The sequence below is a fragment of the Pseudomonas sp. NPDC089428 genome, from assembly GCF_044749325.1.
In the GTDB taxonomy this organism is placed as follows: Bacteria; Pseudomonadota; Gammaproteobacteria; order Pseudomonadales; family Pseudomonadaceae; genus Aquipseudomonas.
The window spans coordinates 225,613-340,955 of record NZ_JBIVHT010000004.1 but is presented as its reverse complement, the minus strand read 5'-3'; the positions used below and the strand labels follow the sequence as shown (position 1 = coordinate 340,955).

The following is a 115,343-nucleotide window of genomic DNA, read 5'->3' as shown; positions in this document are numbered from 1 at the left end:
CGGTGCAGCCACACATCGTTGTCGATCAGAATGCAGCCCGGAAGATCCCCTCGATCTCATCCTGGCTGGCCGGCCGCGGGTTGGTCAGCCCACAGGCATCCTTCAAGGCATTCGCCGCCAAGATCCCGACATCCTCGAGCTTGGCCCCCAGCTCCGCCAGCCCCGCCGGAATGCCCACAGCCGCCGCCAGGTGCTCGATGGCCGAAATCGCCGCCCCCGCGCCCTGCTCCGCATCCAGCCCACACACCTTGATGCCCATGGCCTTGGCCACATCGCGCAGGCGCGCGGCACTGACCTTGGCATTGAAACGCTGCACATGCGGCAACAGCACGGCATTGCACACACCGTGGGGCAAGTCGTAGTAACCACCCAACTGGTGCGCCATGGCGTGCACATAGCCCAGCGAAGCATTGTTGAACGCCATGCCGGCCAGGAACTGCGCGTAGGCCATGTTCTCCCGCGCCTGCAGGTCGTTGCCGTCGTTCACTGCCTGGCGCAGGTTCTCGCTGATCAGGCTGATGGCCTTGAGCGCGCAGGCATCGGTGATCGGCGTGGCTGCCGTCGACACATAGGCCTCGATGGCGTGGGTCAAGGCATCCATGCCGGTGGCCGCTGTCAGCCCCTTGGGCATGGCAACCATCAGCGCCGGGTCGTTGACCGACAGAATCGGCGTGACATTGCGGTCGACGATGGCCATTTTCACGTGGCGGGCCTCGTCGGTGATGATGCAGAAACGGGTCATTTCACTGGCCGTACCCGCCGTGGTGTTGATGGCGATCAGCGGCAACTGCGGCTTGCGCGAGCGGTCCACGCCCTCGTAGTCGCTGATATGCCCACCATTGGTGGCACACAGGGCAATGCCCTTGGCGCAGTCATGGGGCGAGCCACCGCCCAGTGACACCACGCAGTCGCAGCGCTCGCGCTGCAACAGGGCAAGGCCCGCCTCGACGTTGGCGATACTGGGGTTGGGCTTGGCGCCGTCGAACACCACCGAGTCGATATCCTGCAAGGCCAGCATGCGGCCGATGCGGGCGGCGACACCGGCCTTGGCCAGGCCCTGGTCAGTGACGATCAGCGCCTTGCGCAGGCCATAACCGGCAATCGCCGTCATGGCCTCTTCGAGGCAATCGATGCCCATGATATTGACGGGCGGGATGAAGAACGTGCTGCTCATGACCGGGTCCTCCTGGCAGGTCTGTCTGCCAGTGAGGATCCGCCCGTTCAAACAACAGGATGTTGACCCAGAGCAACGTTAGCCCAGGAACAGCTGGTAAGCCGGATTAGCGGTTTCATCCCAGTAGCGGTAGCCCATCTCGTCCAGTGCCTGGGGCAAGCTGGCCTGCTCATCGGCCGGTACTTCCAGCGCGGCGAACACACGCGCCTCGGCAGCGCCATGGTTACGGTAATGGAACAGGCTGATGTTCCAGCGCTTGCCCAGCCGCTCCAGGAAGCCCAGCAGCGCCCCCGGCCGCTCTGGGAATTCGAAGCGTAGCACCCGCTCGTCGGCCCCCGGCGCGGCATGCCCACCCACGGTATGGCGTACATGCAGCTTGGCCAGTTCGTTGTCGGTCAGGTCGAGCACGCTGTAGCCCTGCCCGCGCAGGCTAGCCAGCAGCTGCTCGCGCGGATCGTGCAGCGGGTGGGTCTGCACGCCAACGAACAGGCGCGCTTCCTTGCCCGGGTAATAGCGGTAGTTGAATTCGGTGATCTGGCGCTTGCCCAGGGCCTGGCAGAAGGCCCGGAAGCTGCCGGGCTGTTCAGGGATGGTCACGGCGATGATCGCTTCACGCTGCTCACCCAGCTCGGCGCGCTCGGCCACGTGGCGCAGGCGGTCGAAGTTGACGTTGGCGCCGGAATCGATGGCCACCAGGGTCTGCCCCTGCACGCCCTCGCGGGCCACGTACTTCTTGATCCCGGCCACGGCCAAGGCACCCGAGGGTTCGGTGATCGAGCGGGTATCGTCGTAGATGTCCTTGATCGCAGCGCACAGCTCATCGCTGCTGACGGTCACCACTTCATCGACGAAATGCCGGCACAGCTCGAAGCAATGGGCACCGATCTGCGCCACCGCCACGCCATCGGCGAAGGTACCGACCTGCGGCAGGATCACCCGCTCGCCGGCCGCCATGGCGGCCTGCAGGCAGTTGGAGTCTTCCGGCTCGACACCGATCACCTTGACCTCGGGGCGCAGGTACTTGACGTAGGCGGCAATGCCCGCGACCAACCCACCGCCGCCGACCGGCACGAAGATCGCGTCCAGCGCACCTGGCTGCTGGCGCAGGATTTCCATGCCCACGGTGCCTTGGCCGGCGATCACGTCCGGGTCATCGAACGGCGGCACGAAGGTCGCCCCGTCACTGTCGGCCAGTTCCAGCGCGTGGGCCAGGGCATGGGGAAAGCTCTCGCCGTGCAGCACCACGTGGCCACCCCGTGAGCGCACCCCTTCGACCTTGAGCGACGGCGTGGTGGTGGGCATGACGATGGTCGCCTTCATGCCAAGGTGTGCAGCCGCCAGGGCCACGCCCTGGGCATGGTTGCCCGCGGAGGCTGTGATCACGCCGCGTTCGCGCTGGGCAGTGGTCAGGCGCGACAGCCGGGTATAGGCACCGCGGATCTTGAACGAGAAGGTCGGCTGCAGGTCTTCGCGCTTGAGCAGCACCTGGTTGCCGAGGCTGGCAGACAGCGCGGGCGCGGCTTGCAAGGGCGTCTCGATGGCCAGGTCGTACACCGGCGCGGACAGAATGCGGCGCACCTGTTCCGACAGCAGTTGCTGCGGGGTGGACGGTGTACGAGGGCTGACGTTGAGGCTGGTCATCGATTGCAACTCCTTGGCTGTTTTTCACGTTGCCCAGGAGTCAGAGAGTAGAAACCCGCCTCCAGGGCGGGTTCGGTGCACGTACGCGCTAGCCCGCCAAGCTGATAATGGCGGTAATAATAATGGCGTTGACGTGCTGGAAGGTTTTCATGGTCAGGGAAGTTATCCCGCCTGGCTTGGCCAAGTCAACACTTGGCTTGCTGCGCCGACAGCGGCACGTCGAAAACCTTGTCGAACCCCCACTGGAACACGAAGGCATAGACGAAGAAGAACACGAACAAGGCCAGGTTGGTGAGGAACGCTGCCCACAGGCTGACCTCCAGCCAGTAGGCCACCAGCGGCAGCAGGATCAGCACCAGCCCGCCCTCGAAGCCCAGCGCGTGCAGCACCCGGCGCAGCACGGTGCGCTCGCGCTTGCGCTGACGCGCCTCCCACCGCTCGAAGGCCCAGTTGTAGGCCATGTTCCAGCTCATGGCGATGCCCGACATCAGCACCGAGAGCACCGTCGACTGCGCCATCCCGGCACCGAACGCCAGCTCCAGCGCCGGTGCCACGCAGGCCACGGCGATGGCTTCGTAGAGGATGGCCTGGACGATCTTGCGTGCCTTGCCTTGCATGTTCAGCTCCATCGAGATGCGGCCTATCAAGGTACAAGATGAATGCTTGAAGAAAAAGGTTGTTTGGACAGGTGCCTGCCTTGGGTTTTGCGATGGTGCGCAGATCGAGCGCCGCCCGCGCGGCGCATCGCGGATAAATCCGCTCCTACATCTGTTTCGGGCCAGTTGTTCCTGCCTGTTCATCGTCAATGCCCACCGAGATGTATCGCCGTGCCAACAAGGCGGTCCCTGTTGGCTTCACAGGCGTGACTGGCCCGAAACAAATGTAGGAGCGGATTTATCCGCGATGCGCCGCGCGGGCGGCGCTCGATCTCACAGGCGCTGAACCTGTCACGCCGAACACCTGTCACCCATTGGACAACCCTGCATGCGACTGCTTGTATCTATCACTTACAAGCGGCGACATGACCTACCACTTCGTCCAGGGAATTGTACGAGGAACAAGACGATGGCGAATTCCGTCATGATGGTTTTCGGTACCCGCCCCGAAGCGATCAAGATGGCCCCGCTGGCCCGCGTACTGCGCGAGTGGCCCGAGGTCGACCTGCATATCTGCTCCACCGGGCAGCACCGCGAAATGCTCGAACAGGTACTCACCGCCTTTGGCCTGAGCGTCGATCAGGACCTCAAGGTGATGACCCAGAACCAGACGTTGAACGGCCTGGCCCGCGACCTGCTGGGCAAGCTCGACCAGGCCTATGAGCAGGTCAAGCCCGATATCGTGCTGGTCCATGGCGACACCACCACCAGCTTCATCGCCAGCCTCGCGGCCTTCCACCGGCACATCCCCATCGGCCATGTCGAAGCCGGCCTGCGCACCGGCAACCTGCAGCAACCCTGGCCTGAAGAAGCCAACCGGCGCCTGACCGGGGTGATCGCCAACCTGCATTTCGCCCCCACCACCAAGGCCCGCGACAACCTGCTGCGCGAAGGCGTGCCACTGGAGCAGATCGAGGTCACCGGCAACACCGTCATCGACGCACTGCTATGGATGCGCGAACACCTCACACAAACTGCATGGCACCCCGCCGCCGATTCACCGCTGCACGCGCTGCAAACCGACCAGCGCATGGTGCTGGTCACCGGCCATCGTCGGGAGAACTTCGGCGCAGGCTTCGAGCGTATCTGCCTGGCCCTGGCCGAACTGGCCCTGCGCTACCCCGACGTGCAGTTCGTCTACCCGGTGCACCTCAACCCGCAGGTGCAGAAGGCGGTCTATGGCCTGCTGTCCGGGCGCGGCAACATTCACCTGGTGGCGCCCCAGGACTACCAGCATTTCGTCTGGCTGATGAACCGCGCCCACATCATTCTCACCGACTCAGGCGGCGTCCAGGAAGAAGCCCCGGCGCTGGGCAAACCGGTGCTGGTGCTGCGCAAGGTCACCGAACGCCCATCGGTACTGGAGGGCGGCACGGTGAAACTGGTTGGCACGAACACCGAGCGTATCGTCCGGGAAACCGGCCAGTTGCTCGACGACCCTGAGGCGTATCAGCGCATGGCAAGGGTCTTCACCCCATTCGGTGACGGGCATGCCAGCGAAATCATCGCGGAACGCCTGAGCCGATGGCTCGAGGAAACCGCCGCCAAGCGAGACGACGCATGAGCCTGGCCTTCATCGACTTCCTCACCTATGTGCTGTTCGGCCTGAAGATTCTGGCAATCATCCTCGCCTCGCTGATGTTCCTGCTCGGCCTCGACGACCTGTTCATCGACCTGTGCTACTGGAGCCGCAAGCTGATCCGCCGTTTTCGCATCTACGACAAGCACGAAAAGGCCGACGAGAAACGCCTGTTCGAAGTAGCGGAAAAGCCCTTGGCAATCATGGTTCCGGCCTGGAACGAGGTGGGTGTGGTCGGCGAGATGGCGCGCCTGGCGGCCTCGACCATCGACTACGAGAACTACCAGATTTTCGTCGGCACCTACCCCAACGACCCACAGACCCAGGCCGACGTCGACGCCGTGTGCCTGCATTACCCGAACGTGCACAAGGTGGTCTGCGCGCGCCCAGGCCCGACCAGCAAGGCTGACTGCCTGAACAACATCATCGATGCAATCCTGCGCTTTCAGGACGATGCCCGCATCGAGTTCGCCGGTTTCATCCTGCATGATGCCGAAGACGTGATCTCGCCCATGGAACTGCGCCTGTTCAACTACCTGTTGCCGAGCAAGGACATGATCCAGATCCCGGTGTACCCCTATGCACCGGAATGGAAGGGTTTCACCGCCGGGCACTACGTTGACGAGTTCGCCGAGAACCACGGCAAGGACGTGATCGTGCGCGAGGCGCTGACCGGCCAGGTGCCCAGTGCCGGTGTCGGCACCTGCTTCAGCCGCCGCGCCATCAGCGCCCTGCTCGAAGACGGCGATGGCATCGCCTTCGACGTGCAGAGCCTCACCGAAGATTACGACATCGGCTTTCGCCTAAAGCAGAAAGGCATGAAGTGCATCTTCGCCCGCTACTCCATCACCGACCCGGCGCTGGCCCTCAAGCACGAGTGGGTACCGGGCATGAGCCGCGAGTTCGCCCAGGTGATCTGCGTGCGCGAGCACTTCCCGCGCGACTGGCAGCATGCCATCCGGCAGAAGTCACGGTGGATCGTCGGCATCGTCTTCCAGGGCACCAGCAACCTCGGCTGGAGCCGCACCGGCGCGCTCAACTACTTCCTCTGGCGCGACCGCCGGGGCCTGTTCGCCTACCTGCTGAGCTTCCTGGTCAACCTGTTGCTGCTGGTGCTGCTGGCCATGTGGCTGGTGACCGTGATCGCCCCGGACTCCTGGCGCTTCATGTCGATCCTCAGCGACAGCCAGCTGCTCACCACCCTGCTCTGGCTCAACGGCCTGATGCTGATCAACCGCCTGTTCCAGCGCGGCTGGTTCGTCACCCGCTACTACGGCATCTTCGAAGGTCTGCTGTCGGCGCCCCGTATGATGTGGAGCAACTTCGTCAACTTCTTCGCCAACCTGCGCGCCCTGCGCCAGGTCATGGAGATGGGCGATTCGCGGCGGGTGGCGTGGGACAAGACCACCCACGAATTCCCCGCCCTCGCCTCGCCGGCGCGCACGCCGCTGGGCCATCGCCTGGTGGAAAAGGGCTACATCACCGAGGAGCAACTGGAGCAGGCAATCACCAGCCCGGTGCGCCGGCGCCTGGGCCGCGAATTGCTGCTGCGGGGCTGGCTGAACAGCGAGCAGCTTGTACAAACGCTGGCCGAGCAGCTTGACCTGCCCTGGGCACCGCTGAACCCGTTCAAGCTCGATCCGCACCTGATCGCCCAGCTGCCACGCCGGCTGGCCACGCACTACGGCGTGCTGCCGGTCGCCGAAGACGGTAATACCCTGATCCTGGCCAGCGAAAGCCCGGTCAGCCAGGTGTCGCTGGGGGTCATCAGTCGCCAGCTGAAACGCCCGGTCAGCTGCCGCCTGGCGCCCCAAGGCCGGGTCACGCTGGGCCTGCGCTACCACTACCCGAGCCCCTGGCAGACGCCCGAAACCCACGACATGCTCGCCGTGCTGGAGCGGCATCAGGACGATGCCGACCTGCTCGAGCGGGTGAGTCAGCACCAGGTGATGCTCGGCGCCCTGCTGCAGGTACGCGGCATGGTCCCGGTCACTCTGTTCAACCAGGCACTGATCGATTTCGACCCTGAGCAGCAGAGCCTCGGCGAGCACCTGATCACCCGCGGCATCATTACCGAGGAAGTGCTGCAGCAGGCCCTCGCCGAACAGGCCAGCGAACAGCAGGCTGCCTTTGACCTGACCCGGGAGGTGGCATGAAGCCGCGCCTGTCCCTCACCCTCTCCGGCCTGTTGCTGTGCTCCACCGCGCTGGCCACCCAGGCAGCGCCGATGACCGACTTCCAACGGTTCACCAGCTACCCGTTCATGGAGCGCAGCTACCGCGAAGCGAAGAAGGACAACTGGGCTGAAGTCGAACGCCTTACCCGCCATGTCCTCAGCCGCGTGCCGAACAACGATGAAGCCCGCGCGCTGTTGGTCGAGGCCCTGGCCCACCAGCGCCGCTACAAGGACGCCGAAGCCATGGCCGAGCAGCTGGGCAATGGCCCCGAGTACGCCAACGCCCTGCAGGAGCTGCGCCTGACCTGGATCGAGCAGGACCCGCCGCCAGCCAGCCAGGTGGAAGGTTGGCTGGCCAGTGTCGACGGTACCCAGCGGGTACGTCTGTGGCAGGCCTACAGCCTGAGCCTGGCCAAATTCGGCGGCGCCGGCAGAGCCCTGGAGTGGCTGAACCAGCTGCCGCCGCGTGACGATGGCCAGGTGTTGCGCCTGGCCCGAGCCAACTTCGCCGAGCAGCTGCGCAACTGGAAAGAAACCATCGAACAACTCCAGCCGCTGGCTGACAAGCGCCAACTGCCGCCAGAAGACTGGCAGCGCCTGGCCAATGCCTATGTCCAGCAAGTCGACGAAAAGGGCCTGGAAAAGCTACTGCAAAGCGCGCCCTCCCCTGAAGTGGCCAACCAGACACGCCTGGCCATGGCTAACCGGGCCATCGCCGTCGGTCACAACCAACTGGCGCAGCGCTGGTTACAGAAATTGCCCACCGAGCAGTTGCAGCAACCGGAACAACGCCAGCAGTTGTGGGAGCTGGCCCGTGAGGGTGATGACGCGCCGCTGGTACGGCGCCTTAGCAACGCGCTGCAGCGCCCTTGCCTGGAGACCGTCGACTGGTTGTCCCGCCGTGACCCGGATGTCGCCCGCGAACAGTTCAAGGACTGCCCCGCAAGCGCCGACCCGCGCGCATATGCGGTGCTCAAGCAACGCCTGTATGGCGACCCGGTGCAGCCGCCGCAACCGCGCACCGCCGCCGAATGGGAACGACGCTACCGCCAGAGCGGCGATCTGGCAGCGTTGGAGCAAGCGACATTCCTCATGCTGCAACAAGGCCAGAGCGAGCGCGCCCGCCCTTTGCTGGAGCAGGCCTTCGACCGTCGCCAAGGGCGCCTGCCCCCCTCGCTGCTGCAGCGCCTGGGCAATATATACGCACGCAACGATGGCCCCCTGAACAGCCAGCGCATGCTCGGGCTGATCCCCAGGGTCGACGCCAATACCCGCGCCCAATTGCTCGGCCGCCTGGCTGAAAACGGCCAATGCGACGCCGTGCGCCGGGCAATCCCGGCGAACCCGACCGAAGCCGGCCAGTACCGCGCCCTGGGCCGCTGCGCCATGCCCGATCAGCCCGGTGAAGCCGTGGTCTATTACCAGGCCGCCGAACGCCTGGGTGACAGCGGCGACCGCCTGCCCCTGGCGTACGCGCTGGAGGCCGCAGGTGACTCCGAAGCCGCCCGGCCGATCTGGCGTAACCTGCCGCCCAGCGCCTGGAATGACAACGCCCGCCTGACCGCCGCACGCGGGGCCTTGAATACCGGCGATGCCGACGCCGCCCGCCGCTACTGGGACGCCGCCGCACACAACAGCGCCGATGACTGGGCACTGGGTGCCGCCATCGCCCAACGCCAGGGCGACCTGCAAGCGGCGCTGGGCTTCCAGCGCCAAGCCTTGGCGCACAATCCGCGTGCCGACCACTACTATGCCGCTGCCAGCACAGCGCAGCTGGCCGGCGACAGCGCGCAGAGCACCGCCTGGCTGGCCGAGGCCGTGCGCCTGGCGCCCAATCAGCCGCGCTATCGTGCCGACTACGGTATGCGCCTGGCCGGCTCGCAGGACAAAGCCCAGCGCCGCCAGTCAATCCCTTATCTGGAACGCGCCACCCACGATTTCCCCGAGGACTATCGCCTGGGCGAGACCCTCGCCCTGCGCTACGACGAAGCCGAAAACAGTGCCGCCGCACGCCGCGAACTGCGCCGGGTGATCGACGTGGAAGAAAACCTGGTCGATGGCGACGACGAATACGGCAGCCTCGAAGCCCGCAAGTACCGCCAGCGCCGTGCCCACGAAACCCTGTCACGGCGCGACACCATCACCCTGGCCAGCACGTGGTCACCCGCCGGCACCTCGACCAACGACAAGTTCCTCGATAACGGCCAGCGCAGTGGCACCTCGCGTCGGGCGCAATCGCAGAACGTGCAGCTGGCCATGTGGGACCACGCCCTGGGTGAGGAACCCAGCCGCAATGGCAGTACCCTGTCGGTCTACGGCCGGGTCCTGTTCGGCGGCCAGAGCCGCACCGATTATGCCCAAAGCATGGGTACCGGCGTCGGCCTGCGCTACAAGCCGCTCGGCCAGGCCAACCTCAACCTGTACGCCGAGCTGTACCACCAACGGCAGATCGACGACGATCATTACAGCGGCCTGAGCCTTGGCGAACTGCTGAGCCCGGCCAAGGTCGGCGGCAACTGGGGCGACTTGCGCCACCATGCCGAATCGAGCAACGACCTGTTGCTGCGCGCCACTGCCTCGTTCCTCGACCAGGGGGACTGGCGCAACGACTGGCGGGTCGACGAGGACGACTGGAACGAGCGCTTCCTCTACCTCGATGCCGCCTGGTGGACACGCGCCGGCGACCACGCCTGGCTGTCGCGCTACCAGCAAGGCCATGCCTGGAAACTGCCCGGCAACTCGCTGCAGACCCTCATGCCTTACGGCTTCTTCGAGTTCTCCAGCCAGGACCCGAGCAACGACTGGCGCCAGGACGCCCGCGCCGGTGTCGGTGTGCGCTGGCAGTGGTGGTTCGACGACGACCGCTACAATGCCTACCGCGGCTCGCTGAAAGTGCGCGCCGAGTACCAGCAGTCGCTGGGTGGCAACCTCTACAAGAGCGCCAATGGCGTACTGGTTGGCGCGGAGATGACCTTCTGATGCGTACGCTCCTGGCAATCTGCATGCTCGCCCTGTGCCTGCCGGCCATGGCTGACCAGCGCCTGTTCTACCAGCCACTCAACCGCGATGCCACGGTGACCCCGGCGCAGTGGCAGCAGCTGTGGCGCGCCACCAGGGCGCAAGGGGGCAAGACCCTCATCGTGCAATGGAGCGCCTACGGCAACAGTGATTTCGGTGGTGCCCAGGGCTGGCTGGCCAACAGCCTGCGCGAAGCCCGCGCACAAGGGCTGGAGCTGGTGCTCGGGCTGTACATGGACCCGGCCTATTACCAGCGCATCGAGGAACTCGACGGTGACGGCCTGAACAATTACTGGAAGTCGCAACTGGGTCGTTCGCTCGGCCAGTATCAACAGCTTCGCAGGGACTGGCAGTTGCCCGTCAGCGGTTGGTACTTGCCCATGGAACTGGACGACCTGCACTTTCGCGATACCGCTCGCCGCGAAGCGCTGTACAGCCAGCTGCAGGCCTTCAACCGAAGGCTGGACAAGCCATTGCACATCAGCGCGTTCAGCGCGGGCAAACTGGCACCGCGCGTCAATGGCGCCTGGCTGGATCAGCTGGCAGGGTTGGGCTTGACTGTGTGGTGGCAGGACGGCGCCGGGACCGGGCGGTTGCCGCCGCTGGTGCGCCAGCGCTACGAGCAGGCGCTGCCGTGCCGGGTGGGTGTGGTGCGCGAGGCGTTCCGCCAGGTGAGTGCGCCGGGGCAGGCATTTCGGGCTGAGCCAGCGGAGCCGATGCTGAATGCGGGGTGCCATGCCGAAGCAGTGTTTGCGCTGCGCTACCGGCCTTGGTCCCGGGGTGTTCTGCCACAGAATTGAGTCAACCTGCACCGGCGCTTTCGCGGGCAAGCCCGCTCCCACAGTGATTGCACAGATTTCAAGAACTGTGGCGATCCTGTGGGAGCGGGCTTGCCCGCGAAAGCGCCGGTGCAGACGAAGCAGTACTCACAGGAGCCACGATGTTCAAGACCATTGAAGAACACGTACGCAAGCAGGTCGCCCCCGCCGCCCTGCGAGCCGAGTTTCGCCAGCATGAATTCGAAGCCATGCGCCCGTTCTGCATGCTGGTGTTCTGCGTCAGCATCCTGATCTGGCTGGTCTTCGACCTGATCGTCAGCTTCCTCGGCGGCCAGGGTTTCACCTGGCTGTCCTACCTGTTCATCACCCTGCTTGGCTGCCTCACGGTGATCCTGCGCTTCACCCGCAGCAGCCACCATTTCGACGTGCTCAACCTGCTGTTCATCAGCGCCATCACCTTGGGCATGCGCCTGGTCATCGAAGGTATTCCCGAGCCTCTGCGCCCCGTGTGGCTGGTGCTCGGCGTGTCGACCGTGCTCTATGCCGTTTCGGTACTGCCCGTGCGGCGCTGGTCGTTCTTCTGCGCCCTGACCATTACCTGGGTGATGCTCAACCCTTTCTACCACACCCGGATCGAAGCCGATGAACTCGAAGGCGCCATGCTGATCAGCTACGCGCTATTCCTCAGCGGCCTGGTGACCTACAGCTACCTGCAGATACGCCAAGCCAAGCTGCACAACTTCTACCTGTCCAAAGTGTTGCTGGAGCAGGCCTACATCGATGCCTTGACCGACATCCCCAACCGCCGCGCGTTCATGGCCAAGGCTGAACGCCAGCTGCACCTGGCAAAGCCTGGCCAGTACCTGGCGATGATCGACATCGACAACTTCAAACGGGTCAATGATTGCTTCGGGCATGATGTCGGCGACGAGGTACTCAAGCGCGTGGCCATGCATATTCGCGCCAGCATGAACGGTTTCGAGTATGCCCGGCTGGGCGGCGAGGAGTTCGCGATTCTGTTCGACGGCCTGGACGAGCAGCACGCGATGCAGCAGGTTGGCGGCTTGTGCAGCAGGGTGCGCGAAGACAATGCCGATCACCCGGTGACCATCAGTATCGGCCTGGCCCAGGTCAACCGTGGCGATTCCTTGACAGCAGCGCTGGTCCGGGCGGACCAGGCGCTGTATGCGGCCAAGCACAGTGGCAAGGACCGGTTCGTGCTGTGGCAACCGGCCCCATGAGCGAGAGGCATGGCGCATCATGCCCGGATCGCTTAGACGAAGTAACAGACCAGGTACGCCTTGCCCACGCCTTGATTGAAGTTGGCGGTACCGCCCAGGATCAGGCGTTGCGAGTCTGGGGCCAAAGCACAGCGCGCCACGTCGGCGCCGGCTTCGATGTTGGTGCGCTTGAGGCCCCCGTCACCGAACGTCGGATCGAGCAAGCCGTTGGCCTGGAACCGCCCAACGAAGAATTCGGTTTCCTTGGCGTTGTAAGGAATGCCCGTCAAGCCGGCAGCCACGCTGCCGCTGTCACGCCCAGGCTGCCCATGCACCCAGCGCGATCCCGAGGCAACCTGGGACAGATGCACCTCGCCGCCATTGAAGGCTGGGTCAAGTCGTCCATCGGCGGTCATGTGCCCCATGACTGCGGCATAGGGCAGGCGATCGGTCGAACCGCACAAGATCAAGCTTTCGTCCACGCGCTCGATCACGTCATAAAACTCGATCCCCACCCGGTTCTTGCCGCGCGGGGCCGTTACCCTGGTGATTCCGCCTGTGCCGAAAGCAGGATCAAGCATGCCGTCATGGCCCATGCGCAGCACCAGGCCTTCACCGTCGGTTGCTCCCCAGGCGACGATTCGCCCATCAGCCAATTCGGTCACGCCCTCCAACCAGACGTTGGGTTCGTCGCATAGCGGCAATTGCCATACGCCACCCTCATGGAAACAACCGTCCAGGTTGCCACATGCCGTGACCCGCACCAGCAAGCCACAACTTTGTGCCTGCTCATCGAACCGTGTTACAGCGATCAATATCTTGCCGTTTCGTTGCTGGATAAGGCCATACGGTTCGTCATATGCGCTCAGCCCTTTCAGTTCGAGCCTGACAATGCCGCCGTCACCGAAACAAGTGTCCAAGGAACCATCATGCTTGTAACGCGCCAGTAGCGGATAACTCACGGCCTTTGAACGGTCCTCGGCCAGTACGATGAAACCATCCTCTGCCGAGGCAATCACCTCCACGGGCACCGCGCTCACCCCTGCGCCAAAGGCAGCCATGACAAAGCCACCGTCACCGAAGCTGGCATCCGGCTGTCCTTCAGCCGTCAGGCCCGCCAGCCCAACATAAGGCTGACCGGCAACCCGGTACTGTGCCAGCGCGATAAGCCTGGATTGACTGATTGCCAGCCCATGCACGCCACTCTCCACACCACCGGGAAATACAATTTCCACTTTGCCTTGGTCACCGAACGCCGGGTCAATTTTGCAACTTTCTACCACGCTGTCATCTAACATCTTGATCTGGCTCACATAGAGAACTTGGAAATGAATTGATTCCATTTGCAGCCCAGTATGTCCAGCCATGGGAAAATGACAAAATATTACCGCCCAACAATTTGGGGGCAATGAAAAAAAACCAAGTATAAAAGTTGAAAAACCCTATACAAAGTTACATGGAGCCACTCTCAGATCTGCATGTTTCAGGAAACTTATCCTATATTAATGATCCTGTTTTCCAACGCTGTCAGACCACAGGCAAGCGAATCCTGAACGATGCGCCCCCCAGGGTCGAGTGACCGACCGTCAAGGTTCCCCCCTGCCCCTCGATCGCTCGGCGACTGATCGCCAGGCCCAGACCGAAACCGCCGGTATTGCGGTCGCGGCTGCGGTCCAGGCGATAAAACGGCTGGAAGATCCGCTCACGCTCCTCGGCCGGGATACCGATGCCGTCATCTTCCACGGTCAACAGGCAGGCACCGTCCGCCTCCAGACGCAGCCTGAGCAGCAGGCTTTCATCGCAATAGCGCATGGCGTTGCGCACCAGGTTCTGCACGGCCCGGGCGGTCAGTCGCGGGTCCAGCACGAAGCGTGGCAAGTTGTCCTCGGCCTGCACTTCCCACTGGATGCCCCGGGTATCGAGCTCTTCGGCGAAACCGCCGAGCACACTGTCGACCAGCTCCAGCAACGACACCTCGACCCGCTCCCGCGCCTGGTCGGCGTTGTACAGGCGGCTATAAGAGAGCAGCTCGAGCACCAGCTCGTCCAGCTCGCGCACATGCCCGACCAGTTCCAGCAGGCGCTTGCGGCTGGCCGGTGGCACCTCGTCGAACAGTAGCACCAGGCCGAAGTCCAGCCTTGTCAACGGTGTGCGCAGCTCGTGGGAGACCGCGTTGAGCAGCTCGCGCTGCTGGTTGACGTGGCGTTCCAGGTCGCTGGCCATGGTGTCGAACACCCCCGCCAGTTCGCCGATGTTCGAGTGCGCAGAGATGTGCGTGCGCTCGGCCATGTGCCCCTGCCCCAGGCGCCGTGCGGTTTCCTTCAGGCGCTCCAGGTCGCGCCAGTGCGGCCACACCCAGAGCAGCAGGCAGCCGAGCATCGCCGCACCGATCAGCACGGTCACGCCCCAGGACAATACGTTGATGTCCAGTGGGTCCGGGGGTGAATGCAGGCTGACCAGCCAGTCCTTGTCCAGAGGCGCCAGCACCGTTTGGTAATAGCCCCAGTCGCCGATGCGCACGGCGTACAGACCGTGTTCCAGGCGTGCCTGTTCCTGCGGGTTCAGGCCGGCCTTGTCACTGCGCAGCAGCTTGACCTCCAGTGGCGCGAAGACCTTGGCCAGATCCTGCTCCACCGCCGGCCATTGCACCTGCGGCGCCTGGCGGAACTGGCGCACGATCAGCGACTGCACGCCCTTGGCCTGGTCCAGGTTGTAGGCCATGAACCGGTCATGGAACAGGCCGACGATGGCGTCCGGAATCAACAGCAACGCCCCGGCGTAGGCAACGATGATCACCAGATACAGGCGCACCAGGATCTTCAGCATGGCGCGTCAGCACTCCCACTCGACACGGCTGAACAGGTAGCCCTTGCCCCACACGGTCTTGATCTTGCGCGCCTCGCCGGCACTGTCATCGAACTTGCGGCGCAGCTTGGAAATGGCCACGTCCACCGAGCGGTCGGTACCGTTGAACTCGATACCGCGTAACTGCTGGAGGATGCGGTCGCGGCTGAGCACCTCGCCGGCGTTGCGCGCCAGCACCACCAGCAGGTTGTATTCACCGCTGGACAGTTCCACCTCTTCACCGCGCCAGCTGACCAGGCGCTCGGCAAGGTCGATGCGCAGGCCGCCGATGAGGATCTGGTGGCTGTCCAGGCGCGGCTCATTGACGCTGCTGCGGCGCAGCAAGGTGCGCACGCGGGCCAGCAGCACCCTGGGCTCGCAGGGTTTGGTCACGTAGTCGTCGGCGCCCATTTCCAGGCCCAGCACCTGATCGTGGCTGTCGTCACGGGCAGTCAGCATCAGGATCGGCAGGCTCTGCGACGCCTGGCGCAGCAAGCGGCACAGTTGCAGGCCATCGATGCCTGGGAGCATCAGGTCGAGAATCACCAGGTCAGGGTTGTCTTGCCGGAAGGCGTCCAGCACGTGGTCGCCGCGGGCAATCACCCGGACATGGAAATCGTTGCGTTGCAGGTAGCTGGCGATCAACTCGGACAGCGCACTGTCGTCTTCGACCAGGAGAATGTTGGGCATAGGGGTTTGCTGGGAAATTTGAAGGAAGCTTCACCGGCCTCTTCGCGGGCAAGCCCGCTCCCACAGCGTGCCGTGCTGTACCTGTGGGAGCGGGCTTGCCCGCGAAGAGGCCGGCACAGATAGCTGCAGAATATAGAAACCTACATACCGGTAGGACTGTTCTTAACACTTTTTCACACAGGTCCTACAGGTGTTAACAGCCATCCGAGGAACGGTTGCCTTAGGATACGCAAGGTCATCATCGGAAGATCCGCATGCCTATTACCCTCCCCCCGCACCTGCGCCCTCTGGCGCTCGTGGCGCTGCTCACGCTGCCGTTGGCCGGTTGCGACGACTCGGCCGAGCAGGACGAAAAACAACCCACACCCCAGGTGCGGGTAGAAACCCTGCACTTGCAGCCCCTGGCCATCAGCACCGAGCTGAGCGGGCGCATTCTCGCCCCGCGCACAGCCGAAGTGCGCGCCCGCGTCGCCGGCGTGGTGCTCAAGCGGGTATACCGCGAAGGCAGCGACGTCAAACAGGGCGATGTACTGTTCCTCATCGACCCGGCGCCATTCAAGGCCGACCACGACAGCGCCCGCGCGACCCTGGCCAAGGCCGAGGCCACGCTGTACCAGGCGCGCCTGCAAGAGCAGCGCTACCGCCAGCTGGTCGACGACAAGGCGGTCAGCCGCCAGGAATACGACAACGCCCGCGCCGCCTTCCTCCAGGCCGACGCTGCCGTTGCCGAAGCCAAGGCGGCGCTGGAGCGCGCCCGCCTGAACCTGGGCTATGCCACGGTCACTGCACCAATCTCCGGGCGCATCGGCCGCGCCCTGGTCACCGAGGGCGCCCTGGTCGGGCAGAACGAGTCCACGCCGCTGGCGACCATCCAGCAGCTCGACCCGATCCATGCCGACGTCACCCAGTCGACCCGCGAACTCACCGCCCTGCGCCGGGCATTGCGCGCAGGTGAACTGCAGCAGGCCGGCGATGGCCAGGCCCGCGCCACCTTGATCCAGGACGATGGCAGTGCCTACCCGCTGCCAGGCAAGCTGCTGTTCTCCGACATCAGCGTCGACCCCAGCACCAACCAGATCACCCTGCGCAGCGAATTCCCCAACCCGGACCTCGACCTGTTGCCGGGCAGCTACGTGCGCGTGCGCCTGGAGCAGGCCGTGCAGCCCAAAGGCCTGAGCGTGCCGCAACGGGCCATCCTGCGTGACAGTGCCGGGGTGCCGAAGGTGCTGGTGGTCGACCCTCAGTCGCGCATCAGCGAGCGCCAGGTGGTGCTGGGTAACGCCCAGGGTGACCGCTGGCTGGTCAGCGAAGGCCTGGCGCCCGGCGAGCGGGTGGTGGTCGAAGGCCTGCAGCACGTCAAGGCCGGCGACCAGGTCCAGGTCGACCCTGACGCTCAGTCCATCGTCCAGCACAACGGCCAGTGAGGGCCTGATCCATGCCGCAGTTCTTCATCGACCGCCCGATCTTCGCCTGGGTGGTCGCGCTGTTCATCCTGCTTGCCGGCGCCCTGGCCATCCCCCAGCTGCCAGTGGCGCAGTACCCCAACGTGGCGCCGCCGCAGGTGGAAATCTACGCCGTGTACCCGGGCGCCTCGGCGGCGACCCTGGACGAAAGCGTGGTCAGCCTGATCGAGCAGGAGCTCAACGGCGCCGACAACCTGCTGTACTTCTCGTCGCAGAGCAGCCTGGGCAGCGCCACGATAACCGCCACCTTCGAGCCCGGCACTCACCCCGACCTGGCCCAGGTCGACGTGCAGAACCGCCTCAAGGTGGTCGAGTCGCGCCTGCCGCGCCAGGTGACCCAGCAAGGCCTGCAGGTAGAAAAGGTGTCCACCGGCTTCCTGCTGCTCGGCACCCTCACCTCGGAAGACGGCAGCCTCGATGAAACCGCGCTGTCCGACATCCTCGCGCGCAACGTGATGAACGAAATCCGCCGCCTCAAGGGTGTCGGCAAGGCGCAGCTGTATGGTTCCGAGCGTGCCATGCGCATCTGGATCGACCCGCGCAAGCTGATCGGCTTCAACCTCACGCCTAACGATGTGGCCGAGGCCATCGCCGCGCAGAACGCCCAGGTCGCCCCCGGCAGCATCGGCGACCTGCCCGCCCGCGGCACCCAGGAAATCACCGCCAACGTGGTGGTCAGGGGCCAGTTGAGCACGCCCGAGGAATTCGCCGCCATCGTTCTGCGTGCCAACCCGGATGGCTCCAGCGTCACCGTCGGCGATGTCGCCCGGGTGGAGATCGGCGCCCAGGAGTACCAGTACGGCACCCGCCTGAACGGCAAGCCGGCCACCGCCTTCAGCGTGCAGCTGGCGCCGGGGGCCAACGCGATGGAAACCGCCACCCTGGTGCGGGCGAAGATGCAGGAGCTGGCGCGCTACTTCCCTGAAGGGGTCAAGTACGACATTCCTTACGACACCTCGCCGTTCGTCAAGGTGTCGATCCAGCAGGTCATCAACACCCTGTTCGAAGCCATGCTGCTGGTGTTCGCGGTGATGTTCCTGTTCCTGCAGAACCTGCGCTACACGCTGATCCCGACCCTGGTGGTGCCGGTGGCGCTGATGGGCACCTTCGCCGTGATGCTGGCCATGGGCTTCTCGGTCAACGTGCTGACCCTGTTCGGCATGGTGCTGGCCATCGGCATCCTGGTCGACGACGCCATCGTGGTGGTAGAGAACGTCGAGCGGATCATGGCCGAGGAAGGCCTGCCGCCCAAGGAGGCCACGCGCAAGGCCATGGGCCAGATCAGCGGCGCCATCGTCGGCATCACCCTGGTGCTGGTGGCGGTGTTCCTGCCGATGGCCTTCATGAAAGGCTCGGTGGGGGTGATCTACCAGCAGTTCTCGCTGTCGATGGCGGTGTCGATCCTGTTCTCGGCGTTCCTCGCCCTGAGCCTGACCCCGGCCCTGTGCGCCACGTTGCTCAAGCCGCTGGCCAAGGGCGAACAGCATGAGCGCAAAGGCTTCTTCGGCTGGTTCAACCGCCGTTTCGAAAGCATGAGCAATGGCTACCAGCGCTGGGTACTGCAGGCGCTCAAGCGCAGCGGCCGCTACCTGCTGCTGTATGGCGTGCTGCTGGCCGTGCTGGGTTATGGCTTCAGCCAGTTGCCCACGGCGTTTTTGCCCACCGAAGACCAGGGCTACACCATCACCGACATCCAGCTGCCGCCGGGCGCCAGCCGCATGCGCACCGAGCAGGTTGCCGCCCAGATCGAGGCGCACAACGCCGAAGAGCCGGGTGTCGGCAACACCACGCTGATCCTCGGTTTCAGCTTCTCGGGCAGTGGCCAGAACGCCGCGCTGGCCTTCACCACGCTCAAGGACTGGTCCGAACGCGGCGCCGACGACAGTGCCCAGTCGATCGCCGACCGCGCCACCCTGGCCTTTACCCAGCTCAAGGATGCCGTGGCCTACTCCGTGCTGCCGCCCCCGATTGATGGTTTGGGCGAGTCGACCGGTTTCGAGCTGCGCCTGCAGGACCGCGGCGGCATGGGCCATGAGGCGTTGATGGCCGCCCGCGACGAGCTGCTGGCCGGCGCGCAAAAAAGCAAGGTGCTGGCCAACGTGCGCGAAGCCTCGCTGGCGGAAAGCCCGCAGGTGCAACTGGAAATCGACCGCCGCCAGGCCAACGCCCTGGGCGTGTCGTTCGCCGACATCGGCTCGGTGCTGGACGTCGCCGTGGGTTCCAGCTACGTCAACGACTTCCCCAACCAGGGCCGCATGCAGCGGGTGGTGGTGCAGGCCGAAGGCGATCAGCGCAGCCAGGTCGAGGATCTGCTGAAGATCCACGTGCGCAATAGCAGCGGCAAGATGGTGCCACTGGGCGCCTTCGTCCAGGCCAAGTGGGTCAGTGGCCCGGTGCAGCTGACCCGTTACAACGGCTACCCGGCGGTGTCGATTTCCGGTGAGCCGGCGGCGGGTTACAGCTCGGGTGAAGCCATGGCCGAGATCGAGCGCCTGGTCGCCCAGCTGCCGGCCGGTGCCGGCCTGGAATGGACCGGCCTGTCGCTGCAGGAACGCCTGTCCGGCAGCCAGGCACCGCTGCTGATGGCGTTGTCGTTGCTGGTGGTGTTCCTGTGCCTGGCGGCGCTGTATGAAAGCTGGTCGATCCCGACTGCGGTGCTGCTGGTGGTGCCACTTGGGGTGCTTGGCGCGGTGCTGGCGGTGACCCTGCGCGGCATGCCCAACGACGTGTTCTTCAAGGTCGGCCTGATCACCCTGATCGGCCTGTCGGCGAAGAACGCCATCCTCATCATCGAGTTCGCCAAGCACCTGGTCGACCAGGGCGTGGACGCCGTCGACGCTGCCGTGCAGGCCGCGCGCCTGCGCCTGCGGCCGATCGTCATGACGTCGCTGGCGTTCATCCTCGGCGTGGTGCCGCTGGCCATCGCCACCGGCGCCAGCTCGGCGAGCCAGCAGGCAATCGGCACCGGGGTGATCGGCGGGATGCTCAGCGCCACCCTGGCGGTGGTGTTCGTGCCGGTGTTCTTCGTGGTGGTGATGCGCCTTGCCGGGCGCGGCCGCACCCAGGCCGAACAGGCGCGGGCACGCGAAGCCTGACTGGACAAGCCGTGCGTTGAATGAGAGGGTTCCGGGCATTGACTGCCCGGAACCCTTTTTCATGCCTGATGCCCTGCCCCCTTGCTCCGTCCTGATCCTCGCCGGTGGCCGCGGCCAGCGCATGGGCGGGCGTGACAAAGGCCTGCTGGAATGGCGCGGCGAGCCGTTGGTCGCGCATATCCAGCGTACCGTTCGGCCGCTCAGTGATGACCTGGTGATTTCCTGCAACCGCAACCAGCAGACGTACAAGGCTTACGCCGACCAACTGGTGGGCGACGCCGAGGCGGACTTCCCCGGGCCGCTGGCCGGGGTGATTGCCGGGCTGCAGGTGGCCAGGCATGAATGGGTGGTGCTGCTGGCGTGCGATGCGCCGTTGGTTGACAAGGTATTGATCGATAGCTTGCGGCAGTTGGCTGTGACCGGGGACAGTGTTGCAATGGTGCGCCAGGGCGGGTTTTGGCAGCCGATGTTCAGCGTCTTGCCGCGCCGGGTGTTGCCGGTGCTGGAGCAGGCCTGGCTGGCGGGTGAGCGCAGCTTGCAGAAGGCCTTGTTGCGGGAGGCGGTGCAAGGGCTGGAGTGTGCCGAGGATGATCCGCGGCTGAGCAACTTCAATAGCCCCGATTTGCTGCAAGGCTGAATGCTCCACCCTCTGTACCGGCCCTTTCGCGGGCAAGCCCGCGAAAGGGCCGGTACAGGCGATACATCATCGCGCCGTCAGTTCCTCGATGCTGATCTCGCGCATCCGGAACTTCTGCACCTTGCCGGTCACCGTCATCGGGAACTCGTCGACGAACCGGAAGTACCTGGGCACCTTGAAGTGCGCGATCCGCGCTTTCGCCCAGTCGCGCAATTGCTCCGCGCTGGCGGTATGCCCAGGATGCAGGCGCACCCAGGCGACGATCTCTTCGCCATACTTGCTGCACGGCACGCCGATCACCTGCACATCGGCGACCGCCGGGTGAGTGAAGAAGAACTCCTCCAGCTCCCGCGGGTAGATGTTCTCGCCGCCGCGAATGATCATGTCCTTGCTGCGCCCGACAATGCGCACATAGCCCTGCTCGTCCATCACCGCCAGGTCACCGGTGTGCATCCAGCCTTCGCCATCGATGCTCTCGGCGGTGGCCTTGGGGTTGTTCCAGTAACCCAGCATCACACTGTAGCCGCGGGTACACAGTTCACCGATCACGCCACGCGGCACGGTGTTGCCGTCGGCGTCGACCACCTTGCTCTCCAGCCGTGGCTGGGTGCGGCCGACGCTGGTCACCCGGCGCTCCAGGTCATCGTCGGGCCCGGTCTGCAGCGACACCGGGCTGGTCTCGGTCATGCCGTAGGCAATCTGCACCTCGGCCATGTGCATCTCGCCGATCACCCGGCGCATCACTTCGATCGGGCAGGTGGCGCCGGCCATGATCCCGGTGCGTAGGCTCGACAAGTCGAATTCGCCACGCTGCGGGTGGTCCAGCTCGGCGATGAACATGGTCGGCACGCCATACAGGGCGGTGGCCTTTTCCTCGGCCACGGCGCGCAGGGTTGCCAGCGGGTCGAAGGCATCACTGGGGTAGATCAGCGTGCTGCCGTGGGTCATGCAGCCCAGGTTGGCCATGACCATGCCGAAACAGTGGTACAGCGGCACCGGTACCACCAGGCGGTCGTGTTCGGTGAGGCCCAGGCTTTCACCGACCATGTAGCCGTTGTTGAGGATGTTGCTGTGGCTGAGCGTGGCACCCTTGGGGAAGCCGGTGGTGCCGGAGGTGTACTGGATGTTGATCGGGTCGTCGCAGTGCAGTTGCGCCTGGCGCTCGGCCAGGGCCTCACGGCTGACCGACTCGGCACGGGCTTGCAGGTCATGCCAGGCGAGGAAGCCAGCCGGTGGTGAGAGCGCCAGGCTGACCACCCCGCGCAGCTCGGGGAAACGCTCGCAGACCAGAGCACCGGGCTGACCGTTCACCAGGCCCGGGATCAGGCCCAGCAGCATGGCGTGGTAATCGGAGGTCTTGAAGGCGTCGGCGCAGATCACCCAGCGGCAGCCGGACTGGCCGAGGGCGTAGTCCAGCTCGCTGGAGCGGTAGGCCGGGTTGATGTTGACCAGGATCGCGCCGACCTTGGCGCTGGCAAACTGGGTGATGCACCACTCGGCGCAATTGGGCGCCCAGATGCCTAAGCGGTCGCCGGGCTGCACACCCAGGGCCATGAGTGCGCGGGCGTGCTGGTCGACGGCATCGGCCAGTTGCTGCCAGGTGTAGCGCAGGGCCTGGTGGCGGACCACCAGCGCATCGCGCTCGGGGAAGCGGGCGACGGTGGCGTCGAAGGCGTCGCCAATGCATTGGCTGAGCAGGGCCTTGGTCGGGTTGCCCTGGGTGTAGCTTGGCTGGGGCATGGGCGCTCTCTTGTTGTTCTTGTGTGGGTTGTACCGGCCTCATCGCGGATGAATCCGCTCCTACAAGATCACCGCTGACCCGTAGGAGCGGATTTATCCGCGAAGAAGCTCACACCGACTTAGCGGACGAACACCTGCGGTGTGGTGGTGGACATGTCACCGCCCGGCAGCTTGATGTTCTTCACCTTCTCCAGTGTCTCGGGGTCGAACACCGCCAGGTCATTGAAGGTGCCGCCCAGGTACAGCTTGTCGCCCTTCTTGTCGAAGGTCACGCAGTAATAGGTGTGCTCCAGATTAGCCGCCTTGATCAGCTTGCGCTGCTTGATGTCGTACTTGGCCAGGCGGTTGAGCACGCCGTAGATCTGGTTCGGGTCCTTCGGCGAGCGCAGGCCGGTGAAGTACAGCTCGGTCAGGTCGGCGAACTCCTGGGTGTGGGGCTTGCCGGTCTTGAGGTCGATGCTCAGGTAGCCGTACAGCGGCTGCGCCTCGTTCGGATCCTGCTTGGCGTCCTTGAACCTGGCAATGGTGTAGAGCATCGAAAACTCATGGCGCGGGCTCTGGTGCGGCCAGAAGTACAGCACATCCGGGGCGCTGTAGCCCTTGCGGTTCCAGTTGCGCAGCGGCAGGGCCACGGTGTACTTGCCGGTCTTCACGTCCATCTTGTAGATGTCCGGCCCGACGAAGAACAGGCTGCCATCATCGGCGGCGCGCATCAGGTAGACCTGGCGCGGCATCGGGAATGTGCGCAGCGGCTTGGCCTCCAGGCCGTCGGCGGTGCTGTACACCTCCAGGCGCGGTGGCTTGACCACGTAGTGGTCGTTCAGGCGCTGGGTCGGGTTGACCGTGGCGTACACCTCTTTGCCATCGGGGCTCAGGGCAAACGAGTACATCGACTTGCCGACTTCGCCGGGCACGCTGGACAGGTTGGCGTGGAAGGTGGTCTTGCAGGTGTCCAGGTCGATGCCGTAGATGTCGGCATAATGGTTGTTGAGCACGTAGGCGGTGCGGTTGTCCGGCGCCATCATCGCGGTGCCGGGGCCGAACTTGTCGGGCATCTGGCAGCTCTTGTACAGCGTGTCGCTGGCCACGTCGATGACGTGCAGGTTGTTCGGGTAGTTGGTGGTGATCAGGTATTCCTGGCCAGCCTTGAGGGCCGGGCCGGCATCATCGGCCTGTACCGCCCAGGTGCAGGCCGTGGCGGCGATTGTCAGCGCGAGTTGCGCGCAGCGTCCAGCTTTCATGCGGTTTCCCCTTGTCATTCTTGTTGGGCCGGTCACTTGTCTTTAGGGAACACGGTGCCGAGGTTGCGCCAGTCTTCCTGGGAGTTGTTCGCCTGGGCGTTCCAGTCCTGGTAAGTGCTCATCATGTCCGGCACCTGGGCCGGCCACCAGCAAGGGTCGGAGCAACCGTACAGGTCGGCCTCCATCGGCTGGCACAGCGAGCTGACGCCGCCAAAGGCGTCCACTTCCCAACCCGGGTCGGTGGTGGCGGTGCAGCCGGCCACCGCGCTCATGGCCAGGACGTCGGCGACGCGGTCTTCGGCGGCGGCCTGTTCGAGGATGCGCGCCTTGTTGTTCAGGGGCTTCAAATGCTTCATGTCAGTGCGCCTTCCGCGGGGTGATGTAGCGGTCGATGAAGGCCGGGTTGGCGGCCATGATGCGGCTGTAGACCTCGATGCCGAAGTCGACCCAGTCGCGCATCAACTCGCAGTAGTGGTAGGTCGGGTGCTGCGGGTCGCCGTAGCGGGCGTAGCTCTCGTGGTAGCAGCCGCCGGAGCACAGGTTGCGGATGCGGCAGCTGTCGCAGCCGGTGTTGCTGCGGTCCAGGCGCTGCGACAGGAAGTCGTTGAGCTGTGCCTGCTTCACGCCCTGGTGGACGTTGCCGAAGGTTGGCAGGCTGGAGCCGGTGAAGCGGTGGCACAGGTTCAGCTCGCCTTCGTGGTCCACGGCCAGCATCTTCAGCCCGGCACCGCACGGCAAGGCCTTCTTGTGGCCTTCGTGGATGTCGGTGATCAGCTGGTGCAGGTTGGAGAAGCCGATGTTGCGGTGCTCCAGCGCCGCCTCCAGGTACTTGCGGCCCAGCGCCTTCATGTTGGCGAACACCTGCACCAGCTCTTCGCCGGTGAGGTTGAAATCGGCCATGTCGCCGGAGGTGACCGGGGCAAAGCCGACTTCAGCGAAGCCCATTTCGTTGAACAGGTGGTTCCAGATGGTCTCGACGTCGGTAATGCCACGGGTCAGGGTGACCCGCGCGCCCACCGGGCGGCTGGTGTAGCGCGACAGGAGCAGGTCGGCCTTGCGCCGCACCACGTCATAGGTGCCCTGCCCGCCCACGGTGATGCGGTTGCGGTCGTGCACGGTCTTCGGGCCGTCGATACTGATCGACAGGCCGAAGCGGTGGGCGTTGAGCCACTCGATGATTTCTTCGGTCAGCAAGGTCGCGTTGGTGGTCATGATGAATTCCACCTGCTTGCCGGCTTCGGCGAAGCGCCGCTCGCAGTAGGCGACCATGTGCTCGATCAGCGGCCGGTTTGACAGCGGCTCGCCACCGAAGAACACCACGCTGTAGCGCTCCTCGTTGGGCGACTCCTTGAGCAGCATCTCCACCGAGGCTTCGGCGGTAGCGGTGCTCATCTTCTTGCCGGCGGACGGTTTGTCCAGGTCTTCCTTGTAGCAGTAGGTGCAGCTGAGGTTGCAGCCGGTGTTGACGTTGAGCACCACGGTGTTCAGCGCCGTGCGTTCGACCTGCTTGAGGGCGATTTCCGGGGTCAGCGGCGAGCCGTCGCTGACCAGCTCCAGTGCGATCAGCTCGCGCAGGGTGCCCTGGATTTCATCGCCGGCAAACTGCTGGCCAAGGCGCTGCATCAGCTCCTCGGCCGAGCAGCCTTGCTGGCGCAGGGTGTCGATGATACCGCCGGTCACCGCGTCGGCGGTGAACAGCGAACTGCTGGGAATGTGGAACAGCATGCGGTCGGCATCGACCTGCACTTCGTGCAGGTTGCGTTCGACCAGGTTCAGTAGCGCGCCCATGGCGACCTCCCGATAATCGATGCGTTGGAAAACCGTTGCCCACTGCCGTTACGGCAGCGGCGGGTTGTTCCAGCGCTGGACGGTGACGATCATGTGGCCCTCACCGCTCTGGCCGCCGTCTGCCAAGGTGGCGATGACTTTCAGGTTGCCGGCGTTGTTGGTCATCATCTTGCGCGCCGGGTTCGGGCCGGCACCGCCAGGCACGAACACACCGTCGGCCTGCATCTGCCCGGCGAACTTGACGTCTTCGTCCTCGACCGCACGCTCGTTGAACGGCTCGACTTTCCAGCTGGCTGGCAGGTAGCCGATACGCAGCGGCTGGCCATTGGCGTCCTTGCCCCAGGCTTCGGCTTCGAAACGCCCCTGGACCTTCGGCACCGAGGCACCGTTCTCGCCGATGCGGGCGATGGAGAATGCCGGCACCACTTTCACTTCCTCGACCTTGTCGTACACCGCCAGGTTTGCGCCCTTGAGCTCACCCACGGCAACTTCGCGCTGGCCAGGCTTGGCGTCGGCTGCGGCACGGGCCTTCACGCGCACCAGGGTCGGGCTCTGCTCCAGCACCTCGGTCACTTCCACGCCGGCGCCCAGGTCAGGCTTGCCGGCAAGGCCGGTGCCAACCAGGGTGATCTCGCTTTCGCCACCGGCCTTGATGAATGCCGGCTGTACCGCGAGCAGGCGGGCCTTGCCCTCTTTGGCTGCGGTGAAGTCCAGGCCACGCTCGTCGTGATCGGCTTCGAACATGCGACCCTTCATCTCGCCGTCCAGCGCGGCAAAGACCTGGCGCAGGTTGCTGTCGCCGACCTTGACGTTGCCGCGCCATTCATAGCCGTTATAGAGAATCGCCGTGCCACTGCCGTTGAACGGCGTGCCGTCGGCGTAGCTGCCCTTGACCTCGACCTTGAAGGTATCGCCCTGGTCGGCGCTGACGGTCATCACCCCGCGCACATCGCCCTTGGCCAGCATGTGGCCGCTGAACGCCCACTGCCCCGGCAGTGCGTCGGCGGTCGGCTTGGTCTTCTGCCATTCGGCCCAGGCCGGGCTTTCCAGCGGGAAGCGCTTGGCCAGGTCCGGTACCACTTGCTTGAGGGCGATTTCCAGCCAGTCGCGGTCACGCGCCTGGGCCTGGTATTCCAAAGACGGCCACTGGCCGAGGTGGAAGTTGATCAGGTGTTCCCACTCCTGCGCCGGGCGCCGTTGCAGGGCGACACGGGCGCCGGAGTGGCAGCGGCCACAGGTTTCGCTGAGCTGGGTGTCGAAGTGCTCGACGGTGTTGAGCCGGCGCTCCATGGCGTAGCGCACGCCATCGGTCTCACTGGGCGCCAGGCCCTGCTTGTCGGCCAGGTACTTGACCAGGGCGCGACGGTCGTCGTCACTGATCTGCAGGCCATGCATGACCTGCATGCGGGCGATGCTCATCAGCCAGCCTTCCGGCGTCTTGCGCTGGTGGCTGATGCGGCTGTAGGTATCGTTGCCCTCGGGGATATGGCACCCCATGCACTTGTTCTGCAACAGGCTCGGGCCCTGCTCGGCCGCCATGGCCTGGGTGCCCAGCAGTGCGGCGGCGACCAGCGCCAGTTTGCCCGCATGCCGCCGGAGTCGAGTCGTCTTCAAGGTCAGACCTCCACGGTTGTTGTTCTTATGGTTTTCACACGCTTTGGGACAGCAGGTGTGCATGTGAAGGTTGTGATACAGAAACTGTGCCAAGTGATGCAAAGGCGTTGTATTTCAGGCTTTTAGCTGAACTGAATGGGCCACCTGAGGCATGGCCGGCCTAGCCGGAGCGTGCCATTTCGCGACAACGTGTTTCATCCTGAGACAGGGCCTGCTGCGCAAGCCATCGCTGGCAAGCCAGCTCCCACACGAATGGCGCATGACCCAGGTTCAACACAGCACCTGTGGGTGCGGCGGTTCGGCGCCCCGACTTGCCCGCGAAGCGGCCGGACAGCCCCTGTGTCATCACCGTCTCACACCGTCTCAATGTGCAACAGCGCAGCCTTGCAATCCCAACCTTGCAACCCGGCAAAACCCAACCAGTTCAGCACCTTGCAGCCATTTGGCAACCTTGGCACGGCCATTGCGCCAGTGCCTGCCACATCCAATGACAAGAGGCTCAGCCCCATGCTTTCCGAACTGCCCATCCTGCCCGCCACCCGCGCCTTCCTCGAGCGCAAGCTGAAGATGCGTATCGGCGCCGACTGGCAGGACGCCGCCAGCGGCCGCACCCTGTCGTTCCGCAACCCGGCCACTGGCGAGGTGCTGGGCGAAGTGCCCGCCGCCGAGGCCGAAGATGTCGACCGCGCGGTGCGCGCCGCACGCCAGGCCTTCGATGATTCGCCGTGGAGCCGCATGCGCCCACGCGAGCGGCAGAACCTGCTGTGGCGCCTGGCCGACCTGATGGAGCGCGACGCGCAGCAACTGGCCGAGCTGGAATGCCTGAACAACGGCAAGAGCGCCGCCGTGGCCAAGGTCATGGACGTGCAGTTGGCCATCGACTTCCTGCGCTACATGGCCGGCTGGGCCACCAAGATCGAGGGTAGCACCGTCGAAGCGTCCATGCCGCTGATGCCCAATGACCAGTTCCATGGTTTCGTGCGTCGCGAAGCGGTCGGCGTGGTCGGCGCCATCGTCGCCTGGAACTTCCCGCTGCTGCTGGCCTGCTGGAAGCTCGGCCCGGCCCTGGCCACTGGCTGCAGCGTGGTGCTCAAGCCGGCCGACGAAACTCCGCTGACCGCCCTCAAGCTGGCCGAGCTGGTGAACGAGGCTGGCTACCCGGCCGGGGTGTTCAACGTGATCACCGGCACCGGCCTGAACGCCGGTGCAGCGCTGAGCCGCCACCCGGGCGTGGACAAGCTGACCTTCACCGGCTCCACCGAAGTGGGCAAGCTGATCGGCAAGGCGGCCATGGACAACATGACCCGTGTCACCCTGGAGCTCGGCGGCAAGTCGCCGACCATCGTCATGCCCGATGCCAACCTGCAGGAAGCCGCTGCCGGCGCCGCCACGGCGATCTTCTTCAACCAGGGCCAGGTATGCTGCGCCGGTTCGCGCCTGTACGTGCACCGCAAGCACTTCGACAATGTGGTGGCCGACATCGCCGGCATCGCCAACGGCATGAAACTCGGCAGCGGCCTGGACCCGGCCGTGCAGATGGGCCCGCTGATCTCGGCCAAGCAGCAGGACCGGGTCACCGGCTACATCAACCTGGGCCGCGAGCTGGGGGCGACCATCGCCTGTGGCGGTGAGGGCTTCGGCCCGGGTTACTTCGTCAAGCCGACGGTAATCGTCGACGTCGACCAGCGCCATCGCCTGGTGCAGGAAGAGATCTTCGGGCCGGTGCTGGTGGCAATGCCGTTCGACGACCTCGACGAAGTGATCGGCATGGCCAACGACAACCCCTATGGCCTGGGCGCTAGCATCTGGTCGAACGACCTGGCGGCGGTGCACCGGATGATTCCGCGCATCAAGTCGGGGTCGGTGTGGGTCAACTGCCACAGCGCGCTGGACCCGGCGCTGCCGTTCGGGGGCTACAAGATGTCCGGTGTCGGCCGTGAGATGGGCGCAGCGGCCATTGAGCACTATACCGAGCTCAAATCGGTGCTGATCAAGCTCTGATCTTTACCTTTACCGGCCCTTTCGCGGCGCCCCGACTTGCCCCGCGAATGGGCCGCCACGCGGCCCAAGGATCTCAGCTGTAACCTTGGTCTGCCAGCCAGCGTATCAACATCCGCTGATGCTCTGCTGACAGTGTGCTCATAACTGCCTTGGGTTCTCGACCAGCCAGCAAGTCATTCACCACCGGCGCGAGCTCCACCCCCTGCAAATGCCACACCCCCAACGGCTGATCCACCGTCACCACCACCTCAGCCTCGTCCACCCACCCCTCACGCAACACCGGCCGCCGCGCCACCCGCACCGCCGCCCAGTCCGCCGCCAGATGCAACGGCTGCGCATCCGGCCAAACCCGACGGCGTTCCCAGAATGGCTGCCCTGCGCGTTCAAGCTCCTGCCCGTAGAAATCCCGCCCGATGCGGGCAAAGCGCAAAAACAGCTGCTCAATCCGCTGCTGATGGAACTGCCTGGCCAGTGCCGCACGCTCAGGCCGGCGCAGCAAGGTATTGATCACCACCGGTGCCTGCAACGCCGAGGACAGCGACTGGAAAATCCCGTTCCCCGACAATGGGTCAACCGCCATCGCCGCATCGCCCACCCGCAGCCAGTCATCCCCGACACAATCGCCCGCGAGGATCGCCGTGCTGCTGCGGGCATGCACCTGCGCAGGTTCCAGCGCACGCGCATCGAACAACTCGGCCACCAGCGCCGACGCACGTCGACGTGCGGCGCAATATTCAGGCAACGCGGCCTTGCCCGGCAGGCCCTCGGCGTCCAGTGTGACCTGCCAGTAGCAACGGCCATCGGCAAGCCTGGCCATCCACGCCCAGCCATCGTCCAGGCTTTCCACCGCCGACGCCGGCTCGCCAGGTGCCGACTGCCAGAGGTTGAGCAGGCTGAGCGTTTCCGGGCCACGCAAGCGGTCTGCCGCCAACGGCGCCTGACGGCCGCGCGCTTCGACCAGGAAGTCGCCCTGCAGCAGCTGCCCGTCACCCAGCCGTACCTGGTAGCCCTCGGCACGGGAAACTTCGCGCACACGCCCTTCCACCAGCGTTACGCCTGCCCGGTTCAGGTCATCGCGCAAGGCACGGTCGAAACGCTGGCGGTCGAGCAGGTATTCCTGATTGAGTTGCAGGTGCTGGCCATTCCAGCGCACCTGGCGCGTCGCTGGCACCGCCGCCTCGGCCAAGGCGCCGCCAAGGCCGGCATGACGCAACCCTTCCAGCACCCGCTGCGAAACCCCTTCCACGGCGGCAAACCGTCGCCAATCGGAGACGACGATGACCCGGTAGCCCAGCCGGCGCAGGCCCAACGCGGTAGCCGCGCCGGCAGGCCCGGCGCCCAGTACCAGAATGCGCGGTTCAGGCATCGGCCACACCTCGACGCTCCGGGCCGCTGAACGCGGCGTGGGCCTGCAGCCAGGCATAGACCTGTTGCCGGTCCAGGCCAGGCTGCTGCTGCAACAGCGTCGCAATCCGCCCGCTCACCGCCGCACAGCCAAGACTCGCTCCGGCCCGGCCGCGCTCGCCGACATGGCCACCGAAGTCGGCCTGGGCACTGCCGAGCCACGACCATTGCCCTGGCGCGCAACGGGCATCGCCGGTGATGCGGATGACCCCCGGATACGCAGCCGGGTACACTGCACTGCCCTGCGCCGGGCTGGACGCGCACAGCAGCACCCCGGCCTGCTGCACCTCGGCACAGGCCTGGCGCAACACGGCCCGGTCCTGCTGCAAGCCAAGGCTGAGATTGATCATCGTCACACCCTGCTCAGCCAGCCAGAACAACCCGGCGGCAACCTGCAAGGCGCTGGTGCTGCCTTGTTCGGTAAATACCTGGGCGAGCAACAGCGGCAGTTCGCCGGCCTCGGCTTGCAGGCTGGCCAACACGGCGCTGCCATGGCCGAGCCGGTCAGGTTGCAGCTCACCCTCGCACAGCACCCCCTCGTCCAGCCAGAAGCTTCGCGCCGCGACCAATGCCTGCGATGGTGCACAACCACTGTCAATCACCCCGACCCGGAACTCAGCGACCATGCTTGATCACCTCCTGGGGCAGAACGCGCAGTTGCCCACCTTGCAGATGCAGGTGCAGGTCGGCATCGGCCAGGGTCGATGCGCGGTGGCTGATCAAGATCCGCGTGCGCCCGGCGAACAATTCGTCGATGGCGGCAATCACTTCGCGTTCGGTGGCTTCGTCCACCGCCGAGGTCGCCTCGTCGAGCACCAGGATCGAAGGCGCCTGCAGCACCGCCCGGGCGATGGCGATGCGCTGTTTCTGCCCGCCGGAAAGCTGCTGGCCGCGCTCGCCGAGCAGCCCGTCCAGGCCCAGCGGCAAGCTCTCGACCAGGCTGTCGAGGTGAGCCAGTCGAACCACCCGTTCCAGCTCCTCACGGCTGGCCTGTGGTGCACCATAGGCAAGGTTCTGCGCCAGGGTGCCGCGGAACAGCACGATGTCCTGGCTGACCACCGCGATGCGCTGGCGCACGGCGGCCAGATCAAGCTCGCGCAGGTCGGCGCCATCAAGCAGGATGCGCCCGGCATCCGGGTCGTAGAAGCGCTGCAGCAGGTCGATCAGGGTCGATTTGCCGACGCCGGAGGCGCCGCTGATGGCGACTTTCAGGCCACCGGGGATGCAGGCGTCGACCTGCGCCAGTACCGCCCCCTGGCGCCCGTCATGGGCAAAGCTCACGCCTTCCAGGCGCAACTCGCCCGGCCCTTGCGGCATGGGCCTGGGCGATTCAGCCTCGCGCACTGCCACGGTTTCCTGCTTGAGCTCCATCACCCGGCCCAGGCTTACCGCCATGCGCTGCACCGCCACGTACAGGCCCAACAGGCTTTGCACCGGGCCGACCGCCATGCCCATGTAGGTTGAAAACGCGATAAGCGCGCCAAGCTGCCAGGTGCCCTGGATCACCCACCAGCCACCTACCAGGAACGCGCAAGCGCGGCACCAGGAGGTCAAGGTGCCGGGGATCGCCTGGGTGAAGAACTCGGTCACCTGCACCTTCAGCAGCTGGCGCATGTAGCCCTGCCCCAGCTGGTCCAGGCGCCCGGCTTCACGGTTCTGCTGGCCGGCGGCCTGGATGAACTTCATGGCCGGCAAAGTCTCGACCAGGAACGACGACACGTCGGCCGAACGCTCGCGCAGGTTGCGTACCTCGCGCTCGACCTTGCGCCGCATCCAGCGCAGCCACAGCACTTCGATGGGGATCAACAGTGCCAGCAGCAACGACAGTTGCCAGGACAGCATCAGCATCAGCGCCACCGCGCCGACCAGGCCAATCATCGCCGACACCGCCGAAAACAGCGAGTCCACGGCAAAACGCTGGATCTCGGCAACATCGCCGTCGAGCCGCGAGAGGATGTCGCCGGTACGCCGACGCCCGTAGAAGGTCGGCGACAGCTGCTGCAGATGGCGGTACAGGTCATCGCGCAGGGCAAACAGAATGCGCCCCGACAGGCGCGTGTGCAGGTAGCGGTTGACGCCCGCCAGCACGGTGCCCAGCAGGCCGGCGCCGATCATGATCGCCGCCATGTGCCAGAGGGTCTGGTAATCCTTGGCCAGCAGGCCCTCGTCGATCAGCGTCTTGACCAGCCAGGGCTGTACCAGGGCCAGCAGCGAAGCGCCGAAGGACAAGCCCAGCAGCACGCCGATGGCCCGTTGATGGGGGCGGACGAAACCATACAGCCAGGCCAGGGCCTGGCGCATGAGCAGAGGGTTGCTGGATTCCACCAGCCTGGCGAACAGGTTACCCATGTCAGCCGCGCAACTGCTTGAGCTTGCGGTACAGCGTTGCCCGGCTGATACCCAGCGCTTCAGCGGCAGCCGAAACATTGCCCTGATGGCGAGCCAGGGCGCCACGAATCAATTCCAGTTCGTTGTCCTTGAGGCTGCCGGAAGGCGTCGTGCCGCTGGCCAGCTCTTCCAGCAGGCAATCGGTCAGGTGGTCGAGGGTCAGCACCTGCTCACCGTCCTCGCGCATGGCCAGTGCGGTGCGCACGACCATTTCCAGCTGGCGGATGTTGCCCGGCCAGTCGAAGCCTTCGAGCAACGCCGCCAGGGCCGGGTCGAGGCTTACGCCCTTGGCGCCGGACTTGTCCAGCAACCCCTCGATGATGCTCGCCAGGTCATCGCGCTCGCGCAGCGCCGGCAGGCGCAGGGACACGCCGTTGACCCGGTAGTACAGGTCTTCGCGAAAATGCTGCTCCTGCACCAGGCGCTTGAGGTCGCGATGGGTGGCGCAGATCAGCGCCACGTCAATGTCCTGCTCGTCGCCCGCGCCCAGCGGCGCCACCCGGCGCTCCTGCAGCACGCGCAACAGCCGGGCCTGCAGGGCCAGCGGCATGTCACCAATCTCGTCGAGGAACAGCGTGCCACCCTGGGCCTGCATCAGCCGCCCGACCATGCCGCCGCGGCGCGAGCCGGTGAAGGCACCCTCGCGGTAGCCGAACAGTTCGGACTCGATCAGCCCCTCGGGAATCGCCGCGCAGTTGACCGCAACGAACGGTTTGTCGGCACGCGGGCTGGCCTGGTGCAGGGCACGGGCCACCACTTCCTTGCCGGTGCCGGTCTCGCCCAGCAGCAACACTGGCAAGCCATTGCCCAGGCCTTGGCGGGCCATGCGCAGGTTGCGCGCCAGCCGCGCATCACCGCCGGCCAGGGCATCCAGCGCGGGGGATTTGTTGGGCGCTGCCGGTCTGGCCTGCGCCGCGCTGCCATTGAGCGGGCTGTGCCGTGGCAACTGCAGTGCACGGAAGAAGAATTCGCCCTTGGCCGTCTGCACGGTGCTCACACCCCCCTGCCACAGGCGGGCGATGAAGGCGGGTGAACGCTCACCCAACAGGTCGCTGCTGCGGCGCCCGATCAGGCCCTGGCGTGGCACCTGCAGCAATTGGCAGGCGTTGTCGTTGGCGGCCAGCACCTCGCCGTCCAGGCTCAGGGCCAGCAGGCCGTGCCAGGCACTGTTGAGGTATTGCGGGCGGCTGTGGAAGGCCAGCACCAGTTGCTCAGGGTGGCACAGGCCGAACATGCGGCTTTCGATATTGCCAGCCGCCAGCATCAGCATGGTCAGGCTGTCCTGGGGCTGGGCCATGACCCCTTCGCGGGTGATGTCGAGCACGCCGATCACTTCGCCGCGCGGGTCGCGCAGCGGTACCGAAGTACAAGAGAACGGGCTGAGGCGGTCCAGATAATGCTCGCCGCAGTTGATCAGTGTCGGCCGGCCTTCGACCACGGCGGTGCCAATGGCATTGGTGCCACGCAGCGATTCGCTCCAGCAGCTGCCGGGGTGCAGGTCGCGCAGACCTTCGCGTTCCAGTACGTGCTTCTGCCCTTCGATGGCCAGCACGTTGGCCTGGGCATCGCCGAGGATGATGATGCCGGCCTTGCCCTGGCGTGAGACCAGGTAGTCCAGCTCTGGGGTGACGGCGTCCACCAGCAGGCGGTTGCGTTCCAGCAGGGTACGCAGGTCGTGGCCTTGCTGCAGCCCCAGGCCGACCTGTTCGCCTTGCAGGCAATCCAGGCCATGGCCAAGGCTGCGGCGCCAGGAAGCGTCGATTTCATCGCGCAGCATGCCCATCGGCAGCTCGCCTTCGCTGGCCAGACGCAGGCGGGCCTGGCGGGATTCATGCAGCGGGTCTTGGGCGTTTGTTATGGGGAATTGTCGCGCCATGGTTTGCTCCAGCTGTGGCCCTTGGGATCAGGGCTACGGGCTTGGTATTTTTTTCCGCAGTGTGCGGGAGAATTTGGTGGGCGTCGAGGTGCATGGCTTGAGGGGGTGTCACCTGTGAGATCGAGCGCCGCCCGCGCGGCGCATCGCGGATAAATCCGCTCCTACATCTGTTGCAACGTGGCCATGCCTGACAGGCCATGGTTGTCAGCCTTCTCTGTAGGGCTCAAGTCATGCGCCAGGGCGGGCAACCATGGCGTGACAGGTTCGGTACGTTGCAACAGATGTAGGAGCGGATTTATCCGCGATGCGCCGCGCGGGCGGCGCTCGATCTCACAGGCAATGCATCGCTCAAGGCCTGCACTCCCAACCCCACAACTAACCCCAATGCTGGGGAACACCGCCCACCAAAAATCCTCCCAAAGCCATCACCCTCACCCCTGAAACCCAAGCCCCACAAGGCCTCCAGCCAAACATGAAAAATTTGGCACGGCTGTTGCCCTAGTCCTCCCAGACGCCCCAAGTCCATGGGCCCGTTAGCAGGAGGAACTGACTCATGCTCCGACCGATACCCAACCCGCTGGCAGTGGCGATCGTCGCCGGCCTGTTCCAGCTCCCGGCGCAGGCAGCGCTGTACGCCGTCGACACTGGGCCCTATACACCTGAAAACGGTCACTACGCCGCCTGGTACCAGGATTCCCATGGCCGCACCCTTGACCTGTGCCTGTCCAAGGCCGTGAGTTCACGCGTCGCCGGCGCCCCCGGCGCACCGTCGTACATGTGCACCCTTTTGCCTGCCCCAGGCATTTTCGACGACACCAAACCCTTGGTCTTCCCGACCAACTGGCCGGATGAATCCTTCTGGTTCACCGCCGATGCAGCCATCAACGACGTCGCCAGGGGGGTCAACCTGACCTACGTCAGCGCACTCGAAGCCGCGTTCGGCGGTGGCGACCCGGCAGAAAACGACCAGATCAGTTTTGCCCGCGTGCGGATCCGCGTCGACGTGCCCGTGGCCGGCACCTACGTGGTCACCCACCCCTACGGCGTCGAGGTGTTCGATGTACCCGCCGCCGGGCGCCGCGCGATCAACATGACCCGCGACATCGGCATCGGCTCTGCCGGCACCTTTACCGGCGCACTGAAGGGCGATGTCGGGCCGTTCCTGCGCAGCGTCAACGGCCCCTACACCGAAGGCAGCGAGAAATTCATCGGTGACCCCAACCTCAACGAGCGCGTCACCGGCAGCCCGTTCAACACCAACTTCGTACGCATCGAAGGCCCTAACGGCATCGACCTGCGGACCGACCTGTTCGCCGTTTCCGGCAAGCTCTCCGAAGTGGTCCGGCCCACCCCTTTGATCCCGCTGCGCAGCACCTACTCGCGGCACACCGAAAACGGCGACCTGCGCGCCCAGCAGGATGTGTTCGTGCTGGCCCCTCCACCGCCCGGCAGCGCTACCCTGACCAGCCAGACCCCTAACCTGCCACTGACCGAAGCCAACGGCACCGGCACCTGGTATGCCCAGTCCGCGCTCAACCCGGCACTGCCGACCAGCATGCTGGTCAGCGCCGACAACAGCGTGGCCATCCCCACCAGCAGCGTCACCACCGCCAGCTTGGCGCTCACCGACCTGGTCACCATCACCAAGGCCGAATACAGCCTGGCCAACGCCACCCTCACCGTGATTGCCACCAGCAGCGACGAAACCAACCCGCCTGCCATGACAGCCCGCACCGGCAACGGCACCTTCATCGGCAATTTCACCGGCGACGGCGCCCAGAAAAACCTGGTAGCCAACTTGTCGCCCGTTCCGCCGGCCAAGGTGCAGGTCACCAGCGCCAATGGCGGTAGCGACATCGAAGACGTGGTGCTGGTGCCATGAACAGACAAAGGCTTGGCCTTCAAGGAGGCAGCATGAACACTTGGCAACGCCGTGCGCTGTTGGCCGCCGGTTTCTCCCTCACCCTCAGCAGTGCGGCCTGGGCCGCCCTGTCCGACGTCGACCCGGGCCCCTACACCTTCGCTACCGGCGGTTTCCCGCTGTGGTACAAGGACAGTGACGGCCTGTCACTGGAACTGTGCCGCTCGCACGCCGTCAGTACCCTGGTCGCTGGCGCACCAGGGGCACCGGCCTACATGTGCACCCTGCTGCCAGAGCCGGGCGTCTTCGACGATACCCTGCCCCTGGTGTTCCCTGACAACTGGCCTTCAGAAATGTTCTGGTTCCTGGCGGAAACCAGTATTCCTGCGGTTGGTAACAGCGGCTATGAGCTCGACGCCTATGTGGCTGGCATAGAAGCGGCATTCGCTGGCGGCAACCCGGTCGATGGCGACCAGCAGAGCTTTGCCCGTATCCGTATCCGCGTCTCGGTCCCGCGTGCCGGTACCTACACCATCACCCACCCCTATGGCGTGGAGACGGTCAACGTCACCACACCCGGGCGCCGGGCGATCAACATCACCCGTGACATCGGTATCGGCGCGCCAGGCAACTTCACCGGGGCGCTCAATGGTGCAATCGGCCCCTTCGTCCAGGGCTTGGGCGCACCCTATACCGCAGTGAACCCGGACACCGGCACCACTGACACCTTCATCGGCGACCCCAACCGGCCAGAAGCGATCAAGGGCAGCCCGTTCGGCACCAACTTCATTCGCATCGACGGCCCGCCCGGGCGCATCGAGACCAACCTGTTCACCGTCTCCGGCAAGGTGCTCGACCAGCGCCCACAGTTGCCGGCGTCGCTGGAGCGGGCAACCTACTCACGCAATGGCAGCGGCACCCGGGTGGAAGTGTTCGCCAAGGCCCCGACAGGCTCCAGCGTCTGCTTCCGTAATGGCCTGGCCCTGGTCGGCACGCCACCATCGCCTTGCCAGTTCAGCATGCTCACGGACAACAACGGGCTGTTCTTCAGCCAGCAACTGAGCCAGGTGGCGCCGCCGCCGGTCGTGGTGGTAACGGCCAGCAGCAGCGACATCAACACCCAGCCAACCGCCATTTCGAGCAAGCTGTCCGATGTGGTCAAAGTCAGCACCGCACGCTACGAGTGGGCCAACAAGCGGCTGACCATCGAAGCGCGCTCCAGCGACGAAGTGGTGATCCCGGACATGGTCGCCCAGGGCTACGGTCGCCTGTCCAAGTCCGGCACCCTGCAGACCCTCACCCTCAATGACGTCAGCCAGCCACCGGCCACCGTCACCGTCAAGTCGAGCCATGGCGGCGTAGATGTGGAGCCAGTGGTCGTCGTCGGCACGGCGCCGGTCGAGGCCGCCAACCAGCCGCCGGTAGCCCAGGCCGATGTCGGCAGCACCAGCGTGGGCGTGCCGTTGACCATGAACCTGCTGCTCAACGACAGCGACCCGGACGGCAACGTGCCACTGAGCATCACCGACGTGACCCAACCGGCTACCGGCCAGGGCAGCGTGGTACTCAACGGCAGCACCGCCGTGACCTACACCCCGCCGCCAGGCGCCACGCAACCGGTGGTGGCCACCTTCACCTACCGGGCGATGGACGCCAAGGGCCTGAAGTCGCAGCCGGCCACCGTGACCGTCAACGTCGCGCCCAACCAGGCACCGACCGCCAACCCGGAAACCGTGACCACCCTGGCCGCGCCGCTGACCATCAACGTGCTGACCAACGACACCGACCCAGAAGGGAACGTGCCGCTGACCGTCACCAACCTTACCCAGCCTGCAGCCGGCCGCGGCACGGTGAGCACCGATGGCACCACGGTCAGCTACACCCCTCCGGCCACGGTGACGACGGCCTTCACCACCACCTTCACCTACCAGGCGCGTGACTCCCTCGGTGCGGTATCCGCCCCGGCCACCGTCACGGTCAACGTGCAGCCACGGCCTGCCGCCGGCGAGACCTTCACGGTCACCGCCGCCACCGTCCTGGCCCGCTCGAACAACCGTTACAACTGGGATGTCAGCGGTACCTCGTCGGTGACCACCGGCAACACCGTCACCGTGCGGGTCACCACCACCACCGGCGTGCAGACCCTCGGCACCACCACGGTACCGGTGACCGGCCGCTGGCGCCTGACGGTGAGCAACAGCACCACGATCGTCCCGACGGCCGCACCAACCGCCACCGTGACGAGCAGCCAAGGCAGTACCCGTACCGTCAACGTGACTGTGCAGTAAGGCCAGGAGAACGCCATGAAGCGCCTGTATCCACTGCTGCTGAGCCTGGCCCTGGCGGGCCAGGCCGGGGCCGATGATCTGATGGACAACGCCGACCTTGCGCCCGGCAGCGACCTCGGTGAACCGGTGATCATCCGCCTGCTGCCGGCCGGTGCCGGTCAGGCGGCGGTGATCGAGCAGCAAGGCAACGGCAACCGCGCCGCCCTCGACCAGAACGGCCAGGCCCTGCTGGGGCGCATCGTCCAGGCCGGGGGCGCGCAGGAGGCGTACATCCTGCAGGAAGGAAGTGACCTGATGGCCAACATCAGCCAACAGGGATATGGCAACAGCGCTGCGATCCGCCAGAGCGGCACCAGCAACAGCGCCAGCATCGAGCAGATCGGCAACAACAACAGCGCCAGTATCGAGCAGGCCGGCACAGGCCTGAGCAGTTCAGTGACCCAAGCCGGCAATGGCCAGCGTGTTCAGATCACCCAATACCGATAGACCTGGAGGCACCACCATGTTCAAGCTCGCTCCCCTAAGCGCCGCTATCGTCCTGGCCCTGGCCGGCCAGGTCATGGCAGACGACAGCACCTCGAACCAGTCGCAGACCGGTAACCAGAACATCGCCGAGGTGCAGCAGACGGTTGCGCCGTTCGCCGCGGCCACCCAGACCCAGACCGGCAAGGGCCACAATCACCTGGCGGTGCAGGAAAACAGCACCAGCACCATCAACCAGACCGCCAGTGGTTCGTACAACGCCGCTTACGGCGAGCAGCTGTTCGAAAATGGCAGCCAGATCACCCAGCAGGCCGCTGGTTCGTACAACGACGCCTTCGCCAGCCAGTCGGTGGGCGAGAACAACCAGTCGCTGCAGAACCAGCAAGGCAGCGAAAACCGCTCGACCGTATGGCAGGACACCCAGACCAACAGCCAGGCCATCACCACCCAGAGCGGCCAGCGCAACGAAGCCTTCGTCGAGCAGCTGTTCGGCGGCAGCAACAACCGCGCCAACATCACCCAGGATGGCCAGGACAACTACGCTGCCTCCGAGCACATCCTGCACAACGACGGCTACGTGCAGATCTACCAGCAAGGCAAGCAGAACTTCGCCTACGGTGACCAGCGCGACGGCAACGGCGGCACGATTTCCATCGACCAGTACGGCACTGGCAGCTCGGTGGAAGTCTGGCAGGACACCCAGACCGGCAGCCACGCCACGGTCAACCAGACCGGCCAGACCAACGAAGGCTACATCGACCAGAGCTTCGGCAAGGACAACGTCGCCAACCTGTATCAGCAAGGCCAGTCCAACGCCAGCTGGTCGGATCAGTTCGAGACCAACAATTCGAACACCACCGTCTCGCAAAGTGGCAAGAACAACAGCAACTTCAGCTACCAGACCGGTGACAACCAGAGCCTGACCATCAACAGCAAGGGCACCGGCAACAAGGTCCTGGCCAGCAACTGGAAAGGCGACAAGATGGGTGGCCAGTTCGGCAAGAACCAGACCGCCAACATCAACCAGAACGGTACCAACAACAGTGCCAACCTGACCCAGAACGGTGAGTACCAACTGGCCACGCTGAGCCAGAAAGGCACCGGCAACACCATGGAGACCAAGCAGGCCGACAGCTACAACGAGCTGTACTTCGAGCAGAACGGCACCGACAACAGCCTCATCGCCGACCAGCGCGGCACCGACAACTACGCCTTCGGCTCGTCCACCGGCAGTGGCAACAGCATCAACCTGGACCAGTCCGGCTACGCCAACCAGAGCTACACCACTCAGCTGTACGGCAGCGGCAACAGCGCCACCATCAAGCAGGCTGACAGCGCCAACGTCGCCTACGTGACCCAGGGCGGCAACAACAACGCTGCCATCGTCAACCAGAGCGGCGCCTACCAGAGCGCCACCATCAGCCAGATGGGCAACGGCAACACGGCCACCGCTACCCAACGCTAATCGGCTCCCCCCTTGAACCGCGGCGTCTCCTCTCCCTGGCGTCGCGGTTCCTTTTTATCTCCCTCCTCCTAGCCTGACATCGACGCCAAGCCTTGCCCGGCTCCCACAATGACCGTGCTCGCCTTACAATGCATGACTCCCCACATCACGCCGTTGCCCCATGATCCAGTCCGACCTCGACCTGTTCGGCCCCCAGCCGCAACGCCTGGCCAGCCACACCGTGCTGCTGCCAGGCTTTGCCCTGGCCGGCATCGAGCCACTGCTCGACGCCCTGCGCCCGGTACTTCGCGCCGCGCCGTTCCGGCACATGCAGACACCGGGCGGCCTGAACATGGCGGTGGCGTTGACCAACTGCGGTTCGCTGGGTTGGGTCAGTGATGCCAAGGGCTATCGCTACAGCCCCACCGACCCGGTCAGCGGCCAACCCTGGCCAGCCCTGCCCCAGGTCCTGCTCGAGCTGGCGGGCCGCGCAGCGGCGACGGCTGGTTTCGAGGGTTTCGTGCCGGATGCCTGCCTGGTCAACCATTACCTGCCCGGCACCCGCCTGAGCCTGCACCAGGACCGCGACGAGCAGGACTTCGACCAGCCGATCGTGTCGGTTTCACTGGGGTTGCCGGCGGTGTTCCTGTTGGGCGGATTGCAGCGGTCGGACCGGACTCAGCGGGTTCCGTTGAGCCATGGGGATGTGCTGGTGTGGGGTGGTGAAGACAGGCTGCGCTTTCATGGGGTGTTGCCGATCAAGCCGGGTGTGCATCCACGAATGGGCGAGCGGCGGATCAACCTGACCTTGCGTAAGGCGGGGTGATTCAAGGGTTCGACGATGGATTTGCAGAGCCCGCAAGATCGAGCGCCGCCCGCGCGGCGCATCGCGGATAAATCCGCTCCTACATCTGTTTCGGGCCAATCAATTCTGTGAGTTCACCGCTGTCCGCCTTGTTGGTGCGGCTCTAGCCATGCGCCAAGGCAGGCAACCATGGCGCAACAGGTTCGGTACGTTGCAACAAATGTAGGAGCGGATTTATCCGCGATGCGCCGCGCGGGCGGCGCTCGATCTCACAGGCACCAGAAACCTCAAGCCAATCACCAAAGCCCATCACTGCGGCTGGTTCTGGCTCAGGAACTTGTCCACCTCAGCCTTGCCCTCCCCCGGATCCCCCGCCACCTGCCACAGGTGCCGTTCGATCCCTTGGGCCAGCAAATGCCCCACCGCCGCCTCGATCGCCGACAGCACACACAGCTGCGCCGGTTCGTTGGTGGTGTAGCCCACCTCGGCTTCCAGCAACTTCTTGAACTCGATGAACTTGAACACCCCGGCATTGCGGCCGATCGAGTAGATGGTCTTGCTGGTCATCACGTTGGCCAGCACCTGCCCGGTGCGTACGTCCACCGCGCGCAGGTTGACCGTGACCTGGTCGACCCGGTACTCGCGGGAGATGTCGACGCCGAGGTAACGGGCGCCCTCGCCGCCACTGCGCACGTTGGTGTCATAGGCGATGATGCCGCCTTCAAGCATCAGGTTGGCGGCCTGCAGCGGTGGCAGCTCGCTCATGATGTTCTCGGGCACGTCGGGCTTCTTCTGCGAAGCACGGATGATCTTGCGTTCGGTCAGCAGGTTCTGCAGGCCCTCGCGCTCCAGCACCACGAACCAGCCGCTGGCATTCAGGGCATCCATCAGCATGCTCGCCGCGCCTTGGGTGACGCTGGTGGAGAACGAGCTGGCCGGGGTCGGCTTGTACTGCCCGGTCTGGTCGCGGAAGCCATACACCACGGCCATCAAGCGGCCTTTCGGGCGCGGCATGTTGATCAGGTCGTAGTAGGTCGAAGCCCGTGGCGTCAGGGTCGGGGTTTCCGTGTCCTGTTCGGCCGGCATCGGCTCGCGCAGGCCGCAGCCGTGCAGGCCGGCAAGCGAGGCGACAATCAGTAAAGTGCTCAGCAGACGTTTCATGGTGCTCTCTCCCCAGCTAAACGGCCAGTCCCTCTCAGGGGTTCAGGCCACTGACCTCAATGAGCGAAGTTTCTCCTGTGGCGCGGTCGGTGACCTTGATGCTCAAGGCACCGGAGTCATCGATGACATCGATCAGGAATGCGTCGGTGGCCATGCTGCCGGTCTTGCCGTTGCTGATGTTGTCCATCAGCTGCGACAACATCCGCGACTCCAGCTGGTTGCTGAAGCGCTCCAGGGCCGAGGTGCCCGTGATCGACGAAGCGCGGTCCTTGAGGTCCGGGTCGTCGTAGTCGTTCTGCGCCTGGGCGTTGTTCAGCAACCAGGTGCCATTCAACGGGTTGCCGCCAAACGCCGGGTTGACCGGGGTGTACACCAGCTCGGTGGCCTGGACGGTGCAGGCACCGAGCAGCAGGCCAGCCGCCAGGCAACGGGGTATGCAAGTGTTCATAGCTCATCCCTCTCCAGATCAGTGGTGTCCTGCAGCAGACGTTGCAGCTTGCGCTGAATGACTTCCTGCTTGACCAGGTCGGCGGCCATCACGGCCTCTTCTTTTAATTGGGTGACGTTCGGTGGCAGAAAGCGCCGGTACAGCACGTCGCGGTCGAACTCAACGGTCACCAGGCTGCCCCAGCGGGCATCCGGGCGCTCGCGCACCACCAGGTTGAAATCCAGGCGGCTGGTGGCGCGCAGGCGGTCGGCGAAGTAGTAGTAAAAGTCGTGGCCGATGTGCGAGATGGTGTTGTCGACGATGAAGCCCTTCATCTCGTCTTCGGCGTCGGCCATGGCCGCGCCCGGCCACGCGGCTGCCAGCAGCAGGCACAGGTACAGGGCCTGCAGGCGTTTCATGGCGTGTCTCCCGGGCCGGCATGGGTGCGAGCACCGCCGGCGCTTTCGTTGAAGGCCTGCTCGGCGACGAACTGCCAGTCGCTGTAATGCTCCAGGCCCTCGAAACCGGAGAATTGCATCTCGAAGCCGCTGCGCTTGAACGGGGTGGCGTCGGAGCGGCTGTGCACGCCGGTGATACGGCCATCGATCGCGCGCAGCAGGCCCCAGTCGTCGCTGTTGGTGATCGGGTCCGGGTACAGCCGGCGGATGTGCCGCTTGGCCTGCGGGAAGCGGTTGTCCTCGAGCAGGTCGGCCAGCTCCTTGGGGTACTGGGCCAGGCCCGGCGAGGCGCGATAGTAGCTGCGCAGGGCCTGGGCATACTGGCCACCGACCCACAGCAGCTCGCGCTCGTGCTCGCGCTGGGCAACGCTCGACCATACCGTGCCGGTGGCGGCCAGGGCCACGCTGCTGATCGCGATCAGCAGCAGCACGCCCAGGTAGGTGAAGCCGGCGCTGGCCTTACCATTCCGCGAAGAGGCTGCCATCACGCGCCCTCCCTGTCGCACCGCTCTTGATATCGGCAACGCCACCAGCCACGCCTTCGGGCGGTGGCACCAGCTGCCAGGCATCGCTGCGCTCGGTGATCGGGTCGACCGGGGTATTGCGCAGGTAGCGCTGTTCCACCAGTTGCTCCAGCGAGTCCGGGTAGTGGCCGGTGTCGCCGTAGTAATGGTCCAGGGCCTCGCGCAGCACCGCCAGGCTCTGGCGCAAGGTGGCCTCGCGGGAGCTTTCCAGGCTGTTGAAGTAGCGCGGCATGGCGATGGTCATCAGCGTGGCGATGATCGCCATCACCACCAGCAGTTCGATCAGGGTGAAGCCTCGGCTGCGTTTCATGGCCATCACCATTGCCCGTAAGGGATGTTGTTGAGGCCCTTGCCGCGGGCCTTGGAATACACGTCGAAGACGTCTTCGCCTTCACGCGGGTTGTCCGGGCTGCTGGCGTACGCACGCAGGCCCCAGCCGCCGCCATCCTGGTTCTTGGCCGCCACCAGCGGGTCGTGCGGGATGCGCCGCAGGAAGTAAAACTTGGCGCCCTTGGCACTGCGCACATCGCGCACGCCATCGACCAGCACCTGCAGGTTCGGCGGATAGCCGCTGGCGTCCAGGCGCTTTTCGATGAAACCGGCGTCGAAGGCGCGCTTGTAGGCGTCGATGGCGTCGCGGATCTGGTACAGCGCCTCGCGCAGTTGCTGCTCCTTGCCACGGCGCACCACCGTTTCGGTCAGGGGTGCGGCCATGGTCGCGAGCATCCCGAGCAGGGCCAGGGTCAGCACCACCTCGATCAGGCTGAAACCCTGCTGGCGGCGTTTCATGGCCGTGGGCTCACGGTCACTGGCGCTGGCGCAGTGGCCACCTGGCTCTGCACCACCGGCGCGCTGTCCTGGCTGTCGCTCGGCACGTCGCCTGGTACGTCACGCGGTGGCAGCGGCATGGCCTGGCGCACCTGCATGCTCGACTCGGTGCCGGTGCCGAACTCCATGTCCGACGGGCTCTGGTACGGCAGGTTGCGAACGATCCGCGGGGTGATCGCCAGCACCAGCTCGGACTTGCTCATGTCGTCCTTGTTGCTGCCGAACAACCGCCCCAGGCCAGGAATGTCGCCTAGGCCGGGGATCTTGTTGCCGCTGGCGTTGTGGTCGTTGCGCACCAGGCCGGCCAGCACCTGGGTTTCGCCATCGTGCAGGCGCAGGCTGGTCTGCGCGTTGCGGGTGTCGACCTGAACCGGGATGGTGCCCTGGCGAGTGGCCTCCAGCGGGGTGGCGTTACTCACTTCCAGGGCAATCTTGATCGCCACTTCGTTGTTCAGGTGCACGGTGGGCTGCACTTCAAGTTTGAGACCAACGTCCAGGTAGGTGACGCTTTCGGTAATCACCGGGCCCTGGGTAGACGGCACCGAGGTGGCACTGATGATCGGCACCCGCTGGCCGATGTGGATGCGCGCCTGCTCACGGTTGCTGACGCGGATCACCGGGCTGGCCAGGGTGTTGACGTCCTTGTCCTGGGCGTTGATCTTGGCCTGCGGTGCCGGCGAGATGCTGATGCGGCTGGAGTTGATACCGCGCAGCTGGTCCAGCACGCTGACCGGGTTGCCGTCGTTGGTCAGCACGCCGAAGGTGTTCGGCCATTGCAGGCCGAGGTCGAGGATGCGCGAGGTGGCGACTTCCATCACCTCCACTTCCAGCACCACTTCGGGGTTGGACTGGTCCTGCGATTGCAGCAGCTTCTCGGCCATGCGCACGGCGTCGGGAGTGTCGCGCATGGTCAGGGTGTTGAGGCGCTCGTCGACGAACACGTCACGGGTCTTGAGCATAGTCTTGACCATGTTCAGCGCGGTGTTGGCGTCGATGCTGGTCAGGTAGAAGGTGCGCATGACCAGTTCCTGGTAGTCCTTGGTCTTCTGCGGCGAATCGGGGTAGATCAGCAAGGTGTTGTCGTTGACGATCTTCTGGCGCAGCTGGTTCTGCTCCAGCAGCAGCGCCACGGCATCCTCGATGCGCACGTCGCGCACGAAGATGGTGGCTTTCATGTCCGGGCGCAGGTCCTTGTCGAAGATGAAGTTGATACCGGCAACCTGCGACAGCACCTCGAAGATGGTCTTCAGGCCCGCGTCGCGGAACTCCAGGGTTACCGGGCGCTCCAGCTTGCTGCGCAGTTGCGGGAACGGCTGCGCGGTGCGGGCCTGGACGTTCTCGATATCGGTGCGCAGCGCGATGCCTTTCTGGTTCTGCGGGTCCAGGCGCAGCACTTCGCGCATGTAGCGTTCGGCACCGAACAGGTCGCCCTGGCGCAGCGCGGCCTGGCCCAGCGCCACGCGCTCGTCGAGGGTGCGGATCAGCTCCAGCTGGCGGATGCCTTCCTGGGCGCGGCGGTTGGTTGGTTCGATGGTCAGCACCCGGCCATAGCCCATGCGGGCGCTGGTGAAGTCGTGGCGAATGCGGTCGGCATCGGCCTGGCTGATCAGCGCCTCCACCGCCGCCTGGCGCCCGTGGGCCAGGGCGATGTTCAGCTCGGTGTCGCGCGGGTTATCGCGCAGGGCTTCTTCCAGGCGGGCGATGCCGGCCTCGTACTGGCCTTCCTTCATCAGCTCGGCGCTGTCCTGGCGCACCGCGTTGGAGCCGCAGCCGGCGACGGCCACGCACAGCGCCAGAAGCATGAACGGAGCAGGCTTGCACTTCTTCGACGACATCATGGTGCGCTCCCTACAGACAAGGTCTGTGACTGATGCAAAGGCAGATAAACCAGGTCCAGCTCATTGGCCGAGACTCTGTCGAGGCGGTAGGTACTGTCGATCACGTCGCCCTTGCGCACGACGTAGAGTTTTTCCCCGCTCTGCAGGAAGATCTGCAGGTCGTCGCGGTCGCCCATGCGGCCGACGAACTGGAACGGCAGCGCCGGGGCGGTGGGGGTCGCGGCTACGACGGGCGCGGCGGCTACGGGTTGCTCGGTGACGGTGGCCAGGGTTTGCGGCTTGCTCCATTGCTGGGCTGGGAACAGGTCTCTGGAGGCCTGTTCCGGCCCCTTCGCGGCGGTTCCTGCCCCCACAGGTTCAACAGGCGACGCCAACCCTGTGGGAGCGGGCTTGTCGGGGCGCCAGGGCACGACGCTGTCTTCCTGGTTGAACCAATGCCCCGGTGCCCATGCCAGCGCTGCTGAGATACCGAGGAACCCGACCCACATCACTGCACGTTGTGTGTTCATCACGACCTCGACAGGTAGAGGGTCAGGCGTACCCGGCCGCTGAGTTCGGTGTCGCCAATGGTTTTGCGTTGCAGCTCGAGGTCTTCCAGCACCAGGGTCGGCAGCTGGCCGATCAGGCCACGCAGGAAGCCGCGGATCTGCGGGTAGCTGCCGCGCACGGGCAGGATGATCTGGTAGCGCGACAGCTGGGTCTTCGGATCGACGCCCAGGGCGTATTCGCCGCGGGCCAGGCTGATGTGCTCGGCACTGGCCAGGTGATACAGGCGCTCGATCAGCTCGCTCGCTTCAGGCTGCCCCGGCAGTTGCTGGCGCAGGCTGTCCAGCGCCTGCTGCTCGGGTTTGACGGCAATCTTCAGCTCGCCGCGCTTGACCCGTTCAACCTGCACGCTGGCATCCGCTTCGCTGGCGCGCAGCTCGCGCACGGCTTGCCACTGCGGCACTACGCCAGCCAGGGCGATGCCGACGGCAAGCACGGCGACTGCGGAGGCGCCCAGGCCAACCGGGCCGATGCGGCGCAGGCGCTCCTGGAGGACAAGGCGGTTCACAGCATCAGGGACGCGCATGGCCGGTCTCCCAGGTGGCGGTAAGGTTGAAGCGCACCGGGTGCTCGGGCTGCCCGGCCACCACTTCGTGGTTGAGCAGCGAGACATCACTGAGCTCGTCGCTTTGCTCCAGGCGCTGGTGGTACTGCAGCATCGCTTCCAGGTTGCGTGCCTCGGCGGTGATGCGCACCTGGCCTTTGCGCGCATCCGGGGTCAGGGTCAACAGCGCCACGTCTTCCTGCGGCTGCGCTTCGAGCATGGCGAACAGCTGTTGCCAGGGCCGTTGCAGCTGCTGCGAGACACTGCGCATCTGCGCCAGGCGTTCGGCCTGCTCGCGGCTGGCGGCGCTGTTCTGCGGGGCGACCGGGGCCGGGCGGCGGCCCAGTTGCAGTTCCAGGCTGTGCACACGGGCTTCCAGATCTGTTTGCTCGACCTGCAGCTGCTGTTGCACCAGCACCAACGCGGCGACTGCGACTGCGCTCAGGGCCAGCAGCGACCAGGCCAACGGGCCACTGCGACGGGGTTGGAATTCCAGGTCGAGGCGGCGCATGTCAGGCCACCGCCCGCCACATGGCGCACAGGGGGTCGCTGTCGGCGGCCGGCTGGCACAGCTGCACCGCCGCCAGCTGCGGCACGTCACCCCGCCCCGGGGCATGCAGGTAGACCCGCGGCAGATGTTCGCCGTACAGCTCGCAGGTGCGCTCGATCAGTGCCTGCAAGGCCTGGTCGCTGTCGGCGCATCCCTGGGCCAGCACCTGTTGCCAGGCACCGCCGGCCGCCAGCAGCAACACGCTGCGGCGCGGTTCGGCGAGCACGAACAGGAAGTCGCCCTGCTCCAGCTGCGCCGAGCAGCGGTTGTAGGCGGCCATCAGGTAAGGCTGCACCGAGCGCAAGCTCAGGCGGCTTTCCCGGCCCAGGGTCTGCAGGCCTTGCAGCAGGGCTGCGGGCAGCGCCGTGGCGATGCGTGCGGCGCCGGCAGGCTCGGGTGAGAGGACGATGCGCCAGTCGTCCAGCGACTGGCCGTAGAGGTTCTCGAAGCAGGCCCGGGCGTAGGCATCCAGCTCACGCGGGTGGCCGATGGCATCGCTCCAGGGCACCAGGCAGAAGCGGCTGTAGCGGGCCGACAGCAGCACGCGCAGCTGGGCGCCTTTGACGGCGTGTTCGGCCAGCAGCGCACTCAAGGCCTGCAAGGCGGCTTCCCAGGCCGGTTGTGCGGCATCGCAGGTAAATTCACGGCTGCCCAGCCACTGGTGTTGATGACCGTGCAGGCGACCCAGGCCGACACCTTCAGCGCCGAGGACGGCACAGAAACGCTCAGATGAATGTGACACGGTTGATCTCCTCGAGTGTGGTGCGGCCGTCACGGACCAGGTCCAGGGCCGAGGCACGCAGCAGGCGCAGGCCACGCTGGCAGGCCAGCTGCTTGATCTGCGACAGAGGGCGGCGTTCGACGATCATTTGCCGCAGGTCGTCATCCAGGTGCAGCAGCTCGGCAATCGCGCTGCGGCCGCGGTAACCGCTGCCCCGGCACTGGCCGCAGCCCTGGGCGCGGACGAATTTCCAGCCGCTGACCATTGCCCGGGTCAGGCCCGAGGCGGTCAGGGTTTCGTCATCGGCCTCGCACGGCGTGCAGCAGTGCGGGCAGGCCAGGCGAATCAGGCGCTGGGCCAGCACGGCGTTGAGCGCGGAAACGAAGCTGTAGGGGTCGACCTGCATCTGGCTGAAGCGGCCGATCACATCGAAGACGTTGTTGGCGTGGATGGTGGTGAACACCAGGTGGCCGGTGAGCGCCGACTGCACGGCGATCTGTGCGGTGTCCGGATCGCGGATCTCACCGACCAGGATCTTGTCCGGGTCGTGGCGCAGGATCGAGCGCAGGCCGCGGGCGAAGGTCAGGCCCTTCTTCTCGTTGACCGGAATCTGCAGCACGCCGGGCAGCTGGTATTCGACCGGGTCTTCGATGGTGATGATCTTGTCCACGCCGTGGTTGATCTCGCTGATCATGGCGTACAGGGTGGTGGTCTTGCCGCTGCCGGTGGGGCCGGTGACCAGGATCATGCCGTAGGGTTCGCTGGCCAGCCGACGCAGGGCACGCAGGGTTTCGTCGGCAAAACCCAGGGCCTGCAGCTGCACGCCGCTGACACGGTCGGACAAGTCCTGCTTGTCGAGCACCCGCAGTACCGCGTCCTCGCCGAAGATGCTCGGCATGATCGACACACGGAAGTCGATCTGCCGCTCGCCGATGGCGACCTTGAAGCGGCCGTCCTGGGGCACTCGTTTTTCGCCGATGTCCAGCTCGGCCATGACCTTGATGCGCGAGATCACCTGGTCGGCGAAGGCGCTGCCGCTGGCCTTGCCAGCGCCATTGAGCACGCCGTCGATCCGGTACTTGATGGTCAGGCCCTGGCCGGTCATGCCCAGGTGGATGTCGCTGGCGTGCTGCTTGAGGGCGTCGTACAGGGTCGAGTTGACCAGCTTGACCACCTTGCTCTGGTCTTCGCTGATGCTGGTCAGCGACAGGCGTTGCAGCGGGTCGATCTCACCGCTGGCTTCGGCATCATGGTCGAGGGCGTCGACGGCGTGGAAGCTTTCTTCGTGACGGGCCAGGAAGGTGGCCAGGTCGGCGGCGTGGGCCAGGTACAGCGGCGCGCCTTGCAGGTTGTCGTCGATCCAGGCCAGGCGGGCGTGATCGAAGGGGTCGGCGAACACACCGATCAGCGCGCCGTCCTGCTCGATCAGCACGAACTCGCGCTTCAGGCACTGGGCCAGGCTGACCTTGTCGAAACGAGCGGTGCTGGCCAGCAGCGCCTGGGCATCCAGCACCGGGTAGTGCAGGGTCAGGCCCAGGCGGTGAATGAAGCGGTCGGGGGTGTCGTTGGCCAGGCGTTCCAGGCAGTTGAGCAAGCGCTCGTCGCCCGCTTGAAGGCGGGCCTGGGCCAGGAGTTCGCGGGGGTAGGCGCTGTGCTTGCCTGCAAGTGTATCGAGTACGTCTGACATGGCCTGCGACTCCGCTCAGGGGCGCGTCGCAGGCTGGCTTGGCCAGGGCAGCGGGCGCCGCTATTCCCCGGTGAGCAGTTGTTCGTCGTCAGGGCCTGGGGGCTTGGCGCCATTACGGCGGCGATCGGCCAACACCCAGCTGCCATCGTACAACTGCAAGGGGAACGATTCGTTCCTGTTCTGGCGTCGTTCGATAAACCCTTCGGCTGGATCGTCAGTGGCCCTGCGCCGGCGCTCGATGCCCATCAGGTCGAAGATCGCGCGGGCCAGTTCCGCCAACGGGAACGGCTTGAACAGGACATGACTCACACCAAGTTCGGCGGCCCGCTCACGCACCTCGGCAGTCGGGTGGGCGGTGATCAGCACGAAATGGCACTGCCTGTTCTTGCGCACGGTCTCCAGTACCTGAAACCCCTCCATGTCGGGCAAGCGGTAATCCAGCACAATCACTTTCGGTGCCAGGCTTCGAGCCTGCTCGATACCACCGGCACCGTCGTGGGCGACGTGAACTTCCAGACCTTGCGCCTGCAGGTACGCTTGCAGATTCTGCGCAAGGGTCTGTTCGTCATCGACAACCAATACTCTGTTCACCAAGGTCGACTCCCAAGTACTGCCCGGTTACCCGGTTTGCGAAGTGCGGCCTTGATAAGGCTTGAGCAGGCTTCGTGCCAGGCATGAATAGTCATCTCGCACCACTGTAAGTTATTGATCTTGCTGGACTGCGCCAAACCCCGCAAGACAAGCACAGGTTCGGTTCCCCACATCCGGGGAAGGTGATGGCACTTTGCCAAACCGTTATTCCCCAGCATTGGGGAAATCCATTCGAGGGCCTCAGTCAGCGACCTCCACTGTAGCGGATTCGCGCAAACGTTGGCGCACGGATTGACGTGCCTGCGCCTGCAACTGGCCGATGAGCGCAGCCTTGGCGAGCTCCAGGCCCGATTCGGGTATGACCGACGTGTTATCACTTTGGTTCTGCGCTCCTTGCAGGGTTTGCCGGTTGGCCTGGTAAAACGCCTCGACTTCGCCCTGGCTGGGCTCCTCTACCGCGCTGAGCTGGGCGTACACCTGCTGCGCGGCCATTTCGTGGCGCATGTAATCAGCGTACTCCGCCCGATCGAAACCTGCATCTGCCAGGCGCCTTTCGAACAGTGCCGGGCTGCCGAAAGCGGCCTCGATCTCGCCGACCTGCGCTGATACCTGCTGATCACTGATGTGAATACCCTGGCGCTGGGACTCCTGCCAGAGCAATTCCTTGTCGATCAGCTCGTCCAGGGCCTGGCCGCGCAGGCGCTTGTACAGCGTCGGATTGCGGATGCTGGCCACCGCCCTGCCCTGGGCTTGCAGGTACTCGGTGAAATAGCGCTCCAGGCGCATCAGGTCGATGGTCACGCCGTTGACCCGCGCGGCGGGCACGTCGGCCCAGCTCGCCTTGGCGATCACCAGCAACAGGCACAGCAGCAGGGTACGCATGGCCACCTCCGCTCAAGGGTTGTCCGGCAGCGGCCGGTACGGGGCAACGGCAGTAAAGCGAGGCCCGGGCAGCACCACCGCGATGACATGGGCACCGGCCATGCCCTGGCGCCTGCCGGGGCCGAAGCCCAGTGCCGGGGTCAGGCCGGTGTCGACGTCGTGCAGGCCCTCCAGGGCGGCCACCAGCTGTTCGCGGCTGGCATCGCGGCCAATCTGCTTCAGGGCTTCGGACAACAGCCTCAGGGCACACAGGGTGTTGACCTGCAGCGACGCCTGGCGTGGGTCGAGGCCCTGGCGCTGTTGCAGCCCGGCCATGGTCGCCATGCCCTGCTCGGTCCAGTCGTCCGGCACGTACGGATAAGCCAGGAACACCCGTTGCGACCAGTGCGCCGGCAAGCTGGCCACGGCGCCCGCCACCTGGCTGGAGGCGGCGAACAGGTATGGCTCACGCCCTTCGGCCTGCAGCGCCTGGGCAAGTGCGGCAAAGGCCTGGGCGCGGCCGACGAAAACGATGCCCGCCCCGGCGATGGCCTGGCCATCAAAGGCCTGGATCGCTGGCGTTGCCCAGCCTTGCTGGAGCAAACGTTCGCGCACCTGCTCGGCCAATGCGGCCTGCTCGTTGCCGGCGTACACCACGCGCAAGCCATCGGGCGCCAGGCCCAGGGCGCTCCTGGCATGGGCGGCCAGACTCAGCAATTGGCTAGCAATACCCGGCAAGGGGTCGAAAATCTGTGAACTGCCACCGCTGCGCGGCGTGCTGCCGATCAACGGCACACCCCGTTGTTCGAGCAACGTTGGCAGTTGCTGATCGAGCATCGGCGCCAGCGGCGTGATCAAGCTGAACACCTGGTCCTGGTCGAGCAGGCGCTGCAAGGCGAGCTCGGCACTGGCCTGGTCGGTGCCGGTGTCAGCCACCACCAGTTGCAGGCGCCGGCCATGAATGCCGCCCTGCTGGTTGATCTGCGCCAGGCCATCCTCCAGCACAGCACGCACCACATGCCCGGCGTCTGCCAGCGGCCCATTGGCCGGCAGCAAGGTGCCCAGGCGCAGCACGCCATCCTCCACACCGGGGTCACGCTCCTCGCCCAGGCGTTTGAGATAAGCCGTGAGGTTGCGCTGGTCGGCCAGGGTCAGCTCGAAGCGGGGCATGGCCGGGTCCAGAGCATTGCCGGCCGGGTCGACGCCGTGCTGGATGGCGCGGGCCAGCATGCCGTCGCTGTACGCTGGATAGTTGCGGCCGTTGACTTGCCGTTCACCCTGGCCCAATGCCAGGCGCTGCCAGTCGAGGCTGGGCGGGCGCACCCCGCCTTCGGCGCGCCCTTTGCCGTCGTTGCCATGGCAACTGGCGCAGGGCAACACACTGGCCGGGACGCTCATGCCGCTGGCGCCGACGCGGGCCATCAGCTGTGCCTCACTGCTCGATACCCCGTGCCGGTACAGGCGCTTGCCGGCTTGTTCATTCGGCGTGAGGTCGAGCGCCAGCGCCTGGGCGCTGAGGGCCAGGCTCAACAGCACTGCCCAGGTTTTCATGGCTCAGCGCCCGGCCAAAGGCTGCGCCAGCAGCTGCATGCGCTGGGCGATGGCGGCGGGCGGTGCATCCGGGCGGATCTTGCTCCAGCGCTTGCCGGCCACGTCACCGGCAATCAACTGGGTCGAGTGCTGCTCGGGGCTGGGCAGGAACTGGCCGATACGCCCCAGCACCAGGTCGACATCGGCCTTGTCGCCGGTGAGGAACAGCCAGTTGGCGCTGTCCACGCCTTGCTTCTCGGCATACGCCTTGAGCGCTGCCGGGGTGTCGTTGAGCGGGTCGCTGCTGATCGACACGAAGGTCACCTGGCTGGCCAGTTCCGGCCCCATGGCTTCGCGCACATCACGCAGCTTGCGGGTGATCAGCGGGCAAGCGTCGGTACAGTGGGTGAAGATCACGTTGAGCATCACCACCTTGTCCTTGAGCACATCACTGTAGAAGCGCAGCGCGCGGCCGTTCTGGTCCTTGAGCACGGTGTCGGTGAACCAGGTCTGCGCATCGCGGGTACCACCGCCGCTGGTCATGGCCGGCGGTGCCGGTTGCGGGCTGGGCCCCTCCGGCGCATGGCCCTCGTGGGCGAAAGCGACCGCGCTGAGGATCCACAGCACGGCCACCAGGGCCAGCCAGTCGGTACTGCGCATCGTGGTATGGCGGGCTGCGCTGCTCATGGCTGCACCTCGTGGTGTTCGGCGATGGCGGTGCTCTTGGCGTGCACGCGGCGGGCGCTCAGGCGGTTGATCTCTTCGACCAGCACGGCCGGGTCGGTGAAGCCGTAGTAGCGGGTCCAGTGGCCAGTGCGGCCGTCACCGACCAGGATCAGCGGTGGATGCTGGCTGAGGTCGGCACTGAAGCTGCCGAGGCCCTTGAGGGTTTCGGTAATGGCGTACTGCGAGCCGGTCAGCCAGCTCCAGCCTGGGCCATGCTGAAAGGCCTTGGCGTAGTTCTGCAGCCGTTTGGCGTCGTCACGCTGGGGGTCGACGCTGATCGACACCAGCTGGATTTCCTCGCCCACACGCCCCCCCAGCTGTTGCTGGACCTTGCCCATGATCGACGACACCACCGGGCACACGGTGGTGCAGCTGGTGTAGATGAAGCCCATCACCACCAGCCGCTCGCCGACCAGGTCCTGCTCCAGGCGCACCGGCATGCCGTCCTGGTTGAGCAGCGGGACATCGGCAAAACGCACGCTGGCCTTCTCCTGGTGCGCCGCCGGCGGTTGCCCGGCGTGGCCGTCGTGGTCATGGCCGGCATGGGCCAGGGCCAGGTTGCTGGCCATTACCAGGCTCAGGGCAAGCAGCTGGAAAGAATGCTTGGCGTTCATCGCACATTCCTCACTTCGGTCTGGGACGCGGTAGCCGCAGCGGCGGGCAGCACGCGCAGGCTGGTGTAGTTGTCTTCGGCGAACTTGCGCCCGAGCGACGGTGACTGCACATGCAGGTACCAGGCACCGGCTTCGGGCAAGGTCAGCGCCGCCTGGTACACGCCCTCGCCCACCTCTTCGAGTGGCAGGTTGCGCGGCAGTGACGAGGGCGCGAGGAAGTAGCGCAGGGTCAGGTCGTCCAGGCCCACCCGTGGCCGACCGTCGTCACCGACGATACGCACCTTGGCGGTGAACACCGTTTGCTGTGGCATGGGCTGGTCGAGGCCGATGAATTCGGCATGCACCCCGCGGCGCTGGCTCGCATCCGGCGCGGCGGCCACATTGGTGCTGAAGCAGTGGATGATCTGCGGCTGGTTGAGCAGGAAGGCCACATCGAAGGTGCCCGCCGCCGGCATTTTCACCGTCGAGCCATACACGCCCGGTGCCAGTTCGCGCAGGCTGCGGTCGATGACCAGGGTTGCACGGGCCTGGTGGCCACGGTTGTTGTAGCCGGACATCGGGGCGTTCATGCCCTCGGCGTAGAAGTAGGTGGTGTTGTCCACCGGGTTGACCACGAACACCGAATTGTCGTCCCGCGACACCGCCAGCCCCTGGGCCAGTGGCAGGTCACCGGCCTGGCGCGGCGCCGCGGGGCCGGCCTCGAAGCCCTGGACGATCGGCTGGCGCCCTTCGCCCAGGCTGCTCAGGTTGATCATGCTGACCTTGGGCGAGGCCAGGCCGCGTATGTAGGCGTAGCCTTTGGTGAAGGTCAGCTGGTAGGGCTCGGCCGCCACCGGAACACGGTGGATCAGCTGGTCGGTACTGGCATCGATCACCAGGGCCTGGTTGTCCACGGTATTGAGCACGATGCCATAGCGGCCATCGCCGCTGAAGCGCATCGGCCCGAGGCCCTGCTCGGCCTTGACGATGTGGCGCAGCTGATGGCTGCGGGCATCGATCACCCGCACCGTGCCCTCTTCACCGTCGGCCACGTAGACGGCCTGGGACAGCGCCGAGTACGCCACCGACAGGGGGTGAGGGCCGACTTCCAGGGTTTTCACCAGGCGCATCTGGGGGATGTCGATGATGCTCAGCGTGCCGCCGTCGCGGTTGCTGACAAAGGCGTAGCGCGAGTCGGCACTGAAGGCGATTTCGTGATGCCCGGAGCCGGTGGCGAACGATTTCAGCGTGCTGCGCGCAGGGACGTCGATCACCGTCACCCCGCCTTTGGCCGGGTCGCTGCTGTTGTTGCCCACCCACAGCCGGTGCTGGTCCGGCTGCAAGGCCACGCGAACCGGTGATTCGCCGGCTTCCAGGGTGGCCACGCGGGTGAAGGTTTCGGTATCGATCACCGCCACCTGGCCACGCTCCGGGATCGACACGAATACCTGCTTGTCATCCCCGGTGGCCGCCCAGTCCATGGGGCGGCCTGGCAGGTCGATGCGCGCCAGAGTACTGGTGATGCCGCCCACCGACACGGTCGGGTCGATCACGGTAAGGCTGGCGTCCTTGTTCAGCATCAGCAGGAAGTAGCTGTTCAGGTCCAGCAGCGGGCGTGCACCGATGCTGCTCTTGAGGAACAGCGCCACGCGGGCCTTGCAGCTCTGGTCGCGGTTGCCGCCCTCGAGCGGCGCCGCCTGCGCCGGGTCGATCCAGGCCCCGGGCGCCATGCCCGACAGCGGCTGGCCGCTGGCCTGGTCGGTCACCTTGAAGCGCACGTTGGCGAAGGCGCCTTCACGCAGCTCGCCGCCAGCCAGTGGCCGAGCTTCGAACTCCACGGTCACGCCATCGCGGCTGAGCCGGTGCAGGGCCTGCGGATCGGCAGGCTCCTGCAGCAGTTCACGCGCATCGCACCAGAGGTTCTCGTAGACCACGCCCAGGCCGATCAACGCTGCGCCCAGCATTACCCCGAGTACCGCGGGCCGCGTCTTCTTGTTGTTGTACATGCTCGCGCTCCCTTCTTTCACTGGCCCGCGGCGGTGGCCGGCGGCAGGTCATTGGTCACCCTCAGGATGCCCCACAGTCCCGAGAGGTTGCCGTAGGCGGCATAGTCGCGGAACAGGTAGTCACCCGGCACTGCGTTGGCACCACCGGCACTGGGCAGCATGAAGCTGAAGTGCGCGGCTGGCAGCACGCTCTCCTGGGCGCCGATGTACATGGCCATCGGGTTGAGGCCAAAGCGCACCGAGCCGATGCCCGGCAGGTTCATCGGGTAGCCGTCGAGGTCGTTCTTCTCGGCTTGGTACGCATGCAGCGGCCAGACGTGCCCGTCCAGTTGGTAAACCATGCCGCGGCTGCCACCACTGGGCATGACGATGTGGTTGCGCAGCGGCTGGCCCGGCTTGGCGTACAGCACCGGGGTCAGCGGGTCACCGCCGACCAGGGCGTTGGCGTAGGCCATGTGGGCGTTGGGCACATCGCCGAAGCCCAGGCCGTTGGCGCGGCCGAACGGCGAGTCCGGGGCCATGCCGAAGCGCAGCCACAGCGGTTCGGTGCGGTAGTTGACGGCCATGTTGCCGTTGTCCTGCGGGTCGCCCGCCGCGCCGTTGCCTTCGGTATTGATGCCTTCGACCGGGCGGCCATCGGCCCAGCGCATGTTCAGCGCGCGCTGCCAGACCGTGACGAAGTCGCGGTAGTCCGGCTGGCCAGTGACCTTCACCGTGGCTTGGGCACGGCTGGCGGTGTCTTCGGTCCAGGTGGCGGTCTGCGGCAGCACGCTCATGGCACCGACCAGGCCCTTCTGCGGTTGCTTGATGAAATCCGACGGAGTGAGGTTGAGGCCGCCGAACTCGATCGCCGTGGTGTTGATGTTGTCCACCGTGCGGCCCAGTTGCAGCACCGGCTTGCCTTCACGCTCCAGGTGGCCGGCGTAGTACTGGTACACCTTGCTCGGGTAGGCGCCACTGTTGCCGGCCCGGGGCGGCACGGTCTGCACCGGGTTGAGGCCGACGTTGGCACCATCGGACTTGGTGATGTCGTAGGCCAGCAGCTGGGCGTGCAGGCCGACGTGGCTGGACGGGCGCATCAGGTTGTTGGCAAAGGCGGTGGCACCTTCGCTGTCGAACCGGTCACGCTTGACCACGTTGTGCATCACCGCCGTGCTGGGCAGGTCCGGCATCACTTCTGGCAGGCGGTTCTCCAGGGTGATGCTGATGCAGTCGCCGGCGTTGGCACGCAGGATCAGCGGCTCTACAGGCACACCCGCTTTCAGCTTGCCGGTGGTGGCGTCGAGGTCGGCCTTGCGCACGTACAGGATCGCGGTCGGGTCATGCAGCGGCGCACTGTGGCCACCGATGCTGAACGGCACGCCGTCCTCCGGGTCGACACCGCTGACCAGCGGGATGCTGGTCTTACGGTTGTTGTACACCAGGGTGCCACCATTGGCCTTGAGCGGACCGCCGACATGCTGGCCAATCCCGGCGAGGTCGTTGATGGCGACGCCGTTGCGGTTTTCCAGGATGTCGTTGGCCAGCGCGGCGACGATCTCGTAGCTGCGCTTGACCGTGGTGCGGGTGCCGATGCCGTTGGGGTTGGCCGTGGTTTTCGGGCAGATGCCGTCAAAGTTCACGGTGTTGCGCATGGCCACCGGCTGCGGGTTGTTGGGCAGCGGGAACAGGTCGGCACGCTGCGTGGTGTAGTTGCGCATGATGCCCCAGATGCCGTTCCAGTAGCCTTCCAGCGCCGCGTCCAGCGAGTACAGGTAGTCACCGTTGGTGGCGGCCGCGCTGGAGATCATCGACACCGGCGCCATGAAGCCGAGCTGCTCGGAGATGCCGATCATCTGCGACGACTTCCAGCCCGAGTTGGAGCTGTTGCCGAAGCCCGAGCCGTTCTGCAGCCATTTCACGCCATGCAGGGTGACGTTGTGCTCCTCTTCATGGCCACCGGCGTGCATGCGCAGGCGCACGTTGTCGCCGCTGTAGGTCCGCAGCATCGGCGTGAACGGGTCGCCCGGTTCGCTGCCGGCCTTGTTGATGTGTGGCGGGAAGCGCGTGGTACCGCCGGTGGGGCCAACCGCCGAGGTGATCGCCGAAGGCGCCATGTTCATCGCAGGGATGGCGCGGTCGGTGCGGGTCTGCAGCGCATAGCTGAGGTCGCCTCCGAGGCCGTCGGCCTGCATGCCGCGCTTGCCGTCCGGGCCGACCTTGTTCGGGTCGAACACGCGCAGGGCCAGCGGTTCGTTGCGGTAGTTGACGACGAACATGCCGGGGTCATCCACCGAGATGGCCTGCGGGCATGGCCGGCTCGGGCAACCCGGGTTGATGCCGCCACGCTCCTCGACGATCGCTTCGAGCAGGTTCGACGCCTTGCCGCGCACCGGCGGGTTGATGGCGTAGCGGAAGCTGTCGGCGGTGGCCGGGAAGGACTGGGCATTGGGGATGCCATCCGGGCCGGCACCGACATACACGCCCGCTTCATAGGCATGCTGGAAGTCGCTGTACTCGAGGAAGAACTCGCGGTAGCTGTCGTTCTTGCCATCGCCGTCGTGGTCACCGGTCTGGATCACCGCCTGCCACGAGGTTGGCCCGCCGTCCTGGCGGGTGGCCGGGTTGTACAGCTTCTCGCCGGTTTCGGCGTGGTACCAGGTGGAACCGGCCGGCTCGGCCAGCACGGTGGCATACAGCCCGAGCTGCTGGTGGGTCGATGGGCCGAGGTGGTCGTGGGTGAAGATGGTGCCCAGGCCACGGTCGACGTTGAACACGTTGACCAGCGGGTCGGCGAACCAACGCTGCATGGCCGTGCGCGCACCCAGCCAGTCAGCCCGGCCGAAGCGGCCGAAGTACGGGTGCTGCTTGGCTTTCGGGCAGGCAGCGGTGCCGTCACGGGTGTCGCCCTCGCTGCAGTTGTTGAAGGCGCGGATGGCGTGCACGCGCTCGACTACGCTGCCGGGCGAGAGAATGCCGTCTTCGTAGTTCCAGCCGTTGGCCGAGCCGTCGGCGGCGGTCAGGTCCCACTTGGGCAGGTGGATATGCTGACCGATCACGTCGGTCGGCGTGCGCACCTGGTAGTCGTCCATTTCATAGAACGACGGGATCAGGTTGGTGTGCTGGTACATGGTGCAGTCGAAGGTGTTCATGCGCATCACCAGCGGCTCTGGCGGGCGCTGCTTGGTGATCACCGGCCAGGCGTCCTCCCACAGGGCGATGATGCGTGCCTGCGGGAAGTGGTAGCCGACCTTGTTGTACACCGCATCGAACTGGATGTTGGCGCCCTTGTAGATGCGCGGGCGGTCGGCGGTGAAGGTGGAAGCACCACGGAAGTTGATGCCGGTCAGGCTTTCGCCGCTGAAGAATTCGCCAACCCCCGAAGACTGGGTGAGGCGCTTGCCGCGGTCATCCATGCACGGCTCGTAGAACGGTGCGCCTGCGGTCGGCAGCGCGCCGTTGGTGCGGAAGGCCTTGGGCACCGGCTGGCTGCCGGGGATCAGTGCATAGCTGGGGTGCTCGGCCAGGGCATGGAACTGCATGGCGGCCTGTTCGACGTCGGTGCCCTCTTCCGGCAGGTAGATCGGCTTGGCCCGGTGCACCACCTTGGAGAAGTCCAGCTTGGTGGTGGTGGTCACGGCTTCACCGCCCGCCGAGACACCGTCCAGCGCATGGCGCCCGAGGCCGCCGTCCCAGCCATCGACCTGGTTGGGGTCGAGGTTGGCCCACAGGGCCTTGCCGCTGTCCTTGAGCTGCCGGGCCAGGGCCGGGTCGAGCATGTCCAGTGGCGGGGTTGGCGGGCGGTTGCCGACGCTGCTTTCCATACCGCCGATCCAGAACGGGTAGCCTGGGTTCTTCAGGGTACCGTCGGCATTGCGGTTGGCCTCGCTGCGGTCGACCAGGGCCAGCGAGCCGATCGCCTTGGCTGCGCCAGGCTGCTGGGCGTGGTCGTCATCGCCATCCTCATCAGGGTGCTCATCGTCGTTGGCGGCCACCTGCCCGGCAGAGAGCTTGGGCACCACCACGACCTTGCCAGGCATCGGTGCCATGGCCTTGCCTGGCAGCGGCACGATGGCCGGGATCGGCGTGCCGGCAACGATCTCACCGTCCGGCAGCGCCCGCGCACCCACAGCGGGCTTGCCGCTGCGCAGTGCGAACGGCGTGCTGTGGAAGCCGTTCTCGCCCTGCCCGCTGACTTCCAGCCGGGTGCCCTCCTCGAACACATCATGCACCCGCCACATGGCCCACATGCCTTGGGCGAAGTGCGGGTAGAAATGGCAGTGATAGATGGCATCACCGGCCACCCGGTTACGGTTGCCCGAGCCGCCATTGGCGATCTCGTAGGTATAACCGACACCTGCACCGATGCCTTGGGCATCGATGTAGTCGGAGCTGTCGTCATTGGGGTTGAACAGCCACTGGTGCCCGTGCAGGTGGAAGATGTGCTGCTCATGGCCGTTGTGGGTGTTGCGGAACTTGGTGAAATCGCCAATGTAGCTGTGGTGCACGTTGGCAGGCTCCGCCGGGTACAGGGCCATGCTGGCCTTGACCCCGGTGGCGCTGGCCGGCGGCACTTCGCCGGGGCGGATGTGTTCGAGGCCGACGTTGGCCGGCACATCGACCAGGGTGCCGATATCGCCCACGGTGTGCGCACTGAGGAAGAACTCTTCGTAGGCGCACGACAGGCAGTCATGCATCGGCCCGACGCCCAGGCGGTTGGCAACCACTTCGGCGCCCATGCCGCCGGAGCCGTAGTTGATCATGAACGAGTCGCGTGCCGGTTCCAGCACATGCCCCATTACCGGGTCCGCCCAGTACCCAGGGAAGGCCTGGGTGCCGGCCACTTCGTCGGCGAACTGCGAGGCGAAGTCGCGAAACGCCTCGAGCCGGTTGGGCAATGCCGGGTTGCGCTTGCCAATGCTTTCCAGCGGATAGGTGGACTTGGGGAAACTGCCATCAGGGTTGGGGCCCATGACGATGGCATCGGTTTCGCTGTTGAGGATCTGGTTGCCGTCGATCATCGCAATGATCGGCTTGCCGGCCTTGCCCTCGCTCAGCCACGGCTCGCGCTGCGGGTAGCGGGCCTCGTAGTCGATCACCGGCTGGCCGGTGGCGGTACGCCCGGTGGTGGCCAGGCGCATTTCTTCTTCGGTCAGGGTGTTGCGGTAGGTGCGCCCACCCCTGGGTACCACCACCACCTGGCCGAACAGGCCGTTGGCGACGTTACCGGCGGCACCCTCGCCGCCGAAGGTGGCGGCTTTGCTGGTGGCGGCGAACGCCCCCTCACGCTCGGCATACAGCGTGTAGCTGCGGGTGCTGCCCGGGCTGACCAGGAAGTTGCCGTTGCGGCCGGTGTTGGCGGAGATGTCGGCGATGCTGTTGACCGCCTGCATGCCGTTGACCTGGAAGCCGACCATGCGCTCGGCCACCTGCTCATCGGCGACGAAGCCTTCGCCGGCTTCGTTCTCGACCTCGGTTTCCGGCCCCTCTTCGCCCTCGGGCGCCTCAGCTTCGATGCCATGCTTGTTGGGGTTGGCCCGGTAGTCGAGCAGGTTGGTGAGGTTGACCGTCAGGCAGTCCCCGGCAGCCACGCGCAGCACGATAGGCCGTGGGCGCTTGTCGGGGCGCAGGGTGACCTTGCCCGGCACGGCGGCGCCGCCGTTGCTCAGCGGGACCTGGCGATCATCCACCACATCCTCGCGCAGGGCGAAGATCATGCCGTTGGCGTTCTGCGCGCCAAGGCGGTTGAACATCAGTGGCTGGTCCAGGGCCACCACATTGGCCACCAGGGTGCGCTGGCACTGCACGGCAGCCTCGCTGGTCGCTTCCCAGCCAAACAAGGCCAGGACAAGTGATGTCAGGACGGGGCCTTTGTACGGGGTCGACATGCTGCACCTCCGGGACACAGGGACTCTGCGAGGAAGTGAGCAAGGTGTGTGCCATAAGAAAATAGCGTTTGATTTCAGCTAGTTGGAAGCGGAAGCGGAACAGATTGGGGAGGATTCCCCATGGAAATTCCCCGAATCGGGGGATGATATGCATTGTCGTTTCGGTAGCGTGCTTTGAGCGGGCAGATTTACATCTGGATACCTTCATTAAAGGGCTGAAAGTTTACGCGTCGAATATTCCTACAGCGTTAAAGGAAGCGCGACGGTCCTACGAGAATTGATTCCCCGTTAGTGTTCAGGCTCAGCGTAATCACAACTGACCGATGAGCCACTCGTTGGTCTGCGCCACCGTACGCAGGCCGGCAATCGAGGAACCAGATGTCCAGACACCCCAACGCTAGCGATGAACACTCGGGAACGACTTATCGCATGAGTGAGCAGAATGCTCAGAGCATGCTCGAACCGACCGCATGGGCTGCCAGCCTTTCCAGCAACAACCGGCAGGAACCCCCTTCAGAACCTGCAGGTTACGCTGCAGACCCGGACTTCCAACTGCGCGGCGGCATTGCCAATTTGATGCTGGATGCGGCTACACCACTACTCGGTCTGGTCATCCGCCTGCGCACGCTCGATGAACTTCCGAACCTCAAGGATGTGCATGCGAAAGTGCGCAACCAGATCGAGAACATTCGCCAGGAAATGCGCCAGAACAACTATGAGCCGGCGCAATTGCAGGCCTACTCCTATGCCCTGTGCCTGTTCATCGACGAAGCCGTGATGGAACGCCCGTGGGGCAAGAACAGTTGCTGGAGCCAGGCATCGCTGCTGAGCATCTTCCATGACGAGACCCAGGGCGGTGAAAAGATCTTCACCGTGCTCTCGCGGCTCATGCAGGAGCCCAAGCGCTACCAGGACGCCCTGGAGTTCATGTATTTCGCGCTGTGCCTGGGCCTGAAGGGCAAGTACGCCGTTGCCCCGAAAGGCGAAGAAACACTGAACGCCCTGATCCACCAGCTGCACGGGATTATCCGCGAACTGCGCGGCCCCGTCCCGACAGAAATCTGCGACCCCTACACCAACGTGGCGCCCCGCGACTTTCGCTTGAAACGGCAGTGGCCCTGGTGGAGCCCGCTGGTGCTGTCTGCCGTTGCCATGGCCATTGCCTACGGGATCTACAGCTACCGACTTCACCTCATTACCACCGAGGTGCTGGAGTCGCTGGACCGCATTTTACAGCAATAGCCGAACACCACGCATTTCAGGGAGATCTGCATGTCCAGCCAAACCGACCTGTGCTTCAGCTTTCAGCCGCTGCATAGCCAAATTAAATTCGAGGTCGTGTCGTTCACGCTCGACGAGGCGATCAGCACGCCGTTCCAACTGCATCTGGAACTGGTCAGCTTCGAGGATGAAGCCGACTTTGCCCAGCTGCTCGACAAGCCTGCACTTTTCACCATCAGCCGTGGTAAACGCCCGCTGCGCTACGTGCACGGCCTGATCAGCAGCTTCAGCCAGGGTGAAACCGGCGTCCATCGAACCCGTTACAACGCCTTGATCGAGCCACAGCTGGCACGCGCCAATCTGCGCTCGAACTGGCGCATCTTCCAGCAGAAAACCGCCCCGCAGATCATCGAGCTGATGCTCAAGCGCCAAGGCATCATGCATTTCGAACTGGGTTGCAGTGCCGACCATCAGGTGCGTGAGTTCTGCGTGCAGGCCGGTGAGACCGACCTCGACTTCATCGCCAGGCTGGCGGCTGAGGAAGGCTTCGTCTACCGCTTCGAGCACAGCACCAAACAGCACAAACTGATCATCAACGATCGCGTGCAGGCCTTGGGGCTGATCAGTCATGGCGTCATCAAGCCCGATAATGACGATGACGGCTTTTTCGATGATCAGGAACAGGCAGGCCCCTATGATGTGCTGTACCGCGCCAACAGCGGCGGCGTGCAAGCGCAACCCTGCCTGCGTCGCTTGCGCTATCGCGAGCAGGTGCGTACCGCCAGGCAAGTGCAACGCGACTACACCTTCACCAACCCGGCCTATAACCAGCAGCACCGCGCCGTGGCCAGCGGCGTAATTCACCAATCGACGGACTACGAGCGTTTCGACTACCCCGGCCGCTACAAGCGCGATGCGGTAGGCAAACCCTTTACACAGACCCGCCTCGACGCCCGGCGTCACGATGCCTGCATCGCTGAAGTGGAAGGCGACGATGTGCGCCTGCAACCGGGGCTTAGCTTCACTCTCACCGAACATCCGCGGGAAGACCTGAACGTGCATTGGCGGGTGATCCATGTCGTCCATGAGGGTAGCCAGTTCACCAGCTTGCAGGAAGAAGCCGCCGGTGCCGAACGCGGCACGCACTACCATCAGAACGCAACGCTGGTGCCTGGCCGAACCGAATGGCGCCCTGCCCCGCTGGACAAGCCCCGTGTCGATGGCCCGCACATGGCCACCGTGGTCGGGCCACCCGGTGAGGAGATCTACTGCGACCAGTGGGGCCGGGTCAAGGTCAGCTTTCCCTGGGACCGCGAGAGCCAGAACAACGAGTTCAGCTCCTGCTGGGTGCGCGTTTCACAAGGCTGGGCCGGCGGCAGCTGGGGTTCGATGGCCATCCCGCGGGTCGGTCAGGACGTGATCATCCACTACGTCAACGGCGACCCCGATCAGCCGATGATCACCGGGCGTACGTACTGCGGTAACCAACTGCCTCCGTACGACCTGCCGGAACACAAGACGCGCATGACCATCAAGAGCCAGACCCACAAGGGTGATGGCTACAACGAACTGCGTTTCGAGGATGAACTGGGCAAGCAGGAAGTGTTCATCCATGCCGAGCGGGACCAGAACAATGTGGTCAAGCACGATGAGACCACCCGCGTCGGGCGCAACCGAGTCGAGCAGGTAGGCAATGACGAACAGCTGACGGTTGGCAACGATCTTCAACAACAAACCGGCCGCGACCGAACTGATCGGGTCGGGCGTACCAGCCGGGTAGACATAGGCCAGGACCTTATCGAGCAAGTCGCAAATGACCATCGTGAAGCCACGGGGGCCAACCACCATGTCAGCATCGGTGGCCAGAGCGAGTTGCACATCAAAGGGCGACAGCAAATCAGCATCGGCGGGGGTGTGAACCAGCAAACCACGGTCTATCAACTGCAGGCCAGCGAGCGCATCGAGTTCAGAAGCCCTGGCGGCAGCATCGTGCTGGATCAGCAAGGCATCACCCTGAACGGCCTGACACTCACCTTGCTCGGCCCGACCCAAGCAGCCGTCGAGGGATCGGGAAATACCCTGGACCTGGATCTGCTCGCCAATGCCAGCGACCGATGCGAGGAGACCGGCCGATGAGCAGTGAAGCCTTGATCAAGCTCATCAACCAACACCACCGACCCGGACACTACAGTTACGTATTGCTGGACCCGCTGGCTGTCTCAGAAGACAGCGAACACTCATTACTTGCAAGCCTGAAGTCGGCATTGGGCGACACAGCAATGACACGCGTGGTTCGGCCCGACTTGCCTCATGCACCAGGTCTGTACCCTGTGCTCGCGTGCCTCAGCTCACCCGGCAGCTTGGCTGACGCCTCGCTGCTGGCGCTGACAGCACAGGCCGCCGAACTCGACATGCATCGACGCAAGCGCCAGGTCTGCGGCTGGCTGCTCAGCGAAGCGCCGCCCCCCGCCGTTGCAGCCCACCTGACCGCGCTGTGCCGTTTACCCGACGTATCCGGGGCGACCACATTCCACCCCGTTTATGAACCGCTGCGCCTGGAATTGCTGGCCGCGTTGTTCGAACGTGCGGAACAGGGGCCATGGTGGCCGATCGAGCGCTGGGTGTTCTTGACCAGCGGCGGCAGCCTGGCAAGCCTGAAAGGTCAGCCCCAGGCCCGGTGGGGTCTACCTGCGGGCGCCCTCGGTGTCCAGCAAGACATCGCACTGATCGAGGCCGTGCTGGCGATATGGAAGGCATCAACGCTATTTGCCAACACCATCAAAGTCCCAGCGCTCCCGCCATTCGCTGCCGTGCGCGCCTCCAATCACATCAATGACGCACGCGGGCTCGGTCTGAGCGCTGAGCAAGACATCCGGGCACTGGCCCTGCACTGGCTTTGCCTACACCCACAGCTACACACCCTCCAGGCCGTACGCGACATGATCAGTGCCGCCGTACATCAGCACTGCCCACTGAGTTCCCAGATGGCGCGTTACTCCGATTCGAGCTGGCAGCGCCTGCTTGCCACCCTCCCCAATCTCGAGGCCTACCCATGAGCTTCAGTCAGAACATTGCCAACCTGATCACTGAAACCGACTTCCTCCTCACCCCCTGCAAAGCCTGCCAGCGCCAAGGCCTGCCCATCCTCCCCCTGCGCCGCGCCGTGGTCCCCGATACCCGCCCCGGCAGCGACCCCGCCACGCAAACCCGGATGGGCCTGCGCACCTTGCGCCGCGGCTACCTCTATGTGCTGCTCGACCAGCGTATCTGGCACGCCTACGAAGTCACCGCGCAAGGCCACCTGCGCCGCTTCAATCCCTACGAGCCGAACCTGGGGCCACCACCGTCGCTGCCCGAGCGCTGCGTGCATGAGGACCACGACATCCCGTCGTCCTTCCTCAACATCGACACCGACACCTACGGTTCGGCCTGGCTGGCGTTCTCCAGCGATCCCTGGCCGATCACCGTGCTGCAGGCTTACAAGTACGGCCTGTACCCGGCGCAGCGCTTCGAAGGCCTGGACCTGATCCTGGCGCGCAAGCACCCCGAGCTGCTCGGCCTGGCCATGACCCCGGACAACCTGCAAGTCGACCGGCAAGTGTTCGAATACGCCCAGCAACTGAACGGTCCGTTCGACAGTGCCCATGGCTTTCACAGCCGCTTTTTACGCAAGACCGCGCTGCGCGGTTACCTGGTCAACGCCATGGCCCGGCACCAGCTGGAAAACGGCGTGCTGGCGGTGGTGCTCGAGGACACCGTCGGTCTGATCCAGGAGTACAACCACCAGCGGCTGAACTGGGTGGTCAAACGCCAAGCCTGGCGCGAGGACCCACTGCGCGCCTATCAGCTGCAGACGTCGCAGATCCTGCAGATCATCCGCGCTACCCAGCGTGAGTGGGCGGCACAGAAAGTGTTCACGTTCGAGGCACAGACCGGTGACGGGCCACCGGTGTTCACAGATCCCGAGGTAGAGCGCCAGCGCATAGTCGAAATGCGCCAGCGCGAGAGCGATGAAAAACTCGAGGAACGCTACGACGAACCCCGGCGCGCGGCATTCCAAGCGGAGTATGAACAAGAGGAAGCTCGCTTCCAGGCCTTCATCGACCGGCATGCCGCCACCTACGCGGAACTCTGCGAGAGCGCGGCCTTCGCGTTGATCGAACAGCACGACTACGATGACCGAGACCGTGAATCGGGCATCGCCTACAGCAAGACCATGGCCGCCTGCCTGGCCGGCGGCATCACCGAGGCGCCTTCCAGCAACCCTGAGCCAGCTCTCGGCACCAGCGAAGCGCTGTGGCTGAAGTGGCTGCAAGACCCGAACAGCCCACCCTACCGCGCCCTGCTGCTGCGCGACGCGCCCTTGATGGCGGCACTGCTGCCAAGCTTCTCGTCGACCGAGCCGACCAACTGGAACGACAGCGAAAAGCTCTACAACGCCTTGAGCAAGCTCATCGCCAGTGATGACATCGGTTTCAAACTGCGTGACTCGCTCAAGCAAGCCATCACTGAGCTGCAGGGTGCGGTCAATGCCTCCAGCCAGCGCCTGCAAGCCCTGCTCGACCCCGGCATCCAGCAGGCCGTGCGGCACCTGAACTGCGCCAGCCTGCGGGTCTACAACGGCGTGCATCTGATCGAGCTGCAGGTGCAGATGAAGTTGGGCGAGTACTACGCCTTGCAAAGTGCGCACTTGAGAAAAATGCAGAACAGCGCCAGCGAGAAACTAGCCAAGGCGCGGGCAGAGATGATGCCGGACCTCGAAGACGTGAAGGCCGGTATTTTCAGGCAAGCAAGCAAGGTGAAACCGATCATCCAGACCGGTTTGCTGAGCCTTGCCGTGCTCGACCCGAAAATCGCACATCAGGTGATCCCGGTCAGCGTCTGGGTCGAAGGCACGGCGCATGACCTGCACGAGCGGTTGGCCAGGGAAGTGAAGCTGAACGTCAACCAGTTGAATGATGCCACCAAGATGACATTGGTGGACATCACCGTCGCGGCGGGAACCCTGGAGTTGGATGCGCGTAAGACCCTGAATGGCATGAAGATCAGCGCGGGCCAAGCATCGCAATTGGTCCGCGACAGCTTCAGCGGGCTACGAGGAACGGGAAAAGGCTGGGAGTTGCTGCTGTCCCTGGGCGGGCTGTACTTACTGAACGATAGCCTTGGCAAGAACCTGAAAAAAGCGGAAGAAGCGATGGGGCTAAAGGCCGATGAAGCCATGCTGGCGCTGTATGGGGCCAAGCTGGGAATTATCGGTGGCGGCATAGAGCTGGTTGGGCTTCTGATGCCGCGCAAGGCAAGCACAAACAATCAAATGTCTCTTGGTCGCAGTATTGCCAGAGTTGGCGGGGTACTTAATGCCGCCGCAGGCATCTTTGAGGCCGCGCAGGCAAGGACTGCTTACAGCCGCACTGTAAAATCCGCAGATAAAACGGCTGCCAGACACTATATTTTCGCTTCGCTGGCTAATTTGGCTGCCGCTGGCGCAGGCGCAGTGGGAGTATTCAGTCCACTGGCTCTGAAAGCCATAGGATTCGCCATCATATCAAGCTTGGCTGCATATATATTCAACAAGATAGCCGAGAAAAATGAGTCAAGCGCATTGGAATTATGGGCCAGGCGTTGCTATTTCGGCCATGCCAATGAAACACCTCGCACACACTGGAACTCACCAAATCACGCAGACATCGCGCTTGCAGCGCTAAACGCAGCGACACTGCACATAACAGGCGGACTGAAATTTGACACCGTTATTGCAAGCAAACTCAGCAACACCAAAATTGGAGTACCCATTGACTTGCAGAGTTTTTTGAGATTCCGGGTAACACTCCCCAACTTAAACAGCTCATCCGCTGGATATCGATGGACACTCCTGATCCATAGGCATAGCGACGGCGTCCCTCCCCATTACACTGGCGGCGAAGTTATCACGACGCAAGAACACTTCCCACCAACACTTACACCCGCCACCTCAAAAAGGGTGCCGCTACTCCCCTCAAATCCGATCAATAAAGCGGATTACAAACCTGAGAGCTTGACAATCACAGAAAGCCATCACTCTCCGCAGGCCGGAAGTAACCACTCGATAAAAACGTTTACGGGGCAAATCGAACTAACCCAAGACGCAGGTAGACACAACATCATGTCTGCTTCTTTGACTGTTACTTACTGGCCGGATCGCAGTATTCCTGAAGCTTATGCCGAACTCACGTTCCAGGAGAATAAATAATGGAGAAGCCTGATCGAGGTCTAGGTTGGAAATACGACCTACCCGCCCCTAATACCGAAGCGAATATTGACCCTAGACTTAGCAAGCCACCCCATGCTTTAACTGACATGAATGAAAACCACCTCGAATTATCCCGAATCACCCTAAAACTAAGAGGCGGCTGGATTGTCACGGGCGCAGCAATATCAATTACGGCCCTGGCATTTACAATCGATTATTTTAACCACTTCCCGCTCGCGCGAAATCTATCAGGACTAAAAGAGCTATCTTGGTACATCTTCTTCCACGCCTGTATTTTTTCCATCCTCACCCCTTACGTCCGAATGGATTTTGGCTTTCCTAAAAATGAACCCATCCGTTTCAATCGGCAGCGCCGAAAGGTCTATTTCTATCAGTACAGGTTCAACCTCCTGAACCCATTCGGCAAAAAAGGCTGGGGCGTGATACCAGTGGCTTACGACTGGGATGACCTCACCCTCGAGGCTTACCGGATTTATGCCCCCGGTTACGGCGGGATCAAGGAAGAAGTGAAGATCTCGATATGCAAACCTGGCACCAACGAAATAATCGACCGCGTGTTCTTTACCGACGACATAGAGGCAGGCGAGCACTACTGGGCCATCGTCAGGCTTTTCATGCAACAAGGCCCTGACGCAATTCCAGATTTCCTTCACCCCACCACAAACAAAGATGAGATCCCGGATTCCAACCTTGGAAAGAAAGCAGTTTTTTGCAATCCGTTCGACCGCCTCGCCCCCGAAGTCCAATGGCCCGCCGAAATGGATCGGGAGTCCCGCACAGCCCCCGCCCCTGAAGAACAGCGGTAAAACCTGTGGTTATCGTCAGCCATTCTTGAACCTGCCCAATCCACGGCGAAAGCGTCGTGGAAGCTGACTTTCCCGGATTGCGGTGGAGGGGCGGTCGTTGCTGTCCAACGCCGAGTGTCGCAATGAGTGGGGCTCATCGGTAACGTTACGCATCAACTCGCGATCCATTGACCTGGAGAGGTTTAATCAAAGGCCTAGGAAAAGGCAATTATCTGGTCGAAAATTCCTACAGTGTTTTAGGAAGAGCTCAACTCCTCTGAGAATTGATTCCTCGTTAGTGTTCAGACTCATCTTGATCGAGCCTGAAAGCTGATAGCCGCGCAGACCTGCAATGCAGTGTCAACCGGCGAGAGAGGATCATCCATGAGTTTCAGTCAAAACGTCGCCAATCTGATCGCCGAAACCGACTTCCTGCTCACTCCCTGCAAAGCCTGCCAGCGCCAGGGCCTGCCCATCCTCCCCCTGCGCCGCGCCGTGGTCCCCGATACCCGCCCCGGCAGCGACCCCGCCACGCAAACCCGGATGGGCCTGCGCACCTTGCGCCATGGCTACCTCTATATGCTGCTCGACCAGCGTATCTGGCACGCCTACGAAGTCACCGCGCAAGGCCACCTGCGCCGCTTCAATCCCTACGAGCCGAACCTGGGGCCACCACCGTCGCTGCCCGAGCGCTGCGTGCATGAGGACCACGACATCCCGTCGTCCTTCCTCAACATCGACACCGACACCTACGGTTCGGCCTGGCTGGCTTTCTCCAGCGATCCCTGGCCGGTCACCGTGCTGCAGGCTTACAAGTACGGCCTGTACCCGGCGCGGCGCTTCGAGGGCCTGGACCTGATCCTGGCGCGCAAGCACCCCGAGCTGCTCGGCCTGGCCATGACCCCGGACAACCTGCAAGTCGACCGGCAAGTGTTCGAATACGCCCAGCAACTGAATGGCCCGTTCGACAGTGCCCATGGCTTTCACAGCCGCTTTTTGCGCAAGACCGCGCTGCGCGGTTACCTGGTCAACGCCATGGCCCGGCACCAGCTGGAAAACGGCGTGCTGGCGGTGGTGCTCGACGACACCGTCGGCCTGATCCAGGAGTACAACCACCAGCGCCTGAACTGGGTGGTCAAGCGCCAGGCCTGGCGCGAGGACCCGCTGCGCGCCTATCAGCTGCAGACGTCGCAGATCCTGCAGATCATTCGTGCCACCCAGCGTGAATGGGCGGCGCAAGAAGTACCGACGTTCGAACCACAGACAGGCGACGGGCCGCCGTTGTTCACCGATCCCGAGGTGGAGCGCCAGCGCATAGTCGAAATGCGCCAGCGCGAGAGCGATGAAAAACTCGAGGAACGCTACGACGAACCCCGGCGCGCGGCGTTCCAAGCGGAGTATGAACAAGAGGAGACCCGGTTCCAGGCCTTCATCGACCGACATGCCGCCACCTACGCGGAACTCTGCGAGAGCGCAGCCTTCGCGCTGATCGAACAGCACGACTACGATGGCCGAGACCGTGAATCGGTCATCGCCTACAGCAAGACCATGGCCGCCTGCCTGGCCGGCGGCATCACCGAAGCGCCGTCCACCAAGCCTGAGCCAGCGCAAGGCAGCAGTGAAGCGCTGTGGTTAAAGTGGCTGCAAGACCCGGACAGCCCACCCTACCGCGCTCTGCTGCTGCGCGACGGGCCGCTGATGGCAGCATTATTGCCAAGCTTCTCGCCAACCGAGCCGACCCACTGGAACGACAGCGAAAAGCTCTATAGCGCCTTGAGCAAGTTCATCACCAGTGAAGACGCCGGCCTGAAGATGCGCGACTCGCTCAAGCAGGCTATCACCGAACTGCAGGGCGCGGTGAATGCCGCCAGTTCGCGCCTGCGAGTGCGGATCGACCCTGGTATCCAGCAGGCCGTGCGGCACCTGAACAGTGCCAGTCAGCGGATTTACAACGGTGTGCATCTGATCGAACTGCAGGTGCAGATGAAGCTGGGCGAGTACTACGCCTTGCAGAGCGCACACCTGCGTGAACTGCAGAACAGCGCCAGCGAGAAACTGGCCAAGGCACGGGCAGAGATGATGCCGGATCTCGAGGATGTGAAGGCCGGCATATTCAGGCAAACGAGCAAGGTAAAACCGATCATCCAGACCGGTTTGTTGAGCCTTGCCGTGCTCGACCCGAAAGTGGCGCATCAGGTGATCACGGTCAGTGTCTGGGTCGAGGGCACGACGCACGACCTGCATGAGCGGTTGACCAGGGAGGTGAAGCTCAATGTCAACCAACTGAATGATGCCGCGAAGATGACGTTGGTGGACATCACAGTCGCAGCGGGAACGCTGGAGCTGGATGCGCGAAAGACCCTGAATGGCATGAAGATCAGTGCCGGCCAGGCATCACAGTTGGTGCGTGACAGCTTTACCGGGCTGCAAGGAACGGGAAAAGGCTGGGAGTTGCTGCTTTCGCTGGGCGGGCTCTACTTACTGAGCGATAGCCTTGGAAAAAACCTGAAGAAAGCAGATGAGGCAATTGGAGCGAAGTCTGGTGAGGCCATGATGGCGTTGTATGGGTCCAGCGTAGCTGTTATTGGAGGGGGGATAGAACTAGCTGGCTTCTTGATGCCACATAAAACAAGCACAAGTAACAAATTCGCCGTTGGCCGAGCAGTCGCTAGCATTGGAGCAATTGTCAGCGCTACGGCGGGACTCTTCGACACCCTGCAAGCCTATCTGGGAGCCGAACGCAGTTTACGCTCGGGCGATACAAGTGCTCTTAAATGGTACAAACGCGCCGTTATGAGTGGCGTACTTGCTACCGGAGCCGCGATCGTAGCTATATTTTACCCACTCATAATAGGACCGCTGGGCGTTGCCATTATATTAGGACTCACCACTTCATCCCTCATCAAAACAGCGGAAAACAAGGAATCAACACCGATAGAAACATGGGTAAAGCGCTGTTTTTTCGGCTATGCCAACGAGTCACCGCGTATCCACTGGACCTCCCCGACCGATGCGGATATTGCACTTTCAGAACTAAATGCAGCCACCTTGGGTTTGACTGGAGGATTGACATTCAAAACAGTCAAAGCTGATTTTGCAGCCTCCCCAAAAATAGGCGGACTGGTTAACATTGAAACAAAATCAACTCTCACCTTCAGCATCACGCTACCTCAGTTCAGCGAGGACAAATCTGGCTACCATTGGTCAATTGCAATTCACCGTTCAGGAGATGGAGTTCCAGATAATTACTCGGGTGGGGAAATCATAGCTACAAAGACGCACCACACCCCCAACACGCACACTAGAACTGCAAAGTTAAGCGAGCTAGCTCCATCAAAACGCCCCACGACCCCGGACTATTTAAAGGACAGCTTGACCATCAACACCAGCAGACACCCCATTGAAAAAACTAAAAACTTATACTGCCGCATAGACATCTCCGGAGCAATCGAACTTACACCTCAAATCGGAAGGCATAATATTATAGCCGCCACATTATCAGTAGCTTATTGGCCAGACCGCGATATTCAAGACGCCATTTCCGAGTTCGTCACGCAGGAGAACAACGCATGACATTGCCATATCGCGGAATCGGATGGCTGTACGACCTACCCTCTTCCGACAAGCCATTACCTCAACGGCAAACCATAAGCAATTTAGATCCACCCCCAAACCATATTGACCAAAGCTACATTGAATTACCTAGATCGCTATTGAGAGCCAGAGGCGTAGGACTGGTTGCCGGAGGGCTAGCCTTATTATTGGGCGCAGCAGTGATTATCCACTCACTAACATTCGATTTCTTCATAATCGGAAAAGTTGACCCGAGCGACTCAATCATACTAATGGCAATGCTTTTTGGAGGGTGTTTTTTATTTACTCCATTTATCCGCCTAGAGCTAAGCCTCCCCCGAGACGAACCCATTCGATTTAATAGATACCGAAGAAAAGTATATTTTTATCAATTCAGACTCGATAGGCTTCGCCCTTTCAGCCGTAAAAACTGGGGTGTACAGCCCGTTGCTTATGACTGGGAAGACCTCACTGCCGAAGTCTATCGATTTTATGCCCCTCTAGGTTATGGAGGATATAAAGAAGAAGTCAGAATATCTGTTAGGAAACCTGGCACTGAAGAAGTAATCGATCGACTATTTTTCACTGACGATATACAAACAGGTAAGCAATACTGGGACATCGCCAGGCTATTTATGCACGAAGGAGCAGAAGCCCTCCCCGAATTCGTACATTCACCGTGGAACTGGAACGAGGGCACCTATTCTAATCCTTTCGATCAACGAGCCCCCAAAGTCCAATGGCCCGCCGATATGGACCTGGAATCCCGCACCGCCCCCAATCCAGGAGACCGGACATGAAGCCCGTAATACTCGTAGGTCACCGTCACGACTGCCCGATTCACGGCCCGGGCGTGGTAGAAACAGGCAGCACGCACTACACCTTCAATGGCAAGGCGGTCGCCAGAGTTGGCGACCGAACCAGTTGCGGTGCATTGATCGAAACCGGCGCAACCGGTTTTCAAATCGAAGGCAAAGCCGTAGCACGTGAAGGTGACAGAACCGACCACGGCGGCGTACTAAGCCAAGGTGATAACAACTGGCAACTGGATTGACCGTCCTCCAACCTGGGTCGCCCGGCGGCCCTTCGTCGGTACACTGCAAAAACCTGATGAAAATCTGTGAAACAAATTGAACATCCAGCGCCGGTAAGCTTCCAAAAGTTGATACGTGCCATCCTTTTGCCAGGAGCCAGCCGCCGATGCCCATCCCGCCATCCCTGCGCTGCCAACGCCCAGGAGTCCAGTTGCCATGAAACTGCCAGGCCGTGCGCCTAACTCCAGCCTGCAGCTCGACTACGTCCGCGACACCCTGTTCGGCCCGGTAGCCTTGAGCGTGGAATGCCAATGCCAGATGGCGGCCCTTACGCTGCAAGGCCGCCCTGCCCTGCGCCTGCACATCTGCCCACCACTGCCGGACAAGGTCGAACGCGCCCACAGCGTGGCATTCGTGTGGGACGGGCGTAGCTATCACGGGGTTGTCCGTGACCACGGCAAATGCGGCGATGGCGGGCTGAACCTGCTATTGGAGCTGCAATAAGCCGATCAACGGCGGCGCACTGGGCTGAACCTGCTGCAAACGGCAGATCTCCATAACTACAAGGCCCTGCCTTCTGGAGAACGCCATGAACAGCCCGTTGCTCAAGCTCTTCACCCACCCCGCCGACGCCTGGATCGACATCCGCCGCGCCGAGGAAGACCACCCGCAACAATACCTGCCGCGCCTGTTGGCGCTGGCCCTGATCCCGGCCTTGTGCCTGTTCGTCGGCACCACCACCTTCGGCTGGAGCCTGGCCGCGCAGGAGCGGGTGCAACTGAGCATGGCCAGCGCCGCGCAACTGGCCGGGCTGCTGTATGCCACCACCGTGGTCGGGGTGATGCTGATGGGGGTGATGATTCGCTGGATGTCGCGCGGCTTCGATGTGCAACCGACACTCAACCAATGCATCGGTTTCGCCGCCTATTGCGCCACACCCTGGTTCTTCGCCGGGGTGGTCGGCTTGCTGCCGATTCGCTGGTTGGCACTGCTGGCTCTGCTCGCCGCTTCAGCCTACGCCACGGTATTGCTGTACGGCGGCCTGCAGACGTTCCTGCGCCTGCGCAAGGAGCAGGCCATGCTGTTTGCCAGCTGCGTCTGGGGCGTGGGCCTGCTATTGCTGGTGACCATCCTGGTGTCGATGATCCTGTTCTGGAGCAATGCACTGATGCCCGAATACGTGCGACCGGCCAGCCTTGGCTGACCGGTGCACATCGGTGCTCAGGCGATGGCCCTGAGTGCTGCCGGGTGGCTATCTCGCAGGGTGTGCAGCTGGCCGACCAGGTTCACCAGGTCGCGACAACTGTTCAAGCTCTGCAGCGAAACCCCGGAGAGGGTGACGCCCTCCTCCAGGCTTTGTCCCTGACCCAGGCGGATGGTCAAGGTGGTGCCGTCCGGGCAGCTGACTTCGCAGCGGTCGGGCAGGCACGCCTGCTCGATGATCTGCCGCATTTCCAGCATCGAAACTCCTATCAACGACATGGTACGACCCTCTCTGTACTGGATGGCCTGTTGTGTGTGAGTACGCCTTTGGCAGGCAGGGTGCCAATTGATATTGCGCATGCCCAAGCGGCCGTCCATGCGCCGGGGCAATGATCGTGCGGAGAATCCTTTAGCACCTTAGTGGAAGAACGATGTTCGGCCCCGCCCGTTCGATCGAATGCTGGCACTTCGCGACAAGCGGTCGCGCAATGCGCTGTCAGCCGGCCAGTGATGCCCACAGATGCTGCGCGGCATAAGCGCGCCAGGGTCGCCAGGCCAGAGCGCGTTCGGCCAATTGCGCGTCAGGCCCTTCCAGCAGGCGCAAGGCCTTGACCAATGCCACATCCCCCAATGGCAACGCATCGCCGGCGCCCGCCTGGCGCAGCGCCAGGTAGTGGGCACTCCAGGGGCCGATGCCTTTCAAGCGGCAAAGGTTGGCCAGCAACGGCTCCAGGGGCTGCCCTTGGCGCAGCAGTGTCGGATGCGCCAATAGCGCTCGCGCCAGAGTACCTAGGGTTGCAGCGCGTGCGCGGGGCATGCCCAGGTTTTCCAGGTCGGCGTTGGCGAGCACACTCGCCGTCGGGAAGACATATGTCAGGCCAGCGGCCGGCAGGCGCAACGGCTGGCCATGGCGCGCCACCAGGCGCCCGGCCAGGGTCATGGCACCTGCCACGCTGATCTGCTGCCCCAGCACCGTGCGCATGGCCTGCTCGCAGGCGTCCCAGCCTTGCGGGACGCGCAGGCCTGGGCGGGCGGCAAGCAGCCTGGCCATCAACGGATCGCGGGACAGCGCTGCGGCGATGCGCGTGGGGTCGGCGTCGAGGTCGAAGAAACGGCGGATGCGGGCGATCAGGCCGGGGACGGACCGGGCAGGTACAGCGCTGAAGCGGATGCACAGGCGATTGCCGCTGGCCGGCCTGGCTTCGAGCACCGCCTGTTTGCCAGCCACGGTAAAACTGCGGCGATAGGTGTTATCGCAGAAGGTTTCGATGCCTGGGATACAGCGGGCAGCCAGGAAGGCCAGGGTGGAGGGCCAGTGGTAAGGCGTGGGGTAGCGCAGCCACAAGATGTGCTGGCCAGAAGCGCTGAGTGAACGGTGCACGGCGTGCAGGTGGGACAGAGGCATCGTTGCATCATGCCAAGATTTGTGTGGTTTGTACTGGCCTCTTCGCGGGCAAGCCCGCTCCCACAGGATCGTCACTACCTGAGGGGCAGTCATGATCCCGTGGGAGCGGGCTTGCCCCGCGAATGGGCCAATACAGGCTGTCAGTGATTCAGGCCAGCCCCCTCGCCCGCCATCTGTCCAAAGCGCCCGGCATGGAAGTCATCGAACGATTCGGCAATCTCCGCCTGGCTGTTCATCACGAAGGGGCCATAGCCAACGATCGGCTCATCGATCGGCTCGCCGCTGAGCAACAGCAGGCTGGCGCCTTCGATAGCCTCGATGGCCACATGCTCGCCATCGCGCTCCAGCAGCACCAGGCTGGCCGGGCCCGCCTCCCGCTCGCCATTGACCCGCACGCTACCCCGCAGCACTACCAACGCGGCATTTCGACCTGCGGCAACCGGCAGTTGCAGTTTGGCACCCGCATTCAGGCGCATATCCCACACGTCCATCGCAGTGAAGGTCCGTGCCGGGCCCGAATGGCCCTGATAGGCACCGGCGATCACCCGCAGGCTGCCGCTGTCACCTGCCAGTTGCACCACGGGAATGTCCGCCGACAACAGCGTCTGGTAACCGGCAGCCGCACGCTTATCACGCGCTGGCAGGTTGACCCACAACTGCACCATTTCCAGCGTGCCGCCGCTGCGGGCGAACGCCGGGGAGTGGAACTCTTCGTGGATGATGCCGTTGGCGGCGGTCATCCACTGCACGTCACCCGGGCCGATCAGGCCGCCGGCCCCGGTCGAGTCACGGTGCTCCAGCTCACCCTGATAGACGATGGTCACGGTCTCGAACCCGCGGTGCGGGTGCTGGCCGACGCCGCGGCGGTCAGTTGTCGAGGTGAAGTCGTAGGGGCCGGCGTAGTCCAGCAACAGGAACGGGCTGATCTTGCTGGCCAGATTGTCGTAGGTGAACAGGCTGCGCACAGGGAAACCATCGCCTACCCAATGGGCGTGAGGGCTACGGTGGATACCCAGGATCTTTTTCATGAGAAGTCTCCTCTCTAAGCTGGGTTAACCTTACCAATGAGCCCAATCGGCCGGTAGTCAGCTGAAATGGCATTGATCGTTCCACCGATGGAACAAACACTCACGCTTGCAGGTATTCGAGCACCTTGTGCGCGGCCATCGCCGGGTCTTCCTGCATGAAACAGTGCCCGCCGGGGACCTGAAGGGCGCTCACCTCAGGGTTGAGGCTGGCCAGGCGCTGCACCGAGTGCGGCACGAAGGGATAGGTCTGCTCACCATAAAGCACCAGGGTTGGCACCTGAATGGAGGCCAGCTGCGCCCACATGCGCGACGGGAACGAACTGAAGATCTCCACTTCACGGCTGGGCCGGCACTTGAGCACCACGCCTTCGCCGCACTCACCGATCGCGTGCTCGACATACGCCTGCAAAGCAGCTTCGCTCCAGCCTTTGAAGATGCCACGCCCGTGCAGCGAGGCCCGCGCCGACTCACGGTCGGGCCAATGGCTGCGCCGGCTGGCGGCCTTGCGCGCCAGGGCATGCCGACGGTGCAAGCCGACCAGCGCAGCAGCGCCCATCACACCGATCATGCGCCGGCTGAACAGTACCGGGTCGAGCAATACGGCACGGGCAAACAAACCCGGCTGGCTGGCCAGCATCAATCCGGTCAGCACGCCGCCAAAGCTATGCCCCACGGCGTAGCGGGCAACCTCGCCATATTCACCACGTCCGGCGTTGAAGGCTTGCACTGCCAGTGCAGCGCTGCGGTTCCAGCCGCGGAAATCACCACCATGATCGCTGTCACCATGGCCCTGGACATCGCTCAGCCATAAATCGAAATGTTCACTGAGGCGCATCAGCAGCGGCTGGTAAGCCAGGCAGCAAAAGCCGTTGCCGTGCAGAAAATGCAGCAGCGGCTTGCCGCTGGCCGGCGAACGCCAGCCACGCAGGGTGAAACCTTCGGCGGCCTCAAATGACCAGGGGATCAGCTGCATCGGCTTACTGTACTCAACGGTTCATGAAAATGCCGATTCTACAAACAGCAGCGGGTAAAGTGAAATCACCAGCAGCAAGGCCATCAGGACATTGAACAGCATCAGCCAGCGCGGGTTCTGCAGCAGGTTGCGCAGGGCGCTGCCGAACATCACCCATACGCCGACGCTGGGCAGGTTGACCAGGGCGAACAGTGCGGCAATCACCACCACATTGGCCACATAGCCCTGGGCCGGCGTGTAGGTCGTGATCGCCCCCACTGCCATCACCCATGCCTTGGGGTTGACCCACTGGAATGCCGCAGCGCCCCAGAAACCCAGCGGCTTGCGCGCGCCGGGCGCATCAGCGCCGAGCGGCCCGGAGGTGGCGATCTTCCAGGCCAGGTACAACAGGTAGGCCGCACCGGTATAGCGCAACACGCTGTACAGCACCGGCCAGGCCTTGAATACCTCGCCCAGGCCCAGCCCCACCGCCAGCACCATGACCATGAACCCCACGCTGATACCCATGGCATGCGGAATCGAACGGCGCACACCAAAGTTCACGCCCGAGGCCAGCAGCATGGTGTTGTTAGGCCCGGGCGTGATCGAGGAAACGAAAGCAAACAGCACGAAGGCGGTCAGCAGGTCGGCAGAGGCAAGCATGGCAGGCATTCCAGAATTGTTGCAGGTGCTGTCACACTAACGGAGTCGCCCTGCCCTGCGACCGGTACAGTTAAGTTATATTATGCAGACACACATTACTGTACCGCCATCCAGAGCCACACACTCAAGCACAAGGAAGCCCCTGCATGAGCCTGACCATCCGCCCTGCCGTTCGCACCGATGCCGCCCAGATTCTCGCCTACATCACCGAACTGGCCGAGTTCGAGCGTGCCCGTGACCAAGTGGTCGCCACCCTCGCCGATATCGAACACAGCCTGTTCGGTGAAGGCAGCACCGTGCACAGCCTGATCTGCGAGCGTGACGGCAAGGCCATCGGCTTTGCCGTGTACTTCTACAGCTATTCGACCTGGCAGGGCCGCAACGGCATCTATCTGGAAGACCTGTACATCACCCCCGAACAGCGCGGCGGCGGCGCAGGTCGGGATGTGCTGCGGCACATTGCGCGCGAAGCAGTGGCCAAAGGTTGCGGGCGGTTCGAGTGGAGCGTACTGGACTGGAACGAACCCGCGATCGGTTTTTACCAGTCACTGGGGGCCGAGCCACAGGCTGAGTGGGTGCGCTACCGGCTGGATGGCGACAAGCTGTTGCAGTTTGCCAAAAGCTGACCTTGGGCCTGACCGACCCTGTCGCCGGCAAGCCAACTTGCCGGCGACAGGGCCGCAAGGCATCAATCGTGACGCCACACCGCACCCGCAATATCCACCCGCTTGGGCAACACCCGGTTCTCGAAGAACAGCTCTGCCGTGTGCTGTTGCGCTGCGACGATCTCTTCACTCACCGGTATCAGCGGCGATGCCGGACGATGACTGAAACTGCGCCGCACCACTTCTTCCGACAGCCCCATGAACTGCGCCAGCACACGGACACTGCCGGCCTCGTCAGAGCGCGTCAGCGCCTCGGCCTTGGTGATCTGCGCCAACAAGTGCTTGATGAAATCGCCATTGGCCTCGACATAGCCACGAGCCCCCAGCATGAACGGCCCGATCAGCCCCAACCCCTCGCCGTCCGCCAGCAGCCGCGCCTTGCCTTCCAGGTCGATGGCTGAATAGAACGGATCCCAGATCGCCCACGCGTCGACGCTGCCACGTTCGAAGGCCGCCCGGGCATCAGCGGGCGCCAGGTACACCGGCTGCACGTCGCGCATGCTCAAGCCCACGCTGGCCAGGCTGCGCAGCAGCAGATTGTGGGCACTGGAGCCCTTCTGCAAAGCCACACGCCTGCCTTTGAGCTGAGCCACCGAGGTGATCGGGCTGCCCCTGGGCACCAGAATGACTTCGGCCTTCGGCTTTGCCGGTTCGGCGGCGATGTACAGCAGGTCTGCGCCCGCTGCCTGTGCGAAGATCGGCGGTATGTCCCCGGTGGAACCGATATCGAGGCTGCCAATGTTCAGCGCTTCGAGCATCTGCGGCCCTGCCGGAAATTCGATCCACTCGACCCGTGTATTGGCGAAGCGCTGCTCCAGCAGCCGGTGCTGCTTGGCCAGCACCAGGCTGACCGAGCCTTTCTGGTAGCCGATGCGCAGCGTGGCAGGGTCCGCCGCATGAACGGCCCCCGCCAGCGCCAGCAGTAAAAGCGCGGCAAAGCGTAGGACGCGCATGGCTCATTCCTTCCAGTCGGTCGTGGGTTTTTCCCAGAGATTGATCCCACCTTCAACGGCATGGCGGTCGATTTCGGCAAGTTCTTCAGGGCTGAATGCCAGGTTGTCGAGTGCCGCGACATTCTCGGTGATCTGCTCCGGCCGGCTGGCGCCGATCAGGGCAGAGCTCACCCTTGGATCGCGCAGGGTCCAGGCCAGGGCGAGTTGCGCCAGGCTCTGGCCGCGGCGGCGGGCAATTTCGTTGAGCGCACGGGCGCGGGCCAGGTTGGCCTCGGACAGGTGTTGCGGCTGCAGCGAGCCACCACCGGGGCGGTTGACCCGTGCATCGGCCGGAATGCCGTTCAGGTACTTGTCGCTGAGCAACCCCTGGGCCAGTGCCGTGAACACGATGACCCCGGCCCCCAACGCGTCGGTGGTGTCCAGCAGGTCCTGCTCGATCCAGCGGTTGAACAGGTTGTACGAGGGCTGGTGAATCAGCAGCGGCACCTTCAACTCGGCCAGCAACGCGGCGATCTCGCGGGTCTTGCCGGCGGAATAGGAAGAAATCCCGATGTACAGGGCCTTGCCCTGGCGCACGATATCGGCCAGGGCGATCGCGGTCTCTTCCAACGGCGTGTCGGCATCGAATCGGTGCGAGTAGAAGATGTCCACGTAGTCCAGCCCCAGGCGCTTGAGGCTCTGGTCAAGGCTGGCATGCAGATACTTGCGCGAACTGCCACCCTGGCCGTACGGCCCCGGCCACATGTCCCAGCCGGCTTTGCTGGAGATGACCAGCTCGTCCCGATAACTGCGCAGGTCTTCACGCAACAGGCGGCCGAAATTGCGCTCGGCGCTGCCATAGGGCGGGCCGTAATTGTTGGCGAGGTCGAAATGGGTGATGCCGGCATCGAAGGCCGTGCGCAGCAACGCGCGCTGGGTGTCGATCGGCGTCGCATCGCCGAAGTTGTGCCACAGGCCCAGGGACAGGGCCGGCAACACCAGGCCGCTGCGGCCGACGCGGCGGTAAGGAATGCGCGCGTAGCGCTCGGGGTTGGCAATGTAGCTCATGGTTGACCTCACTCGGCAAAATAGGGGTTGGCAGGCCGTTGCAGGCCCAGGTGCTCGCGCAGGGTGTGGCCCTGATACTGGCGGCGGAACAGACCTCGACGCTGCAACTCGGGAACCACCAGCTTGGCGAAGTCTTCGAGCCCCTGTGGCAGATGCGGCACCAGCACATTGAAGCCGTCGGCCGCACGGCCTTCGAACCAGGCCTGCAGCGCATCGGCAATCTGCGTCGGCGTGCCGATCAGGCTGTAGTGCCCTCGCCCACCAGCGATGCGACGGCCCAGTTCGGCGAGGGTCAACTGTTCCTGCCCCGCCAGCTCGGTCAGCAATTGCTGGCGGCTGCGCTGACCATCCTCGGTCAGCGGCAGCTCCGGCAGCGGGCCGTCCAGCGGGTAGCCGGACAGATCGAAGTTACCGAGCATGCGGCCGAGCAAGGCAACCCCCACACGGGGGTCGAGCAAATCCTGAAACTGCTGGTACTTCGCCTGTGCCTCAGCGGCACTGCGGCCGACCACGACGAACACGCCAGGCATGATCTTCAGCGAATCTTCGCTACGCCCATGGCGGCCCAGGCGCCCCTTGAGGTCGGCGTAAAACGCTTGGGCGCGCGCCAGGCTGGGCTGCGCGGTAAACACCACCTCGGCACTTTCGGCCGCCAGTTCGCGGCCGGCTTCGGACGACCCGGCCTGGACCAGCACGGGCCGGCCCTGGGGCGAACGGGCCACGTTCAAGGGACCGCGAACACGGAAATGCGCACCGGCATGGTCGAGGCTGCGCACGGCCTGAGGCCGATGAAACTGGCCGCTGGCCTTGTCACGGACGAAGGCGTCATCGGCCCAGCTGTCCCACAGGCCCTGCACCACCTGCTGGAACTCGCGAGCCCGCGCGTAACGCTCGGCATGGGGGATATGTGCATCGCGGCCAAAGTTGCCGGCCTCGGCTGCGGCGTCGGAAGTCACCAGGTTCCAGCCGGCTCGGCCGCCCGAGAGGTGATCGAGCGAGGCGTACTTGCGTGCCACATGGTATGGCTCGTTGTAACTGGTGGTGGCAGTGGCGATCAGGCCAATGCGCTCGGTGACCACGCTCAGTGCCGAAAGCAGGGTCAGAGGTTCGAAATGCACCGAGCGGGCGCTGCGACTGGCCAGCGCATCGCTGGGGGCGGCGACGCTGTCAGCCACGAACAGTGCATCGAAGCAGGCGGCTTCGGCGATTTGCGCAGTGCGCCGGTAGCTGGCGAAGTCCAGCGGGTCGGCAGGCACGTCCGGGTGACGCCAGGCGGCGACATGGTGCCCGGTGGCCATGAGGAAGGCACCCAGGCTCATTTGACGACTCATGTTCTGTCTCCTTGCAGTACGCCCACAGTCAGAAGTCCTTGCGCAGTTGAATGCCGAAATAGCGCCCGTCATCACGCGGCACGGACCGGTAGATGTAGTCACCGCCACTGGCCAGCATCTGCGCGTAGGACTTGTCGCCCAGGTTCTTGCCCAGCAACGCCACGCGCCAGCCGTCGTTGTAATCGGCCAGGGCGATACTGGCGTTCCAGATGCCATAAGCGCCCTGCACCGTGTCGGGGTTCTGGTCGAGGCTGAACTGCACCGAGTCCTGCCAGCTGTAGTCGCTGGCCAGTTCCACATCCAGGCCGTTATCCAGGGGGATCACGTAATCGGCGCGCACGTAGGTCTTCCAGTCTGGCGTGAACGGCAAGTGGCCACCGTCGATGTTGCAATTGGCCGCCGCCCCGACCGGGCAGTTGAAATGGTCGACCCGCGCCTTGGTATAGGCCGCAGCGGCCGTGAACTTGAGCTGGCGGGTAGCCTGGAAACTGGCATCGAGTTCGACGCCTTGGGTCTTGACCTTGCCCGCGTTGACCAGGCGGGTCACCACCTGGTTGGCCACGGTGTCGAAGAAGTTGGCCTGGTAGTTGTCGTAATCGGTGTGGAACACCGCCAGGTTGGCCATCAGGCGGTTATCCAGTGCGGTGCCTTTGAGCCCCACCTCGTAAGCGTCGGATGTTTCCGGCTTGAGGGCCTCGGTATCACGCGGCTGCATGTTGAAGAACACGTTGTAAGCCGGGCCCTTGTAGCCGCGCGAATAGGTTACGTAGCCGGTGAGGTTGTCGTTGAAGTCGTACTGCAGGCCGGTACGGCCACTCCAGCCGTCCTCGTCCACCGAGCCGGAACTGGCGGTCGAGGGCTGGATGCCGGTAACGGCCGTCGGCGAAGTCGACACGCGACGGTGGTCGTACTCAAGGTCGTCGTGGGTCCAGCGCAAGCCGAAGATCGCGCGGAAATCTTCGGTGAAGTTGAAGGTGTTTTCACCAAACAGCGCGACGCTGTCGTTGGTGGTCGAGTAGTCCGCCCTGCCCGTGTTCGCCACCCCGCTGTTGACCGAGAGCCGCTGATAGGTTTCGTCGGAGGTGCCGTGCATGTAGAAGGCGCCCAGCACGTATTCATTGAACTGGCCCTTCGGCGACGTCAGGCGAAACTCCTGGCTGTACTGGTCATAGTCCACGGTGCCCTTGTCATGGGAGGCGGTAACCGGCAGCAAGGCGCGGCGGTCGCCATCCTGGTACTGGGTGTTGTCCCAGCCACGCCAGGCGCTGATGGACGTCAGCGTGTAGTCACCCAGCTGCCAGTCGAGCTGTGCCGACAGGCCCTGGTTCTGGTCTTCGACGTGGGTCTTGAAATCACTATTGATGTCGCGGTTGTGAGCACTGGGCACAACCGGGCGCAGCTGGTTGGCGATGGCCGTGCTGGCACTGGTTACCACACCGCTGGGCAGGGTGTCTTCGCCTTTCATGTAGTCGGCGATCAGCGTAAGGCGCAGCTCGTCACTGGGCTCGAACTCCAGCTTGCCGCGGGCGCCCTTGCGTTGATAGCCGTTGACGTCGTGGCCATTGGCGACGTTTTCGACGTTGCCGTCGTAGTCGCCCCACAAGGTACTCAACGAGCCTTTGACCTGCTCGTTGAGGCGGCCACCGATGCCAAAGCGCAGGCGGTTTTCGTCGCCACCACCGAAGTGCGAATAGTCCACGTAGCCTTGGGTCTGCTCAGGGATCGCCTTGCTGACCACGTTCAGCACGCCAGCGGAAGCATTCTTGCCGAACAGCGTGCCCTGCGGGCCGCGCAGCACTTCGATACGCTCCAAGTCGAGCAGGTCGAGGGTGGACTGCCCGGGGCGGCCGAACACGACGCCATCGACCACGGTAGCCACGGTCGGCTCGACACCGGGCGAGGTGGAAATGGTGCCCACGCCGCGGATGAACAGCGAGGTGTCCTTGTTCGAGGCGCCAGCGCGGTAATTGAGGGTCGGTACCTGCTGGACGATGCTGGCGACATTGTTGCGATTGTCACGTTCAAGTTGTTCGCCATCGATCACCGAAACGGCCACCGGCACCTCCTGCAAGGTCGACTCGCGGCGGGTGGCGGTCACGGTCACCGCGTCCAGCGAGGTGGCCTGCGGTGATTGTTCGGCCGCTTGCGTGGGTTGGCCAATGGCGGCCAGCAATACAGCGGCAGCCAGCGGCTGGCGTTGCTTGAACGGAAATGCCTTGCGGTGTTTGTGCATGATGCGACTGCCTTCAAAGACCAGACCATGGCCCGCACGGGGGCCGACACGGGTGATGCTGTGGTTGTCTGGTCTCGCTCGTGCGAGTGGCAGGCGCTTGCCAACAGCAGCGCTTGTTAGCGCTAACATCAACAAGTATCAGAGGCGCTGGCTTAGCAGGTCAAATACTTAAAAATACGATTTATATTCCATAAAGCTATTTGCCACGGCGGCCCTCGTTAGCGCTAACATCGCCTCATCTGTCAACGAGGCCAGCCTGTGAGCCAAGCCAAGGAACCCACCCGCAAGCGCCGTGGCGCGGGGCGTGTCACGCTCGCCGAGGTAGCGCGGGCCGCCGACGTTTCGGCCATCAGCGTATCGCGCTACTTCAATCAGCCCGAGCAGGTTTCCCCACCTCTGCGCGAACGCATCGAAGCGGCGGTACAGGCGCTGGGTTATGTGCCGAACCTGGTGGCCGGAGGGCTGGCCTCTGCCCGTGGTCGTATTGTCGGCATGGTCATTCCGAACATCTCCGGGCCGATCTTCGCCCAGACCATCGAGGCCTTCAGCGACACCTTGAGCCGGCATGGCTACCAACTGTTGCTGGCTTCCAGTTATTTCAGCGAGGCCCAGGAAGAAAGCGCCGTGCGGGCCTTTCTTGGCTGGTCGCCGGCAGCGTTGGTGGTGACCAGCCACTTCCACAGCCCGGCCACCGAGAAGATGCTCGCCGAGGCCGATGTACCGGTAGTGGAAATCTGGGACTACCGCCCGGAACGAGCGCCTCTGCAGGTTGGCTTCCTCCATCACCAGGTGGGTGTGCAGGCGTGCCGCTATCTGCTGGGCAAGGGCCATCGGCGCATAGCCTTTGTGCAGAACAGCGCGGCGGGTGACCTGAGCGCGCTGGAGCGGCGGGACGGCTACATCGAAGCACTGCGTGACGCCGGGCTTGAGCCCTGGGTATTCGTGCCCTCGGCTGACTGCACGCCGTTCGAGGCCGGCAAACAGGCCATGCAAGCGCTGGTCCGCCGCGCCCCACGTCCGGAGGCGATCATCTTCGCCAACGACAACCTGGCCGCCGGCGCCCTCCTTGCCGGCCAGCGTGCCGGGCTGCGGTTGCCCGAAGACATGGCAATCGTCGGTTTTGGCGACTACCCCTTCGCCGAGATGCTGTTGCCCAGCCTGACCACGTTGCGGCCACCGTCGCGGCAAATTGGCGAACTGGCAGCGATGCGGGTACTGCAGCATCTGGGATGCGTGGCACATGAGGGCGAAGTCGAACGCTTGAACTTGCTGCACTGCGAGCTGATTACCCGGGAAAGTGCATAACCCGGCAACACGTAACTGGAGAACACCAGGCGCAGGTCAAGCGCAGAAGGCACGTTACACTGCCCGATCAGCCACCCCCTCCTCTGCCTTCGTCAGGAGCCCCCCCTTGGAACTCAGGCAACTGCGCTATTTCGTGAAGATCATCGAACACGGCAGCCTTGGCCGCGCCGCGCTCGAACTGGAGGTCGGCGTCTCCGCCCTCAGCCAGCAGATCGCCAAGCTGGAGAGCGAGCTGTGCACCCGCCTGCTCAACCGCAGCAGCACAGGTGTCACGCCAACCAGCGCCGGCATGGCCTTCCTGCACCATGCCCAGCTCAGCCTGCGCCAGGCCGAGAACGCCATCCTGGCTGCCCACCGGGGACGCATGAGCGGTTACGTCACCGTCGGCCTGCCGCCCACCACCGCCACCGTGCTCGCGCTGCCGCTGATCAACGCCATGCGCGAGCGTTACCCCGATATCCAGCTGCACCTGGTGGAGATGCTTTCAGGGCACCTCGCCGCGCAGCTCAATGCCCGGCAGATCGACCTCGCCATCCTGTTCCAGCTTGAGGGGGGTAAACGCTGGAGCGTGACGCCGCTGCTCGACGAAAAGCTGTTCGTCATCAGCCCTCCACAGCTCCCCCAGGCCCCCTCGTGCAGCAGTGTGCAGCTGGCCGATCTGGGCCAGCTGCCGCTGGTCATGCCCAGCGCCCAGCATGGCCTGCGTTCGACGTTGATGGCCGCTTTCGAACGCTTCGGCCTGGTGCCGAACATCATCATGGAAGTCGATGGCCTGGCGGTCCTGATGAACGCCGTGCGTGCCGGCCATGCCGCCACCATCCAGCCCGGCGCCGCAGCGGCGCTCAAGGGTGAAAACGGGCTGTGTGTCGCGCAGATCAGCGACGCCCACGTAGGCCGGCGCAACCTGCTGGCAACCTTGGCGGACGATGAACTGTCACCTGCCGCGCTGGCCACCCGACGGGTGATCATCGACGTCGCGCGCCACCTCGTCAGCCAGCGGCAATGGCCAGGCGCAACCTGGATCGAAGACGCCAGCCTTTAGTAAAACTGAACACCCCATGCCGTAGCCCGCCTTTCGGCGCATGGCCGGCTCCCCTACTTTCTCCTCACTCGCAAGGGGCTCTTCGTTCACGCCTCCTTGCGAACGAGGAGCGAAAATGATCGATGTTCTTGTAATCGGCGGTGGCAACGCCGCCCTCTGCGCCGCGCTGATGGCACGCGAGGCCGGTGCCAGCGTCATGCTGCTGGAAGCTGCGCCCAAGGTATGGCGCGGCGGTAACTCGCAGCACACCCGCAACTTGCGTTGCATGCACGACGCGCCCCAGGATGTGCTGGTCGATGCCTACCCCGAAGAGGAGTACTGGCAGGACTTGCTCAAGGTCACCGGCGGCCTGACCAACGAAAAGCTGGCACGCATTGCCATCCGCGCCTCCTCCAACTGCCGCGACTGGATGCGCCGCCACGGCGTGCATTTCCAGCCGCCGCTGTCTGGCGCCCTGCATGTGGCGCGGACCAACGCGTTTTTCATGGGCGGCGGCAAGGCCCTGGTGAACGCCTACTTCCGCAGTGCCGAACGGCTTGGCGTGCAGGTGCGCTACAACGCCCCGGTCAGCGATATCGAACTGCAGGACGGCAAATTTGTCGCCGCCCACCTGGCCGCGCGTGAAGCAGAGGGTCGGCAGCTGCCTGCCGAACGCATCCAGGCCAGGGCCTGCGTGCTGGCGGCGGGCGGCTTCGAATCCAACCGTGAGTGGTTGCGTGAAGCCTGGGGCCAGAACGCCCGTGGCGAATGGCCGTCGGACAATTTCCTGATCCGCGGCACGCGCTTCAACACCGGCACCCTGCTCAAGCGCATGGGCGAGCTCGGCGCCGACATCATCGGCGATCCGACCCAGGCGCACATGGTCGCCATCGACGCTCGCGCGCCTTTGTATGACGGCGGTATCTGCACCCGCATCGACTGCGTGTCGCTGGGCGTGGTAGTCAACCGCGACGGCGAGCGCTTCTACGACGAAGGCGAAGACTTCTGGCCCAAGCGTTATGCCATCTGGGGCCGCCTGGTAGCCGGCCAGCCGGGTCAGCAGGCCTATTCGATCATCGACCAGCAGGCCATCGGCCGCTTCATGCCACCGGTGTTCCCTGGCACCACGGCCAATTCCCTGGCTGAACTGGCGCGCAAGCTGGGCCTGCCAGAAGCGCAGTTTTGCCAGACCATCGAGGCCTTCAACAACGCCTGCCAGGTCGGCACCTTCGACCATACCGCGCTCGACGACTGCCACACCGCAGGCCTGGCCCCGGCCAAGACCCACTGGGCCCGCCCGCTGGTCAAGCCGCCGTTCTACGCCTACCCGCTCAAGCCAGGCGTCACCTTCACCTACCTGGGCCTGGCCACCGACGAAACGGCCGCCGTGCATTTCGCCGGCAAGCCCAGCCCCAACCTTTTCGTCGCAGGAGAAATGATGGCCGGTAACGTACTGGGCAAGGGCTACACCGCCGGCATCGGCATGGCCATCGGCACGGCATTCGGCCGTATCGCCGGCGTCCAGGCGGCCGCCAGCGCAGGCTTCGTCGATAACCGCGAGGTGCGCCATGCAGCTGTTTGAACCACAGGCACAAAGCGAACTGATCCCGGTGCTGAATGTGCACGAGAGCGAAGTGCAGCGGCAGATGAGCATTTGCAATGCCTGCCGCTACTGTGAAGGTTTCTGTGCGGTGTTTCCGGCGATGACCCGGCGCCTGGAGTTCGCCCAGGCCGACATCCACTACCTGGCCAACCTCTGCCACAACTGCGGCGCTTGCCTGCACGCCTGCCAGTACGCGGCGCCCCACGCCTTCGAGGTCAACGTGCCCAAGGCCATGGCCAAGGTACGCCTCGACACCTACGTCGAATACGCCTGGCCCCGTGCCCTGGGCCGCCTGTACCAGCGCAACGGCCTGACCCTGGCGCTGGCCAGCGGCTTCGGCCTGGTGCTGTTTCTGTGCCTGAGCCTGCTGGCCATGGGCAACCTGTTCACGCCCATGCCTGGGGGCAACTTCTATGGCATTTTTGCGCACAACACCCTGGCGCTGATGTTCGGCGCGGTATTCGGCTTTGCGGTCATCGCCTTGGGCCTGGGCGTGCGGCGGTTCTGGCGCGACATCACGCCACCTGCGGCAGACGCCAGGCTGAAATCCGCCGCTGCACTGGAAGCGACGGCCAGCGTGGCCAAGCTCAAGTACCTGGACGGTGGCCACGGCGAAGGCTGCAACAACGCCGATGACCGCTTCACCTTGTGGCGGCGCCGCTTCCACCACCTGACCTTCTACGGTTTCCTGCTGTGCCTGGCCGCCACCGGCAGCGCAACCCTCTACCACTACCTGCTGGGCCTGGCGGCGCCATACCCGGTGCTGAGCCTGCCGGTCATGCTCGGCATCGCCGGCGGCATCGGCCTGCTGGTAGGCCCTGCCGGGCTGCTGTACCTCAACCTGCAGCGCAACCCCGCCCACGGCGACAGCGAGCAGAAGCCCATGGACCGCGGTTTCATCGCCCTGCTGTTGCTGGTCAGCGCCAGCGGCCTGGCCCTGCTGGCGTTTCGTGAAACCAGCGCCCTTGGCTTGCTGCTGGCCCTGCACCTGGGGCTGGTCATGGCGTTCTTCCTGACCATGCCCTACGGCAAGTTCGCCCATGGCATCTTCCGCAGCGCCGCGCTGCTCAAGCACGCCATCGAGAAACGCCAGCCCAACCCAATCAATGCCGGCAGCGACTGAACATCGCGCCCCGCCTCAAAAAACAACAAAAGCGAGCAAAACGGTAGCCATGATGAAAACAACAACACAGACCAGGGGCGCCAAGCTGGGCGCCATCCTGCGGGTCACCAGCGGCAACTTCCTCGAGCAGTTCGATTTCTTTCTGTTCGGTTTCTATGCCACCTACATATCCCAGACATTCTTCCCGGCCACCAGCGAGTTCGCCTCATTGATGATGACCTTCGCGGTGTTCGGCTCAGGCTTCCTGATGCGCCCGTTGGGGGCCATCGTGCTGGGCGCCTACATCGACAAGGTCGGCCGGCGCAAAGGGCTGATCGTGACACTGTCGATCATGGCCGCCGGCACCGTGCTGATCGCGCTGGTGCCGGGTTACGCCAGCATCGGCATCCTGGCCCCGCTGCTGGTGCTGCTGGGGCGGCTGTTGCAGGGCTTTTCCGCTGGCGCCGAGCTGGGTGGCGTTTCGGTCTACCTCTCGGAAATCGCCACGCCGGGGCGCACCGGCTTCTATACCAGCTGGCAATCGGCGAGCCAGCAAGTGGCGATCGTCGTGGCGGCAGCACTGGGCTACACCCTCAATGCCTGCATGCAGACCCATGAAGTGGCCAGCTGGGGCTGGCGTATTCCGTTTTTCATCGGCTGTGTGATCATTCCGTTCATCTTCATCATCCGCCGCTCGCTGCAAGAGACCGAAGCGTTCAAGGCGCGCGGGCATCACCCGGGCGCTGCCGAAGTGTTCCGCTCGATGTGCGACAACTGGCGCACGGTGCTGGCCGGCGGGTTGCTGGCAGCAATGACCACCACCACGTTCTACCTGATCACGGTCTACACCCCGACCTTCGGCAAGACCGTGCTGCAGCTGAGCACCACCGACAGCCTGGTGGTGACCTTGCTGGTCGGGGTCAGCAACTTCATCTGGCTGCCCATCGGCGGCGCCCTTTCCGACCGCATCGGCCGGCGCCCACAGCTGTTGGCGATTTCGCTGCTGTGCGTGCTGACCGCCTACCCGGCCATGCACTGGTTGGCCGAGGCCGCCAGCTTCGAGCGCCTGCTCGCGGTATTGCTGTACTTCTCGTTCTTCTTCGGCATGTACAACGGCGCAATGGTCGCAGCGTTGACCGAGGTGATGCCGGCGAACGTGCGTGTGGTCGGGTTCTCGCTGGCCTTCAGCCTGGCCACCGCGCTGTTTGGCGGCTTCACGCCAGCGATCTCGACACTGCTGGTGCAAGCCACCGGTGACAAGGCCTCGCCAGCCTACTGGCTGATGTTCGCAGCGGTATGCGGGTTCACCGCGACGACCGTGCTGTACCGCCGAGCCAAGCCGGTAGCAGCCAGTACCTGCTGAACCGCGATTGCCAAGCGGTGGTGCCAGCAGGTTCAGCTGCTGGCTCGCACCCGGTGCATCACCATCCCGACCAACAACACATTGGTCAGCGCCAACAGGCACAGGGTCAGCAGCACCCCCATCGAGCCAAAGTGCTCGAACACAAAGCCGCCCACCACTGGCGTGAGTGCCTGTCCGATCAGTGACGGCCGCGACATGCGGCCCATCAACAGCACGTACTGCGCTGGCGGCATCATCGCCAGCGGCAGCAGCCCACGTACGATCGCCCGCAGGCCATTGCCGCAGCCGAACACCAGCAAGCCCACCGCCGTGGCAGCCGGCACAAAGGTCACCATCAGCAGCCCCACCAGCACCAGGCTCACCCAGGCCAGCGCGGTCCAGATCGGGTGGCGCTTGCCCGCCAGGATCTGCAGCACCCGCGACGCCACCTGGCTGGGCCCGAGCATCGCCGCCAGGCCGATGGCCACCGGCAGCGAATGCCCCAACCCCTGCAGCACGGCCACCAGTTGTACGGCGATGGCGGTCATGATGATCGCGCCGATGGCGAACATGCTGGTCAGCAGCAGGTACAGTGGGCGGTCCACGCCGAGCGCTTCGCCTGCGGCCTGCGCCTTGGCCGGCACCTCGACCCGACCACCGGCAGGCAGCACCCGCCAGTACAGCGGTGCGACCACCACGATCAGCACCAGCGCATAGCACACGCACGTTGCGCGCCAGCCGAAGTGTTCGATGGCCAGGGCCACGGTCGGCCAGGACAAGGTCGAGGCGAAGCCGGCGATCAGGGTGATGCCGGTGATGGCCTTGCCTGCGCCTTCGCCATACAACCCGCCAAGGGTGGCGAACAGCGCTTCATACAAGCCCATGGCCATGCCGATGCCGATCACCGCCCAGGCCAGCAGGAACAGGCCGAGGTCGTGGCTGGCGGCCATGATCAGCAGCCCCACCGCCACCACCGCACCGCTGGCGGCCATTTGCGGGCGGCCACCGTAGCGGGCGACCAGGCGGCTGGACCAGGGGGCGAGCAGCGCCGAGACCATCAGGCTCAGGGACAGCGCGCCATAGACCCACTGGCTGGGCCAGCCGGTGTCGCGGCTGATGGGGTCGGCCATCACTGCCATGAGGAAGAACGAGCCGCCCCAGACCAGGATTTGCAGCACGCCGAGGAGGACGATGCCGAGGGGGCCGGGCAGGCGGTGGTAGGTGTGCAAGGTGGGGCCTATTTCAGTCGCGGGGCGGGGGTGTCTGCACCGGCCTCTTCGCGGGCAAGCCCGCTCCCACAGGGACTGCGCAGGCGCTGAATGCTGTGCAAAACCTGTGGGAGCAACTGTCTTGCTCAATCTCTAGAATCTGGCGCGATTCCTGTGGGAGCGGGCTTGCCCGCGAAGAGGCCGGCACAGTCTTAGAGAGCTTACCTGCTGGCCCCGTCACATGCCCGCCATCGATGATTGAGCCACACATATCATTGCCCGTGATAATAACCTTCGCTCCGTTCGATTCGTGCGTCACGCGCAAGACACTCACACTCCGCCCACTACTAATACATTGGCGGAGTTCTCCATGGATCACTCACTCAAACCCTTGCGCTTTCCCCTCGCTGCCCTGGCAGTGGTGGTGCTCAGCGCTTGTGGCCGCACCCCCGACGCCGTGCAGGCTCCCGCCGCGCCCAAGGTCAGCGTTGCCAAGGTCATCGAGCAGCCGATCAACGAATGGGACGAGTTCACCGGCCGCCTGGAAGCGCCGGAAACCGTCGAAGTGCGCCCACGGGTCTCGGGCCAGATCGACCTGGTCGGTTTCACCGAAGGTGCCCAGGTGAAAAAAGGCGACCTGCTGTTCCAGATCGACCCGCGCCCGTTCCAGGCTGAAGTCCGCCGCCTCGAAGCCCAGCTGCAACAGGCCAAGGCCACTGCCATCCGCAGCGCCAACGAAGCCCGCCGTGGCGAGCGCCTGCGCGACAGCAACGCGATCTCAGCCGAGCTTGCCGAATCGCGCAGCAGCGCCGCCGCCGAAGCCCGCGCCGGGGTCGATGCGATCCAGGCCCAGCTCGACCTGGCCCGCCTGAACCTCAGCTTCACCCGCGTCACCGCGCCGATCAACGGCCGCGTCAGCCGCGCCGAGTTCACCGCCGGCAACATCGTCACCGCCGATGTCACGCCGCTGACCAGCGTGGTGTCCACCGACAAGGTGTACGCCTACTTCGACGCCGACGAGCGCGTGTACCTCAAGTACACCCAGCTGGCGCGCGATGGCCAGCGTGGCCAGAGCACCCCGGTGTACCTGGGCCTGACCAACGAAACCGGCAACCCGCACCTGGGCCAGATGAACTTCGTCGACAACCAGGTCAACCCGCGCACCGGCACCATCCGTGGCCGCGCCGTGTTCGACAACCGCGACGGCCAGTTCACCCCAGGCCTTTATGCCCGCCTGAAGCTGGTCGGCAGCGCCCAGTATGACGCCGTGCTGATCAACGACGAAGCGGTCGGCACCGACCTTGGCAAGAAGTTCGTGCTGGTCATGGACAAGGACAACAAGGCCGCCTACCGCGCCGTGGAACTGGGGCCGAAGCTCGAAGGCCTGCGCATCGTGCGCAGCGGCCTGACCAAGGACGACCGCATCGTGGTCAAGGGCCTGCAGCGTGTGCGCCCTGGCTCGCCGGTGACCCCGGAAGAAACCCCGATGGCCAGTGAACAGACCCTCGCCACCCTCGCCCAGCAGCGCCAGGCCCTCGAGGCCAGCAACCCGGCGCAGAAGGTTGCGGGCTCCATCGAAAAAGTCGCCAGCGCTCAGGCGCCACGCGGTTAAGGGACCACACCGATGAACTTTTCGAAATTCTTCATTACCCGGCCGATCTTTGCCGCGGTGCTGTCGCTGGTGCTGCTGATCGCGGGCTCTATCTCGCTGTTCAAGCTGCCGATCAGCGAATACCCCGAAGTGGTGCCACCCACCGTGGTGGTGCGCGCCAACTTCCCCGGCGCCAACCCCAAGGTGATCGGCGAAACCGTGGCCGCGCCGCTGGAGCAGGCCATCACCGGTGTCGAGAACATGCTGTACATGTCCTCGCAGTCCACCGCCGACGGCAAGCTGACCCTGACCATCACCTTCGCCCTGGGCACCGACCTGGACAACGCCCAGGTGCAGGTGCAGAACCGCGTCACCCGTACCCAGCCCAAGCTGCCGGAAGAAGTGACCCGGATCGGTATCACCGTCGACAAGGCGTCGCCCGACCTGACCATGGTCGTGCACCTGACCTCGCCGGACAACCGCTATGACATGCTCTACCTGTCCAACTACGCCATCCTCAACATCAAGGACGAACTGGCGCGCCTGGGCGGCGTCGGTGACGTGCAGCTGTTCGGCATGGGCGACTACTCGCTGCGCGTGTGGCTCGACCCGAACAAGACCGCGTCGCGCAACCTGACCGCCAGCGACGTGGTAGCTGCCATTCGCGAGCAGAACCGCCAGGTTGCCGCTGGCCAGCTGGGCGCCCCGCCCGCCCCCGGCTCGACCAGCTTCCAGCTGTCGATCAACACTCAGGGCCGCCTGGTCAACGAAGAAGAGTTCGAGAACATCATCATCCGTGCCGGTGCCGATGGCGAAATCACGCGCCTGAAGGACATCGCCCGGGTCGAGCTCGGCTCCAGCCAGTACGCCCTGCGCTCGCTGTTGAACAACCAGCCGGCAGTGGCCATCCCGATCTTCCAGCGCCCGGGCTCCAACGCCATCGAGATCTCCGACGAAGTGCGGGCGAAGATGGCCGAGCTGAAGAAGGACTTCCCGGAAGGCATGGACTACAGCATCGTCTATGACCCGACCATCTTCGTGCGCGGCTCCATCGAAGCAGTGGTGCACACCCTGTTCGAAGCCCTGGTGCTGGTCGTGCTGGTGGTGATCCTGTTCCTGCAGACCTGGCGTGCCTCGATCATCCCGCTGCTGGCCGTGCCGGTATCGCTGATCGGTACCTTTGCGGTAATGCACCTGTTCGGCTTCTCACTCAACGCCCTGTCGCTATTCGGCTTGGTGCTGGCCATCGGTATCGTGGTGGACGACGCCATCGTCGTGGTGGAGAACGTCGAGCGCAATATCGGGCTGGGCCTGAAACCGCTGGAAGCTACGCAAAAGGCCATGGGCGAAGTGACCGGCCCGATCATCGCCACCGCCTTGGTGCTGTGCGCGGTGTTCGTACCTGCTGCGTTCATTTCCGGCCTCACCGGGCAGTTCTACAAGCAGTTCGCCCTGACCATCGCGATCTCGACCGTGATCTCGGCGTTCAACTCGCTGACCCTGTCGCCGGCCCTGGCTGCCGTGCTGCTGAAGGACCACCATGCACCCAAGGACCGCTTCTCGCGGTTCCTCGACAAGCTGCTGGGCAGCTGGCTGTTCGCCCCGTTCAACCGCTTCTTCGACCGTGCCAGTCACCGCTATGTGGGCGGCGTACGCCGGGTCATCCGCTCCAGCGGCATCGCCCTGTTCGTCTATGCCGGGCTGATGGGCCTGACCTACCTGGGCTTCTCGTCCACGCCGACCGGTTTCGTGCCGGCACAGGACAAGCAGTATCTGGTGGCCTTCGCCCAACTGCCCGACGCAGCCAGCCTTGACCGCACCGAGGCGGTGATCAAGCGCATGAGCGAAATCGCCCTGAAGCAACCAGGTGTTGCCGACTCGGTGGCCTTCCCGGGCCTGTCGATCAACGGTTTCACCAACAGCCCCAACAGCGGCATCGTGTTCACCCCGCTCAAGCCCTTTGACGAGCGCAAGGACCCGAGCCAGTCGGCGGCGGCCATCGCGGCTGCATTGAATGCCCAGTTCGCCGACATCCAGGACGCCTACATCGCGATCTTCCCACCGCCGCCGGTACAGGGCCTGGGTACCATTGGTGGTTTCCGCCTGCAGATCGAAGACCGTGGCAACCTGGGCTACGAAGCGCTGTACAAAGAGACCCAGAACATCATCGCCAAGAGCCACAACGTGCCGGAACTGGCGGGCCTGTTCACCAGCTACCAGGTCAACGTGCCGCAGGTCGATGCCGCCATCGACCGGGAAAAGGCCAAGACCCACGGCGTGGCAATCACCGATATCTTCGACACCCTGCAGGTCTACCTGGGCTCGCTGTACACCAACGACTTCAACCGCTTTGGCCGCACCTACCAGGTCAACGTCCAGGCCGAACAGCAGTTCCGCCTCGATGCCGAGCAGATCGGCCAGTTGAAGGTGCGCAACAACCTGGGCGAGATGATCCCGCTGGCAACCTTCCTCAAGGTCAGCGACACCTCCGGGCCGGACCGCGTCATGCACTACAACGGCTTCATCACCGCGGAAATCAACGGTGCAGCAGCCCCCGGCTACAGCTCTGGCCAGGCCGAAGCTGCGATCGAGAAACTGCTCAAGGAGGAATTGCCCAACGGCATGACCTTCGAGTGGACCGACCTTACGTACCAACAGATCCTCTCGGGCAACACCGCGCTGCTGGTCTTCCCGCTGTGCGTGCTGCTGGCCTTCTTGGTGCTGGCCGCCCAGTACGAAAGCTGGAGCCTGCCGCTGGCGGTGATCCTGATCGTGCCGATGACCCTGCTGTCGGCCATCACCGGGGTGATCGTCTCCGGAGGCGACAACAACATCTTCACCCAGATCGGCCTGATCGTGCTGGTGGGCCTGGCGTGCAAGAACGCGATCCTGATCGTCGAGTTCGCCAAGGATGAGCAGGCCAAGGGCCTCGACCCGCTGGCCGCGGTGCTGGAAGCCTGCCGCCTGCGTCTGCGGCCGATCCTGATGACCTCGATCGCCTTCATCATGGGCGTGGTGCCGCTGGTGTTCAGCTCCGGTGCCGGCTCGGAAATGCGCCATGCCATGGGTGTGGCGGTGTTCTCGGGGATGATCGGCGTGACCGTGTTCGGCCTGTTCCTGACCCCGGTGTTCTTCTTCCTGATCCGCCGTTTCGTCGAGCGTCGCCAGGCCCGCAAGGCCGAGCACACGCACGTGCTGGAGAACCACGCATGAACCTGCTCAAACCGCTGACCCCGAGCCTGCTGGCGCTGGCCCTCGCGGCCTGCGCAGTCGGCCCGGACTACAAGACCCCGGACACCGAGCCCGCGCATTTCGACAGCGCTGATGTACAGGCCAAAGCCTTTGACCGCAGCCGCTTCGAAAGCGTGTGGTGGAAGCAGTTCGACGACCCGGTGCTGAACCAGTTGGTGCAGGCATCGCTGGACGGCAACCGTGACCTGCGCGTGGCCTTCGCCCGGCTCAAGTCGGCACGGGCGATCCGTGACGACGCCGCCAACGACCAGTTCCCGGTGGTCACCAGCCGCGCCAGCAGCGAGATCGGCAAGGGCCAGGTGCCCGGCCAGACCACGCAGCGGGTCAACCAGGAGCGCTACGACCTGGGCCTGGACATGGCCTGGGAGCTTGACCTGTTCGGCCGCATCCAGCGTCAGATCGAGGCCAGCGAAGCCCAGGAAGCGGCGGCCCAGGCCGACCTGCAACAGCTGCAGGTCAGCCTGATCGCCGAGCTGGTCGACGCTTATGGCCAGCTGCGCGGGGCGCAACTGCGCGAGAGGATCGCCGTGGCCAACCTCAAGACCCAGCAGGAATCTCGCACGATCACCGTGACCCTGCGCGACGCCGGGGTCGGCAACGAACTCGACGTGGTGCGTGCCGATGCCCGCCTGGCGGGTGTCGAAGCCACCGTGCCGCAACTGCAGGCCGAACAGGCCCGTGCCCGGCACCGTATCGCCACCTTGCTCGGCCAGCGCCCGGACGCGCTGAGCGTCGACCTGTCGCCCAAGGCCTTGCCGGCCATCGCCAAGGCCCTGCCGGTGGGCGACCCGGGCGAGCTGCTGCGCCGCCGCCCGGATATCCGCAGCGCCGAACGCCAGCTGGCCGCGGCCACCGCCAATGTCGGGGTGGCCACCGCCGATCTGTTCCCGCGGGTGAGCCTCAGCGGCTTCCTTGGCTTCACCGCCGCCCGTGGCTCGCAGATCGGGTCCTCTGCGGCCAATGCCTGGGCGCTGGGCCCAAGCATCACCTGGGCCGCCTTCGACCTGGGCAGCGTGCGGGCCCGACTGCGGGGCGCCAAGGCTGACGCCGAAGGTGCCCTGGCCAACTATGAACAGCAGGTGCTGCTGGCCCTGGAAGAGTCGGCCAACGCCTTCAGCGACTACGACAAGACCCAGCAGCGGCTGCTGTCGCTGATGCGCCAGAGCGACGCCAGCCGCAAGGCGGCCGACCTGGCCTCGGTGCGTTACCGCGAGGGCACGGTGGATTACCTGGTGCTGCTCGATGCCGAACGCGAACGCCTGAGCGCCGAAGATGCCCAGGCGCAAGGTGAGGTCGAGCTGTATCGCGGCATCGTCTCGATCTACAAGGCCCTCGGCGGCGGCTGGCAACCGGAGACTGTCGCCAGCGCACGCTGATCCCGCTTCGTTTCACTGACTCCTTTGGTTGGTTCCTCCCCCAACCCTTTGCCCCGCTGGCCCTGGCCTGCGGGGCTTTTTTATTGCCCCTTGGCGCCCCTGCGGCTTGCAGCCCAGGGCATTCTGCCCCAAGCTCTGCCTTCCCACCGCCATGGATCGCAGCGCCCGATGCCCAGACGCCACAGCTACCTGATCGCCGTACTGCTGCTGATTCTGGTGTCCATCGCCATCGTTTTTCTGCGCCGCGACGACAAGCCCGCACCGCCAGTGCTACCGCCACACAGCTACGGCAAGGCGCTGCGCCAGGCACATGACGGCCTGCCCGGTGCCGCCCGGGTGCTGTACCAACAACTGCAGCGCGATGACCTGACGCCGATCCGCCGCGCTGCGCTGTATGCCGAATTACCCAACTACCCCTCGCCGCAGGCGCTGAAGCTGGCCCGCCTGGACCTGGAAAACGACGACCCGCTGGTGCGCCGTGCAGCCATTGCCGGTATCCGCAAGCTGTTGCCCGCGTCCCAGCGCAGCCTGGTGCTGGGGCCACTGCTGGACGATGACGAGCAAAGCGTGCGCTTCGCCGCCGTGGACGCCCTGCTTGGCCTCGACCCCGACGCCATCGGCCTGTATTTCGGCCCGTTGCAGAGCGCGCTGGAGCAGTACCAGCAGACACTGGAAAAACAACCTGACGACGCCGAGGCCCAGGTGCACCTGGCGCGCCTGTACCTGCACGAGAATGATTACGACGAGGCGGCCGCAGCCCTGCAGCGCAGCCTCGCGGTGGACCCGGATAGCCTCGATGCCCTGGCCACCCAGGTGCGCCTGCTGGAGCGCCAGGGCCATCACGATCAATCCCGCCAGGTGCTGGCCAAGGCTTTGGCGCTGCGCCCGGACTCGGCGTTCCTGCAGTACGAGCTGGGGCTGTGGCTGATCCGCCATGACCAGCGTGAATACGCCCTGCTCGCCTTGTCGCGCGCGGTAGAGTTGGAACCGGAAAATGCCGATTACCGCTACACCCTCGCGGTGACCTTGCACGATCTGGATCAATCCGATGCCGCGCAAAAGCAACTGGAAACCCTGCTCAGCCGCCAGCCAGCCAACCGTCGGGCGCGGGTGCTGCTGATCCAGTACTGGAAAGAAACCGGCCAACTGCAGAATGTCCAGGTCCTGCTGGCGGAGCTGGAGCGGCAGAACCCGGACGATCCCTTCCTGCAACAAGGGCTGTAGATTGCGTTGAACCCTTGGCAGATGCCCGTGGTCCAGTGTTTATGGACCATTGGAGGTGGCAGGGAACCGGCCCTGCCGAGCATTTCAGGAGAACCGCATTGGCCAGCTCGTTGTCGATGGACGAACGTGCTCTGATCCTGGCCCCGGATCAGCTTGCCAACAATACTTCCAAGTTGTTGGCGGCGGCCGGTGTCGACTGTTTGTGCGCGCCTGATATCGCCAGGCTGCAGGCCTGGCTGATCGAAGGCGCAGGCCTGGCGATCATCGCCGAGCAGGCCCTGAGCGTTGACGCAGCGCCTGTCTTGCAGCGCTACATCGACCAACAGCCGGCGTGGTCGGACTTTCCTATCCTGTTGTTGACGCCAACACCAGCCTCCCCCTCTGCCACCCATCTTGGCCTGGGCAACCTGACCCCGCTTGCCGTACCTTTCGACGAAGGGCAGTTACAGCAGCTGGCTCAGACAGCGTTACGCAACCGGCGCCGCCAATACCTGGCGCGCGACCAGATGCTCGAACTGCAAAAGCGCCTGGATGCGCGCAGCGAGGAGCACCGCGTCCTCGACCAGGCCTTGCAGCAGACCCGCAAGATGGAGGCGATCGGCCAGCTGGCCGGCGGTGTGGCACATGACTTCAACAACCTGCTGACCAGCATCGGCGGCAGCTTCGAACTGATCGACCGGCGCCTGAAAAACGGGCGCAGTGACGGCGTTGAAGGGATCCTGCGCATGGGCCAGCAGGCTGTGTCACGTGCCGCAGTGCTTACCCATCGTCTGCTGGCGTTTTCGTCCAGGCAATCGCTGCACAGTCAGCGCATCGACCTGCTTGCGCTACTGCAACCGCAGCGACTGGAGGCCATCCTTGACCAAGGGGTAAGCCTGCAACTGGACCTGCCCGCAGACCTTTGGGCCGTGCAGGCGGACGACAAGCAATTGCAAGAGGCGCTAAACAACCTGCTGGTCAATGCCTGCGAGGCCATGCCCAATGGGGGCACGCTGCGGATAGAGGCCAGCAACCAGCAGATTGACGCGCAGCGGCCCGCAAGCGGTGGGTTGAATACAGGTGAGTATGCCTGCCTGAGCATCATCGATGACGGCCAGGGCATGTCACAGCGCACCCTGGAGCATGCCTTCGAGCCCTTCTTCAGTACCAAGCCGGTGGGTCAAGGGATTGGCCTTGGCCTTTCGATGGTTTACGGCTTCAGCAAGCAGTCCCACGGCCATGTGGCGCTGTTCAGCGAGATCGGCCATGGCACCCAGGTGGACCTCTACCTGCCACGCTACCATGATGCGCAACAACCCGAGGCCGACACGCCGCGCCCTACGCCTGCCGCCAGAAGCCGTAATGTACTGGTTGTCGAGGATGATCCCCATGTCCGCGAACTGCTTTGCCAGTCGTTGCAGGACGAGGGTTATCCCTGCCGCAGCGCCAGCAACGCCATCGAAGCCTTGCAACTGCTGCGTTCAGGCCAGGTGATCGATCTGCTGGTCAGCGATGTCGGCCTGCCGGGCATGAATGGCCGGCAGTTGGCCGAGATCGCACGCACACTGCGCCCGCAGCTTCCGGTGCTGTTCATCACCGGATACGCCGAGACGGCCATGGCGCGCGAGGGGTTTCTCGCACCGGGCATGCAGCTGATCTGCAAGCCGTTCGAGCTCAAGCAGTTGCAGGCACAGGTAGCCACCATGCTGGGGCATCCCTGAGCCGGTTCATTCGCTCAACATCAGCAGGGCCTGGTCCATCAGGCTGGCCAAGGCGAAAGGCTTGAGCATCAGCGCCGTACCGGGCGCCTCGGACAGTTGCGGATCCAGCGGCTGGTCGTTGAAGCCGGTAATGAAGAGGATTTTCTGGTCCGGCTCAACCATGCGCATCGCCCTGGCGACCTGCCGCCCACTGAAACCACCCGGCAGGCCGATGTCGGTGATCACCAGCTCGAAGGGGCCGTGGTGGCGGAAGCGATCGAGCGCCGAGTTCGCGTCCCTCACATCGCACACGTCGAAGCCACGCTCCTGTAGGTACTCCTTCATCACCGAACGCAGGTTTTCCTCATCATCGACCAGCAGCACGCGCTGGCCGCTGGCCCGTGTAACTGCTGGTACCGGCTGCGGGGGTTCTGGCGCGATGTGCTCAAGGCAACGCGGGAACAGCATACAGACCCTGAGACCGTGATCAGGTGCTGACTCGAGCCAGACGTGCCCACCGGACTGGCCGACGAAGCCATAGACCATCGCCAGACCCAACCCGGCGCCATGGCCCATGGGTTTGGTGGTGAAAAACGGTTCGAACGCCCGCGCCAGGTCGGCTTCGGGCATGCCATGACCATCGTCTGTGACATACACCGCGACGTAGTCACCTGGGGATACGCCGTGCTCATCAGGTAATGGCGCCTGCAGGCGCTGGTTGATGGTGCGCAGTGTCACCACGCCACGCCCAAGGCAAGCCTCACGTGCGTTGGCGAACAGGTTCACCATGGCATTTTCCAGCTGTGCAATATCCAGGCAGAGGGTCCAGGGTTTTACATCCAGCTCCCAGTCCACCCGCATTTCAGCCCCCAGCACCTGGCGCAACAGCGGCTCCATGGCACTGAGCTGGCGATTGATGTCCAGAGGCTTGGGTGACAGCGGCTGATGGCGGGAGAATGCCAGCAAACGATGAGTCAGCGTCATGGCGCGTCGCACGGAGTCGCTGGCCAGAGCCACATAACGATCAATGTGCTCCAGCCGCCCTTGGTCCATGCGCCGCTGCAAGAGCTCAAGGCTACCGCCGATACCCGACAGCAGGTTGTTCATCTCGTGGGCCATGCCGCCTGCCAGGTGGCTGACCGCGTCCAGGCGCTGACTGGCCCGTAACAAAGTATCTGACTGGCGCAAGGCATCTTCAAGGTCCTGTGAAATGTCACGCCCTACGGCAGTCAGCAGGGTGCCGTCGAAACTCGCCGTCCAGCGGAACAATCGGTAATGCCCGTCCTTGTGGCGCAAGCGCGTCTCGAACTGCTCGCCGCGCCGGTTGCCAAGGAACTCAATCACGGCAATTTCCACCTCGGCCCTGTCGGCTGGATGGACCAGCTCCAGGATCGATTCACCGCGCATCTCGTCTTCAGTCCAGCCCAGCGCACGCTGCCAGGTCGGGTTGGCCGCTTGCAGCCGCAGGTCGTGAGTAACCACGACCATGGCATCGCGGGAAAGCTGCCAGATGTGATCGCGGTCGGCCAGGATGCGCTCGATCTGGCGTTCGAATGCCAACGCCTGGTCGCGCCATTTGTCATGTGCATCGACGCTGGCGCTGGTATCGATCACCGTGTGCAGAAACCCCACCACCTCATACTGCTCATCACGCAGCGGTGTGTAGCTGAATGCATGGCAGCTTTGGCTACCCGTTCGCTTGCACGGTAGCCATAGCGGCTGGTCCTCGACAAAGTTCGAGCAACCTTCGAGTGCCTTGTACACCCAAGACCCGATGGCCTTCCATTCTTTTGCCCAGAGTGTGTCGAACGCTTGCCCCAACGCATGACCGTCGCCTGCGAGCAATGCTGCGTAAGGGTCGTTGTGAATCACGGTCATCTGGGCGCCCCAGACCACGGCGCAGGGAAATGGCGACAGCAACATCATGTCGACTGCAATGCGCAACGGTGCCTGCCAGTGCGGCAACGGCCCGAGCGAACTGTATCGCCAGTCGAACTGCGTGATCTGCTCAGCCATGCCCACTTGCGCAGACTGCCGATTGGCAAGCGCCCTGCCTTGCGCCGAAGGTTTGCGCGGTGTGTCGTTTACGAACACTGTCGTGATTCCATCATGGCTCTTGGATGAAAAATCCGTTTGTGCATCATCTGCCCGAAGATTTGCCGCCGCAATAGCTGCACTGCTAACAGCCTCTCACTCGACGCACCTTACAGGCTCAGGTAATAGCATAGAGCCATTACCGGAATGGCGCCTTGCCAATCGCAAGCTATGCTCAATAGGTTTTCCCCGCGCCAAGGAACGCAATGCCCTTCAACGACAGACCAGGGAGCGTGGTGATGAGCAAGAAGATTCTGGTAGTACTGACCAATACGGCCAAATACCCGACCCTGAAACGGGCCACCGGCTTGTGGCTGGGTGAAGCGGTGCATTTTGTCGACGTGGTGGAGAAAGCCGGGTATGAAGTCGATTACGTAAGCCCTGCTGGAGGCTATGTACCGATCGACCCGCACAGCCTGCAAATGGCCCCAGACTTGGACTGGCAACGGTACGACGACAAATCGTTCATGAGCCGTCTGGGTGCATCTTACAGCCCGGGCCAGGTCAGGGCAGCGGATTACCGCGCCATCTACTACACAGGCGGCCACGGGGTGATGTACGACTTCCCGGACAACCAGCCGTTACAGGACCTGGCACGCAAGATCTACGAAAATGGCGGCATCGTTGCCGCGGTCTGCCATGGTGTGGTCGGCTTGTTGAACATCAAACTCAGCGACAACAGCCTGTTGCTCAAGGACCGTCAGGTAACCGGTTTTTCCAACACCGAAGAAAAACTGGCAGAGCTGGACGAAGTTGTGCCCTTCCTCACAGAACACGAATTGATTGCACGGGGCGGCATCTATAACAAACACGAGAACCCTTGGGAATCGTTCGTGATCCCCGATGACCGGCTGATCACCGGGCAGAACCCAGCCTCCACGAGACTATTGGCCGAAAAGGTCCTTGCTGCATTGAAGCCGTAATCAGTCCTACACCTTAGCGGCGTTGTTCGCAAAACACCCAAAGCGTTGGATTACAGCAGGCGCAATGATTGATTCATAGGCTCTCCATTGGGCTGCTCATCTCGGGCAGCTCGGAAAATGGGGGCTGGACACTCATGTCAAGAATCAAGAATGCTCGGCAGAGCTTGGTAGAACTGTTGCTGACATTGACAGTCAGTTTACTGCCGGTGGGGTCCGGGCTGATGATCATGCATTACCTGCATGACAAGAAACTTGAAGAAACCGCGCGGATATCGGTCAGCGAGGTAATTTATTCCGTGGACCTCGCACTGGACCGAGTTCAGGCTTCGGCGGCGGCAGCAATGAAGTTGGCAGGTGCTACCTGCGAAAGTGCCGAAGCGCAATTGTCTGATCAGGTTGCAAAAGCGCCACACCTGCGCTCGCTGGCATTGACCGTTGACGGGCGTACCTATTGCAACACCTTGAAGACGCCGTATTCACCCGATCACATTTTCCCAGATGCGAAAACGCAATTTCGTCTGACCTTGGACCCGCCTACAACACCCAATGCAGTTCTGCTCGCCTATCAGATCCGCGAGAATAATCTGGGGGTCATTGCCACGACTTATGGCATGTTGCTGCGCAATGAACTGCGCGCATTTCAGACTGGGCTGACGTTGTTGCTCGAATTCGGAGAATTGTACATCTGGGCTGACGGCGACAGTCGCGACCCGGCGCGCCCATCACAAGTCGAATTTTTCGAAGAAGGTGTCTCGGAGAAATATGGTTATACCGTCAAGGCAGGCTATGGCGAGGGATACTCGGCACGCGAAACACGCCTGACGATGAAACAACTTTTCCCATCCCTGGCGTTGGTCGGGATCATTACTGGATCGATCACTTACTGGGGCCTGTTCAGGCAAAGAAGCATGCGTGCTCGTAGCGCTGCCAGCCAAGACTGACAGCGCACGCTTCACTCACTTATTCGGCATTGAGCACGCCACGACGCACCTGATCACGCTCGATGGACTCGAACAGCGCCTTGAAGTTGCCTTCACCGAAGCCGTCATCGCCTTTGCGCTGGATGAACTCGAAGAATACCGGACCAAGCAGCGTTTCCGAGAAAATCTGCAGCAACAGGCGCTTGTCGCCTGGCTCGGAAGCGCCGTCCAGCAGGATACCGCGAGCCTGCAGCTGGTCGACCGGCTCGCCATGCCCAGGCAGGCGTTCTTCGAGCATTTCGTAATAGGTTTGCGGCGGCGCGGTCATGAAGCGCATGCCCAAGCCCTTCAGTGCATCCCAGGTCTTGAGCAGGTCATCGGTGAGGAAGGCCACATGCTGGATACCCTCGCCATTGAACTGCATCAGGAACTCTTCGATCTGCCCGGCGCCCTTGGACGACTCTTCATTGAGCGGAATGCGGATCATGCCATCAGGCGCGGTCATGGCCTTGGAGGTCAGGCCGGTGTACTCGCCCTTGATGTCGAAATAGCGAATCTCGCGGAAGTTGAACAGCTTCTCATAGAAACCGGCCCAGTAAGCCATGCGCCCGCGATAGACGTTGTGGGTCAGGTGATCGATGATCTTCAGGCCCGCCCCTTGCGGATTGCGGTCGACGCCTTCGATGAAATTGAAGTCGATATCGTAGATCGAGCTGCCTTCATCGAAACGGTCGATCAGGTAGAGCGGTGCCCCACCGATGCCTTTGATGGCCGGCAGGCGCAACTCCATCGGGCCAGTTTCGATCTCGACCGGCTGAGCCCCCAGCTCCAGGGCCCGGGCATAGGCTTCGTGGGCGTTGCGTACGCGGAACGCCATGCCGCACACCGACGGCCCATGCTCGGCAGCAAAGTAGGAAGCGATGCTCTTGGGTTCGTTGTTGAGGATCAGGTTGATGCCGCCCTGGCGATACAGGTGCACGTCCTTGGAGCGGTGTGTGGCCACCTTGGTGAAGCCGAGGATCTGGAATACCGGCTCCAGTACGCCGGGCGTCGGCGAAGCCAGCTCGATAAATTCAAAGCCCATCAGGCCCATTGGATTGTCAAAGATATCAGCCATGTTCGTACCCTCATCTGCAGCGAAAATTAATGAATGCGTAGGATGTGGAACGGCAATGGTGGAGAGCACGGGATACCGCGCACGCTTCGGGCGAGGAAGTCACCAATGATCAGCTTGAACCCATGGTATGTCATATGGACCCATTCTCGGCGGGTTGATCCCTCAAACGCGAAGGACCTTATTGTTGTATTCGTAAATCGATTCTACATTGCGTAACTTGCTTTGTCGCGCTTTAGTTGGCCAGCGCCACCGACAAACGGCTATCCTCAGCACGTCAGTCATCAGGAAGATCACCCCAGCATGCCCCTAACGGTCAAACGCCCCGCTCGCTGGAGCTGGCGCACGCTCTTGCCCTGGATCGTCGGCGTGGTGCCGCTTGCCTGTGGCCTGGCGGTGATGAACTGGCAGATCGAGCGCGAACTGCGCGCCAGCAGCCAGGCGACAACACGCCAGGTGGTCGAACATGTCGATCATATTCTAGACAACCTCGCCAACGCCGCGCAGGCGCTGCTGCCGCTGGCGGGCAGCCCTTGCGCGGACGCTCAGCTGGCCTTGCGCAGCGAGGTCACGCGCAATGCTTTCGTGCGTTCGACCAACCTGTTTCAGCAACACAACCTGTACTGCAGTTCGCTGTTCGGCGACTTCGACGAAGTCGTCGATGCCAATGACTACACCGATGGCCGGCTATGGCTGATGGACGGCAACTCGGTAACGCCCGGTCATGCCTTGCTGGTGTACCGGGCCAGCGATGGCGATCGCGGCGCGATCACTACCGTGGATGGCGATCACCTGCTTACAGCCTTGCGCCTGATCGGCCCGGAGGAAGCGTTGCAGATCCGCGTCGGCAATGCCTGGATGGGCAAGGACGGCGTGGTGCATGACGGTGCCCCACCGGTTGCCGCCGCTGCCGATGTGACCCTCGGCTCGACCCGTTACCCGTTCAGCGTGCACGGTGGCTACGAGGCCGGCAATCAAGGTGAGCTGCTGCGCAGCCACTACCCGGCCCTGCTCAGCCTGCTGCTGGTGCTCGGTGTGGTGGCCGGCAGTGCCTGCCGCTGGCAGATCCGCCGGGCCAGTTCGCCCCGGGCCGAGCTGAATCGGGCCCTGGAGGCGGACGAGTTTCTGCCGTATTTCCAGCCAGTGGTGCGCAAGGGTGACTACCGCTGGGCCGGAGCTGAGGTGCTGATGCGCTGGAACCACCCCCGTGAAGGCCTGGTCCGCCCGGACCTGTTCATCCCCTACGCCGAACACAGCGGCCAGATTGTCGCCATGACCCGGGCCCTGATGCTGCACACCGCGCAGAGCCTTGCGCCTTACACTGCGCTACTGGAAGATGGCTTCCACATCGGCATCAACATCACTGCCGACCACTGCCGCGACCTGAGCCTGCTCGACGACTGCCGCACCTTCCTCCAGCACTTCCCCCCTGGGCGGGTACGGCTGACCCTGGAACTGACCGAACGCAAGCTGATCGAAGCCACGCCGGTAGCCCTCGAGCTGTTCGCCAAGCTGCATGACATGGGGGTGATGATCGCCCTGGATGACTTCGGCACCGGTCAGTCGAGCCTCAACTACCTGCGCCAGTTCAAGGTCGACTACCTGAAGATCGACCAGAGTTTCGTGGCCATGATCGGTGGCGACGCGTTGTCGCAACATATTCTCGACAGCATCATCGAGCTGTCCGGCAAACTGGGCCTGGGCATTGTTGCCGAAGGGGTGGAAACCGACGTCCAGCGTGACTACCTGGCACGTTTCGAGGTGGACTTCCAGCAGGGCTATCTGTTTGCCCGGCCGATGCCAGCGGACGAGTTCCTCAGCGCACTTGCTGCACGCCCAGGTGCTGCGCGGTTGCCGCAGGGCGCGCCCCCTGAGATCATGCGCGGCTGATCCACCCGCTCACTCCCCTATCCGAGGCATTCGTGTCAAAAGGCATTGTTTCGTCGGTCATGGCGTCCTGTCTGTTCGCCGTGATGTATTTCTATACTTCCCTGCTGTCGCCGCTCGATGGCGAAGAGATCTTTGGCTGGCGCACGCTGCTGACGCTGCCCTGCCTCACGCTGTTCATGCTGGTCAGCAAAGACTGGAAGCGCGTCGGTGAATTGCTTGCCCGTGTGCGCCAGACGCCGGTCCTGCTGCTGGGCATGGTCGGCACTTCGTGGCTGATGGGGGTGCAGCTGTGGCTGTTCCTCTGGGCGCCACTGCATGGGCGCAGCCTGGAAGTGTCGATGGGCTACTTCCTGCTGCCGCTGGCGATGGTACTGACCGGGCGGCTGGTCTACGGCGAGCGCCTGTCACGCCTGCAAAAAGTGGCGGTCAGCTGCGCCGCACTGGGCGTAGGGCATGAGCTGTACCAGCATGGCAGCTTCGCCTGGGAAACCTTGCTGGTGATGATCGGCTACCCGATCTACTTCGTCTTGCGGCGACGCTGTCGCACCGACCACCTCGGTGGCCTGTGGTGCGACATGTGCCTGTTGCTGCCCTGGGCTGTGTACTTCGTTACCCAGGGGCCTTTGTCGGCGGCCGACCTGCACCAGCACCCCGGCCTCTACGGGTTGATCCCGCTGCTGGGGGCGATCAGCGCTTGTGCACTGATCGCCTACGTGCTGGCCAGCCGCCTGTTGCCGTTCAGCCTGTTCGGCCTGCTCAGCTACGTCGAGCCGGTGTTGCTGGTGGGCGTTGCCCTGCTGCTGGGCGAATCCATCGGCCCGGATCAGTGGCTGACCTACCTGCCCATCTGGGCAGCCGTGTTGGTGCTGGTGCTTGAAGGCTTCAAGCACCTGCTGCGTCAGCGTCGGCGTTCGGTGTAAGGCGCACCTGGCGCACCCGGCGCTCCTCCACCGCCACCACGGTCATGCTCCAGCCGTTCCAGGCCAGCTGGTCACCCACCACCGGCAGGCGGTCCAACAGGCTCATTACCAGGCCCGCCAAGGTCTGGTAGTCCTCGGTGGCACGGGCGCTGAAGCCTGTACCGGCCTGGACCTGGCTCAGGTTCAGGGCGCCGCTGACGACAAAGCTGCCAGCCTCCTCGACGATCGCCGGGCCCTCTACCTCGCTGGCATCCGGCAACTCGCCGGCGATCGACTCGAGGATATCGGTCATGGTCAGCAAGCCGGTGAAGTCACCGAACTCGTTGATCACGAAAGCAATGTGTGTCGACTGGCTACGCATCTGCTCCAGGGCGTTGAGGATGCTGAAGCTCTCCAGCAGGTTCAACGGCGCCCGGGCCATGCGCTCAAGGTCCGGCTGGCTGCCGGACAACCACTCCTTGAGCAGCTCTTTCTTGTGCACGAAGCCCAGCGGTTCCTCGATATGGCCATCGCGAATCAGCGGCAGGCGCGAGTACGGCGAGTTGGCCAACGCCTCGGTGATGGCCTGCGCCGGCTGCGCCAGGTCGATCACGTCGACCTCGGCTCGCGCCGTCATCACCGTGCGGATCGGCCGCTCGGCCAGGTTCAGCACGCCGCTGATCATCACCCGCTCGCGGCGGTCGAACAGCACCTGCTCCTCGCCCCCTTCGACCAGGTCGGCAATGTCTTCGCCCACTTCGTCAGCCTCGACCCGACGGCCACCCAACAGGCGCAGCACGGCATGCGCGGTACGCTCGCGCAGTGGCCGGTGCTGCTGCAGGCTGCGCTTGCGGCGGGCACGGGCCAGCTGGTTGAACAGCTCGATAAGGATCGAGAAGCCGATGGCCGCGTACAAGTAGCCTTTCGGGATATGGAAGCCCAGGCCTTCGGCGGTCAGGCTGAAACCGATCATCATCAGGAAGCCCAGGCACAGCATGATCACTGTCGGGTGGGCGTTGACGAAGCGGGTCAGCGGCTTGCTGGCGACGATCATGATACCGATCGAGAACACCACCGCGATCATCATCACCGACAACTCTTCGACCATGCCTACGGCGGTGATCACCGCGTCCAGCGAGAACACGGCGTCAAGCACGACGATCTGCGCCACGATCGGCCAGAACGCGGCATGGCGTAACGCACCACTGGCTTGCGTGACGTGCCCTTCCAGGCGTTCGTGCAATTCCATGGTGGCCTTGAACAGCAGGAACACACCACCGAACAGCATGATCAGGTCACGGCCAGAGAAACTCTTGCCGAACACCTCGAACAGCGGTGCGGTGAGGGTGACCATCCACGAGATACTGGCCAGCAGGCCCAGGCGCATGATCAGTGCCAGGCTCAGGCCGATGACCCGCGCGCGGTCGCGCTGATGCGGCGGCAGCTTGTCGGCGAGGATGGCGATGAACACCAGGTTGTCGATACCCAGCACCAGCTCGAGGACGATAAGCGTCAGCAGGCCCAGCCAGGCCGTGGGGTCGGCTAGCCATTCCATTAGCGGGTACTCACGAAGAAAGCGTCACGGGGACGGCGGGAAGATGGCCGGGAAGGCCGGGGACTGGGGGGCTCCGCGAAGGTGCTCATAAGGACCTTGATCAAAAATAGGGAAGGAAATCCTACAAGCACAGCAGGTTAATCTGATAGCGCGAAACTATTACAAAACCTGTAACAGCATGGCAGGGGATTTTTCTTCAATACTCGCGCCGCTTGCAGCGGCAGGATGGCAACATCGTCCAACACACGGAGTTACGGAAAATGAGCCTGTCCCTGTCCATGGCTGCTTTCGCCCTTGCCGCATCGATCTCTCCAGGGCCAGTCAATGTCGTCGCCCTGGGCAGCGGAGCCCGTCATGGCCTGCGGGCAAGCCTGTGGCATGTGACGGGCGCGACGCTGGGCTTCTGCTTGCTGCTGGTGCTGGTTGGCCTCGGTTTGCACGAACTGCTGTTGCGCTGGCCGCTGCTGGGCGCGGCACTGCACTGGGGTGGCGTGGCGTTTCTGCTGTACATGGCGTGGAAGCTGGCCAGCGATGATGGCCAGCTGGGTGGGACCGATCAGCAGCAGGCACCTTCGGCCTGGCATGGCGCGGCCATGCAATGGCTGAACCCCAAGGCCTGGCTGGCGGCGGTGGCGGGCGTGGGTGCCTATACCGGTGGCGAACAGCACCTGCTGTGGTTGTTCACCTGGATCTACGGGCCGATCTGTTTCGTTTCGGTGGCCTGCTGGGCCTGGGCCGGGAGTGTGATTCGCCAGTATCTGCGCGAGCCGCGGTATCTGCAGTTGCTGAATCGGGGGCTGGCAGTATTGCTGGTGGGGAGTGCGGGATACCTGCTCGTTTGATGAAGCCAGTGCCGGCCTCTTCGCGGGGCAAGCCCGCTCCCACAGGATTACCACTCCCTGAAAGACATTCATAATCCTGTGGGAGCGGGCTTGCCCCGCGAAGAGGCCGGTACAGCATCGCGGTAATGCCCCGGTGTCGCAGCCAGGTGCTGCTTGAAGGCGCGCTGCAGATGCGCCTGGTCGGCGAACCCGGCCTCCAGTGCCACCTCGGCAATAGCCCGCCCTTTACGCAACTGCGACCGCGCATGCTGCACGCGCTGATCCAGCAGGTAGCCGTGTGGGGTGATGCCGAAGCGCTGCCGAAAAGCGCGAATCAGGTAAGACCGTGACAAGCCACAGGCTGCGCAGATGTCCTCCAGGCTCAGCGAGTCGAGACGATGGGCACGAATGAACGCCGCTGCCGCTTCCAACTGTGGATGGCAGGAAGGTGATTGCTTCGCTGAAGCCAGTAAATAGCCCGGAAGTTCTGTGAAAAAACTCGCCAGCCGTGCCTCGCGATCATCCAGTTCACCGTCGAACAGGTCGGCAAACAGTTGCAGCAGCCGGCCGTACAACGCAGGAGACGCACTGACGGTCTGCGCTGGCAGGACAAAGCCCCGATCCTGCAACCACGGCATGTCGACGAACAGCATCAGGTATGACCAAGGCTGCCCGGCGATCGGGTTACAGGTGTGCACCACGCCTGGGTTCATCAGCA

General features: G+C 64.0%; 88 protein-coding genes (1 of these 88 running past the window's edge). 40 read left to right on the top strand and 48 right to left on the bottom strand.

Annotated elements, in window-relative coordinates; translation table 11 throughout:
• Positions 1-25: 25 nt before the first annotated feature.
• The 3 genes from yiaY to ACIPZ5_RS10385 form a co-directional block, all read right to left on the bottom strand.
• A complete protein-coding gene (gene yiaY, locus ACIPZ5_RS10395; protein WP_400808333.1) occupies positions 26-1,174 on the bottom strand; it encodes an L-threonine dehydrogenase in 1,149 nt (382 codons plus the stop codon).
• 78 nt (positions 1,175-1,252) lie between these two features.
• The gene (ilvA, locus tag ACIPZ5_RS10390) at positions 1,253-2,815 is read right to left on the bottom strand and encodes a threonine ammonia-lyase, biosynthetic (RefSeq protein WP_261940164.1); all 1,563 of its coding nucleotides are present in this window, start codon (positions 2,813-2,815) and stop codon (positions 1,253-1,255) included.
• 185 nt (positions 2,816-3,000) lie between these two features.
• Positions 3,001-3,432, bottom strand: a complete 432-nt coding sequence (locus ACIPZ5_RS10385) for a PACE efflux transporter (protein ID WP_400808330.1) — start codon at positions 3,430-3,432, stop codon at positions 3,001-3,003.
• 448 nt (positions 3,433-3,880) lie between these two features.
• Here ACIPZ5_RS10385 and wecB point away from each other — a divergent pair, with 448 nt between their 5' ends.
• The 5 genes from wecB to ACIPZ5_RS10360 all read left to right on the top strand — a co-directional run bounded on the left by wecB (position 3,881) and on the right by ACIPZ5_RS10360 (position 12,264).
• Positions 3,881-5,035 carry a non-hydrolyzing UDP-N-acetylglucosamine 2-epimerase gene (gene wecB, locus ACIPZ5_RS10380; RefSeq protein WP_400808327.1) on the top strand — a complete coding sequence of 385 codons (1,155 nt, stop codon included), beginning with the start codon at positions 3,881-3,883 and terminating at the stop codon, positions 5,033-5,035.
• Complete coding sequence (nrfB, locus tag ACIPZ5_RS10375) at positions 5,032-7,206, top strand: cyclic di-3',5'-guanylate-activated glycosyltransferase NrfB (RefSeq protein WP_400808325.1); 2,175 nt, start codon at positions 5,032-5,034, stop codon at positions 7,204-7,206. The genes wecB and nrfB overlap by 4 nt, the downstream gene beginning before the upstream one ends.
• On the top strand, positions 7,203-10,205 hold the full coding sequence (locus ACIPZ5_RS10370) for a phage receptor (RefSeq protein ID WP_400808322.1): 3,003 nt from the start codon (positions 7,203-7,205) through the stop codon (positions 10,203-10,205). Before nrfB ends, ACIPZ5_RS10370 begins: the two co-directional genes overlap by 4 nt.
• A complete protein-coding gene (locus ACIPZ5_RS10365; RefSeq protein WP_261940169.1) occupies positions 10,205-11,044 on the top strand; it encodes a DUF4434 family protein in 840 nt (279 codons plus the stop codon). Before ACIPZ5_RS10370 ends, ACIPZ5_RS10365 begins: the two co-directional genes overlap by 1 nt.
• Before the next feature lie 140 nt (positions 11,045-11,184).
• Positions 11,185-12,264 (top strand): GGDEF domain-containing protein, encoded by a 1,080-nt coding sequence (locus ACIPZ5_RS10360; protein WP_400808319.1) that lies wholly within the window; start codon positions 11,185-11,187, stop codon positions 12,262-12,264.
• 32 nt (positions 12,265-12,296) lie between these two features.
• Here ACIPZ5_RS10360 and ACIPZ5_RS10355 read toward each other — a convergent pair whose 3' ends face one another.
• The 3 genes from ACIPZ5_RS10355 to ACIPZ5_RS10345 form a co-directional block, all read right to left on the bottom strand.
• Entirely contained in the window at positions 12,297-13,586 is a 1,290-nt protein-coding gene (locus ACIPZ5_RS10355) for a hypothetical protein (protein WP_400808316.1), read from the bottom strand.
• Positions 13,587-13,770: 184 nt separating this feature from the next.
• Complete coding sequence (locus ACIPZ5_RS10350) at positions 13,771-15,069, bottom strand: ATP-binding protein (RefSeq protein WP_400808314.1); 1,299 nt, start codon at positions 15,067-15,069, stop codon at positions 13,771-13,773.
• 6 nt (positions 15,070-15,075) lie between these two features.
• Complete coding sequence (locus tag ACIPZ5_RS10345; protein WP_261940173.1) at positions 15,076-15,777, bottom strand: response regulator transcription factor; 702 nt, start codon at positions 15,775-15,777, stop codon at positions 15,076-15,078.
• 254 nt (positions 15,778-16,031) lie between these two features.
• Between ACIPZ5_RS10345 and ACIPZ5_RS10340 the strand changes: the two genes are divergently transcribed.
• The 3 genes from ACIPZ5_RS10340 to mobA all read left to right on the top strand — a co-directional run bounded on the left by ACIPZ5_RS10340 (position 16,032) and on the right by mobA (position 20,972).
• Positions 16,032-17,201, top strand: a complete 1,170-nt coding sequence (locus tag ACIPZ5_RS10340; protein ID WP_400808311.1) for an efflux RND transporter periplasmic adaptor subunit — start codon at positions 16,032-16,034, stop codon at positions 17,199-17,201.
• 11 nt (positions 17,202-17,212) lie between these two features.
• The gene (locus ACIPZ5_RS10335; RefSeq protein WP_400808309.1) at positions 17,213-20,335 is read left to right on the top strand and encodes a multidrug efflux RND transporter permease subunit; all 3,123 of its coding nucleotides are present in this window, start codon (positions 17,213-17,215) and stop codon (positions 20,333-20,335) included.
• Positions 20,336-20,396: 61 nt separating this feature from the next.
• A complete protein-coding gene (gene mobA / locus ACIPZ5_RS10330; RefSeq protein WP_400808307.1) occupies positions 20,397-20,972 on the top strand; it encodes a molybdenum cofactor guanylyltransferase MobA in 576 nt (191 codons plus the stop codon).
• Between the two features lie 66 nt (positions 20,973-21,038).
• Here mobA and ACIPZ5_RS10325 read toward each other — a convergent pair whose 3' ends face one another.
• The 5 genes from ACIPZ5_RS10325 to peaA form a co-directional block, all read right to left on the bottom strand.
• Positions 21,039-22,712 carry a fatty acid CoA ligase family protein gene (locus ACIPZ5_RS10325; protein ID WP_400808304.1) on the bottom strand — a complete coding sequence of 558 codons (1,674 nt, stop codon included), beginning with the start codon at positions 22,710-22,712 and terminating at the stop codon, positions 21,039-21,041.
• 119 nt (positions 22,713-22,831) lie between these two features.
• A complete protein-coding gene (peaD, locus tag ACIPZ5_RS10320; RefSeq protein ID WP_261940178.1) occupies positions 22,832-23,953 on the bottom strand; it encodes a quinohemoprotein amine dehydrogenase subunit beta in 1,122 nt (373 codons plus the stop codon).
• A gap of 32 nt (positions 23,954-23,985) precedes the next feature.
• Complete coding sequence (gene qhpC / locus ACIPZ5_RS10315) at positions 23,986-24,309, bottom strand: quinohemoprotein amine dehydrogenase subunit gamma (protein ID WP_085679720.1); 324 nt, start codon at positions 24,307-24,309, stop codon at positions 23,986-23,988.
• Position 24,310: 1 nt separating this feature from the next.
• Positions 24,311-25,741: a quinohemoprotein amine dehydrogenase maturation protein gene (gene peaB, locus ACIPZ5_RS10310; protein ID WP_400808301.1), complete on the bottom strand. Its 1,431-nt coding sequence runs from the start codon at positions 25,739-25,741 to the stop codon at positions 24,311-24,313.
• A gap of 48 nt (positions 25,742-25,789) precedes the next feature.
• Positions 25,790-27,355: a quinohemoprotein amine dehydrogenase subunit alpha gene (gene peaA / locus ACIPZ5_RS10305; RefSeq protein WP_400808298.1), complete on the bottom strand. Its 1,566-nt coding sequence runs from the start codon at positions 27,353-27,355 to the stop codon at positions 25,790-25,792.
• 507 nt (positions 27,356-27,862) lie between these two features.
• On the opposite strand from peaA, the gene ACIPZ5_RS10300 reads away from it, so the two are divergent.
• A complete protein-coding gene (locus ACIPZ5_RS10300; protein ID WP_400808295.1) occupies positions 27,863-29,356 on the top strand; it encodes an aldehyde dehydrogenase family protein in 1,494 nt (497 codons plus the stop codon).
• A gap of 73 nt (positions 29,357-29,429) precedes the next feature.
• Here ACIPZ5_RS10300 and ACIPZ5_RS10295 read toward each other — a convergent pair whose 3' ends face one another.
• From ACIPZ5_RS10295 to ACIPZ5_RS10280, 4 genes are read right to left on the bottom strand one after another with little or no spacing between them, the layout of a single operon-like run.
• Positions 29,430-30,722: an NAD(P)/FAD-dependent oxidoreductase gene (locus ACIPZ5_RS10295; RefSeq protein WP_400808292.1), complete on the bottom strand. Its 1,293-nt coding sequence runs from the start codon at positions 30,720-30,722 to the stop codon at positions 29,430-29,432.
• Complete coding sequence (locus tag ACIPZ5_RS10290) at positions 30,715-31,386, bottom strand: S8 family serine peptidase (RefSeq protein ID WP_400808289.1); 672 nt, start codon at positions 31,384-31,386, stop codon at positions 30,715-30,717. Before ACIPZ5_RS10290 ends, ACIPZ5_RS10295 begins: the two co-directional genes overlap by 8 nt.
• Complete coding sequence (locus ACIPZ5_RS10285; protein ID WP_400808286.1) at positions 31,376-33,109, bottom strand: ABC transporter ATP-binding protein; 1,734 nt, start codon at positions 33,107-33,109, stop codon at positions 31,376-31,378. Before ACIPZ5_RS10285 ends, ACIPZ5_RS10290 begins: the two co-directional genes overlap by 11 nt.
• A 1-nt stretch (position 33,110) precedes the next feature.
• The gene (locus ACIPZ5_RS10280; RefSeq protein WP_400808284.1) at positions 33,111-35,024 is read right to left on the bottom strand and encodes a sigma-54-dependent Fis family transcriptional regulator; all 1,914 of its coding nucleotides are present in this window, start codon (positions 35,022-35,024) and stop codon (positions 33,111-33,113) included.
• Between the two features lie 553 nt (positions 35,025-35,577).
• On the opposite strand from ACIPZ5_RS10280, the gene ACIPZ5_RS10275 reads away from it, so the two are divergent.
• The 5 genes from ACIPZ5_RS10275 (at position 35,578) to alkB (ending at position 41,926) form a co-directional block, all read left to right on the top strand.
• A complete protein-coding gene (locus tag ACIPZ5_RS10275) occupies positions 35,578-36,906 on the top strand; it encodes a hypothetical protein (RefSeq protein ID WP_400808281.1) in 1,329 nt (442 codons plus the stop codon).
• 32 nt (positions 36,907-36,938) lie between these two features.
• Positions 36,939-39,173, top strand: a complete 2,235-nt coding sequence (locus ACIPZ5_RS10270; RefSeq protein WP_400808279.1) for an Ig-like domain-containing protein — start codon at positions 36,939-36,941, stop codon at positions 39,171-39,173.
• 15 nt (positions 39,174-39,188) lie between these two features.
• Complete coding sequence (locus ACIPZ5_RS10265) at positions 39,189-39,659, top strand: curlin (RefSeq protein WP_400808276.1); 471 nt, start codon at positions 39,189-39,191, stop codon at positions 39,657-39,659.
• Between the two features lie 16 nt (positions 39,660-39,675).
• Positions 39,676-41,121: a curlin gene (locus ACIPZ5_RS10260; protein ID WP_400808273.1), complete on the top strand. Its 1,446-nt coding sequence runs from the start codon at positions 39,676-39,678 to the stop codon at positions 41,119-41,121.
• A 160-nt stretch (positions 41,122-41,281) separates the two neighbouring features.
• A complete protein-coding gene (alkB, locus tag ACIPZ5_RS10255; RefSeq protein ID WP_400808271.1) occupies positions 41,282-41,926 on the top strand; it encodes a DNA oxidative demethylase AlkB in 645 nt (214 codons plus the stop codon).
• A 288-nt stretch (positions 41,927-42,214) separates the two neighbouring features.
• On the opposite strand, the gene ACIPZ5_RS10250 is transcribed toward alkB, so the two are convergent.
• The 19 genes from ACIPZ5_RS10250 to mnxG form a co-directional block, all read right to left on the bottom strand.
• Positions 42,215-43,066, bottom strand: a complete 852-nt coding sequence (locus tag ACIPZ5_RS10250) for a CsgG/HfaB family protein (protein ID WP_313712173.1) — start codon at positions 43,064-43,066, stop codon at positions 42,215-42,217.
• A 34-nt stretch (positions 43,067-43,100) separates the two neighbouring features.
• A complete protein-coding gene (locus ACIPZ5_RS10245; protein WP_400808268.1) occupies positions 43,101-43,514 on the bottom strand; it encodes a curli assembly protein CsgF in 414 nt (137 codons plus the stop codon).
• Positions 43,511-43,912, bottom strand: coding sequence for a curli production assembly/transport protein CsgE (gene csgE, locus ACIPZ5_RS10240; RefSeq protein WP_261940200.1), 402 nt, complete (start codon positions 43,910-43,912; stop codon positions 43,511-43,513). Before csgE ends, ACIPZ5_RS10245 begins: the two co-directional genes overlap by 4 nt.
• Positions 43,909-44,436 (bottom strand): type II secretion system protein, encoded by a 528-nt coding sequence (locus ACIPZ5_RS10235; protein ID WP_261940201.1) that lies wholly within the window; start codon positions 44,434-44,436, stop codon positions 43,909-43,911. The genes csgE and ACIPZ5_RS10235 overlap by 4 nt, the downstream gene beginning before the upstream one ends.
• Positions 44,411-44,785: a type II secretion system protein gene (locus tag ACIPZ5_RS10230; protein WP_313712169.1), complete on the bottom strand. Its 375-nt coding sequence runs from the start codon at positions 44,783-44,785 to the stop codon at positions 44,411-44,413. The genes ACIPZ5_RS10235 and ACIPZ5_RS10230 overlap by 26 nt, the downstream gene beginning before the upstream one ends.
• A 5-nt stretch (positions 44,786-44,790) precedes the next feature.
• Complete coding sequence (locus tag ACIPZ5_RS10225; RefSeq protein ID WP_261940203.1) at positions 44,791-45,264, bottom strand: type II secretion system protein; 474 nt, start codon at positions 45,262-45,264, stop codon at positions 44,791-44,793.
• Positions 45,261-47,141 carry a secretin N-terminal domain-containing protein gene (locus tag ACIPZ5_RS10220; protein ID WP_400808263.1) on the bottom strand — a complete coding sequence of 627 codons (1,881 nt, stop codon included), beginning with the start codon at positions 47,139-47,141 and terminating at the stop codon, positions 45,261-45,263. Before ACIPZ5_RS10220 ends, ACIPZ5_RS10225 begins: the two co-directional genes overlap by 4 nt.
• Positions 47,138-47,650 (bottom strand): hypothetical protein, encoded by a 513-nt coding sequence (locus ACIPZ5_RS10215; RefSeq protein WP_400808261.1) that lies wholly within the window; start codon positions 47,648-47,650, stop codon positions 47,138-47,140. The genes ACIPZ5_RS10220 and ACIPZ5_RS10215 overlap by 4 nt, the downstream gene beginning before the upstream one ends.
• A complete protein-coding gene (gene pilO / locus ACIPZ5_RS10210; protein ID WP_400808258.1) occupies positions 47,650-48,213 on the bottom strand; it encodes a type 4a pilus biogenesis protein PilO in 564 nt (187 codons plus the stop codon). Before pilO ends, ACIPZ5_RS10215 begins: the two co-directional genes overlap by 1 nt.
• On the bottom strand, positions 48,200-48,742 hold the full coding sequence (locus tag ACIPZ5_RS10205; protein ID WP_261940207.1) for a PilN domain-containing protein: 543 nt from the start codon (positions 48,740-48,742) through the stop codon (positions 48,200-48,202). The genes pilO and ACIPZ5_RS10205 overlap by 14 nt, the downstream gene beginning before the upstream one ends.
• A gap of 1 nt (position 48,743) precedes the next feature.
• On the bottom strand, positions 48,744-49,523 hold the full coding sequence (locus tag ACIPZ5_RS10200; protein ID WP_261940208.1) for a hypothetical protein: 780 nt from the start codon (positions 49,521-49,523) through the stop codon (positions 48,744-48,746).
• Complete coding sequence (locus ACIPZ5_RS10195; protein WP_261940209.1) at positions 49,507-51,189, bottom strand: GspE/PulE family protein; 1,683 nt, start codon at positions 51,187-51,189, stop codon at positions 49,507-49,509. The genes ACIPZ5_RS10200 and ACIPZ5_RS10195 overlap by 17 nt, the downstream gene beginning before the upstream one ends.
• A gap of 60 nt (positions 51,190-51,249) precedes the next feature.
• The gene (locus tag ACIPZ5_RS10190) at positions 51,250-51,783 is read right to left on the bottom strand and encodes a response regulator (protein WP_261940210.1); all 534 of its coding nucleotides are present in this window, start codon (positions 51,781-51,783) and stop codon (positions 51,250-51,252) included.
• Positions 51,784-52,020: 237 nt separating this feature from the next.
• Positions 52,021-52,662, bottom strand: coding sequence for a SurA N-terminal domain-containing protein (locus ACIPZ5_RS10185; RefSeq protein ID WP_400808252.1), 642 nt, complete (start codon positions 52,660-52,662; stop codon positions 52,021-52,023).
• A gap of 12 nt (positions 52,663-52,674) precedes the next feature.
• A complete protein-coding gene (locus ACIPZ5_RS10180) occupies positions 52,675-54,192 on the bottom strand; it encodes an ABC transporter substrate-binding protein (protein ID WP_400808249.1) in 1,518 nt (505 codons plus the stop codon).
• Between the two features lie 3 nt (positions 54,193-54,195).
• Complete coding sequence (locus tag ACIPZ5_RS10175; RefSeq protein WP_400808611.1) at positions 54,196-54,831, bottom strand: SCO family protein; 636 nt, start codon at positions 54,829-54,831, stop codon at positions 54,196-54,198.
• A 23-nt stretch (positions 54,832-54,854) separates the two neighbouring features.
• A complete protein-coding gene (locus tag ACIPZ5_RS10170) occupies positions 54,855-55,511 on the bottom strand; it encodes an SCO family protein (RefSeq protein WP_400808247.1) in 657 nt (218 codons plus the stop codon).
• Positions 55,508-57,496, bottom strand: coding sequence for a cytochrome D1 domain-containing protein (locus ACIPZ5_RS10165; RefSeq protein ID WP_400808244.1), 1,989 nt, complete (start codon positions 57,494-57,496; stop codon positions 55,508-55,510). Before ACIPZ5_RS10165 ends, ACIPZ5_RS10170 begins: the two co-directional genes overlap by 4 nt.
• 17 nt (positions 57,497-57,513) lie before the next feature.
• Positions 57,514-63,363, bottom strand: coding sequence for a manganese-oxidizing multicopper oxidase MnxG (gene mnxG, locus ACIPZ5_RS10160; RefSeq protein ID WP_400808241.1), 5,850 nt, complete (start codon positions 63,361-63,363; stop codon positions 57,514-57,516).
• Between the two features lie 453 nt (positions 63,364-63,816).
• Here mnxG and icmH point away from each other — a divergent pair, with 453 nt between their 5' ends.
• The 10 genes from icmH to ACIPZ5_RS10110 all read left to right on the top strand — a co-directional run bounded on the left by icmH (position 63,817) and on the right by ACIPZ5_RS10110 (position 77,430).
• On the top strand, positions 63,817-64,605 hold the full coding sequence (gene icmH, locus ACIPZ5_RS10155; protein ID WP_400808608.1) for a type IVB secretion system protein IcmH/DotU: 789 nt from the start codon (positions 63,817-63,819) through the stop codon (positions 64,603-64,605).
• A gap of 30 nt (positions 64,606-64,635) precedes the next feature.
• Positions 64,636-66,720 carry a type VI secretion system Vgr family protein gene (locus ACIPZ5_RS10150; RefSeq protein ID WP_400808238.1) on the top strand — a complete coding sequence of 695 codons (2,085 nt, stop codon included), beginning with the start codon at positions 64,636-64,638 and terminating at the stop codon, positions 66,718-66,720.
• Positions 66,717-67,640 carry a hypothetical protein gene (locus tag ACIPZ5_RS10145; protein WP_400808236.1) on the top strand — a complete coding sequence of 308 codons (924 nt, stop codon included), beginning with the start codon at positions 66,717-66,719 and terminating at the stop codon, positions 67,638-67,640. The genes ACIPZ5_RS10150 and ACIPZ5_RS10145 overlap by 4 nt, the downstream gene beginning before the upstream one ends.
• Positions 67,637-70,813, top strand: coding sequence for a T6SS effector BTH_I2691 family protein (locus tag ACIPZ5_RS10140; RefSeq protein ID WP_400808234.1), 3,177 nt, complete (start codon positions 67,637-67,639; stop codon positions 70,811-70,813). The genes ACIPZ5_RS10145 and ACIPZ5_RS10140 overlap by 4 nt, the downstream gene beginning before the upstream one ends.
• Positions 70,813-71,640, top strand: a complete 828-nt coding sequence (locus ACIPZ5_RS10135; protein WP_400808231.1) for a DUF6708 domain-containing protein — start codon at positions 70,813-70,815, stop codon at positions 71,638-71,640. Before ACIPZ5_RS10140 ends, ACIPZ5_RS10135 begins: the two co-directional genes overlap by 1 nt.
• 363 nt (positions 71,641-72,003) lie before the next feature.
• Complete coding sequence (locus ACIPZ5_RS10130; RefSeq protein WP_400808229.1) at positions 72,004-75,192, top strand: T6SS effector BTH_I2691 family protein; 3,189 nt, start codon at positions 72,004-72,006, stop codon at positions 75,190-75,192.
• Entirely contained in the window at positions 75,189-75,992 is an 804-nt protein-coding gene (locus tag ACIPZ5_RS10125; RefSeq protein ID WP_400808227.1) for a DUF6708 domain-containing protein, read from the top strand. Before ACIPZ5_RS10130 ends, ACIPZ5_RS10125 begins: the two co-directional genes overlap by 4 nt.
• A complete protein-coding gene (locus ACIPZ5_RS10120) occupies positions 75,989-76,246 on the top strand; it encodes a PAAR domain-containing protein (RefSeq protein ID WP_400808224.1) in 258 nt (85 codons plus the stop codon). The genes ACIPZ5_RS10125 and ACIPZ5_RS10120 overlap by 4 nt, the downstream gene beginning before the upstream one ends.
• A gap of 196 nt (positions 76,247-76,442) precedes the next feature.
• Complete coding sequence (locus ACIPZ5_RS10115) at positions 76,443-76,730, top strand: hypothetical protein (protein ID WP_261940223.1); 288 nt, start codon at positions 76,443-76,445, stop codon at positions 76,728-76,730.
• Positions 76,731-76,815: 85 nt separating this feature from the next.
• Positions 76,816-77,430 (top strand): Yip1 family protein, encoded by a 615-nt coding sequence (locus ACIPZ5_RS10110; protein ID WP_400808221.1) that lies wholly within the window; start codon positions 76,816-76,818, stop codon positions 77,428-77,430.
• A gap of 17 nt (positions 77,431-77,447) precedes the next feature.
• Here ACIPZ5_RS10110 and ACIPZ5_RS10105 read toward each other — a convergent pair whose 3' ends face one another.
• From ACIPZ5_RS10105 to ACIPZ5_RS10085, 5 genes are all read right to left on the bottom strand, one after another.
• Entirely contained in the window at positions 77,448-77,708 is a 261-nt protein-coding gene (locus tag ACIPZ5_RS10105) for a DUF1652 domain-containing protein (RefSeq protein WP_054885291.1), read from the bottom strand.
• A 217-nt stretch (positions 77,709-77,925) separates the two neighbouring features.
• Positions 77,926-78,834 (bottom strand): DNA-3-methyladenine glycosylase family protein, encoded by a 909-nt coding sequence (locus tag ACIPZ5_RS10100; protein ID WP_400808218.1) that lies wholly within the window; start codon positions 78,832-78,834, stop codon positions 77,926-77,928.
• 140 nt (positions 78,835-78,974) lie between these two features.
• Positions 78,975-79,862: a pirin family protein gene (locus ACIPZ5_RS10095; RefSeq protein WP_400808215.1), complete on the bottom strand. Its 888-nt coding sequence runs from the start codon at positions 79,860-79,862 to the stop codon at positions 78,975-78,977.
• 100 nt (positions 79,863-79,962) lie between these two features.
• Positions 79,963-80,835 carry an alpha/beta fold hydrolase gene (locus tag ACIPZ5_RS10090; protein ID WP_400808212.1) on the bottom strand — a complete coding sequence of 291 codons (873 nt, stop codon included), beginning with the start codon at positions 80,833-80,835 and terminating at the stop codon, positions 79,963-79,965.
• Between the two features lie 21 nt (positions 80,836-80,856).
• Entirely contained in the window at positions 80,857-81,486 is a 630-nt protein-coding gene (locus ACIPZ5_RS10085; protein ID WP_400808209.1) for a LysE family translocator, read from the bottom strand.
• 137 nt (positions 81,487-81,623) lie between these two features.
• Between ACIPZ5_RS10085 and ACIPZ5_RS10080 the strand changes: the two genes are divergently transcribed.
• Positions 81,624-82,103, top strand: a complete 480-nt coding sequence (locus tag ACIPZ5_RS10080; protein WP_400808206.1) for a GNAT family N-acetyltransferase — start codon at positions 81,624-81,626, stop codon at positions 82,101-82,103.
• 62 nt (positions 82,104-82,165) lie between these two features.
• Here the strand turns inward: ACIPZ5_RS10080 and ACIPZ5_RS10075 are convergent, their stop codons facing one another.
• The 4 genes from ACIPZ5_RS10075 to ACIPZ5_RS10060 are packed head-to-tail and all read right to left on the bottom strand — an operon-like array spanning position 82,166 to position 87,706.
• A complete protein-coding gene (locus ACIPZ5_RS10075) occupies positions 82,166-83,095 on the bottom strand; it encodes an aliphatic sulfonate ABC transporter substrate-binding protein (RefSeq protein WP_400808203.1) in 930 nt (309 codons plus the stop codon).
• A gap of 3 nt (positions 83,096-83,098) precedes the next feature.
• On the bottom strand, positions 83,099-84,142 hold the full coding sequence (mgrA, locus tag ACIPZ5_RS10070) for an L-glyceraldehyde 3-phosphate reductase (RefSeq protein ID WP_400808200.1): 1,044 nt from the start codon (positions 84,140-84,142) through the stop codon (positions 83,099-83,101).
• Positions 84,143-84,150: 8 nt separating this feature from the next.
• A complete protein-coding gene (locus ACIPZ5_RS10065) occupies positions 84,151-85,473 on the bottom strand; it encodes an LLM class flavin-dependent oxidoreductase (protein ID WP_400808197.1) in 1,323 nt (440 codons plus the stop codon).
• 28 nt (positions 85,474-85,501) lie between these two features.
• Positions 85,502-87,706 (bottom strand): TonB-dependent receptor, encoded by a 2,205-nt coding sequence (locus ACIPZ5_RS10060; RefSeq protein ID WP_400808195.1) that lies wholly within the window; start codon positions 87,704-87,706, stop codon positions 85,502-85,504.
• A gap of 258 nt (positions 87,707-87,964) precedes the next feature.
• Here ACIPZ5_RS10060 and ACIPZ5_RS10055 point away from each other — a divergent pair, with 258 nt between their 5' ends.
• The 5 genes from ACIPZ5_RS10055 to ACIPZ5_RS10035 all read left to right on the top strand — a co-directional run bounded on the left by ACIPZ5_RS10055 (position 87,965) and on the right by ACIPZ5_RS10035 (position 94,100).
• On the top strand, positions 87,965-89,011 hold the full coding sequence (locus ACIPZ5_RS10055) for a LacI family DNA-binding transcriptional regulator (protein ID WP_400808192.1): 1,047 nt from the start codon (positions 87,965-87,967) through the stop codon (positions 89,009-89,011).
• A gap of 106 nt (positions 89,012-89,117) precedes the next feature.
• Positions 89,118-90,053 carry a LysR substrate-binding domain-containing protein gene (locus ACIPZ5_RS10050; RefSeq protein WP_261940235.1) on the top strand — a complete coding sequence of 312 codons (936 nt, stop codon included), beginning with the start codon at positions 89,118-89,120 and terminating at the stop codon, positions 90,051-90,053.
• Positions 90,054-90,168: 115 nt separating this feature from the next.
• Positions 90,169-91,614, top strand: a complete 1,446-nt coding sequence (gene tcuA, locus ACIPZ5_RS10045; RefSeq protein WP_400808189.1) for an FAD-dependent tricarballylate dehydrogenase TcuA — start codon at positions 90,169-90,171, stop codon at positions 91,612-91,614.
• A complete protein-coding gene (gene tcuB, locus ACIPZ5_RS10040) occupies positions 91,601-92,758 on the top strand; it encodes a tricarballylate utilization 4Fe-4S protein TcuB (protein WP_400808187.1) in 1,158 nt (385 codons plus the stop codon). The genes tcuA and tcuB overlap by 14 nt, the downstream gene beginning before the upstream one ends.
• A 49-nt stretch (positions 92,759-92,807) precedes the next feature.
• Positions 92,808-94,100, top strand: a complete 1,293-nt coding sequence (locus ACIPZ5_RS10035; protein WP_400808184.1) for an MFS transporter — start codon at positions 92,808-92,810, stop codon at positions 94,098-94,100.
• 32 nt (positions 94,101-94,132) lie between these two features.
• On the opposite strand, the gene ACIPZ5_RS10030 is transcribed toward ACIPZ5_RS10035, so the two are convergent.
• Positions 94,133-95,257: an MFS transporter gene (locus ACIPZ5_RS10030; protein WP_400808605.1), complete on the bottom strand. Its 1,125-nt coding sequence runs from the start codon at positions 95,255-95,257 to the stop codon at positions 94,133-94,135.
• A 400-nt stretch (positions 95,258-95,657) separates the two neighbouring features.
• Here ACIPZ5_RS10030 and mexE point away from each other — a divergent pair, with 400 nt between their 5' ends.
• From mexE to ACIPZ5_RS10005, 5 genes are all read left to right on the top strand, one after another.
• Entirely contained in the window at positions 95,658-96,899 is a 1,242-nt protein-coding gene (gene mexE / locus ACIPZ5_RS10025; RefSeq protein WP_400808181.1) for a multidrug efflux RND transporter periplasmic adaptor subunit MexE, read from the top strand.
• Between the two features lie 12 nt (positions 96,900-96,911).
• On the top strand, positions 96,912-100,091 hold the full coding sequence (locus ACIPZ5_RS10020; RefSeq protein WP_343596785.1) for an efflux RND transporter permease subunit: 3,180 nt from the start codon (positions 96,912-96,914) through the stop codon (positions 100,089-100,091).
• On the top strand, positions 100,088-101,506 hold the full coding sequence (locus tag ACIPZ5_RS10015) for an efflux transporter outer membrane subunit (protein WP_400808179.1): 1,419 nt from the start codon (positions 100,088-100,090) through the stop codon (positions 101,504-101,506). Before ACIPZ5_RS10020 ends, ACIPZ5_RS10015 begins: the two co-directional genes overlap by 4 nt.
• 168 nt (positions 101,507-101,674) lie before the next feature.
• Positions 101,675-102,730, top strand: coding sequence for a tetratricopeptide repeat protein (locus tag ACIPZ5_RS10010; RefSeq protein ID WP_343596788.1), 1,056 nt, complete (start codon positions 101,675-101,677; stop codon positions 102,728-102,730).
• A 98-nt stretch (positions 102,731-102,828) separates the two neighbouring features.
• On the top strand, positions 102,829-104,430 hold the full coding sequence (locus ACIPZ5_RS10005) for a response regulator (RefSeq protein ID WP_400808177.1): 1,602 nt from the start codon (positions 102,829-102,831) through the stop codon (positions 104,428-104,430).
• 6 nt (positions 104,431-104,436) lie between these two features.
• Here ACIPZ5_RS10005 and ACIPZ5_RS10000 read toward each other — a convergent pair whose 3' ends face one another.
• Entirely contained in the window at positions 104,437-106,425 is a 1,989-nt protein-coding gene (locus ACIPZ5_RS10000) for an ATP-binding protein (protein ID WP_400808175.1), read from the bottom strand.
• 317 nt (positions 106,426-106,742) lie between these two features.
• Between ACIPZ5_RS10000 and ACIPZ5_RS09995 the strand changes: the two genes are divergently transcribed.
• Entirely contained in the window at positions 106,743-107,426 is a 684-nt protein-coding gene (locus ACIPZ5_RS09995) for a type 1 glutamine amidotransferase domain-containing protein (RefSeq protein WP_400808172.1), read from the top strand.
• A gap of 134 nt (positions 107,427-107,560) precedes the next feature.
• On the top strand, positions 107,561-108,367 hold the full coding sequence (locus ACIPZ5_RS09990; protein WP_400808169.1) for a CSS-motif domain-containing protein: 807 nt from the start codon (positions 107,561-107,563) through the stop codon (positions 108,365-108,367).
• A 19-nt stretch (positions 108,368-108,386) separates the two neighbouring features.
• Here the strand turns inward: ACIPZ5_RS09990 and hppD are convergent, their stop codons facing one another.
• Positions 108,387-109,463, bottom strand: a complete 1,077-nt coding sequence (hppD, locus tag ACIPZ5_RS09985; protein WP_085676920.1) for a 4-hydroxyphenylpyruvate dioxygenase — start codon at positions 109,461-109,463, stop codon at positions 108,387-108,389.
• A 300-nt stretch (positions 109,464-109,763) separates the two neighbouring features.
• Between hppD and ACIPZ5_RS09980 the strand changes: the two genes are divergently transcribed.
• Entirely contained in the window at positions 109,764-111,350 is a 1,587-nt protein-coding gene (locus ACIPZ5_RS09980) for an EAL domain-containing protein (RefSeq protein WP_400808166.1), read from the top strand.
• A gap of 32 nt (positions 111,351-111,382) precedes the next feature.
• On the top strand, positions 111,383-112,270 hold the full coding sequence (rarD, locus tag ACIPZ5_RS09975; protein WP_261940249.1) for an EamA family transporter RarD: 888 nt from the start codon (positions 111,383-111,385) through the stop codon (positions 112,268-112,270).
• On the opposite strand, the gene ACIPZ5_RS09970 is transcribed toward rarD, so the two are convergent.
• Positions 112,233-113,804, bottom strand: a complete 1,572-nt coding sequence (locus ACIPZ5_RS09970) for a TerC family protein (RefSeq protein ID WP_343596795.1) — start codon at positions 113,802-113,804, stop codon at positions 112,233-112,235. The two genes, rarD and ACIPZ5_RS09970, sit on opposite strands and share 38 nt — an antisense overlap.
• 260 nt (positions 113,805-114,064) lie before the next feature.
• On the opposite strand from ACIPZ5_RS09970, the gene ACIPZ5_RS09965 reads away from it, so the two are divergent.
• Positions 114,065-114,646 (top strand): LysE family translocator, encoded by a 582-nt coding sequence (locus ACIPZ5_RS09965; RefSeq protein ID WP_400808162.1) that lies wholly within the window; start codon positions 114,065-114,067, stop codon positions 114,644-114,646.
• A gap of 68 nt (positions 114,647-114,714) precedes the next feature.
• Here the strand turns inward: ACIPZ5_RS09965 and ACIPZ5_RS09960 are convergent, their stop codons facing one another.
• Positions 114,715-115,343: the 3' portion of an AraC family transcriptional regulator gene (locus ACIPZ5_RS09960; RefSeq protein ID WP_343596798.1), read on the bottom strand. Its footprint extends 190 nt past the window's final position; the window shows 629 of its 819 coding nt (coding positions 191-819); its start codon lies beyond the right edge, outside the window; it ends in the stop codon at positions 114,715-114,717.

Bases quoted from the DNA above. Each gene is read 5' to 3' on its own strand.
- yiaY (WP_400808333.1), bottom strand. From the start codon at position 1,174: ATGAGCAGCACGTTCTTCATCCCGCCCGTCAATATCATGGGCATCGAT.
- ilvA (WP_261940164.1), bottom strand. From the start codon at position 2,815: ATGACCAGCCTCAACGTCAGCCCTCGTACACCGTCCACCCCGCAGCAA.
- ACIPZ5_RS10385 (WP_400808330.1), bottom strand. From the start codon at position 3,432: ATGCAAGGCAAGGCACGCAAGATCGTCCAGGCCATCCTCTACGAAGCC.
- wecB (WP_400808327.1), top strand. From the start codon at position 3,881: ATGGCGAATTCCGTCATGATGGTTTTCGGTACCCGCCCCGAAGCGATC.
- nrfB (WP_400808325.1), top strand. From the start codon at position 5,032: ATGAGCCTGGCCTTCATCGACTTCCTCACCTATGTGCTGTTCGGCCTG.
- ACIPZ5_RS10370 (WP_400808322.1), top strand. From the start codon at position 7,203: ATGAAGCCGCGCCTGTCCCTCACCCTCTCCGGCCTGTTGCTGTGCTCC.
- ACIPZ5_RS10365 (WP_261940169.1), top strand. From the start codon at position 10,205: ATGCGTACGCTCCTGGCAATCTGCATGCTCGCCCTGTGCCTGCCGGCC.
- ACIPZ5_RS10360 (WP_400808319.1), top strand. From the start codon at position 11,185: ATGTTCAAGACCATTGAAGAACACGTACGCAAGCAGGTCGCCCCCGCC.
- ACIPZ5_RS10355 (WP_400808316.1), bottom strand. From the start codon at position 13,586: ATGGAATCAATTCATTTCCAAGTTCTCTATGTGAGCCAGATCAAGATG.
- ACIPZ5_RS10350 (WP_400808314.1), bottom strand. From the start codon at position 15,069: ATGCTGAAGATCCTGGTGCGCCTGTATCTGGTGATCATCGTTGCCTAC.
- ACIPZ5_RS10345 (WP_261940173.1), bottom strand. From the start codon at position 15,777: ATGCCCAACATTCTCCTGGTCGAAGACGACAGTGCGCTGTCCGAGTTG.
- ACIPZ5_RS10340 (WP_400808311.1), top strand. From the start codon at position 16,032: ATGCCTATTACCCTCCCCCCGCACCTGCGCCCTCTGGCGCTCGTGGCG.
- ACIPZ5_RS10335 (WP_400808309.1), top strand. From the start codon at position 17,213: ATGCCGCAGTTCTTCATCGACCGCCCGATCTTCGCCTGGGTGGTCGCG.
- mobA (WP_400808307.1), top strand. From the start codon at position 20,397: ATGCCTGATGCCCTGCCCCCTTGCTCCGTCCTGATCCTCGCCGGTGGC.
- ACIPZ5_RS10325 (WP_400808304.1), bottom strand. From the start codon at position 22,712: ATGCCCCAGCCAAGCTACACCCAGGGCAACCCGACCAAGGCCCTGCTC.
- peaD (WP_261940178.1), bottom strand. From the start codon at position 23,953: ATGAAAGCTGGACGCTGCGCGCAACTCGCGCTGACAATCGCCGCCACG.
- qhpC (WP_085679720.1), bottom strand. From the start codon at position 24,309: ATGAAGCATTTGAAGCCCCTGAACAACAAGGCGCGCATCCTCGAACAG.
- peaB (WP_400808301.1), bottom strand. From the start codon at position 25,741: ATGGGCGCGCTACTGAACCTGGTCGAACGCAACCTGCACGAAGTGCAG.
- ACIPZ5_RS10300 (WP_400808295.1), top strand. From the start codon at position 27,863: ATGCTTTCCGAACTGCCCATCCTGCCCGCCACCCGCGCCTTCCTCGAG.
- ACIPZ5_RS10295 (WP_400808292.1), bottom strand. From the start codon at position 30,722: ATGCCTGAACCGCGCATTCTGGTACTGGGCGCCGGGCCTGCCGGCGCG.
- ACIPZ5_RS10290 (WP_400808289.1), bottom strand. From the start codon at position 31,386: ATGGTCGCTGAGTTCCGGGTCGGGGTGATTGACAGTGGTTGTGCACCA.
- ACIPZ5_RS10285 (WP_400808286.1), bottom strand. From the start codon at position 33,109: ATGGGTAACCTGTTCGCCAGGCTGGTGGAATCCAGCAACCCTCTGCTC.
- ACIPZ5_RS10280 (WP_400808284.1), bottom strand. From the start codon at position 35,024: ATGGCGCGACAATTCCCCATAACAAACGCCCAAGACCCGCTGCATGAA.
- ACIPZ5_RS10275 (WP_400808281.1), top strand. From the start codon at position 35,578: ATGCTCCGACCGATACCCAACCCGCTGGCAGTGGCGATCGTCGCCGGC.
- ACIPZ5_RS10270 (WP_400808279.1), top strand. From the start codon at position 36,939: ATGAACACTTGGCAACGCCGTGCGCTGTTGGCCGCCGGTTTCTCCCTC.
- ACIPZ5_RS10265 (WP_400808276.1), top strand. From the start codon at position 39,189: ATGAAGCGCCTGTATCCACTGCTGCTGAGCCTGGCCCTGGCGGGCCAG.
- ACIPZ5_RS10260 (WP_400808273.1), top strand. From the start codon at position 39,676: ATGTTCAAGCTCGCTCCCCTAAGCGCCGCTATCGTCCTGGCCCTGGCC.
- alkB (WP_400808271.1), top strand. From the start codon at position 41,282: ATGATCCAGTCCGACCTCGACCTGTTCGGCCCCCAGCCGCAACGCCTG.
- ACIPZ5_RS10250 (WP_313712173.1), bottom strand. From the start codon at position 43,066: ATGAAACGTCTGCTGAGCACTTTACTGATTGTCGCCTCGCTTGCCGGC.
- ACIPZ5_RS10245 (WP_400808268.1), bottom strand. From the start codon at position 43,514: ATGAACACTTGCATACCCCGTTGCCTGGCGGCTGGCCTGCTGCTCGGT.
- csgE (WP_261940200.1), bottom strand. From the start codon at position 43,912: ATGAAACGCCTGCAGGCCCTGTACCTGTGCCTGCTGCTGGCAGCCGCG.
- ACIPZ5_RS10235 (WP_261940201.1), bottom strand. From the start codon at position 44,436: ATGGCAGCCTCTTCGCGGAATGGTAAGGCCAGCGCCGGCTTCACCTAC.
- ACIPZ5_RS10230 (WP_313712169.1), bottom strand. From the start codon at position 44,785: ATGAAACGCAGCCGAGGCTTCACCCTGATCGAACTGCTGGTGGTGATG.
- ACIPZ5_RS10225 (WP_261940203.1), bottom strand. From the start codon at position 45,264: ATGAAACGCCGCCAGCAGGGTTTCAGCCTGATCGAGGTGGTGCTGACC.
- ACIPZ5_RS10220 (WP_400808263.1), bottom strand. From the start codon at position 47,141: ATGATGTCGTCGAAGAAGTGCAAGCCTGCTCCGTTCATGCTTCTGGCG.
- ACIPZ5_RS10215 (WP_400808261.1), bottom strand. From the start codon at position 47,650: ATGAACACACAACGTGCAGTGATGTGGGTCGGGTTCCTCGGTATCTCA.
- pilO (WP_400808258.1), bottom strand. From the start codon at position 48,213: ATGCGCGTCCCTGATGCTGTGAACCGCCTTGTCCTCCAGGAGCGCCTG.
- ACIPZ5_RS10205 (WP_261940207.1), bottom strand. From the start codon at position 48,742: ATGCGCCGCCTCGACCTGGAATTCCAACCCCGTCGCAGTGGCCCGTTG.
- ACIPZ5_RS10195 (WP_261940209.1), bottom strand. From the start codon at position 51,189: ATGTCAGACGTACTCGATACACTTGCAGGCAAGCACAGCGCCTACCCC.
- ACIPZ5_RS10185 (WP_400808252.1), bottom strand. From the start codon at position 52,662: ATGCGTACCCTGCTGCTGTGCCTGTTGCTGGTGATCGCCAAGGCGAGC.
- ACIPZ5_RS10180 (WP_400808249.1), bottom strand. From the start codon at position 54,192: ATGAAAACCTGGGCAGTGCTGTTGAGCCTGGCCCTCAGCGCCCAGGCG.
- ACIPZ5_RS10175 (WP_400808611.1), bottom strand. From the start codon at position 54,831: ATGCGCAGTACCGACTGGCTGGCCCTGGTGGCCGTGCTGTGGATCCTC.
- ACIPZ5_RS10170 (WP_400808247.1), bottom strand. From the start codon at position 55,511: ATGAACGCCAAGCATTCTTTCCAGCTGCTTGCCCTGAGCCTGGTAATG.
- ACIPZ5_RS10165 (WP_400808244.1), bottom strand. From the start codon at position 57,496: ATGTACAACAACAAGAAGACGCGGCCCGCGGTACTCGGGGTAATGCTG.
- mnxG (WP_400808241.1), bottom strand. From the start codon at position 63,363: ATGTCGACCCCGTACAAAGGCCCCGTCCTGACATCACTTGTCCTGGCC.
- icmH (WP_400808608.1), top strand. From the start codon at position 63,817: ATGCTCGAACCGACCGCATGGGCTGCCAGCCTTTCCAGCAACAACCGG.
- ACIPZ5_RS10150 (WP_400808238.1), top strand. From the start codon at position 64,636: ATGTCCAGCCAAACCGACCTGTGCTTCAGCTTTCAGCCGCTGCATAGC.
- ACIPZ5_RS10145 (WP_400808236.1), top strand. From the start codon at position 66,717: ATGAGCAGTGAAGCCTTGATCAAGCTCATCAACCAACACCACCGACCC.
- ACIPZ5_RS10140 (WP_400808234.1), top strand. From the start codon at position 67,637: ATGAGCTTCAGTCAGAACATTGCCAACCTGATCACTGAAACCGACTTC.
- ACIPZ5_RS10135 (WP_400808231.1), top strand. From the start codon at position 70,813: ATGGAGAAGCCTGATCGAGGTCTAGGTTGGAAATACGACCTACCCGCC.
- ACIPZ5_RS10130 (WP_400808229.1), top strand. From the start codon at position 72,004: ATGAGTTTCAGTCAAAACGTCGCCAATCTGATCGCCGAAACCGACTTC.
- ACIPZ5_RS10125 (WP_400808227.1), top strand. From the start codon at position 75,189: ATGACATTGCCATATCGCGGAATCGGATGGCTGTACGACCTACCCTCT.
- ACIPZ5_RS10120 (WP_400808224.1), top strand. From the start codon at position 75,989: ATGAAGCCCGTAATACTCGTAGGTCACCGTCACGACTGCCCGATTCAC.
- ACIPZ5_RS10115 (WP_261940223.1), top strand. From the start codon at position 76,443: ATGAAACTGCCAGGCCGTGCGCCTAACTCCAGCCTGCAGCTCGACTAC.
- ACIPZ5_RS10110 (WP_400808221.1), top strand. From the start codon at position 76,816: ATGAACAGCCCGTTGCTCAAGCTCTTCACCCACCCCGCCGACGCCTGG.
- ACIPZ5_RS10105 (WP_054885291.1), bottom strand. From the start codon at position 77,708: ATGTCGTTGATAGGAGTTTCGATGCTGGAAATGCGGCAGATCATCGAG.
- ACIPZ5_RS10100 (WP_400808218.1), bottom strand. From the start codon at position 78,834: ATGCCTCTGTCCCACCTGCACGCCGTGCACCGTTCACTCAGCGCTTCT.
- ACIPZ5_RS10095 (WP_400808215.1), bottom strand. From the start codon at position 79,862: ATGAAAAAGATCCTGGGTATCCACCGTAGCCCTCACGCCCATTGGGTA.
- ACIPZ5_RS10090 (WP_400808212.1), bottom strand. From the start codon at position 80,835: ATGCAGCTGATCCCCTGGTCATTTGAGGCCGCCGAAGGTTTCACCCTG.
- ACIPZ5_RS10085 (WP_400808209.1), bottom strand. From the start codon at position 81,486: ATGCCTGCCATGCTTGCCTCTGCCGACCTGCTGACCGCCTTCGTGCTG.
- ACIPZ5_RS10080 (WP_400808206.1), top strand. From the start codon at position 81,624: ATGAGCCTGACCATCCGCCCTGCCGTTCGCACCGATGCCGCCCAGATT.
- ACIPZ5_RS10075 (WP_400808203.1), bottom strand. From the start codon at position 83,095: ATGCGCGTCCTACGCTTTGCCGCGCTTTTACTGCTGGCGCTGGCGGGG.
- mgrA (WP_400808200.1), bottom strand. From the start codon at position 84,142: ATGAGCTACATTGCCAACCCCGAGCGCTACGCGCGCATTCCTTACCGC.
- ACIPZ5_RS10065 (WP_400808197.1), bottom strand. From the start codon at position 85,473: ATGAGTCGTCAAATGAGCCTGGGTGCCTTCCTCATGGCCACCGGGCAC.
- ACIPZ5_RS10060 (WP_400808195.1), bottom strand. From the start codon at position 87,706: ATGCACAAACACCGCAAGGCATTTCCGTTCAAGCAACGCCAGCCGCTG.
- tcuA (WP_400808189.1), top strand. From the start codon at position 90,169: ATGATCGATGTTCTTGTAATCGGCGGTGGCAACGCCGCCCTCTGCGCC.
- tcuB (WP_400808187.1), top strand. From the start codon at position 91,601: ATGCAGCTGTTTGAACCACAGGCACAAAGCGAACTGATCCCGGTGCTG.
- ACIPZ5_RS10035 (WP_400808184.1), top strand. From the start codon at position 92,808: ATGATGAAAACAACAACACAGACCAGGGGCGCCAAGCTGGGCGCCATC.
- mexE (WP_400808181.1), top strand. From the start codon at position 95,658: ATGGATCACTCACTCAAACCCTTGCGCTTTCCCCTCGCTGCCCTGGCA.
- ACIPZ5_RS10020 (WP_343596785.1), top strand. From the start codon at position 96,912: ATGAACTTTTCGAAATTCTTCATTACCCGGCCGATCTTTGCCGCGGTG.
- ACIPZ5_RS10015 (WP_400808179.1), top strand. From the start codon at position 100,088: ATGAACCTGCTCAAACCGCTGACCCCGAGCCTGCTGGCGCTGGCCCTC.
- ACIPZ5_RS10010 (WP_343596788.1), top strand. From the start codon at position 101,675: ATGCCCAGACGCCACAGCTACCTGATCGCCGTACTGCTGCTGATTCTG.
- ACIPZ5_RS10000 (WP_400808175.1), bottom strand. From the start codon at position 106,425: ATGGCTGAGCAGATCACGCAGTTCGACTGGCGATACAGTTCGCTCGGG.
- ACIPZ5_RS09995 (WP_400808172.1), top strand. From the start codon at position 106,743: ATGAGCAAGAAGATTCTGGTAGTACTGACCAATACGGCCAAATACCCG.
- ACIPZ5_RS09990 (WP_400808169.1), top strand. From the start codon at position 107,561: ATGTCAAGAATCAAGAATGCTCGGCAGAGCTTGGTAGAACTGTTGCTG.
- hppD (WP_085676920.1), bottom strand. From the start codon at position 109,463: ATGGCTGATATCTTTGACAATCCAATGGGCCTGATGGGCTTTGAATTT.
- ACIPZ5_RS09980 (WP_400808166.1), top strand. From the start codon at position 109,764: ATGCCCCTAACGGTCAAACGCCCCGCTCGCTGGAGCTGGCGCACGCTC.
- ACIPZ5_RS09970 (WP_343596795.1), bottom strand. From the start codon at position 113,804: ATGGAATGGCTAGCCGACCCCACGGCCTGGCTGGGCCTGCTGACGCTT.
- ACIPZ5_RS09965 (WP_400808162.1), top strand. From the start codon at position 114,065: ATGAGCCTGTCCCTGTCCATGGCTGCTTTCGCCCTTGCCGCATCGATC.